At 65.9% G+C, this 112176-nt stretch carries 105 protein-coding genes and 1 pseudogene (2 of these 106 only partly in view); 41 read left to right on the forward strand and 65 right to left on the reverse strand.

The genetic code is table 11. The annotated features are described in order from the left end of the window. The 5 genes from IB257_RS04080 to proC form a co-directional block, all read right to left on the reverse strand. Positions 1-283, reverse strand: the beginning of a protein-coding gene (locus IB257_RS04080; protein WP_054454162.1) for a high-affinity branched-chain amino acid ABC transporter permease LivM. Its footprint begins 953 nt before the window's first position; 283 of the gene's 1236 nt are visible here — the first part of the coding sequence; its start codon is at positions 281-283; its stop codon lies beyond the left edge, outside the window. Next, positions 283-1209, reverse strand: coding sequence for a high-affinity branched-chain amino acid ABC transporter permease LivH (livH, locus tag IB257_RS04085; protein WP_054454161.1), 927 nt, complete (start codon positions 1207-1209; stop codon positions 283-285). Before livH ends, IB257_RS04080 begins: the two co-directional genes overlap by 1 nt. Before the next feature lie 189 nt (positions 1210-1398). Next, the gene (locus IB257_RS04090) at positions 1399-2514 is read right to left on the reverse strand and encodes a high-affinity branched-chain amino acid ABC transporter substrate-binding protein (protein WP_054454159.1); all 1116 of its coding nucleotides are present in this window, start codon (positions 2512-2514) and stop codon (positions 1399-1401) included. A gap of 431 nt (positions 2515-2945) precedes the next feature. Beyond that, positions 2946-3515 carry a queuosine precursor transporter gene (locus IB257_RS04095; protein WP_054454157.1) on the reverse strand — a complete coding sequence of 190 codons (570 nt, stop codon included), beginning with the start codon at positions 3513-3515 and terminating at the stop codon, positions 2946-2948. Then, on the reverse strand, positions 3512-4345 hold the full coding sequence (gene proC, locus IB257_RS04100; protein ID WP_054454155.1) for a pyrroline-5-carboxylate reductase: 834 nt from the start codon (positions 4343-4345) through the stop codon (positions 3512-3514). The genes IB257_RS04095 and proC overlap by 4 nt, the downstream gene beginning before the upstream one ends. 193 nt (positions 4346-4538) lie before the next feature. On the opposite strand from proC, the gene ugpB reads away from it, so the two are divergent. The 4 genes from ugpB (at position 4539) to IB257_RS04120 (ending at position 8944) form a co-directional block, all read left to right on the forward strand. Then, a complete protein-coding gene (gene ugpB / locus IB257_RS04105) occupies positions 4539-5852 on the forward strand; it encodes a sn-glycerol-3-phosphate ABC transporter substrate-binding protein UgpB (RefSeq protein WP_054454152.1) in 1314 nt (437 codons plus the stop codon). Between the two features lie 198 nt (positions 5853-6050). Continuing rightward, positions 6051-6932 carry a sn-glycerol-3-phosphate ABC transporter permease UgpA gene (gene ugpA / locus IB257_RS04110; RefSeq protein WP_054454150.1) on the forward strand — a complete coding sequence of 294 codons (882 nt, stop codon included), beginning with the start codon at positions 6051-6053 and terminating at the stop codon, positions 6930-6932. Positions 6933-6953: 21 nt separating this feature from the next. Then, entirely contained in the window at positions 6954-7805 is an 852-nt protein-coding gene (gene ugpE / locus IB257_RS04115; protein WP_013393954.1) for a sn-glycerol-3-phosphate ABC transporter permease UgpE, read from the forward strand. A 50-nt stretch (positions 7806-7855) separates the two neighbouring features. Beyond that, positions 7856-8944 (forward strand): sn-glycerol-3-phosphate import ATP-binding protein UgpC, encoded by a 1089-nt coding sequence (locus tag IB257_RS04120; RefSeq protein ID WP_054454148.1) that lies wholly within the window; start codon positions 7856-7858, stop codon positions 8942-8944. Positions 8945-9026: 82 nt separating this feature from the next. Here IB257_RS04120 and IB257_RS04125 read toward each other — a convergent pair whose 3' ends face one another. The 5 genes from IB257_RS04125 to IB257_RS04145 all read right to left on the reverse strand — a co-directional run bounded on the left by IB257_RS04125 (position 9027) and on the right by IB257_RS04145 (position 14540). Continuing rightward, the gene (locus IB257_RS04125) at positions 9027-9914 is read right to left on the reverse strand and encodes a MipA/OmpV family protein (RefSeq protein WP_175213441.1); all 888 of its coding nucleotides are present in this window, start codon (positions 9912-9914) and stop codon (positions 9027-9029) included. Between the two features lie 60 nt (positions 9915-9974). Further along, on the reverse strand, positions 9975-11069 hold the full coding sequence (locus tag IB257_RS04130; RefSeq protein WP_192491907.1) for a serine hydrolase: 1095 nt from the start codon (positions 11067-11069) through the stop codon (positions 9975-9977). Positions 11070-11218: 149 nt separating this feature from the next. After that, a complete protein-coding gene (locus tag IB257_RS04135) occupies positions 11219-12511 on the reverse strand; it encodes an ATP-binding protein (RefSeq protein WP_175213442.1) in 1293 nt (430 codons plus the stop codon). Then, on the reverse strand, positions 12504-13205 hold the full coding sequence (locus tag IB257_RS04140; protein WP_082400978.1) for a response regulator: 702 nt from the start codon (positions 13203-13205) through the stop codon (positions 12504-12506). The genes IB257_RS04135 and IB257_RS04140 overlap by 8 nt, the downstream gene beginning before the upstream one ends. 207 nt (positions 13206-13412) lie before the next feature. Beyond that, entirely contained in the window at positions 13413-14540 is a 1128-nt protein-coding gene (locus IB257_RS04145) for a branched-chain amino acid ABC transporter substrate-binding protein (protein WP_054454141.1), read from the reverse strand. Positions 14541-14856: 316 nt separating this feature from the next. Here IB257_RS04145 and IB257_RS04150 point away from each other — a divergent pair, with 316 nt between their 5' ends. After that, positions 14857-15462: an alpha/beta hydrolase gene (locus IB257_RS04150; RefSeq protein ID WP_054454834.1), complete on the forward strand. Its 606-nt coding sequence runs from the start codon at positions 14857-14859 to the stop codon at positions 15460-15462. 65 nt (positions 15463-15527) lie between these two features. Here the strand turns inward: IB257_RS04150 and IB257_RS04155 are convergent, their stop codons facing one another. From IB257_RS04155 to IB257_RS04170, 4 genes are all read right to left on the reverse strand, one after another. Then, positions 15528-16028, reverse strand: coding sequence for a Dps family protein (locus tag IB257_RS04155; RefSeq protein WP_054454138.1), 501 nt, complete (start codon positions 16026-16028; stop codon positions 15528-15530). A 151-nt stretch (positions 16029-16179) separates the two neighbouring features. Continuing rightward, positions 16180-17130 carry a LysR substrate-binding domain-containing protein gene (locus IB257_RS04160; RefSeq protein ID WP_054454135.1) on the reverse strand — a complete coding sequence of 317 codons (951 nt, stop codon included), beginning with the start codon at positions 17128-17130 and terminating at the stop codon, positions 16180-16182. Between the two features lie 79 nt (positions 17131-17209). Continuing rightward, positions 17210-19300: an ATP-dependent DNA helicase RecG gene (gene recG / locus IB257_RS04165; protein ID WP_192491908.1), complete on the reverse strand. Its 2091-nt coding sequence runs from the start codon at positions 19298-19300 to the stop codon at positions 17210-17212. A gap of 39 nt (positions 19301-19339) precedes the next feature. Beyond that, a complete protein-coding gene (locus IB257_RS04170; RefSeq protein ID WP_013393965.1) occupies positions 19340-19726 on the reverse strand; it encodes a Rid family detoxifying hydrolase in 387 nt (128 codons plus the stop codon). Positions 19727-19930: 204 nt separating this feature from the next. Between IB257_RS04170 and IB257_RS04175 the strand changes: the two genes are divergently transcribed. Together IB257_RS04175 and IB257_RS04180 are read left to right on the forward strand one after the other, a co-directional pair. Next, the gene (locus IB257_RS04175; RefSeq protein WP_119451577.1) at positions 19931-20098 is read left to right on the forward strand and encodes a YhfG family protein; all 168 of its coding nucleotides are present in this window, start codon (positions 19931-19933) and stop codon (positions 20096-20098) included. Positions 20099-20100: 2 nt separating this feature from the next. Then, positions 20101-20697, forward strand: coding sequence for a putative adenosine monophosphate-protein transferase Fic (locus tag IB257_RS04180; protein WP_192491909.1), 597 nt, complete (start codon positions 20101-20103; stop codon positions 20695-20697). Here the strand turns inward: IB257_RS04180 and IB257_RS04185 are convergent. Continuing rightward, positions 20694-21608: a LysR family transcriptional regulator gene (locus IB257_RS04185; RefSeq protein WP_054454131.1), complete on the reverse strand. Its 915-nt coding sequence runs from the start codon at positions 21606-21608 to the stop codon at positions 20694-20696. The two genes, IB257_RS04180 and IB257_RS04185, sit on opposite strands and share 4 nt — an antisense overlap. A gap of 99 nt (positions 21609-21707) precedes the next feature. On the opposite strand from IB257_RS04185, the gene IB257_RS04190 reads away from it, so the two are divergent. The 3 genes from IB257_RS04190 to IB257_RS04200 are packed head-to-tail and all read left to right on the forward strand — an operon-like array spanning position 21708 to position 24443. Further along, entirely contained in the window at positions 21708-23066 is a 1359-nt protein-coding gene (locus tag IB257_RS04190; protein ID WP_192491910.1) for an acyclic terpene utilization AtuA family protein, read from the forward strand. Continuing rightward, a complete protein-coding gene (locus tag IB257_RS04195; protein WP_054454127.1) occupies positions 23063-23446 on the forward strand; it encodes a hypothetical protein in 384 nt (127 codons plus the stop codon). Before IB257_RS04190 ends, IB257_RS04195 begins: the two co-directional genes overlap by 4 nt. A 34-nt stretch (positions 23447-23480) precedes the next feature. Next, a complete protein-coding gene (locus tag IB257_RS04200) occupies positions 23481-24443 on the forward strand; it encodes a tripartite tricarboxylate transporter substrate binding protein (RefSeq protein ID WP_054454126.1) in 963 nt (320 codons plus the stop codon). Positions 24444-24472: 29 nt separating this feature from the next. Here IB257_RS04200 and IB257_RS04205 read toward each other — a convergent pair whose 3' ends face one another. From IB257_RS04205 to IB257_RS04230, 6 genes are all read right to left on the reverse strand, one after another. Next, on the reverse strand, positions 24473-25303 hold the full coding sequence (locus IB257_RS04205) for an IclR family transcriptional regulator (RefSeq protein WP_054454832.1): 831 nt from the start codon (positions 25301-25303) through the stop codon (positions 24473-24475). Between the two features lie 101 nt (positions 25304-25404). Beyond that, positions 25405-26124, reverse strand: coding sequence for an SDR family NAD(P)-dependent oxidoreductase (locus tag IB257_RS04210; RefSeq protein WP_054454123.1), 720 nt, complete (start codon positions 26122-26124; stop codon positions 25405-25407). 10 nt (positions 26125-26134) lie between these two features. After that, the gene (locus IB257_RS04215; protein WP_119451582.1) at positions 26135-26926 is read right to left on the reverse strand and encodes an SDR family oxidoreductase; all 792 of its coding nucleotides are present in this window, start codon (positions 26924-26926) and stop codon (positions 26135-26137) included. Positions 26927-26953: 27 nt separating this feature from the next. Further along, positions 26954-27925: a tripartite tricarboxylate transporter substrate binding protein gene (locus IB257_RS04220; RefSeq protein WP_054454119.1), complete on the reverse strand. Its 972-nt coding sequence runs from the start codon at positions 27923-27925 to the stop codon at positions 26954-26956. Positions 27926-27972: 47 nt separating this feature from the next. Then, positions 27973-28500, reverse strand: a complete 528-nt coding sequence (locus IB257_RS04225) for a 2,4'-dihydroxyacetophenone dioxygenase family protein (RefSeq protein WP_192491911.1) — start codon at positions 28498-28500, stop codon at positions 27973-27975. Between the two features lie 186 nt (positions 28501-28686). Further along, positions 28687-29463, reverse strand: coding sequence for a ferredoxin--NADP reductase (locus IB257_RS04230; RefSeq protein ID WP_054454116.1), 777 nt, complete (start codon positions 29461-29463; stop codon positions 28687-28689). Between the two features lie 337 nt (positions 29464-29800). Between IB257_RS04230 and IB257_RS04235 the strand changes: the two genes are divergently transcribed. The 3 genes from IB257_RS04235 (at position 29801) to IB257_RS04245 (ending at position 33443) form a co-directional block, all read left to right on the forward strand. Next, the gene (locus tag IB257_RS04235; protein WP_054454115.1) at positions 29801-30844 is read left to right on the forward strand and encodes a Fe(3+) ABC transporter substrate-binding protein; all 1044 of its coding nucleotides are present in this window, start codon (positions 29801-29803) and stop codon (positions 30842-30844) included. 146 nt (positions 30845-30990) lie between these two features. Further along, entirely contained in the window at positions 30991-32661 is a 1671-nt protein-coding gene (locus tag IB257_RS04240) for an iron ABC transporter permease (protein ID WP_054454113.1), read from the forward strand. A gap of 5 nt (positions 32662-32666) precedes the next feature. Then, positions 32667-33443 (forward strand): ABC transporter ATP-binding protein, encoded by a 777-nt coding sequence (locus tag IB257_RS04245; RefSeq protein ID WP_054454830.1) that lies wholly within the window; start codon positions 32667-32669, stop codon positions 33441-33443. Between the two features lie 15 nt (positions 33444-33458). Here IB257_RS04245 and IB257_RS04250 read toward each other — a convergent pair whose 3' ends face one another. The 3 genes from IB257_RS04250 to IB257_RS04260 all read right to left on the reverse strand — a co-directional run bounded on the left by IB257_RS04250 (position 33459) and on the right by IB257_RS04260 (position 36235). Beyond that, on the reverse strand, positions 33459-34436 hold the full coding sequence (locus tag IB257_RS04250; RefSeq protein ID WP_192491912.1) for a tripartite tricarboxylate transporter substrate binding protein: 978 nt from the start codon (positions 34434-34436) through the stop codon (positions 33459-33461). Between the two features lie 90 nt (positions 34437-34526). After that, entirely contained in the window at positions 34527-35432 is a 906-nt protein-coding gene (locus tag IB257_RS04255) for a pirin family protein (RefSeq protein WP_054454108.1), read from the reverse strand. Between the two features lie 104 nt (positions 35433-35536). Next, entirely contained in the window at positions 35537-36235 is a 699-nt protein-coding gene (locus tag IB257_RS04260; RefSeq protein WP_054454106.1) for a pirin family protein, read from the reverse strand. A 173-nt stretch (positions 36236-36408) separates the two neighbouring features. On the opposite strand from IB257_RS04260, the gene IB257_RS04265 reads away from it, so the two are divergent. Beyond that, positions 36409-37323 (forward strand): LysR family transcriptional regulator, encoded by a 915-nt coding sequence (locus IB257_RS04265; protein ID WP_054454104.1) that lies wholly within the window; start codon positions 36409-36411, stop codon positions 37321-37323. Positions 37324-37341: 18 nt separating this feature from the next. On the opposite strand, the gene ntrC is transcribed toward IB257_RS04265, so the two are convergent. From ntrC to rdgB, 5 genes are all read right to left on the reverse strand, one after another. Next, the gene (gene ntrC, locus IB257_RS04270; RefSeq protein ID WP_192491913.1) at positions 37342-38835 is read right to left on the reverse strand and encodes a nitrogen regulation protein NR(I); all 1494 of its coding nucleotides are present in this window, start codon (positions 38833-38835) and stop codon (positions 37342-37344) included. After that, positions 38835-39899, reverse strand: coding sequence for a nitrogen regulation protein NR(II) (gene glnL, locus IB257_RS04275; protein ID WP_054454100.1), 1065 nt, complete (start codon positions 39897-39899; stop codon positions 38835-38837). The genes ntrC and glnL overlap by 1 nt, the downstream gene beginning before the upstream one ends. Before the next feature lie 183 nt (positions 39900-40082). After that, entirely contained in the window at positions 40083-41495 is a 1413-nt protein-coding gene (gene glnA / locus IB257_RS04280; RefSeq protein WP_054454097.1) for a type I glutamate--ammonia ligase, read from the reverse strand. Between the two features lie 184 nt (positions 41496-41679). Beyond that, positions 41680-42900 (reverse strand): radical SAM family heme chaperone HemW, encoded by a 1221-nt coding sequence (gene hemW / locus IB257_RS04285; RefSeq protein ID WP_192327981.1) that lies wholly within the window; start codon positions 42898-42900, stop codon positions 41680-41682. 37 nt (positions 42901-42937) lie between these two features. Continuing rightward, complete coding sequence (gene rdgB, locus IB257_RS04290; protein ID WP_054454093.1) at positions 42938-43561, reverse strand: RdgB/HAM1 family non-canonical purine NTP pyrophosphatase; 624 nt, start codon at positions 43559-43561, stop codon at positions 42938-42940. A gap of 206 nt (positions 43562-43767) precedes the next feature. On the opposite strand from rdgB, the gene IB257_RS04295 reads away from it, so the two are divergent. After that, complete coding sequence (locus IB257_RS04295) at positions 43768-45621, forward strand: EAL domain-containing protein (protein WP_225588736.1); 1854 nt, start codon at positions 43768-43770, stop codon at positions 45619-45621. 150 nt (positions 45622-45771) lie between these two features. On the opposite strand, the pseudogene IB257_RS04300 reads toward IB257_RS04295, so the two are convergent. Then, a pseudogene (locus IB257_RS04300) lies at positions 45772-47247 on the reverse strand (methyl-accepting chemotaxis protein); the annotation flags it as partial. Positions 47248-47417: 170 nt separating this feature from the next. Here IB257_RS04300 and IB257_RS04305 point away from each other — a divergent pair. Both IB257_RS04305 and IB257_RS04310 read left to right on the forward strand, forming a co-directional pair. After that, positions 47418-48578 (forward strand): acyl-CoA dehydrogenase family protein, encoded by a 1161-nt coding sequence (locus tag IB257_RS04305; protein WP_054454089.1) that lies wholly within the window; start codon positions 47418-47420, stop codon positions 48576-48578. Between the two features lie 16 nt (positions 48579-48594). After that, the gene (locus IB257_RS04310; protein WP_175213449.1) at positions 48595-49971 is read left to right on the forward strand and encodes an MmgE/PrpD family protein; all 1377 of its coding nucleotides are present in this window, start codon (positions 48595-48597) and stop codon (positions 49969-49971) included. 65 nt (positions 49972-50036) lie between these two features. On the opposite strand, the gene rph is transcribed toward IB257_RS04310, so the two are convergent. Continuing rightward, positions 50037-50771: a ribonuclease PH gene (rph, locus tag IB257_RS04315; RefSeq protein WP_054454085.1), complete on the reverse strand. Its 735-nt coding sequence runs from the start codon at positions 50769-50771 to the stop codon at positions 50037-50039. Between the two features lie 181 nt (positions 50772-50952). Between rph and IB257_RS04320 the strand changes: the two genes are divergently transcribed. From IB257_RS04320 to IB257_RS04330, 3 genes are all read left to right on the forward strand, one after another. Beyond that, positions 50953-51885, forward strand: a complete 933-nt coding sequence (locus IB257_RS04320; protein WP_119451588.1) for a YicC/YloC family endoribonuclease — start codon at positions 50953-50955, stop codon at positions 51883-51885. 237 nt (positions 51886-52122) lie between these two features. Then, entirely contained in the window at positions 52123-52467 is a 345-nt protein-coding gene (locus IB257_RS04325; protein ID WP_175160446.1) for a type II toxin-antitoxin system RelE/ParE family toxin, read from the forward strand. Continuing rightward, entirely contained in the window at positions 52464-52748 is a 285-nt protein-coding gene (locus tag IB257_RS04330) for a DNA-binding transcriptional regulator (protein WP_082400972.1), read from the forward strand. The genes IB257_RS04325 and IB257_RS04330 overlap by 4 nt, the downstream gene beginning before the upstream one ends. A 7-nt stretch (positions 52749-52755) precedes the next feature. Here IB257_RS04330 and IB257_RS04335 read toward each other — a convergent pair whose 3' ends face one another. Continuing rightward, the gene (locus IB257_RS04335) at positions 52756-54315 is read right to left on the reverse strand and encodes an amino acid permease (protein WP_054454080.1); all 1560 of its coding nucleotides are present in this window, start codon (positions 54313-54315) and stop codon (positions 52756-52758) included. A 134-nt stretch (positions 54316-54449) separates the two neighbouring features. Continuing rightward, positions 54450-55949, reverse strand: a complete 1500-nt coding sequence (locus tag IB257_RS04340) for an AMP nucleosidase (protein ID WP_370127645.1) — start codon at positions 55947-55949, stop codon at positions 54450-54452. A gap of 311 nt (positions 55950-56260) precedes the next feature. Between IB257_RS04340 and IB257_RS04345 the strand changes: the two genes are divergently transcribed. Beyond that, positions 56261-56860 (forward strand): C40 family peptidase, encoded by a 600-nt coding sequence (locus IB257_RS04345; protein ID WP_054454079.1) that lies wholly within the window; start codon positions 56261-56263, stop codon positions 56858-56860. 100 nt (positions 56861-56960) lie between these two features. Here IB257_RS04345 and IB257_RS04350 read toward each other — a convergent pair whose 3' ends face one another. Then, positions 56961-57731: an SDR family oxidoreductase gene (locus IB257_RS04350; protein ID WP_054454077.1), complete on the reverse strand. Its 771-nt coding sequence runs from the start codon at positions 57729-57731 to the stop codon at positions 56961-56963. Positions 57732-58063: 332 nt separating this feature from the next. Here IB257_RS04350 and IB257_RS04355 point away from each other — a divergent pair, with 332 nt between their 5' ends. The 5 genes from IB257_RS04355 to IB257_RS04375 all read left to right on the forward strand — a co-directional run bounded on the left by IB257_RS04355 (position 58064) and on the right by IB257_RS04375 (position 62983). Continuing rightward, the gene (locus IB257_RS04355) at positions 58064-58768 is read left to right on the forward strand and encodes a c-type cytochrome (RefSeq protein ID WP_192491914.1); all 705 of its coding nucleotides are present in this window, start codon (positions 58064-58066) and stop codon (positions 58766-58768) included. After that, on the forward strand, positions 58765-59682 hold the full coding sequence (locus IB257_RS04360) for a c-type cytochrome (RefSeq protein ID WP_175160442.1): 918 nt from the start codon (positions 58765-58767) through the stop codon (positions 59680-59682). Before IB257_RS04355 ends, IB257_RS04360 begins: the two co-directional genes overlap by 4 nt. Before the next feature lie 101 nt (positions 59683-59783). Continuing rightward, positions 59784-60416, forward strand: coding sequence for a guanylate kinase (gene gmk / locus IB257_RS04365; RefSeq protein WP_082400970.1), 633 nt, complete (start codon positions 59784-59786; stop codon positions 60414-60416). A gap of 44 nt (positions 60417-60460) precedes the next feature. Next, a complete protein-coding gene (gene rpoZ, locus IB257_RS04370) occupies positions 60461-60664 on the forward strand; it encodes a DNA-directed RNA polymerase subunit omega (RefSeq protein ID WP_006219679.1) in 204 nt (67 codons plus the stop codon). A 21-nt stretch (positions 60665-60685) separates the two neighbouring features. Further along, entirely contained in the window at positions 60686-62983 is a 2298-nt protein-coding gene (locus IB257_RS04375) for a bifunctional (p)ppGpp synthetase/guanosine-3',5'-bis(diphosphate) 3'-pyrophosphohydrolase (RefSeq protein ID WP_054454071.1), read from the forward strand. Between the two features lie 47 nt (positions 62984-63030). Here IB257_RS04375 and glnQ read toward each other — a convergent pair whose 3' ends face one another. From glnQ to glnH, 3 genes are all read right to left on the reverse strand, one after another. Next, positions 63031-63759: a glutamine ABC transporter ATP-binding protein GlnQ gene (gene glnQ, locus IB257_RS04380; RefSeq protein WP_054454067.1), complete on the reverse strand. Its 729-nt coding sequence runs from the start codon at positions 63757-63759 to the stop codon at positions 63031-63033. Continuing rightward, complete coding sequence (glnP, locus tag IB257_RS04385; RefSeq protein WP_054454065.1) at positions 63756-64412, reverse strand: glutamine ABC transporter permease GlnP; 657 nt, start codon at positions 64410-64412, stop codon at positions 63756-63758. Before glnP ends, glnQ begins: the two co-directional genes overlap by 4 nt. Positions 64413-64555: 143 nt before the next feature. Continuing rightward, the gene (gene glnH / locus IB257_RS04390; RefSeq protein ID WP_054454063.1) at positions 64556-65308 is read right to left on the reverse strand and encodes a glutamine ABC transporter substrate-binding protein GlnH; all 753 of its coding nucleotides are present in this window, start codon (positions 65306-65308) and stop codon (positions 64556-64558) included. A 167-nt stretch (positions 65309-65475) separates the two neighbouring features. Between glnH and IB257_RS04395 the strand changes: the two genes are divergently transcribed. Then, a complete protein-coding gene (locus tag IB257_RS04395) occupies positions 65476-66510 on the forward strand; it encodes a C45 family peptidase (RefSeq protein ID WP_192491915.1) in 1035 nt (344 codons plus the stop codon). A 73-nt stretch (positions 66511-66583) separates the two neighbouring features. Here the strand turns inward: IB257_RS04395 and IB257_RS04400 are convergent, their stop codons facing one another. From IB257_RS04400 to nudC, 3 genes are all read right to left on the reverse strand, one after another. Continuing rightward, positions 66584-70207, reverse strand: a complete 3624-nt coding sequence (locus IB257_RS04400; protein ID WP_175181010.1) for a hydantoinase B/oxoprolinase family protein — start codon at positions 70205-70207, stop codon at positions 66584-66586. A 60-nt stretch (positions 70208-70267) separates the two neighbouring features. Continuing rightward, a complete protein-coding gene (locus IB257_RS04405; protein WP_119451594.1) occupies positions 70268-70777 on the reverse strand; it encodes a winged helix DNA-binding protein in 510 nt (169 codons plus the stop codon). Positions 70778-70916: 139 nt separating this feature from the next. Then, positions 70917-71687: an NAD(+) diphosphatase gene (gene nudC / locus IB257_RS04410; protein ID WP_119451595.1), complete on the reverse strand. Its 771-nt coding sequence runs from the start codon at positions 71685-71687 to the stop codon at positions 70917-70919. 271 nt (positions 71688-71958) lie between these two features. Between nudC and IB257_RS04415 the strand changes: the two genes are divergently transcribed. The 4 genes from IB257_RS04415 to IB257_RS04430 all read left to right on the forward strand — a co-directional run bounded on the left by IB257_RS04415 (position 71959) and on the right by IB257_RS04430 (position 76140). Continuing rightward, positions 71959-72933 carry a TRAP transporter substrate-binding protein gene (locus tag IB257_RS04415; RefSeq protein WP_054454053.1) on the forward strand — a complete coding sequence of 325 codons (975 nt, stop codon included), beginning with the start codon at positions 71959-71961 and terminating at the stop codon, positions 72931-72933. 7 nt (positions 72934-72940) lie between these two features. Next, entirely contained in the window at positions 72941-73441 is a 501-nt protein-coding gene (locus IB257_RS04420; protein ID WP_042793698.1) for a TRAP transporter small permease, read from the forward strand. Next, the gene (locus IB257_RS04425; RefSeq protein ID WP_119451596.1) at positions 73434-74735 is read left to right on the forward strand and encodes a TRAP transporter large permease; all 1302 of its coding nucleotides are present in this window, start codon (positions 73434-73436) and stop codon (positions 74733-74735) included. Before IB257_RS04420 ends, IB257_RS04425 begins: the two co-directional genes overlap by 8 nt. Before the next feature lie 334 nt (positions 74736-75069). Beyond that, on the forward strand, positions 75070-76140 hold the full coding sequence (locus IB257_RS04430; RefSeq protein WP_054454050.1) for a porin: 1071 nt from the start codon (positions 75070-75072) through the stop codon (positions 76138-76140). Positions 76141-76197: 57 nt separating this feature from the next. On the opposite strand, the gene IB257_RS04435 is transcribed toward IB257_RS04430, so the two are convergent. The 13 genes from IB257_RS04435 to IB257_RS04495 all read right to left on the reverse strand — a co-directional run bounded on the left by IB257_RS04435 (position 76198) and on the right by IB257_RS04495 (position 89536). Continuing rightward, on the reverse strand, positions 76198-76905 hold the full coding sequence (locus tag IB257_RS04435; RefSeq protein WP_119451598.1) for an ABC transporter ATP-binding protein: 708 nt from the start codon (positions 76903-76905) through the stop codon (positions 76198-76200). A 4-nt stretch (positions 76906-76909) separates the two neighbouring features. After that, positions 76910-77632 (reverse strand): ABC transporter ATP-binding protein, encoded by a 723-nt coding sequence (locus tag IB257_RS04440; RefSeq protein ID WP_054454046.1) that lies wholly within the window; start codon positions 77630-77632, stop codon positions 76910-76912. Next, complete coding sequence (locus IB257_RS04445) at positions 77613-78602, reverse strand: branched-chain amino acid ABC transporter permease (protein ID WP_192491916.1); 990 nt, start codon at positions 78600-78602, stop codon at positions 77613-77615. The genes IB257_RS04440 and IB257_RS04445 overlap by 20 nt, the downstream gene beginning before the upstream one ends. A 1-nt stretch (position 78603) precedes the next feature. After that, positions 78604-79455 carry a branched-chain amino acid ABC transporter permease gene (locus tag IB257_RS04450; protein WP_119451601.1) on the reverse strand — a complete coding sequence of 284 codons (852 nt, stop codon included), beginning with the start codon at positions 79453-79455 and terminating at the stop codon, positions 78604-78606. 48 nt (positions 79456-79503) lie between these two features. After that, positions 79504-80751: an ABC transporter substrate-binding protein gene (locus tag IB257_RS04455; RefSeq protein WP_054454039.1), complete on the reverse strand. Its 1248-nt coding sequence runs from the start codon at positions 80749-80751 to the stop codon at positions 79504-79506. A 228-nt stretch (positions 80752-80979) separates the two neighbouring features. After that, positions 80980-81786 carry a putative hydro-lyase gene (locus IB257_RS04460; RefSeq protein ID WP_192491917.1) on the reverse strand — a complete coding sequence of 269 codons (807 nt, stop codon included), beginning with the start codon at positions 81784-81786 and terminating at the stop codon, positions 80980-80982. A 107-nt stretch (positions 81787-81893) separates the two neighbouring features. Continuing rightward, positions 81894-82799, reverse strand: a complete 906-nt coding sequence (locus IB257_RS04465) for a LysR family transcriptional regulator (protein WP_088140712.1) — start codon at positions 82797-82799, stop codon at positions 81894-81896. A gap of 79 nt (positions 82800-82878) precedes the next feature. Beyond that, positions 82879-84228, reverse strand: coding sequence for an amidase (locus tag IB257_RS04470; RefSeq protein ID WP_119449676.1), 1350 nt, complete (start codon positions 84226-84228; stop codon positions 82879-82881). An 83-nt stretch (positions 84229-84311) separates the two neighbouring features. Then, entirely contained in the window at positions 84312-84995 is a 684-nt protein-coding gene (locus IB257_RS04475) for a DUF2848 domain-containing protein (RefSeq protein WP_054454032.1), read from the reverse strand. 74 nt (positions 84996-85069) lie between these two features. Further along, positions 85070-86353 (reverse strand): TRAP transporter large permease, encoded by a 1284-nt coding sequence (locus tag IB257_RS04480; RefSeq protein ID WP_119449675.1) that lies wholly within the window; start codon positions 86351-86353, stop codon positions 85070-85072. After that, on the reverse strand, positions 86350-86970 hold the full coding sequence (locus IB257_RS04485; RefSeq protein ID WP_119449674.1) for a TRAP transporter small permease subunit: 621 nt from the start codon (positions 86968-86970) through the stop codon (positions 86350-86352). The genes IB257_RS04480 and IB257_RS04485 overlap by 4 nt, the downstream gene beginning before the upstream one ends. A gap of 192 nt (positions 86971-87162) precedes the next feature. Then, the gene (locus tag IB257_RS04490; RefSeq protein WP_054454026.1) at positions 87163-88209 is read right to left on the reverse strand and encodes a TRAP transporter substrate-binding protein; all 1047 of its coding nucleotides are present in this window, start codon (positions 88207-88209) and stop codon (positions 87163-87165) included. Positions 88210-88630: 421 nt separating this feature from the next. Then, a complete protein-coding gene (locus IB257_RS04495; protein ID WP_054454022.1) occupies positions 88631-89536 on the reverse strand; it encodes a LysR family transcriptional regulator in 906 nt (301 codons plus the stop codon). An 87-nt stretch (positions 89537-89623) separates the two neighbouring features. Here IB257_RS04495 and IB257_RS04500 point away from each other — a divergent pair, with 87 nt between their 5' ends. Next, positions 89624-90583, forward strand: coding sequence for a DMT family transporter (locus IB257_RS04500; RefSeq protein WP_054454020.1), 960 nt, complete (start codon positions 89624-89626; stop codon positions 90581-90583). Between the two features lie 97 nt (positions 90584-90680). Next, the gene (gene fabV / locus IB257_RS04505) at positions 90681-91871 is read left to right on the forward strand and encodes an enoyl-ACP reductase FabV (RefSeq protein ID WP_192491918.1); all 1191 of its coding nucleotides are present in this window, start codon (positions 90681-90683) and stop codon (positions 91869-91871) included. A gap of 9 nt (positions 91872-91880) precedes the next feature. On the opposite strand, the gene serB is transcribed toward fabV, so the two are convergent. Together serB and IB257_RS04515 are read right to left on the reverse strand one after the other, a co-directional pair. Continuing rightward, complete coding sequence (serB, locus tag IB257_RS04510; RefSeq protein ID WP_192328004.1) at positions 91881-92594, reverse strand: phosphoserine phosphatase SerB; 714 nt, start codon at positions 92592-92594, stop codon at positions 91881-91883. Between the two features lie 14 nt (positions 92595-92608). After that, positions 92609-93517 carry a LysR substrate-binding domain-containing protein gene (locus IB257_RS04515; protein ID WP_192491919.1) on the reverse strand — a complete coding sequence of 303 codons (909 nt, stop codon included), beginning with the start codon at positions 93515-93517 and terminating at the stop codon, positions 92609-92611. A gap of 244 nt (positions 93518-93761) precedes the next feature. On the opposite strand from IB257_RS04515, the gene IB257_RS04520 reads away from it, so the two are divergent. Genes IB257_RS04520 through IB257_RS04530 form a run of 3 tightly spaced genes read left to right on the forward strand, consistent with a single transcriptional unit; the run spans position 93762 to position 97504 of the window. Then, the gene (locus tag IB257_RS04520; RefSeq protein ID WP_054454012.1) at positions 93762-94838 is read left to right on the forward strand and encodes an ABC transporter ATP-binding protein; all 1077 of its coding nucleotides are present in this window, start codon (positions 93762-93764) and stop codon (positions 94836-94838) included. A gap of 13 nt (positions 94839-94851) precedes the next feature. Further along, on the forward strand, positions 94852-96498 hold the full coding sequence (locus tag IB257_RS04525) for an iron ABC transporter permease (protein WP_054454010.1): 1647 nt from the start codon (positions 94852-94854) through the stop codon (positions 96496-96498). Positions 96499-96520: 22 nt separating this feature from the next. Beyond that, the gene (locus tag IB257_RS04530) at positions 96521-97504 is read left to right on the forward strand and encodes an ABC transporter substrate-binding protein (protein ID WP_054454008.1); all 984 of its coding nucleotides are present in this window, start codon (positions 96521-96523) and stop codon (positions 97502-97504) included. 93 nt (positions 97505-97597) lie between these two features. Here IB257_RS04530 and IB257_RS04535 read toward each other — a convergent pair whose 3' ends face one another. Continuing rightward, positions 97598-98275, reverse strand: coding sequence for an ABC transporter ATP-binding protein (locus IB257_RS04535; protein WP_054454006.1), 678 nt, complete (start codon positions 98273-98275; stop codon positions 97598-97600). On the opposite strand from IB257_RS04535, the gene IB257_RS04540 reads away from it, so the two are divergent. Beyond that, the gene (locus tag IB257_RS04540) at positions 98274-98921 is read left to right on the forward strand and encodes an arylesterase (protein ID WP_054454005.1); all 648 of its coding nucleotides are present in this window, start codon (positions 98274-98276) and stop codon (positions 98919-98921) included. The two genes, IB257_RS04535 and IB257_RS04540, sit on opposite strands and share 2 nt — an antisense overlap. 11 nt (positions 98922-98932) lie before the next feature. On the opposite strand, the gene IB257_RS04545 is transcribed toward IB257_RS04540, so the two are convergent. Then, positions 98933-100894 carry a SurA N-terminal domain-containing protein gene (locus tag IB257_RS04545; protein ID WP_192352181.1) on the reverse strand — a complete coding sequence of 654 codons (1962 nt, stop codon included), beginning with the start codon at positions 100892-100894 and terminating at the stop codon, positions 98933-98935. 342 nt (positions 100895-101236) lie between these two features. Here IB257_RS04545 and IB257_RS04550 point away from each other — a divergent pair, with 342 nt between their 5' ends. From IB257_RS04550 to IB257_RS04560, 3 genes are all read left to right on the forward strand, one after another. Further along, complete coding sequence (locus IB257_RS04550) at positions 101237-102529, forward strand: M20/M25/M40 family metallo-hydrolase (protein WP_054454001.1); 1293 nt, start codon at positions 101237-101239, stop codon at positions 102527-102529. Positions 102530-102638: 109 nt separating this feature from the next. Continuing rightward, positions 102639-103388: a glycerophosphodiester phosphodiesterase gene (ugpQ, locus tag IB257_RS04555; protein WP_054453999.1), complete on the forward strand. Its 750-nt coding sequence runs from the start codon at positions 102639-102641 to the stop codon at positions 103386-103388. Between the two features lie 12 nt (positions 103389-103400). Beyond that, positions 103401-104291: a 23S rRNA (adenine(2030)-N(6))-methyltransferase RlmJ gene (locus IB257_RS04560; protein ID WP_054453997.1), complete on the forward strand. Its 891-nt coding sequence runs from the start codon at positions 103401-103403 to the stop codon at positions 104289-104291. 71 nt (positions 104292-104362) lie between these two features. Here the strand turns inward: IB257_RS04560 and IB257_RS04565 are convergent, their stop codons facing one another. From IB257_RS04565 to IB257_RS04575, 3 genes are all read right to left on the reverse strand, one after another. After that, positions 104363-105799, reverse strand: a complete 1437-nt coding sequence (locus tag IB257_RS04565) for a dihydrolipoyl dehydrogenase (protein ID WP_175160420.1) — start codon at positions 105797-105799, stop codon at positions 104363-104365. 213 nt (positions 105800-106012) lie between these two features. After that, positions 106013-106741 (reverse strand): glutathione peroxidase, encoded by a 729-nt coding sequence (locus IB257_RS04570; RefSeq protein WP_192491920.1) that lies wholly within the window; start codon positions 106739-106741, stop codon positions 106013-106015. Positions 106742-106917: 176 nt separating this feature from the next. Further along, positions 106918-107118, reverse strand: a complete 201-nt coding sequence (locus tag IB257_RS04575) for a heavy-metal-associated domain-containing protein (RefSeq protein WP_054453991.1) — start codon at positions 107116-107118, stop codon at positions 106918-106920. 124 nt (positions 107119-107242) lie between these two features. On the opposite strand from IB257_RS04575, the gene cueR reads away from it, so the two are divergent. Beyond that, positions 107243-107635, forward strand: a complete 393-nt coding sequence (gene cueR, locus IB257_RS04580) for a Cu(I)-responsive transcriptional regulator (RefSeq protein WP_054453989.1) — start codon at positions 107243-107245, stop codon at positions 107633-107635. A gap of 25 nt (positions 107636-107660) precedes the next feature. Here the strand turns inward: cueR and rlmD are convergent, their stop codons facing one another. The 5 genes from rlmD to IB257_RS04605 form a co-directional block, all read right to left on the reverse strand. Further along, the gene (gene rlmD / locus IB257_RS04585) at positions 107661-109148 is read right to left on the reverse strand and encodes a 23S rRNA (uracil(1939)-C(5))-methyltransferase RlmD (protein ID WP_192491921.1); all 1488 of its coding nucleotides are present in this window, start codon (positions 109146-109148) and stop codon (positions 107661-107663) included. A 185-nt stretch (positions 109149-109333) separates the two neighbouring features. Further along, complete coding sequence (locus IB257_RS04590) at positions 109334-110086, reverse strand: TorF family putative porin (protein WP_054453985.1); 753 nt, start codon at positions 110084-110086, stop codon at positions 109334-109336. A 357-nt stretch (positions 110087-110443) separates the two neighbouring features. Beyond that, positions 110444-111049 (reverse strand): hypothetical protein, encoded by a 606-nt coding sequence (locus IB257_RS04595; protein WP_119449666.1) that lies wholly within the window; start codon positions 111047-111049, stop codon positions 110444-110446. A gap of 180 nt (positions 111050-111229) precedes the next feature. Continuing rightward, entirely contained in the window at positions 111230-112009 is a 780-nt protein-coding gene (locus IB257_RS04600; RefSeq protein WP_054453981.1) for a 3'-5' exonuclease, read from the reverse strand. Then, on the reverse strand, positions 112006-112176 hold the 3' end of the coding sequence (locus IB257_RS04605; RefSeq protein ID WP_054453979.1) for a peptidoglycan DD-metalloendopeptidase family protein. Its footprint extends 684 nt past the window's final position; only the last 171 of its 855 coding nucleotides appear in the window; the start codon falls outside the window, past its right edge; it ends in the stop codon at positions 112006-112008. The genes IB257_RS04600 and IB257_RS04605 overlap by 4 nt, the downstream gene beginning before the upstream one ends.

Raw genomic sequence — 112176 nt, forward strand, 5'->3', positions numbered from 1 at the left:
CCGCGATGGCCAACAGCAGAATGGCGAGCGGCTTGTGGCTCTTGGCCGGCGCGGCCGGCAAGGTCGGCAGGCCCGTCTTCAGCTTCTGGAACGGCTTGGCGATCCAGGGGCGCAGCAACTGGAACACGAACACGATGGCGGCGGCAATCGCCACCAGCGACCAGTTCGATTCCATCGTGGTGCGGGCGCCCTGCCGGATCAGCTGCAGGCCGAAGACGGGGGTGACGATGACAGCCGTCAGCACGGCCGCCATCGTGGCGTTTTTCAGATTGTTGTTCGACATCAGACTTTTTCCACCTCAGGTTTGCCCAACAGCCCGGTGGGACGGAACAGCAGGATCAGGATCAGCAGCGAGAACGCCACGATGTCCTTGTACTGTGAGGAGATGTAGGCAGCCGCGAAGGTCTCGGCCAGCCCGAGCAGCACGCCGCCCAGCATGGCGCCGGGGATGCTGCCGATGCCGCCCAGCACCGCCGCGGTAAAGGCCTTGATGCCGGCAAGAAAGCCGATGAAGGGGTTGAGCTTGCCGATGGTGATGGCGATCAGCACGCCGCCCACCGCTGCCAGGATCGCGCCCATCACGAAGGTGAACGAGATCACGCGGTTGGTGTCGATGCCCAGCAGGTTCGCCATGTGCATGTCCTGCGAGCAGGCGCGCGAGGCGCGGCCCATGCGGGAATACTTGATGAACAGCGTCAGCCCGATCATCAGCACCACAGTGACCACGATGATCATGATGCGCGAATACGGCACGGTGACGTCGAAGTCGGAGCCCATGTGGAACTGCACGGCGCCGGACACCAGCGATGGCACGGCCATGTCGCGCGCGCCCTGGCCCAGGGCCACCCAGTTCTGCAGGAAGATCGACATGCCGATGGCCGAGATCAGAGCCACCAGACGGGGGCTGCCGCGCACGGGCCGGTAGGCGACGCGCTCGACGCTGAAACCGTAGATGCCCGTGACCACGATGGCCACGACCAGCATGGCCGCGATGATGAACGGTATCGGCAAGCCGCTATTGGTGCCGATGGCCGTCAGGGTGACCAGGCCGACATAGGCGCCGATCATGTAGATTTCGCCGTGAGCGAAGTTGATCATACCGATGATGCCGTAGACCATTGTGTAGCCGATGGCAATCAACGCATAGATCGCGCCCAGAGACAATCCGTTGAAGAATTGCTGGGTAAGTTGGGGTATGAGGTCAGACATTATTTCTCTTGCTCCAAATGGTTCCGGCCCCGGTGGAGAGACCCGGAGCCGGAAACCTGGGCGTATTTTATAAGGGCCTGGCATCTGCGCCCGCCGGCCGCACAGCGCTTTTGGCGCTTCGCTACGCGGATTACGGCAGAACGAGGACGACAGGCCCTACACGCCGGCGACGCCGGCGGGATCGCGAGTTTACAGCTGGGTCTTCTTGCCGTCCTTATCCCATTTGTAGACGGCGAACTCGAAGTTCTTCAGGTCGCCCTTGGCGTCGTACTCGACCGGGCCGATGCCGGTGGAGAACTTGGTCTTGTGCATGTAGTCAGCCACCTTGGCGGGGTCTTCGCCCACCGCGTTGATGCTGTCGGCCAGGATCTGCACGGCGGCGTACGCCGGCATCTGGAAGGCGCCGTCCGGATCGCGCTTGGCGTCCTTGAAGGCCTTCACGATGCTCTCGTTGCCGGGCAGCTTGGTGAAGTCGGCCGGCAGCGTGACCAGCAGGCCGTCGATGGCCGGGCCGGCGATCGCCACCAGATCCTGGTTGGCGGTGCCTTCCGGACCCATGAACTGGACCTTCAGGCCCTGTTCACGCGACTGGCGCAGCAACAGACCCAGTTCGGGGTGGTAGCCGCCGAAATAGACCAGATCCACGCCAGCCGACTTGAGCTTGGTGATGATGGCCGAGTAGTCGCTGTCGCCAACGTTGATGCCTTCGAACATGGCGACGTTCACGCCTTCCTTGCCCAGCGAATCGCGGACCTGGGTGGCCACGCCCGAACCGTAGGTCTGCTTGTCATGCAGCACGGCGACCTTCTTGGGCTTCAGGGTCTTGGCGATGTAGTTGGCGGCGTACGGGCCTTGCTGGTCGTCGCGGCCGATGGTGCGGAAGAAGAAATGCGGCTTGATCGTGTCGGTGACCAGCGGCGAGGTCGCGCCCGGGGTGATGCCGACGATGCCCTCTTCCTCGTAGACCTTCACGGCGGCCACGGTCACGCCCGAGCACGCATGGGCCACGGCGAACTTGGCGCCGGAATTGACCACGCGGTTGGCGGCCGGCACGGCCTGCTTGGGTTCGCAGCCGTCGTCGATGAGGATGGGTTCGAGCTTCTTGCCCTTGACGCCGCCCTTGGCGTTGATGGTCTCGATCGCGGTCAATGCGCCGGCCTGGATCTGGTCGCCGTATTGCGTATTGGGGCCGGTCATGGGCTGGGGAATGCCGATCTTGATCGTGTCGGCGGCGTGCGCGGCGCCAGCCAAGGCAAGTGCCCCAAGCGCCATGGCTACCGGGGTAAGGCGATTCAGAAACTTCATGCGGAGTTCTCCAGCGAGGTTTTGAGCGGCTCTGTCCGACGCGGTTTATCGGTTGGGTAATCCGTTAATCCTCGTCGCCCGTCGCCGGCTTCTTGGGCAAAAACACGGTGTGGCCGGTATTCTGAAAGCAAGCCGTCATACTGTCACTGCGTGTAATCCCCAATATTTAGGCGCGCGCCTTTAATCGTGACGGATAGCCGGGGCAAACCTCTGAAATCGTTGGAGAATCCGCAAGAAAATCGTATTTATCATCTGGCGCGCCACGCGAAATTGTGCATCGAGATATATATCGCGGGCGATTAATACGCCGTTTAAAGACGCATTTAAATACAGTGCTTACGCAGGACTTACGAATAATAATTAACGTGCGCAGTTATTCATTGAATTCAAGCGCGGGGCGGCCCGAAAACCGCAGGCGCCCCGCCGCCTGGTCAGGCACTGGCCGGCTTGGCCAGATTCCACATCAGCGCGCGGAACGGCGCCAGCATGCTGATATTGACCGCGAGCTTGATCGCCAGGTCGCCCATCATCCATGTCATCCAGGGCGCGCCGGTGGCCGCGAATGCAACGCTGAAGAACACGGCCGTATCCAGGATGGCGCCGAGCACGCCCGACACCAGGGGCGCGCGCCACCAGCGCTGGTCGCGCAATCGGTCGAACACCTGAATGTCCACCAGTTGCGCGCAGATATAGGCCAGACCCGAAGCCAGCGCGATGCGCGGCGAGGCCACCCATACCGACACCACCAGGGCGGCGGCAAAGCCGAACCAGACCACCCTGCGCGCGGCCGCCGGGCCGAACCGGCGGTTCAGCACGTCCGTGACCAGGAAGGCGACCGGATAGGACAACCCGCCCCAGGTCAACCAATCGTTCAGCGGCACCTGCACCAGGATGTTCGAGCCGACCACCACCACCAGCATGCACAGCACGGCAATGGCGAACTGCGGCCGGCTCATGAGCGCAAAGCGCCGGGAGCCTGTGCCCCCGTCCGTGGCTGTCATTTGCCGAACTCCTCCGCCAGCTCGCGCGAGCGTCGGGCGGCGGCCGCCATGGCGTCTTCGACGATGGCGGCAAACCCGGCCGCGCCGAACGCATTGAGCGCCGCCGCCGTGGTGCCGCCCTTGGAGGTGACACGTTCACGCAGGGTGGCCAGCGGTTCAGAGGACTCGGCGGCAAGGCGCGTCGCCCCGGCCAGCGTGCCCAATGCCAGTTGCTTGGCCTGTTCTGCCGTCAGGCCGACCTTCTGGCCGCCCGCCACCAGCGCTTCCAGGAACAGGAATACATAAGCCGGGCCGCTGCCCGACAAGGCCGTCACGCCATCAAGCGCGGCGTCATCGGCGACCCACACCACTTCACCCACGCTGGACAGCAATCGCGCCGCCAGGTCGCGGTCGGCAGCGTCCACCCCGTCCAGCGCCGCCAGGCCGGTAATGCCGGCGCCCACCAGGGCCGGCGTGTTCGGCATGCAGCGCACCAGGCGCTTGAACGGCGCCTCGGGCGTACCGAGCCAGGCCGCCAGCGTATCGGCGCGGATACCGGCCGCCACGCTTACCACCAAAGTGTCTTCGCGCAACCATTGACGCGTGGAAGCCACAACGTCCTTCATGTTCTGTGGCTTGACAGCGAACACCCAGACGCGGCACCGCGCCAGGGCCTCGCCCGGAGCCGTCGCGGTGGTCATGCCGCGGGCCTGCCAGGCGGCATGCGAATCCTGGTTTATGTCAATGACATGTATGTTGCCGGCGGCGCATACTTTGCCGGCCAGGCCCGAGGCCAGGGCAGCGGCCATATTGCCGCCGCCGATGAACGCAATCGAAAGTTCGTTTTTCATAGGAGCCGATTGTAAACGGGAGTTCTCGTTGGGAAAAAAAAGAAAAATGTTCGTTCGCGCCTAAAACGCGCAATTTGACAGGCGTTTGGAGTGATGTGAAAGTCACGGTTTTGTCACAAACAATTCATAAGGTGTCGTGTTTTCTGCGCCCGGACAACCCGGTCGCGTCACGCCCAACTGGAGGAACCTCTCTATGCGATCCCACCGTATTGCCTTAACCTTTGCCGCCATCATGACGGCTTTTGCAGGCGCCTCCGCGCATGCCGCCACCGAGATCCAATTCTGGCACTCGATGGAAGGCGCGCTGGGCGATCGCGTGAACGGCCTGGTCGACGAATTCAACAAAAAGAACCCCGACTACCAAGTCAAGGCAGTCTACAAGGGCAACTACGGTGAATCCATGAACGCCGGCATCGCCGCGTTCCGCGCCGGCAACGCCCCGGACATCCTCCAGGTGTTCGAAGTCGGCACCGCCACCATGATGTACGCCAAGGGCGCCATCAAGCCGGTGCAGCAGATGTCGGAAGAAGTCGGCAACCCGATCGATCCGAAGGAATTCATCGGCGCCGTGGCCGGCTATTACTCGTCGGCCGACGGCAAGCTGGTGTCGATGCCCTTCAACAGCTCGACCGTGGTGTTCTACTACAACAAGGACGCCTTCAAGAAGGCCGGCCTGGACGCCGACAAGCCGCCCAAGACCTGGGAAGAGCTGGCCGCCGCCGGCCAGAAGCTGAAGGCCGCAGGTCAGGAATGCGGCTACACCACCTCCTGGCCGTCGTGGGTCCAGCTGGAAACGTTCTCGGCCTGGCATAACGTGCCGTACGCCACCAAGGACAACGGTTTCGGCGGCCTGGACGCCCGCATCGCCATCAACACCCCGCTGCACGTGCGCCACCTGGAAAACCTGGCCAAGCTGGGCAAGGAAGGCATCTTCATGTACGGCGGCCGCGGCGACGAGCCGAACTCGCTGTTCATCAGCGGCAAGTGCGCCATGATCACCGGTTCGTCCGGCCTGCGCGCCAACATCGCCAAGAACGCCAAGTTCGAATTCGGCACCTCGACCCTGCCCTACTACGCCGACGTGCAAGGCGCGCCGCAGAACACCATCATCGGCGGCGCTTCGCTGTGGGTCTTCGCCAACAAGAAGCCGGAAACCTACAAGGGCGTGACCGCGTTCTTCAAGTTCCTGGCCAGCCCGGAAATCGCCGCCCGCTGGCACCAGCAGACCGGCTACGTGCCCGTCACCAAGGCTGCCTACGAGCTGACCAAGAAGGACGGCTTCTACGACAAGAACCCGGGCACCGAAGTCGGCGTCAAGCAGCTGAACGTCGAAACCACCGCGCAATCGCGCGGCCTGCGCCTGGGCTTCCTGCCGCAGATCCGTGAAATCGAAGACGCCGAAATCGAACGCGTCGTTTCGGGCAAGGTCAGCGCCAAGGACGGCGCCGACAACATCGTCAAGCGCGGCAACGAGCTTCTGGAAAAGTTCGAGAAGAGTGTAAAGTAACGCCCTTCCGCGATACCGGCCCGGTCCTGTCAATCGGTATTTTCCATGCCGTGACAAGGACTTGGGCTGTTTTGCGCCAGGCAGTACAAGGCTTAAGGCCCTGCGGTTTTTAGGGCTTTAAGCCTCTCGTATTTTACGAAGGCGGTTTCAGGCGGCGGTTACTCCAACCGCCGCTTTTCTGTACCTTGGGTTCCCCCTATGGAAAAACGCGTTGTATTCGGGCACAAGACCTTGCCCTATCTGCTGCTCCTGCCGCAGATCATCATTACCGTGGTCTTCTTCTTCCTGCCGGCCGGCCAGGCCATGTGGCAATCGCTGCGGCTGGAAGATGCATTCGGACTGTCCTCCGAGTTCGTCGGACTGGACAACTTCATGGACCTGTTTTCGCAACAGGCCTACCTGGATTCCTTCCGCGTCACCGCCGTATTCTCGATCCTCGTGGCAGTGGTCGGTTTGGGCGTGTCCTTGCTGCTGGCCGTCATGGCAGATCGCGTCATCCGCGGCGCCGGCCTCTACAAGACGCTGCTGATCTGGCCCTACGCCGTGGCGCCCGCCGTGGTCGGCGTGCTGTGGCTGTTCCTGTTTTCGCCTTCCGTCGGCATCCTGGCCGTGGCCCTGCGCCATGCCGGCGTCGACTGGAACCCGCGCCTGGACGGCAACCAGGCCATGACCCTGGTGCTGATCGCCGCCGTGTGGAAGCAGGTGTCGTACAACTTCCTGTTCTTCCTGGCCGGCCTGCAATCGATTCCGCGCTCGCTCATCGAAGCCGCCGCGATCGACGGCGCAAGCCCGTCGCGCCGCTTCTGGAGCATCGTGTTCCCGTTGCTCTCGCCCACCACGTTCTTCCTGCTGGTGGTCAACATCATCTACGCCTTCTTCGACACCTTTGCCGTGGTGGACACGACCACGCAGGGCGGTCCGGGCACGTCGACCTCCATCCTGGTCTACAAGGTGTACAGCGACGGCTTCCGCGGCCTGGACCTCGGTTCGTCCGCGGCGCAGTCGGTGGTGCTGATGTTCATTGTGATTGCCTTGACGGTCGTGCAGTTCCGCTACGTCGACCGCAAAGTGCAGTATTGATTTTGTCCGAGGCTATAAACAATGGTTGAACGCCGTCCCTGGCTGGATATTCTGGCCCACGTCATTCTGCTCTGCGGCGTGGCGATGGTGGCATTTCCGCTCTACGTCACTTTCGTCGCGTCCACCCAGACCGCGCAGGAAGTGGCGTCCGCGCCGATGTCCCTCATCCCCGGCAAGCATTTCGTCGACAACTACATGCAGGCGCTGTTCGGCGGCTCGTCCGGCGGTTCGTCGGGCGCGCCCGTGGGCCGCATGATGTACGTCAGCCTGATCATGGCGCTGGCGATTTCCATCGGCAAGATCGCCATCTCGCTGCTGTCGGCTTTCGCGGTGGTGTATTTCCGCTTCCCCGGCCGCATGTTCTTCTTCTGGATGATCTTCGTCACCCTGATGTTGCCGGTCGAAGTCCGTATCGCGCCCACCTACAAGGTGGTGGCCGACCTCGGCCTGCTCAACAGCTACGCCGGGTTGACCTTGCCGCTGATCGCCTCGGCAACCGCCACCTTCCTGTTCCGCCAGTTCTTCCTGACGGTGCCGGACGAGCTGATCGAGGCCGCGCGCATCGACGGCGCGGGTCCGGTGCGCTTCTTCCGCGACGTGCTGCTGCCCTTGTCCAAGACCAGCATCGCCGCGCTGTTCGTGATCCAGTTCATCTACGGCTGGAACCAATACCTGTGGCCGCTGCTCGTGACCACGCAGGAAGACATGTACCCCGTCGTCATCGGCATCAAGCGGATGATCAGCGGCGGCGACAGCGTGACCGAATGGAACATCACCATGGCCACCGCCATGCTTGCGATGATCCCGCCCGCGCTGGTCGTCATCCTGATGCAGAAATGGTTCGTCAAGGGTCTGGTCGACACTGAAAAGTGACGGTCACCCGCCCTCGCCCACCCGAACACGACTCCGAACACGAATAACTCATGGCTACTCTCAGCTTTCGCAACGTCAAGAAAACCTATGCCGGCAATGTGCCGGTCATCCATGGCATCGACATGGACGTCAAGGACGGTGAATTCATCGTCATCGTCGGCCCCTCGGGCTGCGGCAAATCCACGCTGATGCGCATGGTCGCCGGCCTGGAAACCGTCACCGGCGGCGAAATCGTCATCGACGACAAGGTCGTAAACAACCTGGAACCCGCCGAGCGCGACATCGCGATGGTGTTCCAGAACTACGCGCTCTACCCGCACATGACCGTGTTCGAGAACATGGCCTACGGCTTGAAGATCCGCAAGTTCTCCAAGGACGAGATCAAGAAGCGCGTGGACGCGGCCGCGCAGATCCTGGAACTCGGTCACCTGCTGGACCGCCGCCCGCGCGCCCTGTCCGGCGGCCAGCGCCAGCGCGTGGCCATGGGCCGCGCCATCGTGCGCGAACCCAAGGTGTTCCTGTTCGACGAACCGCTGTCGAACCTGGACGCCAAGCTGCGCGTGGCGATGCGCCTGGAAATCATGAAGCTGCATCGCCGCCTGGGCACCACCAGCCTGTACGTGACCCACGACCAGGTCGAGGCCATGACGCTGGCCCACCGCATGATCGTCATGTACCAGGGCGTGCCCGAGCAGATCGGCACGCCGATGGAAGTGTTCGAAAAGCCCGCCTCGACCTTCGTCGCCGGCTTCATCGGTTCGCCGCCGATGAACCTGATGGAAGTCAACGTCGCGGGCGACGGCACGGTGCAGACGCTGGACGGCATCGCGCTGGACATCTCGCCGCTGCAGGTGCCCTCGCAAGTGCGCGGCCGCAAGATCATCATGGGCATGCGTCCCGAGCACATGCTGCTGAACACCCAGGGCGTGCCGGCCGAAGTCGAAATGGTCGAAACGCTGGGTTCCGAACAGCTGGTCCACAGCCGCTGCGGCAAGAACATGCTGGTCGTGCGTTGCACCACGCGCCAGCTGTCCGAGTCGTCGGCCAAGGTCGGCGACCGCGTCAGCCTGGGCCCGGACGGCCGCCATCCGCTGCACTGGTTCGAGGCCGACAGCGGCCGCCGCGTGCAAGGCCTGTAAAGCCATCGCTGGACGGAAGCGGCGGCTGCGCCCGCCCGCTTCCGTCTCACCCGCTCCCGGCCGGGAACGGGCTTCCCCCCGATCAATACGTGTACGTCATCATGGTGCCGATGGTGTACTGCGCGCGATCCCGCACGATGGGACTGTCCGCCGCGTCGCCGTACAGGCGCCGCGCTTCCGCCGACGTGGTCCACGACCAGGACTTGGAGAGCGGCACGGCCCAGGTCGCGCCCAGACCCACGCTTTCCAGACCGCCCTTGGGCGTGTACTTGCGATAGCCGGACTTTGCCGACTGGTTGCCGCTGACGCCATACCAGGTGCGCATGTAATTGCCGTCGCCGAAAGTGCCGGACAGCGCCAGCGAAATCGCCCCGGCGCTACCCTCGTACACGGTGGTGCTGGCTCCCAGGTTGAACATGGTGTAAGCGCTGCCTACGTCGCGGTTGTCGCCCTTCTTGAATGCATGCGCCACCGTTGCCGACAGGGTCACTGGGCCTATCGTCGTTTCAGCGTCCATACCGATCTGCGCGCGGCTTTCGATGTCGCCCATGCCGCGCAGCTTGTCCGAGCCCTGGAACCCCTTCTTGTGGTCCTTGCGCGAAGCGCTGGGCGCAAGATAAAAGCGGAACGTGCTGTCCAGGGCCTGGGTTTCCCAGCCCAGGCCGTGGTCGGTGCTGAGGAAGAAGCCACCGGGGCTGCGCACGCCCAGGCCGATGATCGGCACGGCGGAATACTCGTCGCTGCCGCTGTAGCGCGGCGCGTAGCCCGCGCCCAGCGTGCCGTAGAACAGCCATTCGTCGGCCGGCCCCTCCCCCGTCGCCACCGTCAACCCGCGCGAGCTGGCCCCGCGCTGGCCGTAGACGGAACTGTTCGCAGCGTCATCGGCCAGGGACAGTCCCGGGACTAAAGCCAGCAGGCAAGCAGCGCCGGCGCCGCGCGTAAGCAGGGTGGAACGGATTTTTCGCTTCATAACAGCTTCCAAGAAACGAGGTTGAGGGGGGTAAAACCGTGGAGCCGGGAACGGCCCCATCTATTGGGTGATTGCGCCCTGCTTGGCCTGGCGCATCAGCGCCATCGCCATCGTCGACACCGAGGCCACCAAGGACTCGCTGGTGTCGGAATTGCTCATGACCAGCACCGCCAGCTTGTCGCGCGGCGCCAGCACCAGACGCGAATGGAAGGCTTCAGTGGCGCCGCTATGCAGGCGCAATGGCGTGCCGGCGATATCGTCGCCACAGGGCGCAGCGAGCCAGGACAAGGCCAGGCGGCATTCCAGCGCCAACCCGCCTTCCACCGTTTCCATGTCGAGCACGGCGCGGGCCGAGTCGGCATTCAGCACGCGTCGGCCTTGGTAAAGACCGTCGGCAAAAAGCATGCTGGAGAAGCGCGCCATCTCCGAAGTGCTGAGCCAAAGGCCGTCGGCCGCTTCGTTGGGCTGAGGCGCTTCGGTCCAGGGCGCGCCGCGACGGTAGCCCGAGGCGCGCAGTTCGAGCATGCGCGGATCGGGATGGAACCCGGCGCGCGGCATGTTCAGCGGCTGCAGGATGGTGCGGCGCACGTAGGTGTCGAACGGTTCGCTCGCCACATGCGCAACCATGTCCCCCAGCAGGGCGTAGGCCATGTCAGCGCGCGCGCGTCCCATGGTGTCTTCCAACGATCCTGGGTGCACGGCCAGCAGATTGCGGGCGGTGAAGGGATGCGTGCCCAGCCATTGCATGGCGCCGCGGCGCGGCTGGATGTCCCAATCGGGTAGCGCCTGCGAGGCCGGCTGGTCCAGCGCCAGACGCCCGTCATCGGCGGCGCGCAGCACGCCCGCGGCCGTGACGATTTTGGTGATGGTCCCTACGCGGTACAGCGTGTCGCTGGTGGCGCTGCGGTGGCGCAGCGGGTCCGCGTAGCCGAAGCCCGTGCTCCACACCACGCGCTGGTCGTCGACGATTGCGATCGACAGGCCCGGCACGTCGGAAGCGTCCATGTCATAGGGGATGCGCTGGGCCAGGTAACCCACCACCGCCTTGTAGTCGCCCTGGGCGATCGGCGACGGCGCGTCGGGAGGAACGCCCTGGCAACCGCCCGCGGCGACCAGCAACATACCTACGGCAACCAGGCGGCTGAGGGAAAACATGGCTTGCGGCAAGACCTCTGAAGAGAACTGCCGTCATGCTATCCAGGCGCCTGCCCGCGATCTTTCCCGCTTTGTATGGAGTTTGTGAAGATTGCGGCGGCGGATTGTGAAGTTTGTTTACGTTGTGCCGCGCCGCACCCCGCCAGGCTTCAGGCGGTCTTCCAGGCAACCACGAAACGCGCGCCGCCCAAGGGGCTGTCGCTTGCCTGCACGGTCCCGTTGTGCCAGCGAGCCACCCGGCTCACGATGGCCAGGCCCAACCCCACCCCGCCCGTCCCGCGGTCGCGGCTTTCGTCCAGGCGGATGAAAGGTTCGAAGATCCGTTCGCGGTCGGCAGGCGGGATGCCGGGGCCGTCGTCGTCCACGATCAGCACGTACTCGCGCGCGCCCGGACTGATCAAGCTGACCTGGACCTGCCGGCCGGCATGCCGGATGGCGTTCTGCAGCAGGTTGAGCAAGGCGCGCGTCATGTAGCGCTGGTGCAAGTGCACCTCGGGCACCTGGCACAGTGCCACTTCGCAGCGCACGCCCGACACGCCGGCCTCGAAGCCGGCATGCTGCACCACCGAATCCAGCCAGCCGCGCGCGTCCTGCGGCTGCAGCGCCACGCCGTCGCCCTTGTGTTCCAGGCGCGCGTACATCAGCAATTCCGAGGCCATGGCGTCCAGTTCGGCCACGTCGCTCTTCATTTCCTCGACCAGGCGCTTGCGTGCGGCCGGGTCGTCCTCGCGGTCCATCATGTCCAGTTCGAACGACAGGCGCGCGATCGGCGTGCGCAGCTCGTGCGACACGGCATTGGTCAGGTCGCGCTGGTTGCCCACCAGCGCGCTGATGCGGTCTGACATCTGGTTGAAGGTGTCGCCCAGGTTGCGGATGCTGGAATGGCGCGACAGGCGCGCCCGGGCTTGCAGGTCGCCCTGGCCCATGCGCAGGGCGGCGGTCTTCAGGGCCTCCAGGTCGCGCCAGATGGGCAGCGCCCACACCAGCATGAAGGCGCACAGCAACAGGCCCAGGGCGGAATACACCGCGGCCATCAGCCAGGGGCCGATGTCCGGCTCGGGCGGCAGCTTGACCTCCAGCCATTGCCTGCCCGGACCGGGAATCGCCGCCACAAAGGTCTGCTGCTTGTCGCGCACGAAGAAGCTGCCGGACTCCACCATGGCGCGCTCGTCCTTGGTGGCGCCGTAGCTTTCGGCGTCGACCACCTTGAGCGCCAGGCCGTAGTACGGCGCCAGCGCGTCGCGCACGTGCGCCTCGCGCTCGGATGGCGGCACGCGGCTCAGTTCCTGCACCAGGCTGTGGATCTGGCCCCGCACCGCTTCGCGCGCGTAGGCGTCGCTGACGGGTTCGAAGAAGTAGTTGGCGGATCGGTCCACGACTTCGTTGGAAATGACGAAGCCCACCGCCAGCACCACGAACAGCCGCAGGACAAACTTAAGCATCACCGCCCTCGTGCGCCTTGGGCGAGAACAGATAGCCCTTGCCCCACACGGTCTTGATGCGCGCCGGATCGCGCGGGTCGTCATCCAGCTTGCGCCGCAGCTTGCTGACGCAGACGTCGACGCTGCGGTCCAGTCCGTTGAATTCGATGCCGCGCACCGCATTGAGCAAGTCGTCGCGGGTCAGCACCTGGCCGGCCTGGCTGGCCAGCGCCCAGAGCATCTCGAACTCCATTGTGGTCAGGTCCACTTCGGAACCGGCATGCACCACGGCGCGCGTACGCCGGTCTATGACCAGCGGACCGAACTCCAGGCGCTCCGGCGGCTCGTCCAGCTGGCTGTGCCGACGCAGCAGCGCCCGTACCCGCGCCAGCAGCACGCGCGGCTCCACGGGCTTGATGACGTAGTCGTCCGCGCCCGACTCCAGGCCCAGGATCTGGTCCAGGTCGTCCTCGCGGGCCGTCAGCATGAGGATGGGGGCTGATGAAAACGCGCGCAGATCACGGCAGACCTGCAGGCCGTCACGGCCGGGCAGCATCAGGTCCAGAATGGTAATGGCCGGGTCATGCCTGCGGAATGCCTCCACCGCGTGATCGCCGCGGTAGGCCTGGGCAACATGGAAACCGTGCTGCTCCAGGAACTGCGCGATCAGGCGCGATAGTTTCGGATCGTCTTCGACTAACAAGGCCTTGGTCATGGTGTCCAGACAGAAAAAGTGAGGTCGATGGCGCCGCATTCTACGCAAATGCGGCGGGCGCGCGTTCGACCGGAACGCGCCGAGCCGGTTCCCGGGCCGTCGGAAGAACAAAAAAACCGGGCCGGAAGACTGTCGCTTCCGGCCCGGTTTCCTGCGGAACCGCCAGGAGGTCCGCCGGTCTCGCGGGCCGGCGGCCCGCGCCTGGACTTACTTGTAGACGGTCTTGGAACCGTCCTTGTGCCAGGTGAACACGTCGAACTGGAAGTTCGTCAGGTCACCCTGCTTGTTCCAGGACACCTTGCCGATCGGCGTATCGAAGGAATTGGCGTGCAGGTACTTGGCGACCTTGGTCGGGTCGTCGCTGCCAGCGCCCTTGATGCCGTCCGCGATGACCTGGGTGGCCGTGTAGGCGGTCATCTGGAAGGCGCCGCTGGCGTTGCGCTTCTTGGCTTCGAAGGCCTTGACGATGTCGGCGTTGGCGGCGTTCTGGGTGAAGTCGGCCGGCAGCGTCAACAGCATGCCTTCGACGGCGTCGCCGGCGATGGCGTTGATGTCGGGGTTGCCCGTGCCTTCCGGGCCCATCCACTTGGCCTTCACGCCCTGTTCGGCCGCCTGGCGCAGCAGCAGGCCCATTTCAGGGTGGTAGCCGCCGTAATAGACGAAGTCCACGCCCTGGCTCTTCAGCTTGGTGATGACGGCCGAGTAGTCGCTGTCGCCGGCGTTGATGCCTTCGAACACGGCGACGGCCACGCCGCCCTTCTCCAGGTCGTTCTTGACCGCGGTGGCGATGCCCTGGCCGTAGGACTGCTTGTCATGCAGCACGGCGACCTTCTTGGGCTTGATCTTGTCCAGGATGAACTTGGCGGCGGCAGGACCTTGCTGGTCGTCGCGGCCGATGGTGCGGAAGATGAACTCGTAGTTCTTGCCGTCGGTCAGGGCCGGCGACGTGGCGGACGGCGTGACCATGACCACGCCTTCATTGTTGTAGACGTCGGCGGCGGCGATGGTGGCGCCCGAGCAGACGTGGCCCACGACGAAACCGATCTTGCTGTTGACCACGCGGTTGGCGGCGACCGGGCCTTGCTTGGGTTCGCAGCCGTCGTCGATCACGACGGTTTCCAGCTTCTTGCCGTTGATGCCGCCGGCGGCGTTGATGCGCTCGACTGCGGTATCGACCCCTTCACGGACCATATCGCCATACTGCGTGACCGCGCCGGTGGTGGGGCCGACGACGCCGATCTTGATGGTTTGCGCTTGCGCTCCCGAGGCAAACGCCAGACCGGCTGCGACGCCCAGCGCTGCAATGACCGGGGTCAGACGAAATACTGGCTTCATGTGTGGACTCCTCTAATGATTTGTAATCGTTAGTTTTTTGCACCGGGTCGGACGCCGGATCATCTCCAGGCCAAGCATGCCTGCTGGACTGCCCTTTGCAGGGGTTTCGGCCCTGGTCACGCCCGGTTGCATTGCGATTGCACGGCAAGCATACACTGAAAAATTGCCCTTCTCAGGCCAGTTTTCGACCACTTTGATACCCGTCCGATTATTGCGCTGCGGCATTGTTCGGGGTGCGCCCTTATGCCCGCTGGCGTATATGCAAAAGACGATTTATTCGTTTGCGTTACTAAGGCCACGCGGCATCATGGCCGCCATGAGACTCCAACCGATCATCGTCCCCGGATGGAAAAACTCCGGACCGCAACACTGGCAATCGCGCTGGATGGCCCTGCTGCCGCATGCGCGCCGCGTCGAGCAACGCGACTGGGAACATCCGGCTCCCGGCGAATGGATCGCGGCGCTGGCGACCGAGGTGAACGAGGCCCGCAGCCCCGTGCTCCTGATCGCGCACAGCCTGGGTTGCCTGATCAGCGCCGCCCTGCCGGTGCCGCTGCGCGCCAAGGTCGCGGGCGCGCTGCTGGTGGCGCCTGCCGACGTGGAACGCGAAAATGCTCCCGCCTGTTTGAGAAGCTTCGGACCTGTGCCACGGCATTCCCTGCCCTTCCAAAGCGTGGTGGTGGCGAGCGACGACGATCCCTATTGCCAGCTGGAACGCGCCCGCGCGTTTGCGCGCGATTGGGGCAGCCGGCTGGTGGTCGTGCCGGGCGCTGGCCACATCAACGCCGAGAGCGGCCTGGACGACTGGCCGCAGGGCTTGAAGCTCCTGGGCGCGCTGCGCCGGCGCGCGGTGTGGCGGGTGACGCCGCCGCCCGAGCGGATCGCGCCCATACCGGCACGGCCGCTGTCGCATCAGGCCTGACTCATTTCCGATGCTGAAAAAAACGGAGCCGCGAGGCTCCGTTTTTCATGTGGCGTCGGCCGCTATCACTGCAGCAGGCTGCGCAGCATCCAGGCGTTCTTTTCGTGCACGTCCAGGCGCTGCGTCAGCAGGTCGGCCGTGGGCTGGTCGTTGGCGGCATCGGCCTTCTCGAAAGCGGCGCGCGCCGTCTTGGCGACGGATTCGTTGGCGGTCACCAGCAGACGCACCATTTCCAGGGCTTCCGGCACCGAGTCCGGCTCGGCGATCGAGGACAGCTTGCTGAATTCGCGGTAGGTGCCCGGCGCGTAGTGGCCCAGCGCGCGAATGCGCTCGGCGATGCTGTCCAGCGCGTTCCACTCTTCCGTGTACTGGGTCATGAACATCAGGTGCAGCGTGTTGAACATCGGCCCCGTGACGTTCCAGTGGAAATTGTGCGTCATCAGGTACAGCGTGTACGAGTCGGCCAGCAGCTTGGACAGTTCGCCGGCGACTGCGGCGCGGTCCTTGTCCGAGATACCGATGTTGATGCGCGGAACGCTGGAGGTCTTCTTGGGGGACTTGGCCATTGCTAGCTCCTAGGGATGAATGTGCGAAACAAGGATAACACTGCAAATACGGCGAAATGCCGCAATATCCGCCGCTTTTATCAAACAGTCCTGCGACCTTTTGACGCGGCGCAAACCGCGCGCGCGAAGCCGCCTGAAAGCGGCCCGGGAATCAATCCTGCACTGCCGCGACCTCGTCGGTCAGCATCTTCACGCCGGGCAGCTCGCAGGCATAGACCGCTTGCGCCAGCGCCTCGATGGCGGCCAGCCGCGGGAAACTGCGGCGCCAGGCCAACACCACGCGGCGCTCCGGCACGTGGCCGTCAAATGGCAGATAGCGCAGCAGGCTGTTGGAAGGCGGCTGCTCCGGCACCGCGGTCACGGGCAGCACGGTCACGCCGATGCCGGCCGCGACCATGTGGCGGATGGTCTCGAGCGAGGAGCCTTCGAAGGTGCGCTGGATGCCGTCGCTGGCCGCCGAAAAGCGCGACAGCTCGGGACAGACTTCGAGCACCTGATCGCGGAAGCAGTGGCCGCTGCCCAGCAGCAGCATGGTCTGCTGCTTCAGGTCCTGCGCGTCGATCGCCTGGCGCCGGGCGAGCTCGTGGTCATTGGGCACGGCCACCACAAAGGGCTCGTCGTACAAGGGTTGCATGACCAGGCCGGCCTCCGGCAGCGGCAAAGCCATGATGGCGCAATCGATCTCGCCCTGGCGCAGCAGCTCGACCAGGCGCACCGTGAAATTCTCCTGCAGCAGCAGCGGCATCTGCGGGGTGCGGCGGATCTGCTCCGGCACCAGCCGCGGCAACAGGTACGGACCTATGGTGTGGATGACGCCGACGCGCAAGGGGCCGGCCAACGGGTCGTGCCCCTGGCGCGCGATCTCCTTGATGCTGGCGCTTTCTTCCAGCACCTTCTGCGCCTGCGCCACGATGCGCTGGCCGATGGGGGTGACGCCGACCTCGGCGCCGCCACGCTCGAACAGCGTCACGCCCAATTCGTCCTCGAGCTTGCGTATCGCTACCGAGAGCGTGGGCTGGCTGACGAAACAGGCCTCGGCCGCCCGGCCGAAATGCCGTTCGCGCGCAACGGCGACGATGTACTTGAGTTCGGTGAGAGTCATGGTGGACTACGCCCCCGGGGTTATGCCCCAGCCTTGCGGCTGGCGCTTGCTAGATTAAGGTTGGCGGCTGGCTGCATGGTCAGGTGCGCAGGAAATCCTCGCGCCCGCGCATCCAGCGCGCCAGGTGCGCCTCGACCGCGGCCGGATGTTCGGCGCGCAGCCAGACCGCGGCATCGCGCGCGTCTTCAGCAATGGCCGCGTCCGTTTCCAGGTCGGCGAAGCGCAGCAGCGCCATGCCGGACTGGCGCGTACCCAGGAACTCTCCCGGACCGCGCTGTTCCAGGTCACGGCGGGCGATTTCAAAACCGTCCGAGGTCTCGAACATGGCCCGCAGGCGTTCGCGCGCCACTTGCGACAGCGGCGTCTGATAGAGCAGCACGCAGACCGATTCGGCGGTGCCGCGCCCTACCCGGCCGCGCAGCTGATGCAGTTGCGCCAGCCCGAAACGCTCGGCGTGTTCGATCACCATGAGCGAGGCGTTCGGCACGTCCACGCCCACTTCGATCACAGTGGTGGCGACCAGCAGGTCGACTTCGCCATCGCGGAAGGCCTGCATCACGGCGGCCTTTTCGGCTTGCGGCAGCCGGCCGTGCACCAGCCCGATGCGCAGGTCCGGCAGGTCGACCCGCATGCCTTCGTAGGTGTCCACGGCGGTCTGGAGTTCCAGGGCTTCGCTTTCCTCGACCAGCGGACAGACCCAGTAGGCCTGCTGCCCGCCGCGCGCGGCCTGGGCAATGTGGGCGATGACTTCCTCGCGCCTTGCGTCCGACACCAGCTTGGTCAGCACGGGACTGCGCCCCGGCGGCAGCTCGTCGATGACGGACACGTCCAGATCGGCGAAGAAGGTCATGGCCAGCGTGCGCGGGATCGGCGTCGCGCTCATGTTGAGCTGGTGCGGCACGTTGCGCCCGCGCACGGTTTCGCCCTTGCGCGTCAGCGCCAGGCGCTGTCCGACGCCGAAGCGGTGCTGCTCGTCCACGATGGACAAGCCCAGGTGGTGGAATTCGACGTGATCCTGGATCAGCGCCTGCGTGCCCACGACCAACTGCACGCTGCCGTCAGCGGCGGCGGCCGCCGCTTCACGGCGCGCCTTGGCGGACAGGCTGCCGCTCAGCCAGGCCACATTCACGCCCAATGGCTGCAGCCACGACACCAGTTTGCGGAAGTGTTGCTCGGCCAGAATTTCGGTGGGCGCCATCAGCGCCACCTGCGCGCCGCTGGCGATGGCCTGGGCGGCGGCGATGGCCGCCACGACCGTCTTGCCGCTGCCCACATCGCCCTGCAACAAGCGATGCATGGGATACGGCTTGGCCAGATCGGCGGAGATTTCCTGAACCACGCGCTCCTGCGCGCCAGTCAGTTTGAACGGCAAGGTTTCGTACAGCCTGGCGACCAGGCCGCCGGCCTCGTTGCGCACGGGCAGCGACTCGGCTTCCTTTATCCGGCGCGCGGCCCGCGCGGCCGCCAGCGACAATTGCTGCGCGAGCAGTTCATCGAACTTGATGCGCCGCCAGGCGGGATGCACGCGGTCCAGCAAGGCCTGCTCGGACTCGCCCTGCGCAGGCGTATGCAGCGCGCGGATGGCTGGCTCGAACGGCGGCAGGTCATAGCGCGCCCGCGCCTCGTCGGGCAAGGTGTCGGACAGGTCGGCGCGGTCCAGCGCCTGCGCGATGGCGCGGCGCAACGTCAGTTGCGGCAGCCCTTCGGTACTGGGATAGACCGGCGTGAGCGCCGTGGGCAGCGGCGCATCGGCATTGGTCATGCGCGGATGCACCATCTCGCGCCCGAACAGGCCGCCGCGGACCTCGCCGCGCGCACGCAGGCGCTTGCCCACGGTGACTTGCTTCTGCTGGCTGGGGTAGAAGTTCAGCCAGCGCAATTGCAGTTCGCCGCTGTCGTCCGCCAGCGTGGCGGTCAGCTGGCGCCGGGGCCGGTAGAGGACCTCGGATTTGGTGATCTCGCCCTCGACCTGCCCGGCAAAACCGGGCCGCAGGGCGCTGATCGGCATGATGCGGGTTTCGTCCTCGTAGCGCAGCGGCAGGTGCAGCACGAAGTCCTCGGGCAGCACCAGACCCAGGTTACGGAGCTTGCGCTCCGTATCCGTCATTGCACGGCCGGCGCCTTTGTTGTCGGCGCCGGGTCGCTTGGAAGCCGCGGCTGCGGCCGGCATGGAGAAACGAACCCCTGGATCGAAAAGTCCGGACGGGCCTTACAGGACCAGGATGGCTTCGACTTCGAACTGCGCGCCCTTGGGCAGGCTGGCCACGCCGATGGTCGAGCGCGCCGGGAACGGCTGGGGAATGATCTCGGCCATGATGGCGTTGGCGGCCGTGAACTTGCCCAGGTCGGTCAGGAACAGTGTCAGCTTGACCACATTGTCCAACGTGCCGCCGGCAGCCTTGATGACTTCCTGCATGTTGGCGAAAGCCTGACGCACCTGCGCATCGAAGTTCTCGGAGACCAGGTCGCCAGTGCCCGGCTCCAGGCCGATCTGGCCCGAGAGGTAGACAGTCTTGGTGCCGCTTACGGCAACCGCTTGCGAGTAAGGGCCTACCGCGGCGGGCGCGGTGTCGGTATGGATGATTTGCTTGCTCATGGGCGGAATCCTTCGAAAGTCGGATAGAAACTACAACTATCGAAGTTTATCCAGCAATAGACATTTGCGAAAGTGGCTGGATGCCCTAGGGTGGCTGCACGACGGAACCAGAAGTACTTGCCACAGGGCCGGACAAGCCAAGCCCAGTGCAGCTTCGTTATAATCATCAGGCTATCCCGCAGCATTTCAAACGAGGCGTTTCCCTTGAAGAACACCAGCCTGCAAGCCAAGTTGGACTACTGGGCAAAGGTGCGCCGCTCCAACTACGCGGCCAGCATGCGCCTGGAAGGCTACCCGGCCACGCCCGCCGACGCCAAGCGCGAACTGCCCTCGCGCGAAACGGTGTTGCGCGCCTATCGCAAGCCCGCCTGACATTGGACAAGTACGGCACCGGACAGGATCCGTACTGCTACCCCGGCAGCTTCACGCTGCGCAACCGGCTGGACATCCGGGACGATGCGCTGCTCGCGCAGGCTGAGCAAGATCTTTCCGAGATCGCCGCCAGCCAGATCGACTTTTCCCTGCCTCCCTACGACCTTGCGTACCTGAAGCGACTCCATCGCACGCTCTTTCAGGATCTCTACGACTGGGCGGGCGAGTTGCGCACCATCGATATCTCAAAAGGCGGCACGCGCTTCTGCAATACAAGCAGGATCGAACCCGAGGCCGACAAGATTTTCGCGGCCCTGGCGCGGGCCAACTGGTTCAAGGAGCTGCCGCGCTCCGCGCTGATCGCCGAGGCAGCCGTCGCCTACGGCGACTTGAACATGATCCACCCCTTCCGTGAAGGCAACGGGCGCGCTCAACGTCTCCTGTTCGAACACCTCATCATCAATGCCGGCTACGAGATCAGTTGGTGGTCAGTGGTGCAACGGGAATGGGTCGACGCCAACGTCGCCGCCGTGATCTGCGACTACGCGCCGCTGGAGGCGGTGTTCCAACGCTGCGTCGGCCAGCCGATAGCCGGCTAATCCAAACCAGGCAATCCCGGGCTATCGATATCCCCCCGATGCTCCCGCAACAGGTCGTACAGGGCCTGCGCCGCCACCGATAACGTGCGGCCCTTGCGCCGCACCAGGTAGAGCGGACGGGTCAGGGCCTTGCCGGCCAGCGGCACGATGCGCAGGTCGGCGCCGCCGAAATGGAACAGCGTCATCGCCGGCACCACCGAGATGCCCAGCCCCGCGCGCACCAACCCCGTTGCCGTGGCCAGGTGTTCGACCTCGAACACCGGCGCCGGTGCGTCGGCCCCCAAGGCCGCGTCCAGATGCTTGCGCACGCTGCTGCCGCGCGCAAGCTGGATCATGGGATAGCGCAGGATGTCGCGCAGCCGGGCGCGGCCCGCCCCTGCCAGCGGATGATCGGCGCGACAGACCAGAAAATAACGGTCCGCATGCAGGAACTCGCTGTCCAGGTCGTTCATGTCCGGCCGTCGCGAGGCCACCGCGAAATCCACCTGCCCTGCCTGCACCAGGTCCAGGCAGGGATCCAGCAGGGCATCGCGCAGGTCCACCGTGATGCCTGGATAGGACTCGCGAAAGCGCGCCAGCAGCCCCGGCAGCCAGCCCGCGGCAAGCGAGGGCAAAGCCGCGAGCGCCACCCGTCCGCGACGCCTGGCGGCGTGGTCGCGCAGATCCTCCATGACCAGGTCCATGTCGGCCAGCAGCCTGCGCGCCGTCGCGTCCAGCACTTGCCCCTCGACCGTCAGCTCCACATGGCGCGTGTTGCGGTCGAACAGGCGCATGCCCGCGCTGTCCTCCAGTTGGCGGATCAGGGCGCTGAAGGCCGGCTGCGTCAGGTGGCAGCGTTGGGCCGCCCGGGTGAAGTGTTTTTCGTCGGCCAGCGCCACGAACGCGCGCAATTGCCGGGCAGACAGATTCATGGCTTTTCTCTATGAATTGATCCGATCTTTCTATTTTACTGATGAGCCGAGCGTGCCTATAGTGGGCCTCAGACACCTAGACCCCTGCCCTGACTCCGTATGTCCCTAGCCCCCCTCCACATAGGCTGCGCCTCCGGGTTCTCCGGCGACCGCAGCGACGGCGCCGCCGCCGTGGTGCGCACGCTGATCGCCCGCGGCGGCGGCGTGCTGATTTACGAAACGCTGGCCGAGCGCACGCTGGCGTTGGCCCAGTTGGCCCGCAACGAAGACCCGGAGCGCGGCTACGAGCCCTTGCTGGACGAACTGGTCGGCCCGGTGCTGGCCGACTGTCTGCGCCACGGGATCTGCATCGTCGGCAACTTCGGCGCGGCCAACCCTGCCGCCGCAGCCCGGCGCATTGCCGCGCTGGCCCGGCAGCAAGGCCTGCCCGCGCCGCGCATCGCAGTGGTACATGGCGACGCGCTCTCCAGCGATGCGCAACGCGAACTGCTGCGCCAGCGCCTTGGCGGCGCGCTGGATGGGCGGGACGTGGTCAGCGCCACCGCCTACCTCGGCGCCGCCGAGATCGCAGAGGCGCTGCGGGCCGGCGCGCAGATCGTGGTCGCGGGCCGCGTGTCGGACCCATCGCTCACGCTGGGCCCGGCGCTGGCCCATTTCGGCTGGGCCATGGACGATTGGCAGCGCCTGGGCCGTGCCACCATGGCCGGCCATATGCTGGAGTGCGGCCTGCAGGTCACCGGCGGCTACTTCTGCGTGCCCGGCTTGAAGGATGTGCCAGACGTGCACGCCGCCGGCTTTCCCATCGCCGAGATCGATGCGGATGGCGAATTCGTGATCGGCAAGGCCGACGGTACCGGCGGCATGGTCGATGCGCGCACCGTCAAGGAACAACTGCTGTACGAAGTGCACGATCCCGCGCGCTACCTGACGCCGGACGTCGTCGCCGACCTGAGCCGTGCCGAGGTGGCGGAACTGGGCGGCGATCGGGTGGCGGTGCGCGGCATCACCGGCCACGCGCGTCCCGCCGAACTCAAGGTCAACGTCTGCTACCGCGGCGGCTGGCTGGCCGAAGCCGAGATCTCCTATGCCGGGGTGCAGGCCGAAGCACGCGCCCGTCTGGCCGCCGATATCGTGCGCAAGCGCCTGGACCCGGCTCTGCGCCTGCGCGCCGACCTCATCGGCGCCATCAGCATCCTGGGCGATGACGCCGGCAGCATGCTGTCCGCCCTGCCCGACGGCCATGCGCGCGACGTGCGCCTGCGCGTCGCGGCCGAACACATGGACCGCAAGCTTGCCGAAAGCGTGCTGCGCGAAGTGACTGCCCTGTATACCTGCGGCCCGGCCGGCGGCGGCGGCGTGCGCACCGCGTTGCGCCCGCGCCTGAACATGCTGTCCTGCACCCTGCCGCGCGACGCCGTGCCCAGCGGCTGGACCTTCCTGGAGGAAGCCCCGCAATGAATCCGCCGCTGATCTCGGTCCCCCTGTACCGCCTGGCGCACAGCCGTTCCGGCGACAAGGGCGACATCTCCAACCTGAGCCTGATCGCCTGGGATCCGGAATGCTACGACGTGCTGGATGCACAGGTCACCGAGGCCCGCGTCGCCGACTGGTTCGCGTACCGCCGCCCCAGCCGCGTCACCCGCTACGCGCTGCCCACGCTGCATGCGATGAACTTTGTGCTTGAAGGCGTGCTGGACGGCGGCGTCAACGATGCCCTCAACCTGGACACGCACGGCAAGAGCCTCTCTTTCAGATTGCTGGACATGACGGTCGAGGTCAGCCCCGCGCTGGCCAGCCGCCTGCCCGACATACCCGGCGACCGTCCCGCGGACGCCTGATTTCGATTCCTATAAAAATCCACAGGAGACACACATGCGCATTGCTTCCAAAGGCCGGCTGGCCTTGCTGCTGGCCGCCGCCCTGCCCTTGAGCGCCATGGCCCAGTTCCCCGCCAAGCCCATCACCTTCATCGTGCCGTTCGCCGCCGGCAGCGCCACCGACCAGATCGGCCGCGCCATCGGCCAGGGCGTCACCGAACAGACCGGCCAGGCCGTGGTGATCGAGAACAAGCCCGGCGCCAGCGCGATGATAGGCGCCGCGGCCGGCGCCCGCGCGGCCCCCGACGGCTACACCGTGCTGATCACCACAAACACCACGCATGCCGCCAACGAGCACCTCTACAAGACGCTGACATACGATCCGGTCAAGGACTACGCGCCGCTGACCCTGCTGGGCAAAGGCGGCCAGATCATGGTGGTCAATCCCAATTCGCCGGCCAAGACGGTTGGCGACTTCCTGGCCCAAGCCAAGCAAGCGCCCGGCAAGCTGAGCTTCGGCAGCGGCAGCTCCAGCAGCCGCATCGCCGGCGAACTGCTGCAACAGATGGCGGGCGTGCAACTGCTGCACGTGCCATATAAGAGCAATCCGCTGGCGGTCACGGACCTGCTGGGCGGCCAGATCGACATGATGATCACCGACACCGCCACCGGCCTGCCGCAAGTCAAGTCGGGCAAGCTGCGCGCGTTGGGCGTGACCGGCCAGGCACGCTCGCCGCTGGCGCCGGACGTACCCACCATCGCCGAGGCTGGCGTGCCAGGCTATGAAATGGGCTACTGGTTTGCCGCGTATGCGCCCGCCGGCACGCCGCCTGATGTGGTCAAGCGCTTGAACGAATTGCTGGTCAAGGCCACTTCAAGCGCGCCTGCCAAGCAGTTCTATGCGCAAACGGGCACGGACGCGGCAAGCTCCACGCCGGCAGAACTGGCGCAGTTCCAGCAAGCCGAGTCGAAGAAGTGGGGCGAGATCATCAAGAAGGCCGGCATCCAGCCCGAGTAGACCGCCCCGGGGCGGTGGCGCGCCGCCCGTCAGAGCAGATCGCTGCTCGCCAGCATCGGCGTGCCTGCAATGCGCTGGCTGATCGCACGGCAGGCCTCCAGCAGCGGCGCCACATAGGCCGCTTCCGGATCTGGTTTCTGGCGGAATCGCAGCGTGCTCACGCTGATGGCCGCCACAGGCACGCCGTTCTGCCCGAAAATCGGCGCGCCGAAGCAATAAATGCCGGCCTCGTTCTCTTCATCATCCACGGCCCAGCCGCGCTGGCGCACCTGTTCGAGCTGCCGCCGCAGCGCGGCCGTATCCTTGACGGTATTGGGCGTATGGCAGGCGAACGGCTGCGGCAGCATGTCCAGCGCGGCCTGCAGAGCCGCCTCGTCCAACATCGCCAGATACGCCTTGCCCACCGCCGTCGAGTACATGGAGACGTTGGTGCCGATGCGCGAATTCATCTGCACCACGCTGGGGCTTTCCAGCTTCTCGATGTAGACCATGTGCTGGCCGTTGGGCACGGCCAGGTGCACGGTCTCGCCGGTGACGTCACGCAACTGCTTCAGGTTCTCGACGGCGGCCAGCCGCATTTCCGAACGGCCCCAGCTGCGGCTGGCCAGCTGGATCAGGCGCGGCCCCAGGCTCAGCTTGCCGGTGACCGGATGTTCGGCCAGCAGGCGTTCGGCCACCAGCGCGGCCACCGTACGGTACACGGTCGGCCGCGGATAGCCGCTGCGCTTGCTGAGTTCGGCCACCGTCATGGATTCCGGCGTATCGGCCACGACTTGCAGCACATGCATGAACTTCGAGAAGGCGGCTGTGCCCGCCACCTGTGCGGCGGGAGGGTTGGCGACTTGCGGCAGTTCTGGCATGGCGGAAAACGTGGCGTTGGCGGTAACGAGGCCGCCCCTGCGGCGCGGCCCCGCCATTATCCCTGCAAACGCCTGCGCGCGTACACGGTGGCGGCCAACGCTCAAGCCACGAGGTAGCCGCCGTCCACGGGCAGGATCACGCCCGTCATGAACGAGGCCGCCGGCGTGCAAAGAAACGTCACGCCCTCGGCCACGTCTTCCGGCTTGCCCCAGCGCCCCAGCGGGGTACGCTGCAGAATCGGCCCCGAACGCTCGGGGTCGTCCTGCAAGGCGCGGGTCAGCGGCGTGGCGATCCAGCCCGGCGCGACGGCGTTGACGCGGATGCCGTCCGCCGCGTAGGCCAGCGCCAGCGACTTCGTCAGCTGCGCCACCCCGCCCTTGCTCGCCGCATACGCCGGCACCAGCGCCCCGCCGAAGAAACTGAGCATGGACGCGGTGTTCACGATGCAGCCGCCGCGCCGCGCAAGCTTCTCGCGCGCGGCGCCGCATACGCGCATGGTGCCGGTCAGGTTGATCGCCAGCACCTGCTCGAACACGGCGGGATCATGCTCCGCGCCGCGGCGGATGATGCCGGCGCAGTTGACCACGATGTCCAGCTCGTCCAACCCTTGCAGCAGGCGTTCGACGTCGCCCGCGTCGCTGACGTCGCCCAGGCGCACCTCGATACCCGGCGCCAGTTCGCCGGCGTCGGATTGCAACCCGGCGGCTATGGTCCGCGCGCCCAGCGACGCCAGCCGGTTGGCAACCGCCGCCCCGATGCCTTGCGTGGCGCCAGTCACCAGCGCCGTCTTGCCTGCAAACAGATCCGCTTGATACGTCATTGCCGTCCGCTCAGAAAGTGCCGGGATAGGCGCCGCCGTCAGCCAGCACGTTCTGGCCGGTGACGTAGCCCGCATGGACGCTGCACAGGAAAGCGCAGATGGCGCCGAACTCCTCGGCGTTGCCGAAGCGTCCTGCCGGTATCGCCGCCTGGCGTTGGGCGCGCACGGCTTGCGCGTCCTGGCCGGTCTTGGCCGCGGAAGCCGCCAGCGCCGAGCTCAGCCGGTCCGTGGCGAACGCGCCGGGCAGCAGGTTGTTGATCGTGACGCCGCGCGCCGCGATGTCGCTGCGCGCCACGCCCGCCACGAAGCCGGTCAGGCCGCTGCGCGCACCGTTGGACAGGCCAAGGATGTCGATCGGCGCCTTGACCGCGCTGGACGTGATGTTGACGATGCGCCCGAAGCCGCGTTCAGCCATGCCGTCCACCGTGGCCTTGATCAACTCGATCGGCGTGAGCATGTTGGCGTCGACTGCATTCAACCACTGTTCCCTGCCCCAATCGCGGAAATCCCCGGGCGGCGGCCCGCCCGCGTTCGTGACCACGATGTCGTAGTCGCGATGCGCGGCGAACACGGCCTCGCGGCCCTGCGCGGTCGTAATGTCGGCCGCCACGGCCTTGACGAAAGACTTGTCGTCCGTCCGCGCCTGCAGCAGTTGCTGCCGCGCGGTCTCGAGAGCCTCTGCCCCGCGCGCCACGATCACCACGTTGACGCCTTCGCGCACCAGGGCCAGCGCGCAGCCGTAGCCCAGGCCTTTGCTTGCGCCGCCCACCAGCGCGGTCCTGCCGGTAATGCCCAGATCCATGTCCTGCTCCTTGTCGTTGCCTGCAGTCTATTGGCGCATGCCGAACTTTTCGATCAGCGCCTTGAACGTCGTATTGTCGCGCTCCATCAGCGCCGTGAACGTCTGTTGATCCGCGACCGCATAGCCCAGGTTCTGCTCCGCCATGAAGCGCTTCAGGCTGTTTTCGGCGGCTGCCTGCCGGAACGCGGCGCCCAGCACGTCCAGTACCGGCTGCGGCGTGCCCTTGGGCGCGGCGATGCCGCGCCAGGTGCCGATCGACAGATCGATGTTGCGCTCCTTCAGCGTGGGCACGTTCTCGAAACCGGGCACGCGCGCGTCGGCCATGACCGCCAGCGGCTTGAGCTTGCCGGCCTTGACGTACTGCATGACCTCTGCCGGGCTCACCGCCACCGCATCGATGTGTCCGCCAAGCAAGGCCAGCACTGCCGGATTGCCGCCATTGAAGGGGATGTGGTTGAACTTGGCGCCCGTCTTGTCCTCCAGCGCGGCGGCTGCCAGATGCCAGATCGAGCCGATGCCCGCGTTCCCCACCTGCATGCTCTCAGGCTTGGCGCGGGCCGCCTCCAGGAACGCTTCGATGGTGTTGTACGGCGAATCGGCGGCCACCGTGATGGCCGAAGGATCGGCATTGAGCTGGATGATGGGCGTGAACTTCTCGTAGGTGGTCTTGGTCAGGCCCAGGTGGGGAATGATCACCATGTCGGCCGTCACCAGCGCCAGCTTGTAGCCGTCGGGCTTGGCGTTGGCCACTTCCGTCAGGCCGATCCCGCCCGCCGCGCCCGGCTTGTTCAGCACCACGATGGGCTGCGTCAAATGGGTGCGCGAGGCGTCGCCCATGGCCCGCGCCATGGCGTCCGTGCCGCCTCCCGCGGCAAACGGCACCACGATCTCGATGGCCCGGTTGGGGAAATTCTGCGCCAGCGCCACTGGCCCCGCGGCCAGCGCGGCGCTGCCCAGCAGCGCGGAAAGAATGCAGCGATTGAACGCACGACGTTTCATGGTGTCTCCGGATTATGTTTATGTGCTGCGGGTGGGAATGCGGAATTTCAGCGTATGAACTGCTTTACGTAGTCTTCGCCCAGGCCGACGTCCGCGAAGTGCTTGCGGCACATGTCGATCTTGGTGAACACGTCTTCGTAACCCATGCCCTTGCCCCAGGGGTCGGTGTAGTACATGACGCCGTTGACCTGGAAGTACGTGATCATTTCCTCGACGTCGGGCGGCACGTAGAGCGTGTGCGTCTCCCCTGGCGGCTCGAACACGTAGCTGCCTTCAGTCGCCTCCCAGTCGTGTTCCAGATAGCGCCAGCGGCCCTTCAGGACGAAGCCATGCACGGCCTGCGGATGGCGATGGCGGCTGAGCACGCCTGACTTGCGCACGCGCAGCAGGTTCATCCAGTAGCCCTGGCTGGCATTCAGACAGAGCGGGCGGAACCAGACGTTCTCGGCCTGCGGTACCCACAGCCTCTCGTCGGTCGGGATCGCATGTGGAATTACGATCTCTGGCAGGGCCTCGGGCGGATTCGGGTACTGGTATGGGGTCAGGGGCTCGGCGTCACTCTGTTCCAATGGCATTTCTTTAATCCTTCCATATTATGGACAATATGTTTACTTTATGGACGAATTATAAGAACTGCCCTGCCTGCGGCTACAGCGGGCTAACCCTTAGGGGCGCCGCAGCATCACGCCGCGCCGCGCCAAAAAACAAAAAACCCATCGCATCGCTGCGATGGGTTTTTGGCTTGGCGCCGGCGCCCGGACTTATTTGTCCACGAATGCACGCTCGACCACGTAGTCGCCCGGCTGGCCCACGCCCGGCGACACCGTGAAGCCGCGCTTGTCCAGCATGGCGCTGATGTCGGCCAACATATGCGGGCTGCCGCAGATCATGGCGCGATCGGTTTCCGGATTGATCTGCGGAATGCCGATGTCGGCGCATAGCTTGCCGTTTTCCATCAGCTCGGTGATGCGGCCTTGGTTGCGGAACGGTTCGCGCGTGACCGTCGGGTAGTACACGAGTTTGTCGCGCACGACGTCGCCGAAGAATTCGTTGTTCGGCAGTTCCTTTTCGATGAAGTCGGCGTAGGCCAGTTCGCTGACCCAACGCACGCCATGCACCAGGATGACCTTGTCGAAGCGTTCGTAGACGTCCGGATCCTTGATGATGCTCATGAACGGCGCCAGGCCCGTGCCCGTGCCGAACAGGAACAGGTGCTTGCCCGGCTTCAGGTCGTCCACGACCAGGGTGCCCACGGGCTTGCGGCTGACCAGGATGGTGTCGCCTTCTTTCAGATGCTGCAGGCGCGACGTGAGCGGGCCGTTCTGCACCTTGATGCTGAGGAACTCGAGGTTCTCTTCATAGTTGGCGCTGGCGATGCTGTAGGCTCGCAACAGAGGCTTGCCTTCAACTTCCAGTCCGATCATCACGAAGTGGCCATTGTGGAACCGCAAGGCCGAGTCACGCGTCGTGGTAAAGGAAAACAGGGTGTCGTTCCAGTGGTGCACGCTTAGTACGCGCTCAGTGTTGAAAGCAGCCATGTCGTATCAAATTAGGGGCGACCGCCCCGGGCCATGAGCCCGGCTTGTGCCGCTGGGTCATTCCGTGCCGCACAAAAGACGCGGCCGGCATTAGGGTTGACCCTATTCTACAGGGTCTTGATGATAACTGCTCTCATTATTCCGTAATACCCTTATGCCGTATTGATGGGGATCAAGCCTGAAGCCTGCCTGACTTACGACTAGTTGAACGCCGCTTTGCTTCCTGTTATCGTCGCGTTCTCATTTGATAATCATTTTCGTTAGCAGACTGTTTTGAGCAGCGGAAAGGCCTGAAGCCTCGGGAATTCCTCTGCAGCCCTAGCCGGAGCACCTCGTCATGACCAAGCGTCCCCAATTGAATTCGCTGCTGCGCGCCCTGGCGCTGGCCGGCGCCGCCGCCTTCACCGTGTCGGCCAACGCCGCCGAGGAAGTCAGCCTCTACACCACCCGGGAACCCAAGCTGATCCAGCCGCTGCTGGACGCCTTCACCAAGGAAAGCGGCATCAAGGTCAATACGGTCTTCGTCAAGGACGGCCTGCTGGAGCGCGTCAAGGCCGAAGGCGCCAAGTCGCCCGCCGACGTGCTGATGACCGTGGACATCGGCAACCTGCTGGATCTGGTCGACGGCGGCGTGACCCAGTCGATCAAGTCGCAAACCCTGGAATCCGTCATTCCCGCCAACCTGCGCGGCGCCGACGGCAAGTGGTACGCCCTGTCGCTGCGCGACCGCGTGCTGTACGTGGAAAAGGACCTGAAGCTGGAAGCCTTCCGCTACGAAGACCTGGCCGATCCGAAGTGGAAGGGCAAGGTCTGCATCCGTTCGGGCCAACACCCCTACAACACCGCGCTGGTCGCCTCCATGATCGCGCATGACGGCGCCGAAGCCACCGAAAAATGGCTGCGCGGCGTCAAGGCCAACCTGGCCCGTAAGGCTGCCGGCGGCGACCGCGACGTGGCCCGCGACATCCTGGGCGGCATCTGCGACATCGGCCTGGCCAATGCTTATTACGTCGGCCACATGAAGAACGCCGAACCCGGCACCGACGCCCGCAAGTGGGGCGACGCCATCAAGGTGATCCGCCCGACCTTCGCCAACGCCAAGAGCGGCGGCACGCACGTGAACGTCAGCGGCGCCGCCGTTGCCGCCCATGCGCCGAACAAGGCCAACGCGGTCAAGCTGCTGGACTTCCTGGTGTCCGAGCCCGCCCAGGCCCTGTACGCCCAGGCCAACTATGAATACCCCGTCCGCAAGGGCGTGAAGCTGGACCCCGTGATCGCCAGCTTTGGCGAACTGAAGGTGGACCCGCTGCCGCTGACCGAGATCGCCAAGCATCGCAAGCAAGCCAGCGAACTGGTGGACAAAGTCGGTTTCGACAACTGATAGGCCTGTGGACCGCCACGCCCGCCGGCTTGGCGAAACCATGCGGCAGTGACAAACGCGCGGGCTGCGCATAAGCTCACGCGTAGGGCCTGCTCCCTTCTTTTCGGGGGAGCAGGCCTTGCCATTGATGCAATCGACTTTGAAGCATGCACACAGATTCTTTGCCCCGGCCGCTGCGTCTGCGCTGGACTGAACGCGGGGCCGGCTGGCTGGCCGGCGCCGCCCTGATCGCGCTGGCCGTATTGGCGCCCGTCCTGACGCTGGGCTGGTGGGCGCTGGGCGGCGAACTCTCGCATTGGCAGCATCTGGCCAATTACGTATTGCCCCAGGCGCTGGCCAATACCGCCATGCTGCTGGCCGGCGTGGGCGTGCTGGTGACGCTGCTGGGTACCGGCGCGGCATGGCTGGTGACCGCTTACGACTTCCCTACGCGCCGCGTGCTGACCTGGGCGCTCCTGCTGCCGCTGGCGGTGCCGACCTACATCATCGCCTTCGCCTATCTGGACCTGCTGCATCCCATCGGTCCGATACAGTCGGCGATCCGCGCGCTGCTGGGCTATGACAGTCCGCGCCAGTTCCGCCTGCCGGATCTGCGCTCGATCTACGGCGCCATCTTCGTGCTGGGCTTTGTGCTCTATCCCTATGTGTACCTGAGCACCCGGGTCATGTTCATGACGCAGGCAGCCAGCCTGCTGGAAGCGGCCCGCACGCTCGGCGCCGGCCGCATCGCCGTGTTCTTCCGGGTCGCCCTGCCGCTGGCCCGGCCCGCCATCGTGGTGGGCGTGAGCCTGGCGTTGCTGGAAACGCTGAACGATATCGGCGCCTCCGAATTCCTGGGCGTGCAGACGCTGACCGTGTCGGTCTACACCACCTGGGTCACGCGTTCGGACCTGGCGGGCGCGGCGCAGATCGCGCTGACCATGCTGGCCATCGTGATCGGGCTGATCCTGCTGGAACGCCATGGCCGCAAGCGCCAGCGCTACGCCAACACGCAGCGCATGCGCCCGATGCAGCCGCGCCGCCTGCGCGGTCCGGCGGCGGCCGTTGCCGCGGCGCTGGGCTGGATACCGGTACTGATCGGATTTGTCGCGCCGGCGCTCTATCTGGTCGTGGAAACCTACAAGCGCCTGCATCTGGTTGGCGGCGTTTCCCACCAGCTGTTGAACGGCTTGAGCAACACCCTGATCGTCGCCTTCAGCGCCACCATCGTCACCCTGCTTTGCGGGCTGATCGTGGCCTGGGCCGGACGCACGCTGCGCGAAAGCTCGGGCTTCAACCCGGGCCGCGCCTGCGCGCGCATCGCCAGCCTGGGCTATGCCGTGCCCGGCACGGTGCTGGCCATCGGCCTGCTGACGCCCTTCGTCTGGATAGATACCGCGGTCGCCAAGGTCTTCGGCGGCACGGGCCTGTTCCTGATGGGCTCGATGGGCGCGCTGGTCTGCGCCTATGCGATCCGTTTCCTGGCGATTTCCACTGGCGCACTGGAAGCCGGCCTGGCCCGCATTCCGCCGTCGCTGGAGCAAGCCTCGCGCCTGCTGGGCGAAAGCTCGGCCGGCACCCTGCGCCGCGTACACCTGCCGCTCTTGCGCCCGGCGCTGGCCGCCAGCGCCCTGCTGGTGTTCGTGGACGCCATGAAGGAACTGCCCGCGACACTGCTGCTGCGGCCCATGAATTTCGACACGCTGGCAACCTGGCTATACGCCGAAGCGGCCCGCGGCACCTATGAAGAAGGCGCCGTCGCCGCGCTGGCCATCGTGCTGGCCGGCCTGTTCCCCGTCATCCTGCTGGCGCGCACCAATCTGAAAATGGGACATTGATCATCGTGCCCGATCTGTTAGAACTCGATCACCTTTCCCTCGCCTACGAGACCCCGGCGGGACTCAAGCCCGTGGTGCAGGACCTGACGCTGGGCCTGCCCGTGGGCCATATCGGTTGCCTGCTGGGCGAATCCGGCTGCGGCAAGACCACGGTGCTCCGGGCCATCGCCGGTTTTGAGCCAGTGCGGGCCGGACGCATCCTGCTGGATGGCGCCGTCATTTCCTCGCCCACCGTGCAGGTGGCGCCCGAACATCGCCGGGTGGGCATGATGTTCCAGGACTACGCGCTGTTCCCGCACCTGACGGTGGCGCTGAACGTGGCCTTCGGCCTGCGCAAGATGGCGCGCCCGGAACGCGCGCGCCGCGTCGAAGAGATGCTGGAACTGGTGGGCCTGGCGCATGCCGCCAACAGCTATCCGCACGAGATCTCCGGCGGCCAGCAGCAGCGCGTGGCGCTGGCTCGCGCGCTGGCGCCCTCGCCCGACCTGCTGCTGCTGGACGAGCCGTTCTCGAACCTGGACGTGGACACGCGCGAACGCCTGGCCTTTGAAGTGCGCGACATCCTCAAGACCACCGGCCACACGGCCATCCTGGTCACGCACAACCAGGCCGAAGCCTTCGCCATCGCCGACCGCATCGGCGTCATGTCCAAGGGCAGCATCGCGCAGTGGGACACGCCCTACAACCTGCACCATCATCCCGCCAGCGACTTCGTGCGCGACTTCATCCGCCGCGAAGCGCTGGAAGAGCGGCGCGAGCAAGCCTACGCCCGCGGCCGCTGAAGTCGTCCCGGCCGCTCAGTCGGCCGACAGCTTCACTTTCTGCGACAAGGCCTTGAAGGCCTCGTGCTGGCTCTGGGTCAGGCGTTCCACTTCCTGCGGCGTGGAGCCGTAGGGCATGAAACCGGCCTGCTCCAGCTTGCCTTTCACTTCCGGCAAGGCCAGCGCCCATTGGAAGGCTTCGCTCAGCGCCTTGGTCGCTTCAGGCGACATCTTCGCAGGCCCATAGACCGCGAACCACGGATCGACCACGGCTGCTTCATAGCCCAGCTCGGCCAGCGTCGGCACGTCCGGCAAGGCGGGCGCCCGCTTGCTGCCCGTCACGGCCAGCGCATGCACTTTGCCCGCCTTGATGTGCGGCAGCGACGCCGGCAGATTGTCGAACATCACCGGCAAGTGCCCTCCCAGCAGGTCGTTCAGCCCCTGCGCGCTGCCCTTGTAAGGAATGTGCTGCATGCCGGCGCCGGTCAGCTGGTCGAACATCACGCCAGCCAGATGCATGGACGTGCCAGTGCCCGGCGTGCCGAACGAGGTGCCCGGATGCTGCTTGGCATAAGCGACCAGGTCCTTGACGCTGTCGACCTTCAGCGCAGGACCGACTTCCAGCACCACGGTGGAAGCGCCCAGCATGCTGACGCCCGTGAAATCCTTGGTGGGATCGAAAGGCATGGAGGGGTAGACGAAAGGATTCAGCGCGTTGGTGGAGATGGCGCCGAAGCCGATGGTGTAGCCGTCGGGCGCGGCCTTGGCCACGGCGTCCATGCCGATATTGCCGCCCGCGCCGGGACGGTTTTCGACTATGACGGGCTGGCCCAATTTTTCCGCGACCTTCTGGCCGGCGGTGCGCGCCACCAGGTCGGTGGTGCCGCCTGCGGTGTAAGGCACGATGAAGGTGATGGGCTTGGCCGGATAGCCGGCAGCGAGCGCCGCCGAAGCGCCCTGGATCAGCGCCAGCGAGGCCAGGCCGCGCAGCGCGTTGAATGTGTAGCGATGCATGATGTCTCCATCCCGTTTTGTTGTGAGGGTCGGAGGCGCATCATACCGCCGGCCGCGTGGCGATTGCGTGCGGCCGGTTCGAGCGCTGACTCAGGCGCGCGGCTCGGGCAGCGGGATGTACTCGGTCTCGTCGCCCGGCACGATCTGGTCGAAGCGGCTGCGCTGCCAATCCTGCTTGGCCTGTTCGATGCGGTCCTTGCTGCTGGAGACGAAGTTCCACCACACGAAGCGCGGCCCGTCCAGCGGCTCTCCGCCGATCACCGCAAAGCGCGCCGCAGTCTTGGCGCGGATCTGCACGGGGCGGCCCGGCGCAAACACGACCAGGCGGCCGCTTTCGAACTCCTGCCCGTCGATCTCGACCGTGCCCTGCGCCAGATAGGCGGCGCGCTCTTCATGCTCGGCCGGCAGCACCGTGGTCGCGCCCGCCTGCAATTGCAGATCGCCATAGAACAGCGGCGACAGCGTCTTCACCGAGGACGTCTTGCCGAACAACGAACCCGCCACCACCTGGGCGCGCACGCCCTCGCCTTCGATGACCGGTTGCGCGTCCAGGCCGTAGTGGGTGAAGCCCGGATCGGTTTCCTCGTGTTCCTTGGGCAGCCCCACCCAGATCTGCAGGCCACAGAGACGCTGCGCGGCCTGGCGGCTTTCGGGCGAGGAGCGTTCCGAATGCACGATGCCGCGGCCCGCCGTCATCCAGTTGACCTCGCCCGGCAAAATGGTCTGGGTGTGGCCCGCGCCATCGCGATGCACCATGGAGCCTTCGTAAAGATAGGTCACCGTGGACAGGCCGATATGCGGATGCGGGCGCACGTCTATGCCCGTACCGGCGGCAAACTCGACCGGACCCATGTGGTCCAGGAACACGAACGGCCCGACAGTGCGGCGCTGTGCGGACGGGATGGCGCGGCGCACGGAAAAGCCGCCCAGGTCGCTGGTGCGCGGCACGACGACGGCTTCAATCTGGCTTTCGCCGGCTTCGGACAAGGTGGACATATCGGACTCTCCGGGTTGTGGGGACTAGGACCATCTTAAGGCCTGCCGCCTGCATGGAAAAAACAGCGGCGGGCGGACTGATCCAGCCCGCCCGCCTTGACGCATCACGCCAGGTCGAACACCAGGACTTCGGCCTGCTTGCCGCCCGACAGCTCGACGCGCGGCTCGCCGGTGATGGCGAGCGCGTCGCCAGCCGACAGCTCAACGCCGTTGACTGTCAGGCTGCCGCGGGCCACGTGCACCCAGGCGCGGCGGCCGGCGGCCAGTTCCAGCGCGGCGGACTCGTCGCCGTCGAACAGCCCGCCATACAGGCGCGCATCCTGATGGATCTTCATCGAACCGTCAGCGCCATCCGGCGACACCAGCGCTTGCAGCCGGCCGCGCTTCTGCTCGTCGCTGAAGCTGCGCTCTTCGTACTCGGGCGCAATGCCAGTGACGTCGGGCTCGATCCAGATCTGCAGCATGTGCGTTTCGCGGTCCGCCAGCGGGTTGAACTCCGAGTGCATGACCCCGCGGCCGGCGCTCATGCGCTGCACGTTGCCGGGCTGGATGGTCGAGCCGCTGCCCATGCTGTCCTTGTGGGCGATCGCGCCATCCAGCACGTAGGTGATGATTTCCATGTCGCGATGGCCATGCGTGCCGAAGCCGCGGCCGGCCGCGATGCGGTCGTCATTGATCACGCGCAGGGCGCCAAAGCCCATGTGGGCCGGGTCGTAGTAGTTGGCGAAGGAAAACGTGTGGAACGAGTCCAGCCATCCGTGGTTGGCGTGACCCCGTTCAGCAGCGCGGCGAGTGGTAAGCATTGCGGACTCCTGTTTCAATAATGTGAATGGTTGTGCAGCCTGGCCCTCATTTCCCGAGAACCCGCTGCACCACCGGCATGAGTGATATTGTGCGCGTGCAGCCTGGCCTGTTTGGCGCTATATTTTGACGAAGCCATTCAAATTTTTTGAACATTGGTGCCAAGCCCCCGACCATGCAAGCCATCACCCCCGAACTTCTGATCCTGGTGGACGCCATCGCCCGCCACGGCAGCTTTGCCAAGGCCGCCCGCGAACTGGGCAAGGTGCCTTCGGCCGTCACCTACTCCATCCGCAAGCTGGAAGACGGCCTGGACGTGCTGTTGTTCGACCGATCCGGACACCGCGCGCTGCTGACGCCAGCGGGCGAAACGCTGCTGAAGGAAGGCCGCCATGTCTTGCAATCGCTGGACGACCTGGCCTGCCGCGTCAAGCGCATTGCCACGGGCTGGGAGGTGGAGTTGCGCATCGCGGTCAGCGCGGTGCTGCCGTGGCGGCCGCTGTACGACCTGATCGAGGAGTTCCAGGCGCTGGGTAGCGCCACCACGCTGCGCTTTTCCAGCGAGGTATTGAGCGGCAACTGGGACGCCCTGACCTCAGGAAGGGCCGACCTGGTCATCGGCGCGGGCGCGGCGGGCGAGCCGACCGGCCCCTATCGCTCGCAAGCCATGGGCCAATCCCAATTCGGCTTCTGCGTGGCCTCGCACCATCCGCTTGCTTCGCTGCCGCAGCCCTTGAGCCGCGCCGACATCACGCGTTATTGCGCGGTGGTGGTGGCGGACACGTCGCGTAACCTGGCGCCGCAGACGCGCGGCATCCTGGCCGAACAGCCCACCCTGGTCATGCCTACCATGCAGGCCAAGATAGACGCCCAGGTGCGCGGCCTGGGCTGCGGCTACTTGCCCCTGACCCTGGCCGCGCCGTATCTGGCGCAAGGCTTGCTGGTGGTGTGCGAAACGGACGAAGGCATGTCCCTGACGGAACACCTGACGTACGCCTGGCGCTCGGAGCCGCCGGGCGAAGCCCTGAAATGGTGGCTGCAGAAGCTGAAGTCGCCGCGCCTCTGCGAGAGCCTGTTGGGGATGGGATAAGGCGCGCGGCCGCGCGCCTTATTCGTCCTCGATGCCCAACTCGCGCAGCTTGCGCGTGATGGTGTTGCGGCCAATGCCCAGGCGGCTGGCGGCCTCGACCCGGCGGCCGCGGCTGGCGTCCAGCGCGCTTTGCAGCAGGATCTTCTCGAACTGGCGCGTGAGCGTGGCCATGACCGCCGGTTCGCCACGTTCCAGCCGGTACTGCGCGTCGCGCAGCAGGGAGTCCTGCCAGTTGCGTGGAGAGCCCGCTTCCATGGGCGCCGAGGTCGGAACCACGGTGCCCACGCCGGCCATGGGCACGGCCGGACGCAACGGCGCGGGACTCGGCTGCGGCTGGTGCTCCATGGCGCGGATTTCCGGCGGCAGGTCCGCCGGCTCGACCGTCTGGCCGGGCGCCATCACGGTCAGCCAATGGCAAAAGTTCTCCAGCTGGCGCACGTTGCCCGGAAAATCGAACTTGGACAGCACGGCAAGCGCTTCCGGCGTCAGGCGCTTGACCGGCACTCCCAGCGCACGGGCGCTGGCGGTCAGGAAGTGGCCGGCCAGCGCCGGAATGTCCTCCACCCGTTCGCGCAACGGCGGCAGGCGCAGACGGATCACGTTCAGGCGGTGGAACAAGTCCTCGCGGAACAGGCCCTGCTCCACGCGCTGTTCCAGCGGTTGATGGGTGGCGGCGACGATGCGTACGTCGACGCGCACCGGCTGCGCGCCGCCGACGCGGTAGAAGCTGCCTTCTGCCAGCACGCGCAACAGGCGCGTCTGCAACTCGATCGGCATGTCGCCGATTTCGTCCAGGAACAGCGTGCCGCCATGCGCTTCCTCGAAGCGGCCGCGACGCAGGTTGTTGGCGCCCGTGAACGCGCCACGTTCGTGGCCGAACAGCTCGGCCTCCAGCAAATCGCGCGGAATGGCCGCCGCGTTCAGCGCCACGAAGGGCCCGCCGGCGCGCACGCCATGGCCGTGCAAAGCGCGCGCCACCAGCTCCTTGCCGGTGCCGGATTCGCCGGTGATCAGCACGGTGACCTTGGACTGCGCCAGCCGGCCGATTGCGCGGAACACTTCCTGCATGGCGGTGGACGAGGACTGCGTCATCATCCAGCGCTCGTTGTTCTGCGCCGATTCGCCCTGCCCTTCGGGGCTTTCAGGCTCGGCGGATTCCTGCATGGCGCGCTGGATCAGCGCCACCGCCTCGTTCACGTCGAACGGCTTGGCCAGGTAATCGAACGCCCCGCCCTGAAAGGCGGAAACGGTGCTGTCCAGGTCGGCGAACGCGGTCATGACGATGACCGGCAGGCCGGGGTTGCGTTCCTTCAACTGGCGCAGCAGCTCCAGGCCGTTGCCGCCTGGCATGCGGATGTCGGACACCAACGCGGCGGGCGCTTCGTGCGACAGCGCTTCCAGCACGTCGGCCGATTGCGAAAAACTGCGGGTGGGCACACCGGCGCGCGCCAGGGCTTTTTCCAGGACCCAGCGGATGGCCTGGTCATCATCGACGATCCATACGGGTTTCATCAGTGTGCAGGCTCCATCGGTAGGACCAGGCGGAATTCGGTGCGGCCGGGCCGGGATTCAAATTCGATGATGCCGCCGTGCTGTTGCACGAAGTCCTGCGCCAGGCTCAAGCCCAGGCCGGTGCCTCCCGCCCGCGCCGTGACCAGCGGATGGAAGATGCGGTCGCGGATCTGATCCGGCACGCCGGGACCGTTGTCAGTAATGGACAGCACCAGCGCCAGACGATGCTGGCGGTGGGCCAGCATCACCTGCCGCGCGACGCGCGTGCGCAGCGTGACCACGCCGGGTTCGGTCTGCGGTCCCTGGGGCCGCGCCACCAGTTCCTGCGCGGCGTTGCGCGCCACATTCAGGACGGCCTGCATCAGACGGGCGGCGTCGCCCTTCAGGTCCGGCACCGAGGCGTCGTAGTCGCGCAGCAGCGTGACGTCATTGCGGAATTCGGCCTGGATCAGCGCGCAGACGCGTTCGCAGATCTCATGGATGTTCACCGGCCGCGCGTTCAGCGGCACACGTTGCGGGCCGCTCAGGCGGTCCACCAGCGCCTGCAGGCGGTCGGCTTCGGAAATGATGACCTGGGTGTACTCGGCCAGTGCCGCGCTGGGCAGTTCGGCTTCGAGCAATTGCGCGGCGCCGCGCAGGCCGCCCAGGGGATTCTTGACTTCATGCGCCAGATTGCGCAGCAGTTCGCGGTGGGCTTCGATCTCGTCAACCAGGCGGTGGTTGCGGTCGGCCAGCACGCGCTGCTCGATCTCGCGGGTTTCTATCAGCACGGGCCAGCGCTGGCCCGTCAGTCCGACCGTCGTCACGGAGACTTCCACGGATTCCGCGGCGCGGCGCAACGAGGCCAGTTGCCTGACGTCGGCATAGCGCCCTGCGGCTGCGCGGTCGATGGAGGATTGGATGTTTTCCGGACTGTCGAACAGCGTGGCGGCGGATTGCCCGCCCAGTTGCTTGCGCGAGCGGCCGAACAGATCTTCAGCGGCCGCATTGGCGTATTCGATATGACCGCGCTCGTTGACCAGGAAAACGGACGTGGCTAGCAAATCGAGAGCTTCTACATTCATTTTCTACATACCCGAATGTGAGGGGACGGCGGAACGCGACGGCCGCGCCGGAAGCCGGCGCCCTGTCCACCAGGCGTAAGGCCTGATGGACAGCACGTCGAACCGCGATCTGGCGGTGCGCGTGCTGCGGGCCCTGGTTTCTGCCTGCATCATCGCGCCACCTCCAGCTACTGCCTCAGGACATTAGAGGCTGTAGTACATGTCGAACTCGACCGGGTGCGGCGTCATGCGCAGACGGTTCACATCGGCCATCTTCAGGTCGATGTAGGCCGTGAGCATGTCGTTGCTGAACACGCCTCCGCGGGTCAGGAACTCGCGGTCGTTGTCCAGCGCTTCCAGAGCCTGTTCCAGCGAGGCGCAGACCGTCGGGATCTTGGCGTCTTCTTCCGGCGGCAGGTCGTACAGGTTCTTGTCGGCGGGATCGCCGGGGTGAATCTTGTTCTGCACGCCGTCCAGGCCGGCCATCATCAGGGCCGAGAAAGCCAGGTACGGGTTGGCCAGGGGGTCCGGGAAGCGGGCTTCGACGCGGCGGCCCTTCGGGTTGCCGACGTACGGAATACGGATCGAGGCCGAACGGTTGCGGGCCGAGTAAGCCAGCTTCACGGGCGCTTCGTAGTGCGGAACCAGGCGCTTGTACGAGTTGGTACCGGGGTTGGTGATGGCGTTCAGCGCGCGGGCGTGCTTGATGATGCCGCCGATGTAGTACAGCGCGAATTCCGACAGGCCGGCGTAGCCGTTGCCCGCGAACAGGTTCTGGCCGTCCTTCCAGATGGACTGGTGGACGTGCATGCCGGAGCCGTTGTCGCCGACGATGGGCTTGGGCATGAACGTGGCGGTCTTGCCGTAGGCGTGGGCCACGTTGTGGATCACGTACTTGACGATCTGCGTCCAGTCGGCGCGCTGCACCAGCGTGCTGAACTTGGTGCCGATTTCGAGCTGGCCGGCGCCGGCCACTTCATGGTGGTGCACTTCGACCGGCACGCCCATCTGTTCCATCAGCAGGCACATTTCCGAGCGCATGTCCTGGAACGAGTCGACCGGGGGCACGGGGAAGTAGCCGCCCTTGACGGTGGGACGGTGGCCGGTGTTGCCGCCTTCGAATTCCAGGCCCGAGGACCAGGGGGCTTCTTCGGACTTGATCTTGACGAAGGTGCCGGACATGTCGCTGTTCCAGGTCACGCCGTCGAAGACGAAGAATTCGGGTTCCGGACCGAAGTAGGCGGTGTCGCCCAGGCCGGAGGACTTCAGGTAGGCTTCGGCGCGCTTGGCCAGCGAGCGCGGGTCGCGGTCGTAGCCCTTCAGGTCGGAAGGTTCGACCACGTCGCACGACAGGATCATGGTCGGCTCTTCGCGGAACGGATCCAGGTTGGCGGTGGACAGGTCGGGGATGAGCAGCATGTCGGAGGCTTCGATGCCCTTCCAGCCCGGGATCGACGAACCGTCGAAGGCCTGCCCGCTTTCCAGCTTGTCTTCGTCGATCTGGCTGATCGGCACCGAAATGTGGTGCTCACGGCCAATCGTATCGGTAAAGCGGAAATCCACGAATTTGACTTCGTTGTCGGCGATCTGTTTCAGGACATCTTTCGGGCTTGCCATGTCATCTCCATTAGATAAAAAGGTCGAGGGCTTTGCCCGTCGACTGGCATAAAAGAGGGAAGCAATAAGCGTGCCAGGTTTCCTCTCCGGGATTCCCCGGGGAAATCGGCTCGATCATGGGAAAATGTAGCACCATCATGGTGCAAATAGTGGAGCATGATTGCCCCACTATGGTGCATGAACGCTACAGGAACATTTCCTGCAGGTCGTTGAGGAATCTCCAGCCCAATGGAGTCGCCCGCAGCCGGGTCGGATCGGCGTCCAACAGCCCGCGCTTGGAGGCCGCCTCCAATTGGTGCGCAATGGCGGCCAGCGACAGGCCGGTACGCTCGTTGAACGCGGTGGCGGCTACGCCGTCCTTCAGGCGCAGGGCGTTCAGCATGAACTCGAACGGCAGTTCGTCCGGCCCGACCTGGCGGCTTTCGGCGATGTGGCTGCCGTCGCGGGCCATGGCGGCCTGCATCCACGAGTCGGGCCCGCGCAGCCGCGCTTCGCGCACGATGCGGTCATGGAAGGACAGCTTGCCGTGCGCCCCCGGGCCCAGGCCCAGGTAATCGCCAAATTCCCAGTAATTCAGATTGTGCCGGCAGCGCGCGCCGGGCTTCGCGTAGGCGGAAACCTCATAGCGGGCAAGGCCGGCCGCCGCCAGCTCGGCCTCCACCGCGTCCTGCATGGCGGCGCTGGTGTCGTCGTCGGGCAGGTCCTGGGGGGGGAACTTGGCGAAGACGGTATTGGGCTCCATCGTCAGGTGATAGAGCGACAGGTGCTCGGTGCCAAAAGCCACGGCCTGCCGCAGATCGGCCACACAGGCCTCCAGGGTCTGGCCGGGCAAGGCGAACATCATGTCCAGGTTGACGCGCGAGACCGCACGCTGCGCCATCTCGATCGCCGCCCTCGCCTGCGCGCTGTCATGGATGCGGCCCAGCTTCTTCAGCTGCGCATCGTCGAAACTCTGGATCCCCAGCGAAAACCGCGTCACGCCGCTGGCGGCGTAGTCGCGGAAACGCCCGGCTTCGGCCGTGCCGGGATTGGCTTCCATGGTGATTTCGGCGTCGGGCCACAGGTTCAGACAGGCGCGCAGCATCGCCAGCAGTTCGTCCAGTCCTTCGGACGACAGCAGGCTGGGCGTGCCTCCGCCGATGAAGACGGATACCACCTGCCGCCCCCAGATCGAAGGCAGCGCCTGCTCCAGATCGCTGCGCAGGGCATCCAGATAGGCGCGTTCCGGGATTTCGCCCGGCGCCGCGTGGGAATTGAAGTCGCAATAGGGACATTTGCGCACGCACCACGGCACGTGCACATAGACGGACAGCGGCGGCAGGCTGGTCAGCGTGGCGCCGGCCGGCAGCTTCAGGCGCGACGGTTGCGCGCCCATGTCGTTGCGGATGGGAATGATGATGGACATGCGTAATTCCTGAACCGGGCGCCACGCGGCGCCCTAGTCAAGCCTGGCTCAGCTTGCTCAACAGTTCGCGCAGGGCGCGGGCGCGATGGCTCAGCCGGTTCTTTTCCTCGGGCTCCAGGGCGGCGGCGGTCAGGGCCTGGTCGGGCAGGTAGAAATGCGGATCGTAGCCAAAGCCGTTGGCGCCTTCGGGCTGGTCGATGATCTCGCCATGCCACAGGCCTTCGCCTATCAGGGGCCGCGGATCGTTCTCGGAACGCACCAGCGCCAGCACCGCCACGTACCAGGCGCTGCGGTCGGCCACGCCGGCAAGATTGCGCACCAGCAGTTCGTTGTTGGCCTGATCGGATTTTTCGCCGCCCAGCATCTTGGCATAGCGCGCCGAATACACGCCAGGCGCGCCATCCAGCGCCGCGACGCACAGGCCGGAATCGTCGGCCAGGGCCGGCAGTCCCGTCAGGCGGCTGGCATGGCGAGCCTTGGCCAGCGCGTTCTCGACGAACGTCACGTGCGGCTCTTCGGCCTCGGGCACGCCCAGTTCGCCCTGGGGCACAAGCTCGATGCCCAGGGGCGCGAACAGCGCGGAAAACTCGCGCAGCTTGCCGGCATTGTTGGAGGCGAGCACCACGCGGCGCAGGGAATCGGGAATCTTGGGAGCAGTCATGGGGCAAATTGTATAGGGCGCGGGCCCCATCCGCCGCCCGCGGGCGGCATGCCCCCGCGAGGCGAAAGGATATACCTCGCTCCAGGGTTGACAGTGATACTGACCCTAATTGAATATGGCGCGCCTGCCATCGACGAAACAACGCGGACATATTTTGTTGTCAATATGATCAAACTTGTCACTGATAGTATCTGAACGCACCGGCGATGGACCCCATTCACGCTTTGCCCCGGCCGGTAGCGGCCCGCGCGCCCTCATCCCCCCTGGACAGCGCGTCAGCGCACGTGAGCCTGGCTGGCATCCTGCGGGAACGGCTGCTGCGCCCACGCTTCCAGCCCGTGGTCGATCTTTCGCACAGCCGCATCTACGGCCATGAAAGCCTGATCCGCGGCCCCGTCGACACCGCCCTGCACTTTCCCGACGCCTTGTTCGCCGAGGCCCGCCGCCAGGGCCTGCATCCGCAGCTGGAGCTGGCGAGCTTCCGCGCCGGTGCGCAGGGCTTTCACCAGCACGACGCCTCCGGCATGCTGTTCCTGAACCTGTCCGGTTCGGCGCTGCTGCACTACTGGACCCTGTGGGGCGAGGAAATGCCCGAGCGCCTGCTCAAGAATTGTTCGCTCGCGCCTTCCAGCATCATCGTCGAACTCACCGAGCAGGATCCGCTGTCCGAGCACATGGCGGAGCTGTCCAGCGCATTTGCCTGCCTGCGGGCGCATGGCATGCGTGTCGCGCTGGACGACTACGGCGTGGGCAACTCCAATCTGCAGCTCTGGGCCGAGATGCAGCCGGACCTGGTCAAGATCGACCGCTATTTCTTCGACGGCATCGGCCAGGACGAGCGCAAGCAGAACATGGTGCGCGCCATCCTGAAAGTGGCGCAGCACCTGGGCACCACCATCGTTGCCGAAGGCATCGAGACCGCCGAGGACCTGGCCGTGGTGCGCGAGCTGGACATCCGCTACGCGCAAGGCTGGCTGCTGGGCCGGCCGGAGGAAATGCTGCTGACCGAGCTGGCGCCGCCGCTGCGCGATTCGCTGCGCCAACGCGCGCCGGCCGCAACGCCCGCCCGCGGCGTCGGCGGCACGGCGGCCAGCCTGCGCGTCGAAGCGCCGGCGGTACGGCTGACCGGACACACCAATGACGACGTGCACCGGCTGTTCATCGAACACAAGGAAATGCACGCGGTGGCGGTGATCGACGACGACAACCGGCCGGTCGGCATCATCAACCGGCGCGATTTCTCGGAACATTACGCCCAGCGCTACACGCGCGAGCTGTTCGGGCGGGACGCCTGCTCCACCTTCATGAATGCCGAACCGGTGCTGGTGGACCTGAACGTATCCATCGACCAGTTGAGCCACGTGCTGATCTCGGAAGACCAGCGCTATCTGATGGACGGCCTGATCATCACGCGCGAAGGCCGCTACGACGGCCTGGCCACCGGCGAAACCTTGGTGCGCTCGGTCACCGAGATGCGCATCGAGGCGGCGCGCTACGCCAATCCGCTGACCTCGCTGCCTGGCAACATCCCCATCAGCCGCCACATCGCCACGCTGCTCGAAGACGCCGACGACTTCACCATCTGCTATGGCGACCTGAACAACTTCAAGCCCTTCAACGACGTCTATGGCTATTGGCGCGGCGACGACATGATCATGTTGACCGCCGAAGTCATCAAGCGCCACTGCGATCCGCAGCGCGACTTCGTCGGCCATGTGGGCGGCGATGACTTCGTGGTGCTGTTGCGCAGCCCCGACTGGATGGCGCGCGCCCAGCGCATCATCGCGGAATTCAACGACCGCGCCATGGACCTGTACGACGACCAGGGCCGCCGCAACGGCGGGATCGAGGCCGAGGACCGCTACGGCGTGCCGCGCTTCTTTCCCTTCGTGACGCTGGGCGTGGGCGCCCTCACCGTCACGCCATCGCTATGCGAGCGCATCCGCCCTGAGGACATCGCGTCGGCCGCCGCTCACGTCAAGCACAAGGTCAAGCACGGGAACCTGTCGCTGGTGGCCGAGCGCTACACCGGCGGCATCCTGCCGCAGCTGGATAGCTGAACCCTGCCCGGCCGCGCCATCGGCCGGCTGGGCGATCTGGAACACCGCCACGGCCCGGCGCAGACCTTGCGCCTGGGCTTCCAGCGCGGCGGCAGCGGCCGCGGTCTGCTCCACCATGGCGGCATTCTCCTGCGTCGAGCGTTCGATGTCCGCCACCGCATGGTTCACCGAGGCGATGCCCGCCGCCTGCTCGGCCGTCGCGCTGGAAATCTCGGCCACGATCTGCGTGACCCGGTCCACCGATTGCATCATGTCGCGCATGGTGTCGCCGGCCACGCTGACCTGACGCACGCCCGCCTGCACGCGCGCCGCGGAGTCCTCGATCAGGCCCTTGATTTCCTTGGCGGCCTGCGCGCTGCGCTGGGCGAGCGAGCGCACCTCGCCCGCCACCACGGCAAAGCCCTTTCCCTGCTCTCCCGCGCGCGCCGCTTCCACCGCGGCATTGAGCGCCAGGATATTGGTCTGGAACGCGATGCTGTCGACCACGCCCACGATCTCGCCGATGCGGCGGGCGCTTTCGGCGATGCCCTGCATGCTCTGCACCACTTCCTCCACCGCCGCGCCGCCGCGCTGCGCCAGTTGGGTCGCGCCCAGCGCCTGGCGGCTGGCCAGGTCGGCGTTGCCGGCGGTCAGCTGCACCGTTTGCGCCAGCTGCATCATGTTGGCCGACGCTTCCTGCAGCGAGCCCGCCTGACGCGCGGTACGGTCCGACATGTCCGCCCCGCCCGCGGCGATCTCGCCGGAACCGGTATGGATTTCCTCGACGCCATGGCGCACCGAGGCCACTGCCGCCGACAGCCCTTTCTGCATGCGTCGCATGGCGCTGTACAGGACGCCGATCTCGTTGTCGCCGCGCATGGCGATCGCACCCGTGAGGTCGCCGTCGGCGATGCGGTCGAAATGCGCCCCTGCTTCATTCAGCGGCCGCAGGATGCTGCGGCGGAACGCCAGGCGGATCAGCACAGCCAACAGCAGCACCAGCGCCAGCACCCCGGCCGCCACCGCGATCACCCGCTGCAGCGTGAGGCTGGCGCTGGCCACGGCCGCCTGCCCCTGATCGCGGGCGTAGGTCTGGTAGGCGTCGGCCTGCTTGACGTAGGCAGCGCCGCTGGCCGGCAGCGCCTTGTCCACCAGGCGGTTCACCTCGATCCCGTTCCAGCCCTTGATCGCCGCATGCATGGGCGCCAGCGTCTTGTCCGCGAAGGCGGCGTAGGCCGCCAATACGCCATCGAACAACGGCACGCCCTCGGCGCTGATGTCGGGATTGGCGCGCAAGCGTCCCAGGCTTTCCCCGGCCTGCTTGAGCAGCGCCTCGGCGTGCGCCAGCGACTCGTTGCGCGCCTCTTCCAGCCCGCCTTCCATCGCCGTCTTGGCATCCGTCAGCGCCGCGCGCACCTGGAACAGCCGGCTGGTCATGTCCGCCAGGTCGCCAGCCCGTTCGATGCTGCCCCGGCCCAGCGCTTCGATGTCCGCCCGGTTTTCCCGCAGCACCGTGATTGCCCCCGCCGCCGCCAGCGCGAACAGCACCACGAACAACGCAAGAATGGCCGACAACGCCGTCGTGACCCTGATGTTTTTCCGCATATCAGTCCATACAAAACCTGCCGCCAGCGGCGGCGTTCGCATGGATTATGGACACCCAGTTTGGCAATTTCTTGACACAACCCCGGCGCCAGGATGACAAACTCCCGTCATGAAACCGAACCCCGTATTAAGCAATTGTGAATTGGCAGGGGCGGCGGCATGCGGCACATTCCACGGTGTACCGATCCATTACTCATACAGAAAACAGCATCATGACCAACGCCTCCCACGCCTATCAGGACATCCGCGAAGCCGTGCGCGACCTCTGCGCCCAGTTCCCCTCCGAATACTTCCGCAAGGTCGATGAAGAACGCGGCTATCCCGAAGCCTTCGTCCGCGCGCTGACCGAAGCCGGCTGGCTGGCCGCGCTGATCCCGCAGGAATACGGCGGCTCCGGCCTGGGCCTGACCGAAGCGTCTGTCATCATGGAAGAAATCAACCGCAGCGGCGGCAATTCCGGCGCCTGCCACGGCCAGATGTACAACATGGGCACGCTGCTGCGCCACGGCTCCGAAGCCCAGAAGCGTGAGTACCTGCCGCGCATCGCCGCTGGCGAACTGCGCCTGCAGTCCATGGGCGTCACCGAACCCACCACCGGCACCGACACGACCAAGATCAAGACCACCGCGGTCAAGCGCGGCGACCGCTACGTCATCAACGGCCAGAAGGTCTGGATCTCGCGCGTGCAGCACTCCGACCTGATGATCCTGCTGGCGCGCACCACGCCGCTGGACCAGGTCACGCGCAAGTCCGAAGGCATGTCCATCTTCCTGGTGGACCTGCATCATGCCGTCAAGCACGGCATGTCGATCCGCCCGATCCCCAACATGGTCAACCACGAGACCAACGAGCTGTTCTTCGACAACCTCGAAATCCCCGAGGAGAACCTGATCGGCGAGGAAGGAAAGGGCTTCAAGTACATCCTGGACGGCCTGAACGCCGAACGCACCCTGATCGCCGCCGAATGCATTGGCGACGGCTACTGGTTCGTGGACAAGGTCACCGCCTACGCCAAGGAGCGCATGGTGTTCGGCCGCCCCATCGGCCAGAACCAGGGCGTGCAGTTCCCCATCGCCCGCGCCCACATCAACGTCGAAGCGGCCAGCCTGATGCGCTACGAAGCCTGCCGCCTGTTCGACGCCCACGAGCCCTGCGGCGCACAAGCCAACATGGCCAAGCTGCTGGCTGCCGACGCGTCCTGGGAAGCCGCCAATGCCTGCCTGCAATTCCACGGCGGCTTCGGCTTCGCCACGGAATACGATGTGGAGCGCAAGTTCCGCGAAACCCGCCTGTATCAGGTCGCGCCGATCTCGACCAACCTGATCCTGTCCTACGTGGCCGAACACATCCTGGGCCTGCCCCGCTCCTTCTGACCGGACCCCGACATCAATGACCGCTGCCAAAGATATCCCGCACCTGAGCGCCGAACTCGCGGCCTTCGCCGCCAACCTGCGCTATGAAGACATCCCGGCGCCGGTGCTGCGCCGCGCCGAGGACCTGTTGCTGGACTGCCTGGCGTCCATTCTGGCGGGCGCTTCGGCGCGCGCGGTGCAGGCCATCGACCGCTACGCCGCCGCCATGGGTCCGGCCGACGGCCCCAGCGAAGTCCTGATCACCCGCCGCCGCACCACGCCGCTGTTCGCCGCCATGGTCAACGCGGCGGCCGCCCACGTGGTCGAGCAGGACGACGTGCACAACGGTTCCGTGTTCCACCCCGCCGCCGTGGTGTTCCCGCCTGCGCTGGCCGTGGCGCAAGCGCTGGGCCGCTCGGGCCGCGACCTGCTGGTCGCCTCTGTTGCGGGCTACGAAGTGGGAATCCGCGTCGGCGAATTCCTGGGCCGTTCGCACTACAAGATCTTCCACACCACCGGCACCGCAGGCACGCTGGCCGCCGCCGTCACCACCGGCCGGCTGCTGAACCTGTCCCCCGAGGAAATGCTGCACGCGCTGGGCTCGGCCGGCACGCAGGCTGCGGGCCTCTGGGAGTTCCTGCGCGACGCCGCCGACTCCAAGCAACTGCACACCGCCAAGGCCGCGGCCGACGGCATCACCGCCGCCTATCTGGCGCGCGAAGGTTTCACTGGCGCGCGCCACATCCTGGAAGGCCCGCAGGGCATGGCGGCCGGCATGTCCACCGACGCCGACCCGAGTCGCCTGTGCGACCGCTTGGGCGAACGCTGGGCGCTGGCCGAGACCTCGTTCAAGTTCCACGCTTCCTGCCGCCACACCCACCCCGCTGCCGACGCGCTACAGCAAGCGCTGCGCGACAACAAGCTGACCGAAGCCGACATCGAGCGCGTCGTGGCCCACGTGCACCAGGGCGCCATCGACGTGCTGGGGCCGGTAGTCAATCCGCAGACCGTGCACCAGTCCAAGTTCTCGATGGGCACTGTCCTGGCCCTGATCGCCCGCCAGGGCCGCGCAGGCCTGGCGGAATTCGATGCCGGCCTGGACGATCCGGGCGTGGCCACGTTCCGCGGCAAGGTCGAAATGGAACTCGACCCGGAGGTCGACGGGGCCTACCCTCAGCGCTGGATCGGCAAGGTCACGGTCTACACCCGCGACGGCCGCAAGCTGCATGGCCGCGTGGATGAACCCAAGGGCGATCCGGGCAATACCCTGAGCCGGGCGGAAATCGAGGACAAGACGCTAAGCCTGGGCCGCTACGCGGACGCCGCTACCGAGCAAGAGCTGCGCGGGCTGATCGCCGCGATCTGGAATCTGGAAAAGGCGGAAAAAATGGGAATGCTGCTGGCGTCGAAGTAAAGCCTGCAGACGAATCTACGGGTTGGCCGCGGGGTGCGCGTCCAACCCGTTTCTTTTGGCGCCGATCAGGCCAGCGCCGCGCGCTGCGCCCGCACCAGGCCGGCGATGCCGCTTTCGGCCAACACCAGCATCGTGTCCAGTTCCGCGCGGGTGAAGGTGGCGCCCTCGCCCGTGCCCTGCACTTCCACGAATGCGCCGCTGCCGGTCATGATCACGTTTACGTCGGCGTCGCAGGCCGAGTCTTCCTCGTAATCCAGGTCCAGCACCGCGCGACCTTGTACCAAGCCGACCGACACCGCTGCCACCGCATCGCGGATCGGGTTCGCGGCGAGGTCGCCGCGCTGCATCAGCAACGCGACGGCGTCGGCCGCGGCCACCCAGGCGCCGGTAATGCTGGCGCAGCGCGTGCCACCGTCGGCCTGCAGCACGTCGCAGTCCAGGTGCAGCGTGCGTTCGCCCAGCGCCTTCATGTCGAACACGGCCCGCAGGCTGCGGCCGATCAGGCGCTGGATTTCCTGGGTGCGGCCGCTCTGCTTGCCGCGCGCGGCCTCGCGGTCGCCGCGCGTATGGGTGGCGCGCGGCAACATGCCGTATTCAGCCGTTACCCAGCCTTCCCCCTTGCCCTTCAGAAAAGGCGGTACCTTCTCAAGTACGCTGGCCGTGCACAGCACATGGGTGTTGCCGGCCTTCACCAGCACCGAACCTTCGGCGTAGCGCGTGAACCCGCGCTCCAGGCTGAACGGCCGCAGTTCGTCGACGGCGCGGCCCGAAGGACGGGCGATGGCGGGGGTAGTGGTCACAGGCAAACTCCAGACGTGGCTTAGATCCGCCGCATTGTACGGGGTGGCGCCGCAGGAAAACGCCGCTTGGAGTATCCTGCCGCGATATAACCGGTACAAATGAAAGGGTCCGCGCCGAAAAACCGGCTGGCGCGCACACCCGCCGGTTCCCAATAAAAAGCATTACCAGGACACGCACATCATGATTCGCAGCATGACCGCTTTCGGCAACGCCCGCGCAGATCTCGAGCAAGGCACGCTTGCGCTCGAATTCCGCAGCGTCAACAGCCGCTTCCTTGACCTCTACTTCCGCCTGCCCGACGAATTGCGCCACGTGGAAACGCCGCTGCGCGAATTGCTGACCGCCAATCTGGCGCGCGGCAAGGTCGAAATCCGCGTTTCCTACACGCGCAACGCCAGCACCGACCTGTCCAAGCTGGAACCGGCCTGGCTCGAAAGCCTGGCCGAACAGTTGCAGGCCGCGCGCCGCATCCTCCCCGACATCGCCGCCCCGCGCCTGGTGGAACTGTTCAATTGGCCCGGCCAGCGCGCCAACGACGCGCTCGACCCGCAAGTCTGGGGCGCCGCCTGCATGCAGGCCGCCCAGCAGGCTCTGACCCAGCTGCAGGAAGGCCGCGCGCGCGAAGGCGAACGCCTGGCCGGCATGATGCGCGAATGCGCCGACGGCGTCGCGCGCATCGTCGAGCTGGTGCAGGCGCACCTGCCCCAACTGCTGGCGGACCACCGCGACAAGCTGGCTTCCAAGCTGCGCGAAAGCGTGGAATCCGCCTTCCCCGGCGGCTTCACCCACATTTCCGGCGCGGAACTGTCCGAACGCCTGTCCCAGGAAGCCAACCTGTTCGCCCTGCGCATCGATGTGGCCGAAGAACTCTCCCGCCTGCGCTCGCACCTGGAAGAACTGCGCCACCTGCTGGGCGACGGCGGCGGCAAACCCGCCTCCGGCAAAAAGAACGCCGGCAGCGCGGGCAAGCGCCTGGACTTCCTGTTCCAGGAAATGAACCGCGAAGCCAACACCCTGGGCTCCAAGGCCGGCAGCATGGAAGTCACCCGCGCCGCCATGGACCTGAAGCTGCTGATCGAGCAGATGCGGGAACAGGCACAGAACATCGAATAGCGGGATATGCAATGGCGCCTCTGAATGGGCGCCGGATCCTGGCGTAAAAAAAGCAGCCCTTACCTGCTGGATGGATGATCCAGTACGTAAGGGCTGCTTTTCGTCTGGTTTTAAGGGCTCGCCCGCCCCGCATTGGCCTGTAGCTGTTGATATACGTGCTTGCGTCCTGGCCTCGATGCCGGAAGTCTGACCTTGCCGAACTAATCCAATGGATTAGAATTAACTTTGCGACAAACCATGCATGGCATTGCGGAACTGCCCTCTTACATTCGTCTTGCCGACAGACTATTGCTGCCAAACGAGCGTCAAGACCTGATTGACTACCTGGCCGGGCATCCGAAGGCGGGAGACATCATGGAGGGCACCGGTGGAGTCCGCAAATTGCGCTGGCGTCGTAGCGGGCAAGGCAAGAGCGGCGGCGCGCGCATCATCTATTACTACCACGATGATCTTATGCCGCTATATTTGCTGACGCTTTTTGCGAAAAACGATAAAGCCAATCTGACTAAGGCCCAACGCAACGAGCTAGCCGGCATGGTGACTTTGCTGGTGAATATCTGGAAAGGACAAACAAGATCATGAGCACTGCATTCGACGGCATCAAGCAAGGCTTGCAAGAAGCGATTGCCCACGCGCAGGGAGATACACGCGGCGTTCGCCTGCATCGCCCCCGCGAGGTTGACGTCAAAGCCGTACGCGCCAAAGTCGGAATGACCCAGGAACAATTCGCAGCCCGATTCGGCTTTTCGACTGCCACGCTGCGACATTGGGAACGCGGTGATCGCTCACCGCGCGGCCCTGCCTTGGTACTACTTAACGTCATCGAACGGAACCCTGAGGCCGTCATCGAAGCGTTGGCTTGACCAGCCCTCACCTCGCCTCGCCCGCCGCAGGCTCCCCCCGCAGCGCTGAATCCAGATAAGCACTACGCGCCCGCGCATCCGGGAAATGCATGTCCCGGTAGTTCACGAAGCGCGAGCCGCGCGCCAGCCGGTAGCCGGCCCAGATCAGCAGGAACAGCGGAATCCCGATGTAGGTCGCGACCACGCCGCCCCAATCGATCTTGTCCTGCAGGAACGCCTGGTAGTTCTGCCCCAGGGTGATGATCAGGCAGAGCACGAAAGCGAAGATCGGCCCGAACGGGAAGAACGGCGACACATACGGCAGATCGGCCAGGTTATGGCCCTGCTTCACGTAGCCGCGGCGGAACCGGTAGTGGCTGATGGCGATGCCCAGCCAGGCGATGAAGCCCGTCATCCCGGAGGTGTTCAGCAGCCAGATGTAGACGGCGTTGGGGCTGAAAATGAAGGTGAAAAAACACAGCGCCGCCACGACCGTCGTCGCCAGCAGCGCCCACAGCGGCACGCCGCTGCGCGAGATGCGGCCGAAGATGCGCGGCGCCTTGCCTTCGCGGGCCAGGCTGTAAAGCATGCGTGTAGCCGCGTACATGCCGGAATTGCCCGCCGACAATACCGACGTCAGCACCACCGCGTTCATGACCGAAGCCGCCCCCAGGAGGCCGGCCCGCTCGAAGATCAGCGCGAAGGGACTGACGCTGATGTCCTCGACCTCGTTGCGCAACAGGTGCGGGTCGGTATAGGGAATCAAGAGGCCGATGACCAGGATGGCCGCCACGTAGAACAGCAGGATGCGCCAGAAGACCTGGCGCACCGCGCGCGGCAGGTTGCGCGCCGGGTCCTTGGATTCGCCGGCGGCGATGCCGATGAGCTCGGTACCCTGGAACGAAAAGCCCACCACCATGGCCACGCCGATCAGCGCCGCGAAGCCGCCTGAGAACGGCGCATCGCCCACGGTCCAGTTGGCCAGGCCGCCCGTTTCTCCGCCCCGGATGATGCCCAGCAGCATCATCACGCCCATGGCCACGAACGCCAGCACCGCGATCACCTTGATCAGCGCGAACCAGAACTCTGCCTCGCCGAAGCCGCGCGCCGACATGGCGTTCAGGCCGAAGGTGATCGCCAGGAACAGGGCGCTCCAATAGAAACCCGGCACGTCGGGAAACCAGTAGGCCATGACCAGTTGCGCCGCCACCAGGTCCACCGCCACGGTCACCGCCCAGTTGTACCAATAGTTCCAGCCCAGGGCGAAGCCGAAGCCGTCCTCGACATAGCGCGCGCCGTAGGTGGAAAAGGAACCGGAAACCGGCATCGCGGCGGCCAGTTCGCCCAGGCTGGTCATCAGGAAATAGACCATGATGCCGATCAGCACGTAGCCCAGCAGCGCCCCGCCGGGGCCGGCCTTGGCGATGGTCGCGCCGGAGGCCACGAACAGGCCGGTGCCGATGGACCCGCCCACCGCAATCATGGTCAGGTGGCGCGCGGACAGCGTGCGGCGCAGTTCGGAAGGCGGGTTCGCCTTCGCCTCGCGCGTGCCGCCTGAGCGACGTTCATCGTGTTCCGATGGTGCCAAAATGCATTTCCTTCAGGTCATGAAGGCACCTGTGCGCAACGCCAGGTGCCTGGGAATTTCCAAGCAACCGGCGAGAATAGCGCAAGAGGCCCCATCCGGTGAAATCGGACGGCCTCGGGGACGGATCGACGAACCTATTGAAACGCCGTTTCCATGAAGGTGCGCAGCTTGCGCGAATGCAGGCGTTCCGGCGGCATGTCGCGCAGCCGCTCCAGGGCGCGGATGCCGATTTCCAGATGTTGATTCACCTGGCGGCGGTAGAAGGCGCTGGCCATGCCGGGCAGCTTCAGTTCGCCATGCAAAGGCTTGTCCGACACGCACAGCAAGGTGCCGTACGGCACGCGGAAGCGGAAGCCGTTGGCCGCGATGGTGGCGGATTCCATGTCCAGCGCAATCGCGCGGGACTGCGCAAAACGCTCCACCAGTTCCAGATGATCACGCAGTTCCCAATTGCGGTTGTCGATGGTGGCGACCGTGCCCGTGCGCATGATGCGCTTCAGATCCCAGCCCGACAGCCCGGCCACTTCTTCGACCGCCTGCTCCAGCGCCACCTGCACCTCGGCCAACGCCGGCACCGGCACCCAGGTCGGCAGGTCGGCGTCCAGCACGTGGTCCTCGCGCACATAGCCATGAGCCAAGACGTAGTCGCCCAGGCGCTGCGAATCGCGCAGGCCCGCGCAGTGGCCCAGCATCAGCCAGGCGTGCGGGCGCAGTACGGCGATGTGGTCGGTAATGGTCTTGGCGTTGGACGGTCCCACGCCGATGTTCACCAGCGTGATGCCCGAATGGTCGCCGCGCACCAGGTGGTAGGCCGGCATCTGCGGCAGGCGGACCGCCTGGTCCTCGTCGCCCGGGCCGCTTTCGCCCCGGCGCGTGATGCGGTTGCCCGGCTCCACCAGCATTTCGTAGTCTTCGTTGCCGCTGGCCATGAGCGCGCGGGCGCGGGCGCAGAACTCGTCCACGTAGAACTGGTAGTTGGTGAACAGCACGAAATTCTGGAAATGCGCGGGCGCGGTCGAGGTGTAGTGCTGCAAGCGGTGCAGCGAATAGTCCACGCGCTGGGCCGTAAAAGGCGCCAGCGGCTTGGGCTCGCCCTCCTTGCCGCGCCAGGAACCGTTGACGATGGCATCGTCCGTCACCGCCAGGTCGGGCACGTCGAACAGGTCGCGCAGGGGCCGCTTGAGTGCCTCCAGGTGCTCGCCCTCGACGTAGGCGCCCTCGGGGAAGGCGAAATGCAGCGGAATGGGCGAATCGGACTCGCCGACTTCGACCGCCACGCGGTGGTTCTGCAGCAGCTGGCTGACCTGCTCGATCAGGTAGTCGCGAAACAGCGCGGGCTGGGTGATGGTGGTTTGGTAAATGCCCGGTTCGGCGACGTGGCCGTAGGACAGCCGGGTATCGATCGGATCGTAGGTTTCCACCACGATGCGGATGGCCGGGTAGTAGGCTCGGGCGCGCTCGCGGCCGTTGGTCGAGCCTTTCAGCACTTCACGGAAGGCGGCGCGCAGGAATGCGGTATTGCGCGCATAGATTTCGATCAGGCGCTCCACTGCCGCCACCGCATCCTGGAACGGCTCGAAGGGCAAGGCTTCTGGCCGGCTCATGGAAGACAAAGGGTGCACTGCGTTCATCATCGAGCTTTACTCCGCTTCTCATCTTATCTGTAACCGCGGCCGCTGCCGGCTTGCCGGGCCGCAGGGCCGATTGCGACGATTATGCCCGAGCCCGCGCCAGATGAAATGTCATATTCGACGGCCCGGGAAGCTGCGCGCGCCGTAACTTCCACCGACAAGAATGCTGCATTGCACTACAAATGTAATGAAACATTATTCCATTACAATCACATGGCAGTCCGGGGTTTTACGTCCCGGTGTTGCCCCCCTTTCCGCCGGCTTGCCTGTCCAGGCAAAGCCATGCCGCCCACTCCGATTCTTGAAGTGACGTAATGACGCCGCCCACGCGAAAAGCCCGAATTGCCCAACTACGCATTCCCGTATTCCTGTCAGCGCCCATCATCGCCCTGACCCTTTCCTGGATTCCCGACGCCGCCCAGGCGTCCGTCCGCTCCGAGCAGGCCCGCCCCTCGCTTACCGGCCTGCGCCTGGCCCAGGAACCCACCGTCCCCACCCTGCGCGACCGTGTCGTGCAAGCCGGCCTGGATGCCATCGGCACCCCCTATAGCTGGGGCGGCGACGATGCCGACGGTTTCGATTGCAGCGGACTGGTCCTGCACGTCTTCCGTGAAATCGCCGGCCTGGAGCTGCCTCGCACGGCGCGCGCTCAACGCACCGCTGGCGAATCCGTCGCCAACAAGCAGGATCTGCGCCCCGGCGACCTGGTGTTCTTCGCCACGCGCGGCCGCGGCGTGACCTCGCACGTCGGCATCTACATCGGCCAGAACAAGTTTGTCCACGCTCCGCGCCGCGGCACCAAGGTGCGTGTGGACGAAATGAAGAATTCGTACTGGACCAAGCGCTACGTCGGCGCCCGGCGCTATCTGGATATGCAACCGGGCCAGATGCTGGCCCAGGCGTCCGCCCGCTGACGGAAAAAATCGGGGCGTCGCTGCCGACGCCCCTGGGGGAGGCACCACAGCCTGCCGCGGCCAGTCCAGCAAGGACGCGCCGCCGCAGGCTTGCCGCGTTTCAGCCCCGGCCCACGAAGGGCATGTTGGTCGCCATGATGGTCATGAACTGCACGTTGGCCTCCAGCGGCAGGCGCGCCATGGCGGCCACCGCCTGCGCCACGTGAGCCACGTCCATGCGCGGCTCCACCTTGGTGCTGCCGTCCGCCTGCAGGATGCCTGCGGCCATGCGTTCGGTCATGTCGGTGGCGGCATTGCCGATGTCGATCTGGCCGCAAGCGATGTTGTAGGGCCGGCAATCCAGCGAAATGGACTTGGTCAGCCCGGTCACCGCGTGCTTGGTGGCGGTGTAGGCGATGGAGAACGGACGCGGCGCATGCGCCGAGATCGAACCGTTGTTGATGATGCGCCCGCCACGCGGATTCTGCGCCTTCATCACGCGAATGGCGGCTTGCGCGCACAGGAACATGCCGGTCAGGTTGGTGTCCACCACCTCGCGCCACAGCGATACGGGCAACTCCTCGATCGGCATCGCGGGCGCGCCGCGGCCGGCATTGTTGAACAGCACGTCCAGCCGGCCATATTCGCGCTGCGCCGCATCGAATAGTTCGCGCACGGCCTGCTCGTCGGATACATCCGTGGGCACCACCAGCGCCCTCACGCCGTCCTCGCCCGCCGCGGTGCGGGTGGCTTCCAGCGGTTCGCGGCGACGGCCGGCCAACACGACCCGATAGCCTTGCGCCAGGAATTCCAGCGCCACCGCGCGGCCTATGCCGGTACCGGCGCCGGTGACCAGCGCCACGCGCGGGTGTTCGATCTCGTTCGCTTGCATCGGATTCTCCTTGTTATCGATCGGCGGAATGCTACCCCAATCATTCTGGGCATGCTGCAAGCGAAGGTTCCAGCCGTGACACATTCGAACGCGTCACACGCAAGCAAAAATTACCCGGCATGGACAAGCTGCCGAATGCGCCGGAAGACCCGTTTTTCCTGCACCGATCGCGACCGACGGATCCGCGCCCGCTCAGCTATTCCGCGCAGAAAAATCTGCGCAACGCATGCCACAGGGTCGACAATCCCGTGTTGATCCGTCACAAGTCTTTATATAATTCCTGGAAATTAGCTTATTACCAAAAATCCAATAACACCCACGGAGCAGGTTCTATGACCCCACGGTCCCTACCCGCCGCACTGGTCCTGAGCGCGTTGTACGCCGCCTCGGTCGGTGCGCAAAGCGCGCCCGACGGCAAGCAGATCAGCACCCAGGGCGCCAACGGCGCGCCCGCCTGTATCACCTGCCACGGCGCCCGTGGCGAGGGCAATCCCGCCGCCGGCTTTCCGCAACTGGCCGGCATGGGCAGTGCGTACCTGGACGAACAGCTCGAAGCCATGGCCAATGGCTCGCGCGTCAGCCCGGTCATGGCCGCCACCGCCAAGGCGCTGGACCCGGCGCAGCGCAAGGCTGTGGCGCAGTACTACGCCGCGCTGCCTTCCGCGCTGGACATCGACAAACTGGCCGCCACCGCCATGCATCCGGCCAAGCCGGCGGACACCGGCGCCTGGCTGGCCACCCGCGGCGCCTGGGACAAGAACGTGCCCGCCTGCAACCAGTGCCACGGGCCGGGCGGCATCGGCGTCGGCGCGAATTTCCCCGCCTTGGCGGGCCAGCCCGCTGCCTACATCGCGGGCCAACTGCGCGCCTGGCAGCAAGGCCAGCGCCCTCCGGGTCCGCTGGGCCTGATGCCGGCCGTGGCCACGCGCCTGTCCAGCGCCGAGATCGACGCCGTCTCCGCCTACTATGCAGGCCTGCCCAAGGCCGCCGACCAGCTTGCCGCGCAAGCCAACACCGCCGCGGGAGCCCAGCAATGACCGCCACCAGCCTGCGCCTGCTGTCCGCCGCCTGTCTGTTCGCGTCCGCCGCCACGTTTGCGGCCGAACCCCGCCCGTCCTTCACGCCGCCGTCGGCCGCGTCCATCCCCGACAACGATTTCGGCAAAGCCGTGCGCGAAGGCGAACAGATCTTCCTGCACACCCCGCAGAACGCCGCCAAGTTTGTCGGCAACAACCTGAACTGCGTCAGTTGCCACCTGGACGCCGGCCGCCGGCCGGACTCCGCGCCTATGTGGGCTGCCTACGTGCTCTACCCCGCCTATCGCGCCAAGAACGGCCACGTCAACACCCTGGCCGAACGCCTGCAAGGGTGTTTCCGCTTCAGCATGAATGGCAAGGCGCCCGCCGCGGACGATCCCACCCTGACCGCGCTGCAGACCTATATGTTCTGGCTGGCCAGCAAGGCGCCCACCGGCGTGGTGCTGGAGGGCCAGGGCTACCGCAAGCTGCCCGCGCCCTCCAAGAAGGCCGACTACGTGCGCGGCAGCGAGGTCTATGCGCAATACTGCGCGGTCTGCCACGGGGCCGAGGGCCAAGGCCAAAAGAACGGCAAGCACTGGGTGTTCCCCGCCCTGTGGGGCGCGGACTCCTTCAACTGGGGCGCGGGCATGCACCAGATCGGCAATGCCGCCGGCTTCATCAAGGCCAACATGCCGCTCGGACAGGCCGGCATGCTGAGCGACCAGGAAGCCTGGGACGTCGCCTACTTCATGAATGCGCACGAGCGTCCGCAGGATCCGCGCTATACAGAGTCTGTCGCCGCGACCCGGGCCAAGTACCACGACTCCGACGACTCGCTTTACGGTATCGAGGTCAACGGCCATTTGCTGGGCAGCGACTCGCCGCCAGCCGGTGGCAAGCTGACCCAGGCCGCCGCCAAAGCGGGCGGCTGAGTCCGGCAGGCGCAGATCACGCGGCCGGCTTGCGGGTTCCCCCTGCCCGGCCGCGTGATTTGTTATTCTTCGTGTCTTAGCATCACACGCCTGCCACATTCATGTCCGCCAATCCCGGAAACGTCTTCATGGTCGTCGCGCCCAGCGGCGCCGGCAAGTCCAGCCTGGTCAAGGCCTTGCTCCAGCAAGACCCCTCCATCCTGCTCTCCATTTCCTGCACCACCCGCGCGCCCCGCCCCGGCGAGGAAGACGGCCGCGAATACCGCTTCGTGTCCACGGACGAATTCAAGCTCCTGCGCGAGGGCAACAACCTGCTGGAATGGGCGGAAGTGCATGGCAACTTTTACGGCACGCCGCGAGACCGCATCGACGAAGCCACGCGCGCCGGCCGCGACGTGCTGCTGGAGATCGACTGGCAAGGCGCGCGCCAGGTGAAGCAGCGCTTCCCCGGCGCGATCGGCGTGTTCGTGCTGCCGCCGTCCATCGATGAACTCGAAAGCCGGCTCAAGGCGCGCGGCCAGGACGCGCCCCAGGTGATCGCGCGCCGCCTGATGGCCGCGGGCGGCGAAATCGCCCACGCGCCTGAATGCGAATATGTTATTATTAATCAAGAATTTAGCGTGGCCTTGTCGGAATTGACTCAAATAGTCAGCGCCGCACGGCTGCGCTTTTCGTCTCAGGCCGCCCGCCACAGCCAGTTGTTCTCGCAGCTGGGCATCCCGGCCGAGCACTGAGCCGAACGCATTCTCCCTATCCTCCATCAGCACCAGGTGTCCTAATGGCTCGCATTACCGTCGAAGACTGTCTGAATCAAATCCCCAATCGTTTCAAGCTCACGCTGGCCGCGACCTACCGCGCCCGCGAGTTGGCGCAAGGCCATGCCCCGCGCCTGGACAGCAAAGACAAGCCCACGGTCACTGCCCTGCGCGAAATCGCGGGCGGCCTCACCGGCGTGGAAATGCTGCGTAAAGTACCCACCTGATAATCTCCGGGGGCGGCAAGCATGGCTTTTCCCGGGCTGAAGTACGCTTCATCAGGTCTGCTTGCCGCACTGCGTGCCGGCTCCCGTCTCGGGCGCCGCACCGGCAAGAAAGACAAGACTCCCCCCACGCCACCGTCCGTCGCCGCGCAAGAAGCGGCGGACGCGACCGCCTCGCCGGTCGCTTCGCTGGCGCCGCTGACCGAAATCATCGGCAGCTATCTCGACAAGAAAGACGTAGAGCGCGTGCGCGAAGCCTATCGCTTCGCGGACCAGGCGCATCTGGGCCAGTTCCGCGCCAGCGGTTCGCCCTACATCTCTCACCCCATCGCCGTCACCGAAATCTGCGCAGGCTGGAAGCTCGACGTCAACGCGTTGTCCGCCGCCCTGCTGCACGACGTGATGGAAGACCAGGGCATCGCCAAGCACGAGCTGGCCGAGAAATTCGGCCCTGAAGTCGCAGAACTGGTCGACGGCCTGTCCAAGCTGGACCGCCTGGACTTCGCCACCAAGGCCGAACAACAGGCCGAGAGCTTCCGCAAGATGCTGCTGGCGATGGCGCGCGACGTGCGCGTCATCCTCATCAAGCTGGCCGACCGCCTGCACAATATGCGCACGCTGGACGCGGTCAATCCGGAAAAGCGCCGCCGCATCGCGCGCGAAACACTGGACATCTACGCGCCTATCGCGCATCGCCTGGGCCTGAACCTGCTGTTCCGCGAACTGCAGGACCTGTGCTTTGCGGCCATGTACCCGAACCGCTATCAGGTGCTGTACAAGGCCGTGCTGGCCGCGCGCGGCAACCGCCGCGAGGTCATCACCAAGATCGCCGATTCGGTGCGGGCTTCGCTGCCCGCCGCCGGCATCGAAGCCGAGGTCACCGGCCGCGAGAAGACGCTCTACGGCATCTACCGCAAGATGGTCGACCAGAAGAAGTCGTTCTCCGACGTCCTGGACATCTACGGTTTCCGCGTCATCGTGCACACCCTGCCCGAGTGCTACCTGGCGCTGGGCACGCTGCATCAGCTCTACCGGCCCGTGCCCGGCAAGTTCAAGGACTACATCGCCATTCCCAAGGTGAATGGCTACCAGTCCCTGCACACGACCCTCGTCGGCCCCTACGGCACACCGGTAGAGTTCCAGTTCCGCACCCGCGACATGCATCACGTTGCGGAAGAAGGCGTGGCCTCGCACTGGCTCTACAAGGGCGCGGACCTGACCCTCAACGACCTGCAGAAGCGCACCCACCAGTGGCTGCAATCGCTGCTGGACATCCAGAGCCAGACCGGCGATTCCGGCGAATTCCTGGAGCACGTCAAGGTCGATCTGTTCCCCGACGCGGTCTACGTGTTCACGCCGCGCGGCAAGATCATTTCGCTGCCCCGCGGCGCGACGCCGGTGGACTTCGCCTACGCGATCCACACCGACATCGGCAACCAGGCGGTGGCCGCCAAGGTCAACGGCGAGTTCGTGCCGTTGCGCACCGAACTCAACAGCGGCGACACGGTGGAAATCGTCACATCCCCCGCCTCCCGTCCGAACGCGCAATGGCTGAACTACGTGCGCACCGGCCGCGCGCGCTCTGAAATCCGCCACTACCTGCGCACAGTCAAGTACGAAGAATCGGTGGCCTTCGGCGAACGCCTGCTGGGCCAGGCGCTGCAAGAGCTGCACATGCCCCTGCCCGCCACCGACGACCCGGCCTGGCAGAAGCTGGCGCGCAGCACCGGCGCCAGCTCGCGCGAGGAAATCCTGGCCGACATCGGCCTGGGCAAGCGCCTGGCCGCCGTGGTGGCGCGCCGCTTCGCGCCCGAACACCAGTTGGTCGCAACCACGGCCGCTGCCGTGGACGAGCTGACCTCGGCGCGCAGCGCCCCCATCCTGATCCAGGGCAATGAGGGCCAGGCGGTGCAATTGGCGCCTTGCTGCGGCCCGCTGCCGGGCGACCCCATCATCGCCGGCATGCGCATGGGACACGGACTGGTGGTGCACACCGCCGATTGCCCGGTGGCCATGCGCCAGCGCCTGCGCGAACCGGAACGCTGGATCAACGTCGCCTGGGACCCCAACAACACCGCCAAGCACCTGGCCACGCGCCTGGACATCGTCACGCGCAACGAACGCGGCGTGCTGGGCCGGCTGGCGGCGGAAGTCACGGCGGCCGACGCCAACATCGTGCACGTCACCATGCACGACGACGCGGTCGCCACGGTGTCGCTGCATCTGACGATCCAGGTCGACAGCCGCAAGCACCTGGCGCAGGTGATCCGCGCCATCCGGCACGTGCCGCAAGTGCAGAAGATCGTGCGCGTGAAGGGTTGAGCAGTTCTTCAGTGCAGGGCTGAATCGCCAGCTCTGCACTGCTCTGCTCAGGTCACGTGCTGCAGAAAATCCTTGAGCCGCTGACTGGGCGGATTGCTCAGCAATTCGCCAGGCGGGCCGTCATGCGCGATCTTGCCCGCGTCGATGAAGATCAGGCGGCTGCCCACCTTGCGCGCGAACTCCATCTCATGCGTGACCACGACCATGGTCATGCCCTCCTCGGCCAGGTCGCGCATGACTTTGAGCACCTCGTGGCGCAGCTCCGGATCCAGCGCCGACGTGGGCTCGTCGAACAGCATCAGCTTGGGCTTGATGGCCAGCGCCCGCGCAATCGCCACGCGCTGCTGCTGGCCGCCTGAAAGCTCGGACGGATAGTGGTCCATGCGCTCGGCCAGGCCGACCTTGGCCAGCAGGCTTTCGGCCAGCTCACGCGCCTCGGCGCGGCTTTGCCCACGGGTATGGATCGGGCCGAACATGACGTTTTCCAGCGCCGTCATCTGCGGGAACAGATTGAACTGCTGAAACACCATGCCCGCCTCGCGCCGGATTTCGCGCACTTGCGCGGCCCCGCCGTTCACGCTCAGGCCATCGACCAGCAGATCGCCATCGTTGATGGTTTCAAGCACGTTGATGCAACGCAGGAAGGTGGACTTGCCCGAACCCGAGGGCCCAACCACCACCACGACCTCGCCCGCGTCGATGTTCAGCGAGATCCCGTTGAGCACCACGGACTCGCCGAAAGTCTTGGTGACGTTGTGGAATTCAACCATGCTCATAGTATGCGCATCCTTCTTTCAATCAGATGCAGGCCCAACGCCATAAGGCCGGTCAGGATCAGGTAGACGATCGCCACCGCCGACCAGATCTCGACGGCGCGAAAGTTGCTGGCCATGATTTCCTGGCCCTGCCGGGTCAGTTCGGCCACGCCGATCACGATGAAGAGCGAAGAATCCTTCAGGCTGATGATGCACTGGTTGCCCAGCGGCGGAATCATGCGGCGGAACGCCACCGGCCCGATGATGTGGAAGAGGATCTTGTGGAACGGCAGCCCCATGGCCTGTCCGGCTTCCTTCAGGCCCTTGTGCACCGATAGCAGCGCGCCGCGCACGATCTCGGAAATGTAGGCCCCGGAATTGATGATGAGCGTGACGATGGCCGCCCACTCCGCGTCCACCCGGATGTTCGCCAGCAAAGGCAAGGCGAAGTAGATGAACATCACCTGCACCACGATCGGCGTGCCGCGGATGACCGCGACGTAGACCTGTGCGATGGCCGACAGGATGGGATGCCCGTAAGCCCTTGTCACGCCGGACAGCGCGCCCAGCAAAAAACCGCCGAACAAGCCCCAGAACGTGATCTTGATGGTCATCAGCGTACCCTCGAGCAGATTGGGTAGCGCGTCCCTGATTACAGTCCAGTCAAACTCCACGATATTCCCCCTATGGCGCGGCGCCGCGCCGTAGCGCGGCGGGAGCGGCGCGGGACCATACGCCCGACTGCGGCGTAGCTGCCGGCATCAGCCGGCGCAGGCCGATGCCGGGCGGTCCCGGAATGCAATGCGGACCCGGATGCTCAGGGCTTCTTGCCGAACCACTTGGTATAGATGGCGTCGTACTGGCCGTTGGCCTTCAGCGTGGCCAGCGCCTTGTTCACCTGCGGCACCAGATCGCTGCCCTTGGGGAAGGCGATGCCGTAGAAGTCGCCGCTCTTGACCGAGCCGACCACCTTCACGCGGCCCTTGCCGGCGGTGTTGGCGTAGTACTGGACATTGGGCGTGTCGTGCACCGCGGCGTCGACGCGGCCGGTAGCCAGTTCCAGATAGGCGTTGTCGATGTTCGGGAACAGCTTGAGCTTCGCATCCGGCACCTGCGCCTTCAGGAAGTCCACGGTGGCGGTGCCGGTCTTGACCGCGACGGTCTTGCCGGCCAGGGACTTGGCGTCCTTGATGTCCGTGTTCTTTTCGCCGACCAGGATGGCCAGGCCGCTTTCGTAGTAGGGATCGGAGAAGTCGATGACCTTCTTGCGGTCGTCGCGGATCGTGATGCCGGCCAGCGCCGCGTCGATGTTCTTGGTTTGCAGGCCCGGGATGATGCCCGCGAAGTCCATGGGCTGCAGCTTGTACTTGAGGTTGAGTTCCTTGGCGATGGCCGCCCACAGATCCACGTCGAAGCCCACGTAGGTATTACCCTGCTTGAACTCGAACGGCACGAAAGCGGTATCGGTGGCCACCACCAATTCCTTGCCTTGGGCATGCGCGCCTGAGACGGCACCGAACATGGCCACGGACAGGCCGACCAGTGCGGCGGCGACTTTGCGTTTGATCATGAAACTCTCCTCTTGGGGACCAGTCGGCACCCCGGGGTTGTTGTAGGGGCATGATTCCTGGGCTGCGCCGGGGTCTCCGGCACGGCTTACCGCCGATCTTAACGCATACGTCCCCACCCGGCAGCGGCCGGAAAATTTACAATCCGCATGACACCCGGAGGATTCCCATGGCCTACAAACATGTACGCATTGCCGGAAACCGGCGTCAGACGGGCCTCGCGCTGGGCAAGCTGGCGCGGCCCCTGATGGCGACCTACCTGGACCAAAGCCGCACCTGGGACGCGCTGCGGCCATGGCGCGGCCACGCCTTCCTCGACGAGCTGGCGCAACAGGCGCAAGCTGCGCTGCCGGCAATCTGGGAAGAACTGGAAGGTATGGCCGAGGGCCTGCACATGCCGATCGAGGACGTGCTGCTGTGGAACTGCCGCGGCGACCTGCTGCACAGCACCACCGACGGCTGCACGTCCGTCGCGCTGAAAGCGGCCGACGGCACGCGCTGGATCGCACACAACGAGGACGGCGATCCCTATCTGCGCGGGCGCTGCCATCTGGTCGACGTGGCGCTGGAAGACGCGCCAGGCTACCTCAGCTTCTACTATCCGGGCTCGCTGCCCGGCCATACCTTCGGCGCCAACCGCGCCGGACTGGTGCAGACCATCAACAACCTGCGCATCCGGCAGCGGCATCCCGGCGTGCCGCGCATGCTGATGGCGCGCGCGGTGCTGGATTGCACGACGCTGGACGAGGCGCTCGGCCTGTTGCGGGACCTACCGCACTCCGGCGGCTTTCACCACACCCTGGGCGCGGCCGGCGACGCCCGCCTGCTCAGCGCGGAAGTGGCGCCGGGCGAGGTTTCCATCCTGGAGATCGGCACGCGCTACGGCCATGCCAATCACATGGTGCATGCCGACATGGGCGGCATCGCGCAGATCGTCACCGACTCGTCGCGGGCGCGGCAGAACCGCATCGAGGGCATCGTGGACGGCTGGTCCAGCGCGACCGCCAGCGCGGATCTGCTCGCCGCGCTGCACGACACCGACGGCGAACTGCCTATCCTGCGGACCTCGCCGGATGATCCCGATGACGAGAACACGCTGGCGACGGCGGTCTTTGAAATTGGGGAAAGCGAAGTGACCTTGCGGGTGTATGACCGGAAGGCGAAAGCGGAGATCGTGCTGGATGTGATGTCAGATACGGAGTGAGATTGCCGCCTGACCCATCGACACAACGGCCGCGTCATCACTGACGCGGCCGTTGTCTTTCGGTGCAGACGGATTACACCGCCCCGTACCCGCCGCCTCCCGGAGTTTCGACGACGAAGATATCGCCCGGACGCAGCTGTGCGCTGTCTTGCGGACCCAGTTCCTGGACCGAACCGTCGGCGCGTTCGACCGAGTTGCGCCCCATGGCGCCGGGTTGCCCGCCCGCCAGGCCGAACGGCGCATACAGGCGGTTGTTCGACAGGATGGCGGCGGTCATGTCCTCCAGGAAACGGATGCGGCGCACACCGCCGTCACCACCCGGGTAGCGGCCGGCGCCGCCCGAGCCCTTGCGGATTTCGTAGGATTCCAGACGCACCGGGAAACGGAACTCCAGCACTTCGGGGTCCGTCAGCCGCGAGTTGGTCATGTGCGCCTGCACCAGCGAGGTCCCGGCGAAACCTTCATCGCGAGGACCCGCCGCGTCGATGCGCACAGGACCCGCGCCCGTGCCGCCCGAGATGGTCTCGTAGTACTGATGACGCGCGTTGCCGAACGTGAAGTTGTTCATCGTGCCCTGGCTTGCGGCCAGCACGCCCAGCGCGCCATACAACGCGTTGACGATGCACATGGACGTTTCCACGTTGCCCGCCACCACCGAGGCCGGCGGATTCGGACGCAGCATCGAGCCTTCCGGCAGGATGATGGACAGCGGCACGAGGCAGCCGTCGTTCAGCGGAATATCGTCATTGACCAAGGTGCGGAACACGTACAGCACCGCCGCAACGGCGATGGCGCCCGGAGCGTTGAAGTTGTTGTCCAGCTGGTTGGACGTGCCGGTGAAGTCCACCACGGCGCTGCGCGCCTCGGTGTCCACCTTAACGGCCACGCGGATCACCGCGCCGTTGTCCAGCGGGTACTCGTAGCTGCCGTCCTTCAGCACCGAGATCACGCGGCGCACCGCTTCCTCGGCGTTGTCCTGCACGTGCCCCATGTAGGCCCGGACCACGTCCAGGCCGAAGTGGTCGCACATGCGCAGCAGCTCCTGCACGCCCTTTTCATTGGCGGCGATCTGCGCGTGCATGTCGGCGATGTTCTGGTCCGGATTGCGGGCCGGCCAGCGGCCCGAGCCCAGGATGCCGCGCGCCGCGGCTTCGCGGAACTCGCCGTTCTTCACAAGCTGGAAGTTGGTGAAGAGCACGCCCTCGTCTTCCACCGTCTTGGAATCCGGCGGCATCGAACCCGGCGTGGTGCCGCCAATGTCGGCATGGTGGCCGCGCGAACCGACGTAGAACAGGATCTCCCGCCCATCGCGGTCGAACACCGGGGTGATGACCGTGACGTCGGGCAAGTGCGTGCCGCCGTGGTACGGATCGTTCACCACGTAGGCGTCGCCAGGCTGCATGTTGCCGGCGTTGGCGTTCATGACCGTGCGCACGGACTCGCCCATGGACCCCAGATGCACCGGCATGTGCGGAGCATTGGCGATCAGGCGCGCCTGCGCATCGAAGATCGCGCAAGAGAAGTCCAGGCGTTCCTTGATGTTGACCGAGTACGCCGTGTTCTGCAGGCGGTAACCCATCTGCTCTGCGATCGACATGAAGAGGTTGTTGAAGACCTCCAGCATGACCGGATCGGCCTGCGTGCCGATGGCGCGGCGCTCCGGACGCGCTTCGACGCGGCGGATCACGAAGTGGTCCTGCGCCGTGAGTTCCGCCTGCCAGCCGGCCTCGACCACCGTGGTCTGGTTGGGTTCGGAAATGATGGCGGGTCCCGCCACCACGTCTCCGCCCGCCATGTCCTCGCGCACGTACAAGGGCGTGTCGCGCCAGGCGCCGCCGCTGTACATGCTGACGACGCGGCTGGGAGCCAGCGCGCCGTCGCGCACGCGCGCCGCGGACGCGTCGCCGACGCGCTCGCCGCCGCCCGTGGCTTCGACCGAGATGGTTTCCACCACCAGTTCGCGGTTGGGCATCAAGAACGAATAGCGCAGGCGGTAGGCCGCTTCGAATTCCTTGCGCGCCTGTTCCAGGTCCGTGTACGCCACTTCCAGCGAGGTATCGGTGCCGCGGTACTTCAGATGCAGGCGGCGCTGCACGCTGATGTCGCTTTCCGCCACGTGCTGGCGGCGCAGTTCGCCGACCGCCTGGCCGGCCAGCTCGTCGAATTCGCCCTTCAATGCCAGCATCAGTTCGGCATCGAGAACCTTCTCGACCGTCTTCTGGCGCATGTCGGTCTGGTCGGCCAGGCCCATGCCGTAGGCCGACAACACGCCGCCCAGCGGGTGCGCAAACACCGTGGTCATGCCCAGCGCGTCGGCGACCAGGCAGGCATGCTGGCCGCCCGCGCCGCCGAACACCGTCAGCGCGTACTCGGTCACGTCGTGGCCGCGCTGGACCGAGATGCGCTTGATGGCCTCGGCCATGTTGCCCACGGCGATTTCCAGGAAGCCTTCGGCCAGCTGTTCGGGACTCATTTCGCGGCCAGTGGCGGCGCGCACTTCGTCGGACATGGCCGTAAAGCGCGCCACGACCGCATCGCGGTCCAGAGGTTCATTGGCCTCGGGGCCGAAGACCTTGGGGAAAAAGTCGGGCTGGATCTTGCCCAGGAGGACGTTGCAGTCCGTCACCGCCAGCGGGCCGCCGCGGCGGTAGCAGGCGGGCCCCGGGTTGGCGCCGGCTGAATCCGGACCCACGCGCAGACGCGCGCCGTCGAAATGCAGGATCGAGCCGCCGCCCGCCGCCACGGTGTGGATGCTCATCATGGGTGCGCGCATGCGCACGCCGGCCACCTGGGTCTCGAATTCGCGTTCGAATTCGCCGGCGTAATGCGACACGTCGGTGGAAGTGCCGCCCATGTCGAAGCCGATGACCTTGGGAAAGCCCGCGATCTCGCTGGTGCGCACCATGCCGACGATGCCGCCGGCGGGACCCGACAGAATGGCGTCCTTGCCGCGGAAGCGATGCGCGTCCGTCAGGCCGCCGCTCGATTGCATGAACATGAGGCGGATGCCCGGCAGTTCGCCGGCCACCTGGTCCACATAGCGCTTCAGGATGGGCGACAGATACGCGTCCACCACCGTGGTGTCGCCGCGCGACACGAACTTGATCAGCGGGCTGACCTCGTGCGAGGCCGACACCTGCGGGAAGCCCACTTCACGCGCGATGCGGGCCGCGATGCGTTCGTGCTCGGGCGCATGCCAGGCGTGCATGAAGACGATGGCCACGGCGCGGATGCCGCTGTCGTAGGCGGCCTGCATGGCTGTGCGCAGCGCTTCCTGATCCAGTTCGCGGATCACCTCGCCGTCGGCGGCCACGCGCTCATCCGCTTCCACTACGGACTCGTAGAGCATCTCGGGCAGGACGACATTTCGGTCGAACAGGCGCGGACGGTTCTGGTAGGCAATGCGCAGACCGTCGCGGAACCCCTTCGTCGTGACCAGCAAGGTGCGCTCGCCCTTGCGTTCCAGCAAGGCGTTGGTGGCCACCGTGGTGCCCATCTTCACGCACTCGACCTGGTCGGCGGGCACGGGCTGGCCGGGCGCGATACCCAGCAACTTTCGGATGCCGGCCACGGCTGCGTCGCGGTACTGCTCGGGGTTTTCCGAGAGCATCTTGGCCGTGGTGGTCGTGCCGTCGGGGCGACGCGCCACGATGTCGGTAAAGGTACCCCCACGGTCAATCCAGAATTGCCACTTCATAGCTGTCCTTGCAAACAAAGGGTCGCCGCGGCGCCTGCGGCCGCGCACGGGTAAACGGAATCAGAGAGAGGTCGCCGCGCGGGCCGCCTGGTCGTACAGGCCGGACAACGCGCGCAGCGTATGCGCCAGCTGGCGGCTGAAGTCCAGCCCGCCCCCGCCCGGCGCGTCCAGGCCGGCGGTCAGGCATTGCTCGCGGACCTCGGCATAGCGCTTGAGTATGGCCGCGCCTTCCGGGGTCACGCTGTAGAACACTTCCTTGCTGCTGCGTTCGCCCTTGACCACACCCAGGCGGTCGAGTTTCTTCAGCGCGTAGCTGACGATGTGCGTGTCCTCGACATTCAGCGTGAAGCAGATGTCGGCCAGCTTCTTGGGGCGCTCGCGGTGATAGACATGATGAAAGACCATCACGTCGGTGGGCGTCAGGTCGGGCAGCCCGGCCGCGGCCATGCAGCGCACGGTCCAGCGGTCGAACGCGTGGCTGGCGATCATCAGACCGAATTCCACTTCGGAAAGGTCGGGCGCGCTGCCGCCGGCCAAATGGGCCGACGATGCAATCAAAGTGGGGGTCATGGAAGACGCAAGCCGAGTTTATCTGAACGAAATACTAATAATTTATCTATATTTCATCAATAAAAAATACGAATAAGACGCCGGAAATCCCCTCTTTCAAGGGAATACCCCTACAGGACTACAGCCGAAACAGGCCGTCTTAAGGCGCCGACCAGCCCATGGGCAGGTTCGCCCGGATCAACCACCCCGCGATGGAAATCCGCGGCGCGATATCGGGCATGGGGTCGCCGGGACCGAACCAGCGCGCATCGGCGATCTCGTCTTCCTGCACGCGTATGTCGCCGGACACGTAGTCCGCTGTGAACGCGACCATGAGCGAATGCGGGAACGGCCAGGACTGGCTGCCGAAATACTGCAGGTTGCCGACCTTCAGGCCGACTTCCTCGTGGACCTCGCGGTGGATGGTCTGCTCGATGCTTTCGCCGGGTTCGACGAAGCCGGCCAGCGCGGTATAGCGCGAGGTCGCGGTGGTGGTATGGCGTGCCAGCAGGATGCTGTCGCCCTTGCGGATCAGCACCATCATGGCGGGCGAAATGCGCGGATAGGCCGAAAAGCCGCAGGACGGGCAACGCAGACAGAATTCGGTGGGCACCCGCTCCGCCGGCGTACCGCAGACGCCGCAGAACCGGTGCGTGCGCGCCCATTCGGCGATCTGGTAGGCGCGTCCGGCCAGCGCCATGCGCTCGTCATCCAGTACGCCAAACAGCGAACGCAGCTTCCTGAACGCATAGCCTTGCGGCGGCTCCACGCCCGGATCCACGTGCACGGTGCGGTACGGCGAACCGGGCAGCGTCCAGATCGGCTGCAGGGCCGTGGCCGCCACGCCTATCCGTACACACAATGCAGTGTCCGGCAGGACGGCCGAAGTCTCTTCCACCAACAACTCATCACGACGAAAAACGAAGTTCACACATGCCTCGGCATCACGCTTTCGATAGCGCAATGTTAGAAGAAAAACGGCTGCCGCAATGCGTTTGCGCAAAGATTGAACCCTCAATGATCGGCAGTGCGCACGCCTGTTAGGAATAACCCGTAAAGACGCGATTTCGCGCGCCCCGCCGCCGCATAGCAACATAGAATGGCACGGCTTTTCAGCTGCGCGTCATCGCCGCGGCGCTCTCTTTTTCGCAATGCCTATCGGGCACAACCCGGCTTCACCATTCGCAAAGAAGGACCCACCCATGCACAAGAAAATCTCCCTGCTCGCCGGCAGCATCGTCCTGGCGTTCAGCGCAGGCGCACAGGCCCAAACCAAATGGGATCTGCCCACGGCCTACCCGGCCAGCAACTTCCACGTCGAGAACCTGACCACCTTCGTCAAGGACGTGGACACGCTGTCCGAGGGCAAGCTGAAGATCACGCTGCACAACAACGCCTCGCTGTACAAGGCGCCCGAGATCAAGCGCGCCGTGCAAGGCAACCAGGCGCAGATCGGCGAGATCCTGCTGACCAACTTTGCGAACGAAGACCCGATCTACGAACTGGACGGCCTGCCCTTCCTGGCCACCGGCTATGACGCGTCGTTCAAGCTCTACCAGGCGCAGAAGCCCTTCCTCGAAAAGAAGCTGAACGCGCACGGCATGACGCTGCTGTACGCGGTGGCCTGGCCGCCCCAGGGCATCTTCGCCAACAAGGACATCAAGCAGATAAGCGACATGAAGGGCCTGAAGTGGCGCGCCTACAGCCCGGTGACGGCCAAGATCGCCGAACTGGTCGGCGCGCAGCCCGTCACGGTGCAGCAGGCTGAATTGGCCCAGGCCATGGCCACCGGCGTGATCGATTCTTACATGTCCTCGGCGTCGACCGGCTACGACACCAAGACCTACGAGTACATCAAGAAGTTCTACGACACCCAGGCCTGGCTGCCGAAGAACGCCATCATCGTCAACAAGAAGGCGTTCGACGCGCTCGACCCCGCGGCCCAAGCCGCCTTGAAGAAGGCTGGCGCGCAAGCCGAGGAACGCGGCTGGAAGCTGTCGCAGGAAAAGAACAAGTGGTATCAGGCGGAACTGGCCAAGAACGGCATGGAAACCATCCAGCCCACGGTTGAGCTGAAGGAAGGCCTGTCCGTGATCGGCAAGCGCATGCTGGACGACTGGCTGAAGAAGGCTGGCGCCGACGGCCAGGCCATGATCGACGCCTACAAGAAGCAGTGATATTTCCATGCGCCGCTTTCTAGATGGTCTTTACGGCGCGGCCGGCCTGCTGGCCGGCCTGTGCACGATCGGCGTCCTGGTGTCGGTGCTGGCCGCGATCATCGCGCGCCAGCTCAGCATGAACATACCCGGCACGGACGCCTATGCCGGGTATTTCATGGCCGCCGCCGGGTTTCTCGCCCTTGCCAGTACGTTCAAGCACGGCGAACACATCCGCGTGACGCTGCTGCTCAATTCGCTCAAGCCCGCCGCGGGCCGCAAGCTGGATATCTTCGCCCTGGCGGTCGGCTGCCTGCTGGCGTCCGCCTTCGCGTTCTTCAGCATCAAGCTGACCTACGACTCCTGGCAGTTCAACGACATCTCCACGTCCAACGACGCCACGCCGCTCTGGATCCCCCAGCTCAGCATGGCCGTGGGCACGGTGCTGTTCCTGGTCGCCCTGATCGACGAGCTGATCCGACGCTCACGCGGCCTGGCCGCCGCCACTTCGCAGCAAACCCATGAATGAACTACTCGTCATAACCCTATTGGTCGTCTCGATCTTCGCGCTGCTGGGCTGCGGGGTCTGGGTCGGCCTGACCCTGGCGGGCACCGCCTGGATCGGCATGGAGATCTTCTCCAGCCGGCCCGCGGGCGATGCCATGGCCGTCACCATCTGGGGCGCGTCGTCCAGCTGGACCCTGACCGCCCTGCCGCTGTTTCTGTGGATGGGCGAAATCCTGTTCCGCACTCGGCTGTCGGAAGACCTGTTCAAGGGCCTCGCCCCCTGGCTCAACCGCCTGCCCGGGCGGCTGCTGCACACCAATGTGATCGGCTGCGCCATCTTCGCGGCGGTCTCGGGCTCGTCCGCGGCGACCTGCGCCACGGTCGGCAAGATGACCATCCCGGAACTGACGCGCCGCGGCTACCCCGAGGACAAGATCCTGGGCACGCTGTCGGGCGCCGGCACGCTGGGCCTGCTGATCCCGCCTTCCATCATCATGATCGTGTACGGCGTGGCGGCGGACGTGTCCATCGCCAAGCTGTTCATCGCGGGCATCGTGCCGGGAATCTTGCTGGCCTTGCTGTTCATGGGCTACATCGCCTGGTGGGCGATCCGCAATCCCGGCCAGGTTCCGGCGGCCGACCCCGGCCTGACGTTGCTGGAGAAGCTGTCGCGCTCGCGCCATCTGATCCCCGTGATGCTCCTGATCGGCGCGGTGCTGGGTTCCATCTATACCGGCATCGCCACCGCCACGGAAGCGGCGGCCGTCGGCGTGGTGGGTGCGCTGATCCTCTCGGCGCTGCAGGGATCGCTGAACCGCTCCACCTTCATGCAGTCGCTGCTGGGCGCCACTCGGCTGTACTGCATGATTGCGCTGATCCTGGCGGGCGCGCAGTTCCTGACGCTGGCCATGGGCTACATCGGCCTGCCGCGTGCGCTGGCCGAATGGATCGGAGGCCTGGGCCTGTCGCAGTTCGGGCTGATCATGGCCTTGATGGTGTTCTTCATCGTCCTGGGCTGCTTCCTGGACGGCATCTCCATCGTCGTGCTGACCATGGGCGTGCTGCTGCCCACGGTGCAGGCCGCCGGCATCGACCTGATCTGGTTCGGCATCTTCATCGTGTTCGTTGTAGAAATGGCACAGATCACGCCGCCGGTCGGGTTCAACCTGTTCGTGCTTTCCGGCATGAGCGGCAAAGAGCTGCCCTACATCGCGCGCGCCTCGCTGCCTATGTTCTTCCTGATGATCCTGGCCGTGCTGCTGCTCTATGCCGTGCCTGGCATAGCGACATGGCTGCCGCTGCACATGACGCTGTAGGACGACGTCACCCTGAAAACCCCGTTTCTGAAACGGGGTTTTTTTTCGCCAGGGCTGGCGCCCTACCCGCTCCCCCTGTTTTGCCGTCCTGTAAACCAGGGAAAACTCCAAAAAACAACAGGTGTTGTTCGTGCCCCAGTTTTTCTAGAATTCCCAGGCGCTGCTACGTTGCAACATTACAGCGTATATGTGCATATGCGGCCATCGCCCGGACCCGCGCTTACCGTAAGCGTCGGTGCGACGGCCCAGCGCCTGACGATCCGCCAGGCGCAAACAGCCGGGCCAAAAGCCCGGCGCCACTAAAAAATAGCGCTACCCAGGAGGAGCCCCCAGCATGAAACGCATTACCCTATCCCTCGCCCTTGCAAGCCTGGGCCTGGCCGCCGGCGCGGCCCAAGCCGAAACCAGCGTCACCCTGTACGGCATCGCCGATGTCAGCATCCGCTACCTGAGCACCAGCGCCGGCAGCGTCGGCCAAGACGGCAGCCGCGTGTCGATGGAGAACGGCGCCATCTCCAACAGCCGTTGGGGCCTGCGCGGCTCCGAAGACCTGGGCGACGGCAACCGCGCCTTCTTCCGCCTGGAAAACGGCTTCAACATGCAGAACGGCCGCGGCTCGGATCCGTCCAAGACGTTCAGCCGCCTGGCCTACATCGGCCTGGACGGCGGCAACATCGGCGCGCTGACCCTGGGTCTGCAGAACACCCCGATGTTCGACTTGCTGGCTGACTACTTCGACCCGCTGACCGTGGGCAACTACGACCAGAACGCCTGGCTGCCCGCCGCCATGTCGCGCGTGCGCACCAACAACATGACCAAGTACTCCAACACCATCGGAGACCTGGCTTTCGTGCTGTCCTGGGCCAACGGCGACGACTACAACGACCACAAGGCCGGCCAGCAGTACGGCGCCAGCCTGCGCTACACGGTCGGCAAGCTGGGCCTGGGCGCTGCCTATCAGCAGACCTACGACGGCACGGATTCCGATCTGCGCCAGCGCGTCTGGAACCTGAACGCCTCCTACCAGTTCGAAGCCGCCAAGGTCTTCGCCGGCTACTACAACGGCCGCGACGAAACCGGCTGGGTCAACGCCGTCATGGGCGGCGAACAGGCCCCCGGCCTGAATCGCAAGGACAACGGCTACTTCGCCGGCGTCACCTGGCAGGCCACGCCGCGCTGGGCCATCACCGGCGCCGCCTACTACGACCAGAGCAAGAACGTGGTCGAAGATGGCGACAAGGGCAAGCGCTACGCGCTGGTCGCCGTGGCCGAGTACTCGCTGTCCAAGCGCTCGCAGATCTACGGCACCGTCGACTGGAACAAGGTCAACGATGCCGCCAGCGGCGAAATCGCCGGCAAGACCAGCCAGCTCGGCGCCGCAGTGGGCTTCCGCCACATCTTCTGATGGCAGTCCGCGCCGGATGCCTTGCGCGTCCGGCGCGGTTTCGTCACGCCCCCATCCTCACATCCCCAGATACGCCTTGCGCACCTCGTCCGAGGCTGCCAGTTCCGCCGCTTCGCCCGACAGCGCCACCCTGCCGCTCTGCATCACGTAGGCGCGCGCCGCGACTTCCAGCGCCTGGGCCATGTTCTGCTCCACCAGCAAGACCGACAGGCCGTCGTCGCGGTTCAAGGCGGCCAACGCGTCGAATACCTGTTCCACCAGCAGGGGCGACAGGCCCAGGCTGGGCTCGTCGATCAGGAGCAGGCGCGGCCCGCTCATCAACGCGCGGCCGATAGCCAGCATCTGCCGCTCGCCGCCCGACATGGTTCCGGCCAGTTGCGTGCGACGCTCCTTCAGGCGCGGGAACAAGGCATAGACCCGCTCCAGGCGTTCCCCGTACACGCGCTCATCGCGCACCGTATAGGCGCCCAGGCGCAGGTTCTGTTCCACGGGTTGGCGCGCGAAGACGCGGGCGCCTTCGGGGATCATGGAAATGCCCTGGGTCACCAGCCTGTCCGGCGGGGTGCCAGTGATGTCCCGGCCTTCGAAAATTACCCGGCCGCTCTTGGGCTTGACCGACCCGACGATCGCCATCAGGGTGCTGGATTTGCCCGCGCCGTTGGCGCCCAGCAGCGCAGCGATTTCGCCCGGCCTGACCTCCAGCGACAAGCCGCGCACCGCCTGCACGCCGCCGTAGGCCACGCTCAGGTCTTCCACTTTCAGCATCGCATCAGGCACGGTGCTTTCTCCCCAGATAGGCTTCGATCACAGCCGGGTCGCGCACGATTTCCTGCGGCGCGCCCTCGGCGATCATCTGGCCAAAGTTCAGCACCAGCACCCTCTGCGCCAGCCGCATGACCACCTCCAGCACATGCTCCACGATGATGAGCGTGACGCCCGACGCGTGGATGCCGCGCAGGATCTCGGACAGGGCGATGGCCTCGGCCGGATTCAGGCCGCCCGCCACTTCGTCCAGCAGCAGCATGCGCGGCTCGGTGGCCAGCGCCCGAGCCAGCTCGACCCGCTTCTGTCCCGCCACATTGAGTTCGGACGCCCTCACGTCGGCGCGCTCGGCCAGGCCCACCAGTTCCAGCACACGGGCCGATTCGCGGCGTGCGTCCTGCAGGCGCGGATGGCGCAACAGCGCGCCGACCATGGCGTTTTCCAACACCGTCATCTGTCCGAAGCTGCGCGGGATCTGATAAGTGCGCACCAGGCCCATGGCAGCCACCTGTTCGGGCCGCCGGCCTATCATCGACTGGCCGTCGAAGGTCACCGAGCCTGAGGTGGGCTCGTGGTGCCCCACCAGGCCGTTGAACAAGGTGCTCTTGCCCGCCCCGTTCGGGCCGATGATGGCGACGATCTCGCCCGCCTCGACCGACAACGAGATGTCCTTGTTCGCGACCAGGCCGCCGAATTGCTTGGTCAGGTTCTTAACGTCCAGCAGAGCCACGGCGCCTCCTCAGTGTGACCAGCCCGCCCGGCAGGAACATGGTGACCAACAAAATAGCCAGGCCGAAAACCAGCAGGTCCAGGCCCATGCCCGAACTGCCCCACAGCACGCGCGTGCCCTCGGATAGCGGCAGCAGCACGGCCGCGCCCAGCCACGGGCCGATCAACGTGCCGACCCCGCCCAGGATGGTCACCAGTACGACCTGCACCGACATCGTCAGGTTGAACATGGATTCCGGATCGATGAAGCCCACGTACATGGCGAAGAAGCCGCCCCATACGCCCGTCATGCCCGCCGACATCACGAAAGCCAGCATCTTGTAGCGGTCCGCAGGCACGCCCAGGCTGCGCGAGGCCGCCTCGTCGCCGTTGATTGCGCGCCAATAGAAGCCGGTCTTGGAATGCACCAGGAAGAACGTGGCGCAGAAGGTCAGGAAGGCCAGGCCCACCGCGATCCAGTAGTACGGCACCTTGCTGCGGAACAGCAGCATCCAGGCGGCGTCGCCGATGGGCGCCTCCAGGCCGACCGCGCCGCCCGCCCATTCCCAGTTGATCATCAGCAGCAGGCCGATCTGCAGCAGCGCGATGGTGGCCATGGCGAAATAGTGGCCGGACAGCCGCAGCGTAGGTCCGCCCACCAGCCAGGCCAGTCCGGCGCTGATCAGTCCGCCCAGCGGGATGCCCAAGAGCGGCGTGAGCTTCAGATGGTGCAGGAGCAGCAAGGTGGTGTAGCCCCCTACCCCCACGAACACACTGTGCCCGAAGGAGATCCGCCCCAGGAAGCCGCCCACGAGGTTCCAGCACGCGCCCAGCGCGCCGAACATGATGGCCAGCAGCAGCACCTGCAGGGTGAAGGCGTCCTTTACCACCAGCGGCACCAGGGCCATCAGGATGGCGGCCACGGCCGCGGCCAGGACCGGCCATTTGGGCACGCCGGCGGACGCGGGATCGATGTTGTCTGTCTTGTTCATCTCACCACCGCCCGAACAGGCCGCGCGGCCGATACCAGAGAACCAGGATGAACAGGATGAAGACGCTCACCGTCTTCAAGGCCGGCGCGACGAAGTAACCCGTCATGGCTTCGATGATCCCGATCAGGATGCCCGCGATGAAGGCGCCCGGCAGCGAGCCGAAGCCGCCCATGCACACGGCCACGAAAGCCAGCAGGCCGAACACGGTGCCCACCGAGGGGAACACATAGAAGAAGGTGGTCAGCAAGGCGCCAGCCAGCCCCACCGCCGCGCTGCCCAGCATCCAGACCTGGGCGTTGACCCGGTCCGGCGAAATGCCCACCAGCGCCGCCACCTGGCGGTCTTCCGCCACGGCCTGCAAGGCATGGCCCCAGCGCGTGCGGTACACCAGGATGAACAACGCCACCACCACCACCAGCGCGATCAGGCCCGTGACCACCTGGGGCCTGCCCAGCGAGATGCCGGCAACCGTGACGCTGCCCGACACCAGCGTGTCCGGCAGGCTGCGGTAGTCGGGGCTGAAGGCGATGAAGGCGATCTGGCGCAGCACCAGCCCGAGGCCGAAGGTGGCCAGGATGACCGCCATCGCCGGCCCTTTCTGCAAGCGGCGGATGATGAGCGCGTAGGTCAGGAAGCCGACGAAGGCAAGCACGATGGCCACCAGCGGCGCCGACAGCGTGGGATCGATGTGGCCCAGCGTGTAGAGCCAATAGGCGGCATACATGCCCAGCATCAGGAACTCGCCATGGGCGAAGTTGATGACGTCGGTGATGCCCCATATCAGCGCCAGCCCCACCGCCACCGCGGCATAGATCAGGCCGTTGAACAGGCCTGCCGAGAGAGCTTCGAACATGGAGTGCTCCTCGCGGCAGGCCCCGCGGCCCGCCGCGTCAGACTATGTTTACTTCCAGGTGAACGGCAGCGTGGGCAGGTTCTTGTCCGTACGGTATTTTTCCGGCCATACGGTCTGGTAGGCGGCGCCCTTGAGCTCCAGGATCAGGCCCGAACCCTTGGTGTTCTGGCCCTTGGCGTCGAACTGCACGCCGGCCCAGGGCATCGCGACCTGCGCCTCGCCCAGATCGGTGGCGGCCAGCGCCTTGCGGATCGCCTCGGGGTCCGTCGAGCCGGCCCGGTTGATCGCGTCGGCCAGCACCAGCACCCCTTGCATCGAACGCGCGTTGTTGCCGTTCAGATCCTTGCCCGTCTTGGCCTTGTACATGTCGTTGATCTTCTTCAGCCCGGCCTTGGATGCGGCCACGTCATTGCCCCAGACGTCGCGCGTCAGCACGCCCTGGACCTGCGGCCCCACTTCCTGCACGAAGCGCGAATCGATGAAGCCGGCGTCGTTGGCCAGCAGCACCGGCGGCGCGTACTTGCTTTCGCGCATGGTGCGCACGAACAGCATGGCGTCCGACGTATAGCTGGCGAAGATCGCCACGTCCGGCTTGGCGGCGGCGAGTTTCTGCACTTCCGCCGTCACCGAGGCCGAGCCCGCGCTATAGGCGATGTTGGCGACCAGTTGGCGCTTGTACTGCTTGGCGAACTTTTCGACCGCCTTGTAGGTGTTCACGCCGAAGTCGGTGTTCTCGTACACCACGGCGATCTTGGCGGTCGGCACGGCCTTCACGCCGTCCAGGAACTGCATCATGTTCTCGACGAAGGTATCGTCATTGGGCGAGGTGCGGAAGAACCACTTGTAGCCGCGCTCGGTCAGGTCCGGGCTGCTGGATTCGCCGTTTACATAGGGAATGCCGCGCTGCTCGGCGATGCGGCTGGCGGTCTTGGTCACGGCGGACTGGTAGGCGCCGGTCAGGGCCACGACCTTTTCCTGGTCGATCAGGCGTTGGGCATCGGCCAGGCCCACTTCGGGCTTGCCCTGGGAATCGCCGAACACCACTTCGATCTTGGCACCTCCCAGCGCCGGCAGCCCGCTGCCAGCGGCCAGCGGTATGCCTTCCAGTTCGGGATGCGGATTGTTGATGATTTCGACCGCCAGTTCGACGGCCGCCTTGATTTCAGACCCCGTCGACGCCAAGGCGCCCGATAACGGATAGATCGCGCCGATGCGCACGGCCTGTTGCGCCTGCGCGGGAACGGCGCACATCAGCGCCAGGCTCGCGGCGACACCCGCGATGAGCTTCATCTTCATAACTGGACTCCTGGATTGGACCGGCTGGGTATGAAAGCAATGCATGGCCGCGTTCGCGGCGGCACGAGACCGTCCGGCAAGCTGGAAGGCCCCAGATTCAAAGCGGTTGTCGCCATTTCCCCTTGTCCTTTAATGGATCGTTTTGGTGGCACAACTGGTATTGCAGCGCGAGTACGACTTCTAACCGCTACCCGCTTACGCGCTGCTGAGAAAGCGGATCGCAGGCGGTCAGAACACCGCCATCCGGCTATTGATGAGGTCCGTGACCAGCATGTGGCCCGGCGCGTGGGTAATGCAGAACTCCGGCCGCACGGCTGCGACCACCGACTGCGGCGTCACGCCGCAGGCCCAGAACACAGGCATCTCGCCTTCGCGTATCTCCACCGGATCACCATAGTCCGGGCGGTTGACGTCGGCAATCCCGATCAACGCGGGGTCGCCGATATGCACCGGCGCGCCGTGGACCGAGGGAAAACGCGAAGTGACCTGGATGGCGCGGATGGCGTCCGCGGCCTTCAGGGGACGCATGGATACGACCAAGGGGCCGCCGAACACGCCCGCGGCATAGGTCGGGATGCTGGTGCGGTACATCGGCACGTTGCAGCCCTGCTCGATGTGGCGCACGGGCAGGCCGTTGTCCAGCATCGCTTCCTCGAAGGAGAACGAGCAGCCGATCAGGAACGACACCAGATCGTCGCGCCACAGATCGCGCACGTCGGTGGGCTCGGCCACCAGCTCGCCGTTCTGCCAGACGCGATAACGCGGGATGTCGCTGCGGATGTCGATGTCCTGGCCCAGTTCCGGCACAGCGGGATCGCCGGGTTCGGACATGGCGAGCAAGGGACAGGGCTTGGGATTGCGTTGACAGAAATGCAGGAAATCCGCCGCCAGCGCGCGCGGCAGGATAGCCAGGTTGGCCTGTACATGGCCGGGCGCCAGGTTGGCGGTGGGGCCGGTGAGCTTGCCGCTGCGCGCATCCAGGCGCGCCTGGCGGGCCAATTCCACGCTAGTGCGCGCGGCAGGGTTCGTATGCATGTCCATCCCTTCAATGACGATTCAAGTATGGGGACATTGCACAGGAACCGCGCAGCAGCGTCCAATCACAAGTTGCGATAGACCCCGATCAAAATTACTTATCAGGGTTATGCCGGATGGCGCAGCGCCTCTTCGCGCGCAATCTGCTGCGCTGCTTCGGCCACCGCGCGCGGAATCTGGCTGTCCGGCCCCTGCATCCAGCAGGCGGTGTAGTGCAGCGGCGGCAAGGCCGGCGCCTTCACGTCCAGGATGCGCAATTCGCCTTGCGCCAGCTCCTTGTGCAGGATGACGGGCGCGATGACCGCGGTGCCGATGCCGTCCTGCGCCATCCGCACGATGACGCTGAGCGCCGAACTGCCGTACATGCGCGGCGCCTCCACGCCGGCCTGCTGCAACAGCTGGCGCACGGCGCGGTGCGGGTCGGTGGTGGACGGATACGTGATGACGGGCCATTCGGCCAGCCGCTTCAAGGGGATGGGCTGGCGCCCCACCTTGAGCTTGGGACTGGCCACCCAGCTCAGCGGGTAGTTGCAGAGATACAGGTTTTCGATGCGCGGCTCTTCCATCGGCCCGAGCAGGAACGCCAGATCGATCTGGCGCGAGGCGAGCTGCGTCTTCAGCACGGTGGTCGTATCCACCTGGATCTCGACCATCAGCGCCGGATAGACGTCGTGCAGATACTCCATCAGGGTCGGCAGCCAGGTATGGACGATGGTTTCCGATACCCCCAGCCGCAACATGCCGCTCATGACGCTCTTGGCGCGCGCGGCCTCCTGCATGTCGCGCCGCATCTGCAACATGCGCTCGGCGTGCGACAGCAGTTCGCGTCCCTTGCCCGTCAGCTTGATACCGCGCGCATCGCGGTCGAACAGGCGCACGCCCAGATCGGATTCCAGCGACGCGATGCGCTGGGAAATGGCGGGCTGGGTGGCGTTCAGCTTTTCGGCGGCCGCCCGGAAACCGCCCAGGGTGGCGACCCAGAAGAACGTTTCGATATTGCGCAGATCGATCATGGCGGCGGCATCCGGCTATGCAGCCGCCATCTTAGCGCCCGGGGCGGGCCCGGCGGCTGCCGCCCGCCCCCGCTGCGCGTCACTGGCCGGCGTAGAGCGCTTCCACCGCCAGGCCGATGCTCAGGATGCGGCGGTCGGCGCCGTTGCTGCCCGCGATCATCAGGCCCACCGGCGCCGTGCCTGCGGCATGGCAAGGCAGCGACAGCGCGCAGCCATCCAGGAAATTGATCAGCGTCGGATTGCGCAGGATCAGGCCATTGGCGGCGTAGTAGGCCTCGTCCGAGGCCTGCAGGTCGGCCACCGCCGGCGCCACGATGGGCGTGGTCGGCATGATCAGGGCGTCGTAGCCGGCGATGCGGCGGTCCACCGCCGCGACCCAGGCTTCGCGCGCATCCAGCAGGTCCAGGTAGTCGGCCGCGCTCATGTCCTTGCCACGCATGATGCGCGACACCACGCGCGGGTCATAGCGCTTGCCGGCGCGGGCGATCAAGTCGCGGTGCCAGGCCCAGGCCTCGGCGGCGGTGAAGCCGCCCTTGGCGTTGATGGCGGCCAGTTCGGCGAATTCCGGAATCGCAATCTCTTCGACCAGGGCGCCGGCGGCCTTCAGGCGGCTGACGGCGACTGCAAAGCTGTCGGCGACATGCTTGTCCATGGCGTCCAGCGCCAGCGTGGTCGGGATGGCCAGGCGCAGGCCGTGCAGCACGGCCGCTTCCGGCACCGGGCCGCCGTCCCCGGACAGGATGGCGTCCAGCTCGGCGCAGCAACGCACGCTGGCGGCGATCGGGCCGATGGAGTCCAGGTTGGCCGACAGCGGCAGCACGCCTTCCATGGAGACGCGCCAGGCGCTGGGCTTGAAGCCCGTCAGGCCGCACAGCGCGGCCGGAATGCGCACGGAACCGCCGGTGTCCGAGCCGATGGCCGCGGCCGACATGCCGTCGGCAACCGACACCGCGGCGCCCGAGGACGAGCCGCCCGGGATGCGGCCGGTGGCGCGGTCGTAGGGGTTCAGGGGCGTGCCGTAATGGGGATTGATGCCCAGGCCCGAATAGGCAAATTCGGTCATGTTGGTGCGGCCGATGATGACCGCGCCTGCGGCGATCAGGCGGCGCACGACTTCGGCGTCGGCGTCGGCCGCCGGTTCGCCCTCGCGGGCCACCGAGCCCGCCATCGTGGTTTCGCCTTCGACGTCGAAGAGATCCTTGATGCTGATGGGCAGGCCCTCGATCGCGGAGCGGACGATGCCGGCGGCGCGCAGCGTGTCGGAGGCTTGCGCCTGCGCCAATGCCGATTCGGCGTACAGGCGGGTGAACGCGCGGGCGCCCTCGCCCGCTTCGTCCTGCGCGCGGGCCAGCGCCGCCTGCGTCAGTTCCACGGAGGTGCTGCGGCCCTCTTGCAGGGCCTGGGTCAGATCATTCAAAGTCGGAACCATAGTCATCCTAGTGCCGTCTTGCGGCTTGAGTGCAAACGGGCGCGCCAGCGGGCACGCCTGGCGATCAGCGCCTGGGGCCTGAATCAGGCCACCACGGGGAGCGTCTCGACATGATAGCGGTGGCGCAGGCTGCGCTGGCGCCGCGGATCGTGCAACTCCATGGTGAAGTCGGCCGCGGCGCGGATGCCGCCGATCGCGCCCACCGTGCCGCAGGTCATGCCCGCGCCGGCCGGCAGCACCGTGGCGCCGCCGGTATAGCCTGCGATCAGGTCCTGCGGCGTGCGCAGCGACGCCAGCGGGCCTTCCTGGTACAGCACTTCCACGCCGTTCTCGACGATGTAGGAACGGATGATGAGCTCGTCCCAGTAGTCCGCCACGTCGGCCAGACGCCAGGCGCTCGTGGCCACGGGCTTGACGCAGACCTGCTTGGACATCGCCACGCTATAGGTTTCCAGCTTGCGGTCGGTATGGTCGGACGCGATGCTGACGTACATTTCGCCGTCCACGGAGAATACGAAGGTCTCGACTTCTCCCGACGAATCTTCGCCCAGCGCCTGCACGGTTTCCTTCTGGGTCAGCTGGTTGTCGGCGATGCGGTAGTACAGCGGCACGCTGCTGGGGCGCGGCACGCCGATGGCGGCGAGTTCTTCGATGTGGTGCTCGATCGCGGCCATGTCGCGTCCGGCCCAGCCGGCGACGATCAGGGTGTTGAACTCCACTTCCACCTGGCGGGGTTGCGAGTCTTCGATCTGGAATACGGCTTTCATATCTGTCCTGCTGAGAATAAGGGGGTGAAGGACGCGGCGGCTCGCCGCGCCCCGGAATGTCTAGGAAATGAAGGTCAGCCGAACACGCGCGGCAGCCACAGCGCCACGTCCGGCCAGAAGGCCAGCAACGCCAGCATCACGAACATGGCGGCCACGAACGGCAGGCTGCCCATGATGACCGCGCTCATGGAACCGCTCTTGCGCAGGCTCTGCACCACGAACAGGTTCAGGCCCACGGGCGGCGTGATCAAGGCGGCTTCGACCAGGATGATGATGACGATGCCCAGCCAGATGGGATCGAACCCCAGACCGATCATGATGGGCGCCACGATGGGGATGGTCGTGATCATCATGGACAGCGTTTCCATGAAGCAGCCCAGCACCAGGTAGAAAATCACCACGATCAGCAGCATCCAGCCGGGCGACAGGCCCAGGCCCGTGATCGACTTGGTCAGCGCATCGGTCAGCCCGGTCGCGGACATGACGAAGTTCAGGAAGCTGGCCGCCACCACGATCAGCATGATCATGGCCGTGGAGCGCATGGTGCCTTCCATGACCTCGCGCAGCATCGACCACGACAGGCGGCGGAACCAGGCCGCCAGGATGAACGCGCCCAGCACGCCCAGCGCAGCCGCCTCGGTCGGCGTGGCCAGGCCGGCGTAGATGGAACCCACCACCAGGAAGAAGATCCCCATGGGCGGCGCCAGATGCACCAGGCTGGCAAAGCGCTGGCCCCAGCTCGCCTGGATCTTCTTGCCGCCCCAGGACGGCTTGGCGACGCAGGCGATGACCACCGTCAGCATGAACAGCGCGGCCATCGCGAAACCCGGAATGATGCCGGCCAGGTAGAGCTTGGGCACCGAGGAATTCGTCAGCACGCCATAGATGACCAGGTTGATCGAAGGCGGGATCAGGATGCCCAGCGTGCCGCCGGCGGCCAGGCTGCCCAGGAACAGCGGCTCGTTGTAGCCGTACTTGCGGATCTGCGGGATCGCCACGGTGCCGACCGTCGCGGCAGTCGCCACGCTGGAGCCCGAGGTGGCCGAGAACAGCGTCGACGCGCCGATGTTGGCGTGCATCAGTCCGCCCGGCAGCCACGACAGCCAAAGGCTCATCGCGCCATACATGCGTTCGGCGAAGCCCGCACGCAGCAGCACCTCGCCCAGCATGATGAACAGCGGGATCGCCACCAGCAGGAATTCGTTGTTGGTGCTCCAGGAAACTTCGCCGATGGCGCGCGTCAGCGGCAGCATGGAGAACAGCGGGTCCAGGATCAGGCCCAGCACGCCCAGCGCCGCGCCCACCGGAATGGACAGGCCGATCAGCACCAGAAGCAGTATCAATGCGGTGGAAATCATGCGGCCTCTCCCTTCACCATGCGCTCGCCGGCGGCGGCTTCCTCGTCGGCTTCTTCCTGCGCCGAACGCACGCCGCAAATGCTCCTGACCAGTTCAATGTCGCCCGTGACCAGCGCGGCGGAAGCGCGCGCCAGCATCAGCGCGACGGTGATGCACATCCAGCCCAGGCCGAGCAGCCACAGGCCCTGCGGAATCCACAACGGCGTGGCCAGCGGCGTATTGGCCGCGGATTTCTGCGCCCAGGAGGTCTGCACCACCTCCGACGCGTAGTAAGTCAGGTACACCATGAAGACCGCCAGGGCCACCATGGAAATCCAGTCCAGCACGGCGGCGATGCGCACCGGCATGTATTGGTAGACCACGTCCACGCGCACATTGGCGCGCTGCAACGTGGCGAACGCCAGCGCCCAGGACGTGCTGATGGCGAAGGCATAACTGGACAGCTCGTCCGCGCCGCCGGTCGTGAAGCCCAGGAATTTGCGGGCCAGCACATCGAACGAGATCAGCAGCACGCTGGCCACCGTCAGCGCGCCGCCGGCCCACACGGCCAAGCGCGAAAAGCTCTCGGCGCGCCGCAATAGCCCGCCCAGCAGGCGGAAGTGTTCAGATTGAGTCATGAGTAAAACCTTTGCAGGGCCAGGCACACATCGCCGCCCCAGCTATGTCGAGAACCGCCCTATCGGGACGCCCCACGGAGCCAGCTCTCCCGATCCATCGCCCCCCTCCCCCGATCGGGATGCCGCGGATCCGGCTCCGCCGGTCCGCAGGCATGCCCCCCGGGGGGAAGCGCACAGCGCTTCGGGGGGGGTCTACTTCTTCGCCACCACGCCCAGCGTCTTGCCGATGGTGGCGTTGAAGTCCTTCACGCACTGGGCCGAGCAGCGCGCGGCCCACTTCGGCAGCACGGCTTCTTCGGTGACCTTCTTCAGCAGCGCGCGGTCAGCATCCGAGGGCTGGACCAGGACCATCTTGCCCTTGACCGGGAACGGGCAAGCGGCAGCGCCCGTGTTGCAGTCATAGCCTTCCTGCGTCTGGCGCGCGGCGGCGTCCCAGATGTTGTCGACCAGCGTCTTCACATTGGTCTGCAGGAAAGTGCGCACGTTGGGATCCAGCTTGTCCCAGGCCTTCTGGTTCACGGCGTGGATCTGCTGGTTCCAGTTGATCGGCAGCGCGACCAGGTGGGTCGACACTTCGTACCACTTGGCCGAATAGCCGGACAGCGAACCCGTGATGGCGCAATCCACCACCTTGTTCTGCAGCGCCGGCACCACTTCGCCGAAGGCCATGGTCACGCTGGAGCCGCCCAGCGCTTCGACGAACTCGGCGGTGGTACGGCTGCTGGTGCGGACCTTCTTGCCCTTGATGTCGGCCAGGCCCTTGATTTCGGCGTTGCAGAACAGCACCTGCGCGGGATAGGTGGAAATGCCCAGCAGCTTGACGTTGCTGCCCTCGCCATACAGCTTGGCGTAGACCGGTTCGAACGCGTCGGTGACGGCGCGCGCGGTCTTGACGTCGGGCGCCAGGCCGGCCAGGTCGATCGCTTCGTTGATGGGATTGTCACTGGCGAAGTACGCCAGGGTGGCGGTGCCGAATTCGACCACGCCCTGCGACATCAGGCGCAGCAATTCGGGGCCCTTCAAGCCCATTTCGTTGAAGCCCTTGATGTCGGCCGTGACCTGGCCCTTGGACAGCTCGGGGATGGTCTTGGTCCAGAACGGCTTTTCGTAATCGTTGTAGGCGGTCAGGTTGCTCAGGCCGCCCACGACTTTCAACTGGGTCTTGGGGAGGTCCTGGGCCTGGACGGCGCCGGCCAACAGGCTGGCGGCGACGGCGGCGAAAACTAGCGACTTCTTCATGGACAAAACTCCTGGCTGGCGGGATGGTATGCCGCGCGCCGGATCCCGTTATCCTGGCGGCGCGCGGTGGCAATCGAAGAGTCTGGAGATCAGCCGCGCAGCGGCGCGCGTCGCGCCTGCGCGGCATGGCTTGCCGCCCGGTTCCGGGAATGGGACATACGCTGGTTCATGCTTTCCCCCGCTCTATGCATCCAGGCGATCGTTATTGATGTGGCGCCATTGCAGCGTCAGGGGCGCGGAGCGTCCAATCGTATGTTGCGATACGGGGGTATAAATTTTTCTTTGGTCTCGTGCGGCAAGCGCCCCGCGTTTCGCGCAAACGACGCGGTGGCGCGGCTTGGCGGGCAGTTGGGCGCGTCGCAACGTGGCCGCGTCGCACGGCCGCTACGGCCGGCGGCGCAGCCCCTGCTGGGGTAAACACCTAGAGCGGAATCCCGTCCGCAGCCTGCTCGGCCACCTTCTGCGCCATCTGCGCGATGACCCGTACCGCGTGACTATCCGGCCCCTGCACCCAGGTAGCCGTGAAGCTCAGTTCCGGCAAAGGATCCGCCTCCACGCGCAGGATGCGCAATTCGCCGCGCGCCAGCTCCTTGCCCAGGAACACCGGCGCGATGACGCTGGTGCCGATGGCGTCCTGCGTCATCCGCACCACCATCGACATCGACGCACTGCCATACATGCGCGGCGACGTCACGCCGGCGCGAGTCAGCATGTCGCGCACCACGCGGTAAGGCGCGCTGTTGGAGGGATAGGTGATGATGGGCAGCTTGCCTATCCGCTCCAATGTCAGCGGCTCCGGCCCCAGATCCAACAGGGGGCTGGCGACCCAAGCCAGCGGATAGGTGCATAGGGGCAGGTTTTCCACACGCGCCTCGAGCACCGGCCCCATCAGGAAGGCCAGATCGATCTGGCGCGACATCAGGTGCGAGCGCAACACATGCGTCGTGTCCACCTCTATTTCCAGCACCAGCGCCGGATAGTTCGAATGGATCAGCTCGATCAGCGTGGGCAGCCAGGTCTGCACGATGGTCTCGGCCACGCCGATGCGCACGGTGCCGCTCATGACGTTTTGCTCGCGCGCGGCTTCGAACATGTCGCGCCGCACCTGCAGCATGCGTTCGGCATGCGACAGCAGTTCATGCCCCTTGGCGGTCAGCTTCACGCCGCGCGCCTCGCGCTCGAACAGGAGCACGCCCAGGTCGGCCTCCAGCGAGGCGATGCGCTGCGATACCGCAGGCTGGGTGGTGTTGAGTTTCTCCGACGCGGCGCGAAAACTGCCCAGCGTGGCCACCCAAAAAAAAGTTTCGATGTTGCGTAGTTCTATCATGAGCCTGTTCCCCCGGCGCGATGAGCGTATCATGGCAGCCGCCCGGTACCTGCAAACCGGCTTTTCAGCCAACAAAGGAGTTTGTCGATGACCCCGGCCGATGACGGTCGCACGCGCCGCGCAGCGCCCGCTTCCAGCGGCCCGATGATGGGGGTGCTGTTGCTGGTGCTGTCGATGTGGACGCTGTCGTGCCTGGATGCCAGCGGCAAGTGGGTCATGAATGCGGGCGTGCCGCTGCTGGTGCTGTCGTGGTTCCGCTATGCGGTGCACCTGGCGCTGGTGCTGGCCCTGGTGCTGCCCGCGCGCGGCCTGGGCGTTTTTCGCAGCAAGAAGCCGCGCGAACAGATCCTGCGCGGCGGCTCGATGTTCCTGGCCACGCTGATGTTCTTCACCACGCTGAGCTACATCCCGCAGGCCGAGGCCACCGCCATCAACTTCCTGGCGCCGCTGCTGGTGCTGTCCGCCGCGCCCTGGGTCCTCAAGGAACCCGCCCGCCTGTCGCGCTTCGTGGCCGCCGGCATCGCCTTCATCGGCGTGATCATCGTGATCCGCCCGGGCGGCGGCCTGGATCCGGTGGGCACGGTGTTCGGCCTGCTCACGGCCTGTTGTTTCGCCGTGCAGTTCATCGCCACGCGGCGCGTGGCGGGCGACGACCCGTTTACCTCGCTGATCTGGAGCGGCGCCGTCGGCACGCTTTGCCTGACCCTGTCCCTGCCCTTCATCCTGCCGCCTGCCCTGCCCGTGCTCAAGGCCCTGGCGCCGCTGGACTGGGTTGTGCTGATCTCCACCGGCATCACCGGCGGCCTGGGCCATCTGTTCCAGATCGCCGCCTACCGCCGCGCGCCCGCTTCCACCCTGGCGCCCTTCGTCTACCTGCAGATCATCAGCGCCACCTCGGTCGGCTGGCTGGTCTGGGGCCACTTCCCGGACCCGCTGACCTGGCTGGGCATCGCCATCATCTGCGCCAGCGGCATAGGCATCGGCCTGATCGAATGGCGCCGCAGCCGCGCCCAGGCCGCGCCGCTGGCCGGGGCCGACGCACGCTGAGCCGGCAGCGCGCAGGCGCCGCCTCCCGTACAATGCGGGTCGCTTTTTGCGCTTTCGCGCATGGGCGATCCAGGCATTTCCCCGAATCGAGGCTCCCATGATCATCAAGCCCCGCGTGCGCGGTTTCATCTGCGTCACCACCCATCCGGCCGGCTGCGCCGCCAACGTCCGCAACCAGATCGACTACGTCCGCGCCCAGGGGCCGATAGCTGGCGGGCCGAAACGCGTACTGGTGCTGGGCGCATCGACCGGCTATGGCCTGGCGGCGCGGATCAGCGCGGCCTTTGGCTGTGGCGCGCAGACGCTGGGCGTGTTCTTCGAGCGGCCGGGCGACGCCGCCAAGGCCGGCACGCCGGGCTGGTACAACACGGCGGAGTTCCACGAGCAGGCCCACGCCGCTGGACTCTATGCCAAGAGCGTCAACGGCGACGCCTTCTCCGACGAAATCAAGCGCAAGACCATAGACCTCATCAAACAGGATCTGGGCCAGGTCGATCAGGTGATCTACAGCCTGGCCGCGCCGCGCCGCACGCACCCGAAAACCAGCGAAGTCTTCAATTCGACCCTCAAGCCCATCGGCCAGGCGGTCAACCTGCGCGGCCTGGACACCGACCGCGAAGTGGTCAAGGAATCCGTGCTGGAACCCGCCACCCAAGCCGAGATCGACGCGACCGTCGCCGTCATGGGCGGCGAAGACTGGCAGATGTGGATCGACGCGCTGCTGGAGGCCGGCGTGCTGGCCGAAGGTGCCACCACCACGGCCTTCACCTACCTGGGCGAGAAGATCACCCACGACATCTATTGGAACGGGTCCATCGGCGCCGCCAAGAAGGACCTGGACCAGAAAGTGCTGGAGATCCGCGCCAAGCTGGCCGCGCGCGGCGGCGACGCCCGCGTGTCGGTGCTCAAGGCGGTGGTGACGCAAGCCAGCTCGGCGATTCCCATGATGCCGCTCTACCTGTCGCTGCTGTTCAAGACCATGAAGGAAGCCGGCACCCACGAAGGCTGCATCGAACAGGTCTACGGCCTGTACCGCGACAGCCTGTGCGGCAAGACGCCGATCCTGGACCAGGACGGCCGCCTGCGCGCCGACTACAAGGAACTGGATCCCGAGGTGCAGGCCCGCGTGCAGGCGCTGTGGGGCCAGGTCACCAACGACAACATCTACCAGCTGACGGACTTCGCGGGCTACAAGCAGGACTTCCTGCGCCTGTTCGGCTTCGAAATCGAAGGCGTCGACTATGAAGCCGACACCGATCCGGCCGTGGAAATCCGCGGGCTGGCTTGAGCCCCGGCGCTAGCGCGCCATCAGCTCCAGCAGGCGGTCCAGGCCGCCTTCGTCGATTGCGACATTGACCTCCTCGCGCACGGCCGGTTTGGCGCGGTAGCCCACCGACAGGCCCGCCGCGCGCATCATCGGCAGGTCGTTGGCGCCGTCGCCCACGGCGATGGCGCGCTCCGGCCCTACGCCCAGCGCCGCGCACACTTCCAGCAGCTTGCGGCGCTTTTCCTCGCCATCGCAGATGTCGCCCCAGGCTTGCGGCAGCAGCCGGCCGGTCAGGCGTCCGTCCACGATTTCCAGCACATTGGCGCGCACGTCGTCCAGCCCCAGTCGCACCCGCAGCCGGTCGGTGAAGCAGGTAAAGCCGCCAGTCACCAGCAGGCAGGTCAGGCCCGCGGCCTTGCACGCCGCGATCAGCGTTTCCGCGCCCGGATTGATGCGCACACGCTGTTCATAGACCTCGTCCAGCGCCGCTTCCGGCATGCCTGCCAGCAGCGCCACGCGCTCGCGCAGGCTCTGCTTGTAGTCCTTGATCTCGCCGCGCATGGCGGCTTCCGTCAGCGCCGCCACCTCGGCCTTCTTGCCCATCAGGTCCGCCATTTCGTCCAGCGTCTCGATCGAGATCAGCGTGGAGTCCATGTCGAAGGCGATGAGCTTGTAGTCCGCGAGCGCCAGCGGAGGCGCAATGCCGCGCCAGGAAAGGCCGGGTGTCGTAGAGGCGGAATGCATGGGGGATCCTTGGTCTATGCGGTGTGTGTGGGGTCGCGCCCTTGCTCGCGCAACCACTCGATGAACAGTAGCGCCGACGCGGCGGCCGGGCCGTCCTGGCGGTACAGCGCGTGGATGCCGGCGTTCGGCAGCTGCGGGCCGTCGAACAGCGGGCGCAGGCGATCGGCGCGGATGTCGTCTTCCAGCAGGCACCAGGGCGCCAAGGCGATGCCCAGGTCGTTCATGGCGGCCTGCATGCACAGGAACTGGTGGTCGAACACCGGCCCCGGCAATTGCGCAGGCACGTCCACCTTGGCCAGCGCGAACCAGCGCGGCCAGTGGTCCATGCCGCCCGCGATCTTCAGCAGCGGATGCCCCAGGCAATCCGCGGGCGCGGCCAGGCGGTTGCGCTCGATGAAGCGCGGCGATGCCACCGGCACGTGGAAGTCGTCCAGGCAGTGCACGCAGGCCAGGTCCGAATGCGCCATGTAGCCGTGGCGGATCAGCACGTCGCTGCCCGTGTCGCCGCCGCGGTCCAGGAACGACCGCCCTTGCGTGGTGAGCTGCACGTCCACGCCCGGATGCCGGGCCTGGAACGCCGACAGGCGCGGGATCAGCCACTTCATGGTCAGCGACGGCGTGGCGCAGACGCGCAGCACGCCGCCGTAGGCGGGCGATTTCAGCTTGGCGGTCGCGGTCGCGATGCGTTCCAGGCTGGCCTGGATTTCCGGAAAGTAGGCCTGGGCGCAAGGCAGCAGCGCCACGCCGCGCGCCTCCCGCGCGAACAGAGGCTGCCCCACGTACTCTTCGAGTATGCGGATCTGCTGGCTGACCGCGCTATGCGTGATGCTCAGTTCGTCGGCGGCCGCGGTGAAGCTGCGCAGACGCGCCGCGGCTTCGAACACGCGCAAGGCCTTCAGCGGCGGCAGGCTCTGCCCCGCCATCTCAGTTGCGGCCCGCCCGCGCGCCGGCCCGGCGCCGCGCTGTGCTGCTCTTTCCCACGTTTTCCCTTGTCGTCTATTTTTTTGGCGGCGCTGCTTGCGCGCGCCTGCCCTATCCAGCCGCATTCTAGGTGATAGCCCGCGCGCCGACCTCTTAGAAAAACTAACGACTACCCTTAAAAAACACCGCTGGTCGGGCGCCCAGCGCGTTTCTATGATGCCCGCAACCTCAGGCAGGAAGCGAAACATGGCATCAATCACCGTAGACGGCATCGTCAAGACTTTCGGCGGGCAGCAAGTGCTGCGCAATCTGTCGCTGCACATCCCCGACGGCGCGTTCTACACGCTGTTGGGACCCAGCGGTTGCGGCAAGACCACGCTGCTGCGCTGCATTGCGGGCTTCTATGCTCCCGACGGCGGACGCCTGCTGTTCGACCAGGACGACGTGACCCACGTGTCCGCGCACCGCCGCGATATCGGCATGGTGTTCCAGGACTATGCGCTGTTCCCCGACAAGACCGCCTTCGACAACGTGGCCTACGGCCTGCGCGCCCGCGGCGTGGCGCGCGCCGAGATCACGCGGCGCGTGAACGAGGCGCTGGACAAGGTCGGGCTGCTGACGCTGGCCGAACGCTATCCGGCGCAGATGAGCGGCGGGCAGCGCCAGCGCGTGGCGCTGGCGCGCGCGCTGGTGATCCGGCCGCGCGTGCTGTTGATGGATGAGCCGCTGTCCAACCTGGACGCCAAGATGCGCCTGCAGATGCGCGACGTGATCCTGGACCTGGTGCGCGAGGCCGGCATCACGACCGTGTTCGTCACGCACGACCAGGAAGAAGCGCTGGCGATGTCCGACCGCATCGCCATCATGGACCGCGGCGACATCGCCCAGCTGGGCACGCCGGAAGAACTCTACGGCACGCCGGTAAACGCCTACGTCGCGGACTTCATCGGTTCGGCCAACGTGATCCCGGTGCCCGCCCGCAACGGCCAGGCCGGCGCCCCCGCCGGCCATGTGCGCTACGAGATCTGCGGCCTGGGCTTTGACGGCGTGCAAGGCAGCGACCAGCTGGACGGCAAGGGTGTGCTGATCGCGCGCCCGGAAGAGCTGGCCCTGATGGCGCCCGCTCCCTACGTGCCCAATACCTTGCCGGGCAAGGTGCTGCGACGCCAATACCTGGGCTTCAAGACCGCATACCGCATTGCGCTGGACAACGGCTCCGAGATCCGCGTCGAGCTGCATGCCGGCAACATGGTGGCGCAGTTCCAGCCCGGCGAAGCCGTGCAGGTGCTGATTCCCGCCGACAGCCGCGTCGTCAACGCCTGAGGACGCGCCGACCATGAAAATCAAATGGTGGCCCTGGGGCGTCCTGACGGCAATCAGCCTGGCCCTGCTACTGTTCTTCGTGCTCTACCCGCTGGCCGTGCTATTCAGCAACAGCGTCACCGGGCAGGATGGCGGTTTCACGCTGGAGGGCTTCAAGGCCCTGCTGGCCGACTCCCAATACGTCGAGGCCTTCGGCAATACCCTGATCCTGGGCCTGGCGGTCACGGCCTGCACAGTGCTGGTGGGCGTGCCCTTCGCCTACATGGTGGCGCGCTTCGACTTTCCGCTGAAGAACCTGGTGGCGATCCTGCCGGTGCTGACCATCGTGATCCCCGAGATCATCGTCGGCCAGTCCTGGCTGCTGATCCTGGGCAATAACGGCATCCTGACCAACCTGCTGGGCGACGCCGGCATTTCGCTGCCCTCGTTCTACGGCTGGACCGGCATGGTGTTTTCCATGACGCTGGTCTACTACACCTACATCTACCTGGGGGTGCTGGCGGCGCTGCGCGGCTTCGACGGCCAGCTGGAAGAAGCGGGCCTGAGCCTGGGCACGCCGCCGCTCCTGACCAAGCTGCGCGTGCTGGTGCCGGTGCTGCTGCCGGCGGTGCTGGTCAACGCGCTGGTGGTGTTCACGCTGGTGGTGGGCAACTTCGCGCTGGCCATGCTGCTGGGCAGCCGCGTGCCGCTGCTGTCGGTCATGACGTACAACACCTTTGTCAGCGAAATGGGCGGCAGCCCGACTCTGCAGAGCGCGATGTCGGTGGTGTCCATCGCCATCGTCGCCATCGTGCTGTTCTTCCAGAAACGCGTGGTCGAACGCAAGGTCTACACCATGACGCAGGGGCGCGCGCCGGCCGCTACCCGCGTGCGCTCCTGGACCGCCCTGCTCTACACCAGCGGTGTCGGCCTGATCATCTTCATTTCGCTGCTGCCGCTGATCGTGGTCTTCATCGCTGCCTTCACCAAGACCAGCGGCCCGGTCATGCAATGGGGCCAATGGTCGCTGGCCAGCATGCAGCGCGCGCTGCATGGCGCGCCGGAACCCATCCTGAACTCGCTCAAGTTCGCCTCGCTGGCCACGGTGCTGGGCGTGGCCTTCGCGGTGCTGGTCAGCTATCTGACGATCAAGAAGCGCAGCGCCTCGACCCAGGTGCTGGACTACATCGTGGTGCTGCCCCTGACCATTTCCGGCACGGTGCTGGGCATCGCACTGGTGCAGACCTTCAACACCGGCTGGCTGGTGCTGGCGGGCACGTCAGGAATCATGGTGCTGTGCTACACGGTGCGGCGCCTGCCCTTCGCGGTGCGCAACGCATCGTCGGTGCTGTTCAACATCCCCGAGTCGATCGAGGAAGCGTCGATCAGCCTGGGCGTGTCGCCGCTCATGACCTTCTTCAAGGTGATCCTGCCCGCCATGAAGGCATCCATCATCTCGGCAGCCATCCTGATGTGGCTCACCACCATTTCCGAGCTGTCGGCGTCCATCGTCGCCTACAGCGGCGGCCTGGAGACCATGCCCATCGCCATCTTCCGCCAGGTCGACGGCGGCAGGCTGGGCATGGCGTCGGCCTATGGCGCGGCGCTGGTCACGGTCATCGTGCTGCCCATCATCGTGTCGGTCAAGGCGTTCCGCATCAAGCTGTTCTCCGGTAAATAACCCACTTGCACAGAGGCTAACCATGCAATTCAAGCACCTACTTCAGTACAGCGTCCTGGCCGCCGCCCTGGCTACTGGCGCCGCCCAGGCCCAGAACGTCGTGCTCTATTCGTCCAATAACACGGAGACGATCGAAACCGCGCTGGACGCGGTGAAGCAGAAGTCGCCGAAATTGAACGTGCAGCCCGTCACCGGCGGCACCGGCACGATGATGAAGCGCATCGAGGCCGAGGCGCAGAATCCGCGCGGCGACCTGTTCTGGAGCGGCGGCTTCGGCACGCTGGGCGCCTACCGCCAGCATCTGCAGCCCTACCGCCCGGCCGACCTGGACAAGATCCCCGCCGAGTTCCGCGGTCCGGACGATCTGTGGGTGGGCACCAACGTGCACGTCATGGTGATGATGGTCAACGAGCGCCAGCTCAAGGGCCTGCCCGCGCCGGCCACCTGGTCCGACCTGATGCAGCCGCAGTGGAAGAACAAGTTCGCCATCACCGACCCGTCCAAGAGCGGCACGGCCTACATGCTGGTGTATGGCCTCTTCAAGCAATTCGGCCAGGAAGGCCTGGACAAGATCGCCGCCAACGCGGTGGTCACGGCATCGTCCGGCACCACCTACAAGGGCGTGGCCGCGGGTGAATACGCCGTGGGCATGACGCTGGAATACGCCGCGCAGGAATACGTGGCCGGCGGCCAGAAGGAAATCAAGCTGGTCTACCCGACCGAGGGCAGCTACCTGGCGCCGGAAGGCATGTTCATCATCAAGGGCGCGAAGAACATGGACGCGGCCAAGGCCTTGTATGACGGCCTCTTGAGCAAGGAGTCGCAGGAAGCGCAGCTGGTGAAAAACTTCCGCCGCCCGACGCGCACGGACGTGGCCGTGGCCAGCCTGACCACCCTGCCCGACCTGAAGACCATCAAGATCTTCCCGGTCAGCCAGGATGCCGCGGCGAAGGAGTATGAGGCGGTGGTCGCCGCCTGGAACCAGGCGGTCGCGAAATCCAAGTAAGAGGGTAAGGCCCTCACGCCGCGCCCCTCCGGGGCTCGCAGCCCCCCCGAGGGGCTGGTCCAACTTGGAAGCCCGGCGGTGGGGCCGGCGGCATCAGGCGCCGTTGACCATCCGCCCCGCCGCCAGCACCAGCTGACGCCCGCAACGGGCGGCCAGCTGCGGATCGTGGGTCACCAGCACCAGCGTGGTGCCGTGCTCGCGGTGCAGGTCGAACATCAGGTCGATGACCGTCACCCCTGTGGCGGCGTCCAGGCTGCCGGTGGGCTCGTCCGCGAACAGCAGGTCCGGCTGCACCACGAAGGCGCGCGCCAGCGACACGCGTTGCTGCTCGCCGCCCGACAGGGTGCGCGGGTAGTGATGCAGGCGCTTGCCCAGCCCCACCCGCTCCAACATGGCCTGGGCCGCGTCCCGCGCCGATTGCCCGGCCAGCTCCAACGGCAGCATCACGTTTTCCAGCGCCGTCAGGTTGGGCAGCAGCTGGAATGACTGGAATACGAAACCCACATGATTGGCCCGCAAACGCGCGCGGCCGTCCTCGTCCAGCGAGAACAGGTCCTGCCCGGCCAGGCGCACGCTGCCCGCGCTGGGAACATCCAGGCCTGCCAGCAGTCCCAACAAGGTGGACTTGCCCGACCCCGAACTGCCGGTGATGGCCACGGCGCTGCCCGCCTCGACCGTAAAATCTATACCTTCCAGGATGGAGAGCGTGCCGCCGGCATCGGCCACCTGCTTGCCCAGCCCTTTCACCTCGATCGAATTCTTGTTATCCATGCGCCTATTTTCCCGTCTGCTACTCATGACCGCCATGGCGACCGCCGTCGTGGCGCCCGCCCACGCTCAGACCGCCGCCGCGGCCCAGGGTTCCGCGCCCCGCACGGTGTTGGTCCTGGGCGACAGCCTGTCGGCCGAATACGGCATCAAGCGCGGCACCGGTTGGGTGCCGCTACTTTCGGCCCGCGTAGCGGAACAATACCCCAAGTACCAGGTCGTCAATGCCAGCATCAGCGGCGACACGACCAGCGGCGGCGTGGCCCGCCTGCCCGCGCTGCTGCGCCAGCATGCGCCGGCCGTGGTGGTGCTGGAGCTGGGCTCGAACGACGCGTTGCGCGGCCTGCCGCTGACCATGACCGAGCAGAACCTGCGCACCATGGCCCAGGCCGCCCGCAAGGCCGAGGCGCAGGTCCTGATCGTCGGCATGCAGATTCCGCCGAATTACGGCCGGGATTACACCCAGCGCTTCGCGCAGGTGTTCCCCACGGTCGCCAAAGACGAAAACGCCCGGCTCGTGCCCTTCCTGATGGAAGGTATCGCAACGAACCGGGCGATGTTCCAGGCTGACGGCATCCATCCGAACGAGGATGCCCAGCCTTTGCTACTGGACAACGTGTGGCCGACGCTGCGGCCACTGTTGAACTGATCCTGGGCTGATCAGCCGGCTGCCGGCTGATCGCCGCGGATGACCGCGGCGGCGGCGGGCAGCACCTGCACCTTGTACTCTTCGCGCAGCATGCGCAGCATGGCTTCGTTTTCGGCCTGGCCCCAGGCGCCCGACAGCTGCTGCGCCAGGCGCTCCTTGTCGGCCGGATCGACCGTGCCGGCCTCGACCTTCTCCAGGCGCGCCAGCGTGTAGTCCGAACCCGATTGCACGCCGGCGTAGGCCGGCAGCGTGGCGGCGGGCAGGCGCATGACGGCGTCCAGCACCGGACGCGGCAGATCCTTGGGATCCTGGCGCGACACGATCACCGGCGCGCCAAAGCCTTCCGGCGTTGCGGCGGGGTTAGCCTTGTCGGCAGCCAGCGCGGCTTCGCCGGCCTTCTTGGCGGCTTCGGCCGAACGCTCGTCCAGCAGCTTGGCGCGGATGGTGTCCGAGACCTTGTCCAGCGGCGGCACGTGGGACGGCTCGACAGCGGCCACGCGCAGGGCCAGCATGGTGTCGGGCGAGAGTTCGATCACGCCGGAGTTCTGCTTTTCACGCAGCACGTCGGGCGAGAACAGCACCTGGCGCACGCGCGGGTTGTCCAGCAGCGCGGCATCGGGGCCGGCGGCGGCCGAGCCCGGACCCGCCTTGTCGGCGGGCAACAAGCCTTCGCGGGTCACGCCGGAAGCGGTACGCAGCTTCAGGCCGACGGCGTCGGCGGCGGGCTGCAGGCTGTCGCGCTGGTCATAGACCTGCTTGTTCAACTGGCTGGCCATTTCCGAGAAGCGCACGGCGGCGAGCTGCTTGCGGACTTCGGCGGTGATCTGGTCCTTGACCTCGGCCAGCGGCTTGATGGCGGCGGGCTGGATTTCGGTGACCTTGACCACGTGCAGGCCGGACGGGGTTTCGATCACGCCGGACACCTGGTCCTTGGCCTGGCCGAAAATCGCCTTTTCCAGCGGACCGGTCAACATGCCGGGCGCGAGCCAGCCCAGATCGCCGCCATTGGTCGCCGAACCCGCGTCCTGCGAGTTCTTGCGGGCCAGTTCGGCGAATTGCGCCGGATCGGCGGCGGCCTGCTTGGCGAGGTCCTCGGCCTTGGCACGGGCGGCCTTGCGGGCGTCTTCCGACGCGCCAGGCGCCAGGTTGATCATGATGTGGCTGGCGCGGCGGCGTTCGGGCTGGCCGAAGCGGTTCTTGTTCTGCTCGTAGTAGGACGCGAGGTCCTCGTCCTTGACCTGCACGCCTTGCGTGGCGGCGGCCTCGTCCAGCACCAGGTACTGGACCTGGACCTGTTCGGGAATCTGCAGTTGCTGCTTGTTGGCGTCGTACCAGGCCTGGATGTCGGCCGGGCTGACGCTGACTTGCGAGCGGTAGTCGGCAGCGGCGAAGCGGCGCAGTTGCACCGTGCGCTGCTGCGTCAACGCCGTTTCCAGCGCGGCCACGACCTCGCCGGGTGCGCGGGCCGACTGGCCCACGGGCTCCAGCACGCGCGCGACCGCCAGATCGCGGCGCAGGCCGGCTTCGAACGAGGTCGGCGACATGCCTTGCGCAGCCAGCACCTGGCGATAGCGCTCGGGCGAGAAGCGGCCATTGTCCTGGACTTCCGGAATCGCGGCGATGGTGTTGCGCAGCGTTTCGTCGGACACCGAGAAACGGTTGTCGACGGCAACGTTGGCCAGCAGGCGCTGGTTGATCAACTGATTGAGCAAGCCTTCGCGCAGCGCCGGCGTGTCGATGACGGCCGGATCGAACTGGGCGCCCAGGCGCTGGCGGAACTGCTCCAGCTGGTTGCGGTGCGCCTGATCGAACTCGGCCCGCGACACGGGTTGGCCATTGACCGTGGCCAATTCAGGCTCGGCGCGCATGAAGCTGTCATAGCCTTGAATACCGACCAGGAAGAAGGACGGCACAATCAGAAGCAGCAGGATGAACTGCATCCAGCGCCGATGGCTGCGAATAAATTCGAACATGGAATCCCTGTTGCCGCACCCCGGGCGCAAGCCCAAAGCCGCAAGAAAACGCATAAAAAAAGGCGAACCAGATTCGCCCTGTTCCCATACCGGTCAATACCGGATCAGCGGGCGGATTTTACCATTTCTCATTCGCCGCGCAGCCCAGGAATCTTTCGAATGTCATCCGGGCCTGCCCCCGGGCTCAAACCGCACGAAACCGGGGACCGAGTCAACCCGGGGAACCACCATTTCCAGCCCCTTGCGGCCCTCGTATCGTGGCCTGTCAGGGTAAGCCCGCATTACCCGACGCCGCCCCCGAAGGATGCGGCCCCTTCCACGCACGCTCAGAGGTACACACTGATGCCGTACACATCTCCCCGCCTGCAACTCCTGCGCACCTGCATCGCCCTGGCCTTCGTCGGCGGCGCCCCCGCCGCGCTGGCCGCGCCCGTCGCCGCCGTCCACGAAGCCGCGCAAGCCCAGCAGCAAGGCATGCTGGACACCATGCGCGACCTGGTCGGCATCGAGTCGGGCAGCAAGGACGTCGAGGGCGTGGAGCGCATCGCCGTCCTGATCCGCGACCGGCTCAAGGCGCTGGGCGGAACGGTGGAGATCATCCAGCCCACCGACGTGTTCCGCCTGGACGACACGCCAGAGAAGGTCGGCCCCATGGTCCATGCCGAATTCAAGGGTAAAGGCCAGAAGAAGATCATGCTGATCGCCCACATGGACACCGTCTACCGCAACGGCATGCTCAAGGACCAGCCTTTCCGCATCGACGGCGACAAGGCCTACGGCCTGGGCATCGCCGACGACAAGCATGGCGTGGCCGCCATCATCCACACCCTGACCCTGCTGCAAAAACTGGGCTTCGAGGACTACGGCACCATTACCGTGCTGATCAACGGCGACGAGGAAATCAGCTCGCCCGGCGCGCGCAGCACCATTACCCGCCTGGGCGCCGACCAGGATGCGGTGTTCTCGTTCGAAGGCGGCGGCGCGCAAGCGCGCCTGACGCTGGCCACCAGCGGCATCGGCGCGGCCTACCTGACCGTGCAGGGCAAGACCTCGCATGCGGGCGCGCGGCCCGAAGGCGGCGTCAACGCGCTGTATGAGTTGGCCCACCAGGTGCTGCAGCTGGACAAGCTGTCCAAGCCCGAGGAAGGCTTGAAGCTGAACTGGACCGTGGCCCAGGCCGGCACCAACCGCAACGTCATTCCGGGCCAGGCCACCGCCCAGGCCGACGCGCGCGCCCTGCGCGTCTCCGATTTCGATGCGCTGTCGCGCACACTGGAAGAACGCATACAGAAGAAGCTGCTGCCCGAATCCAAGGTCAGCGTGAAGTTCGAAGTGCGCCGCCCGCCCTTGGAAGCCACGCCGGCCTCGCGCGCCCTGGCCCAACACGGCGTGCAGATCTACAAAGAGCTGGACCTGCCGATGACGGTCGTGGACCGCGCCAGCGGCGGCGGCACCGACGCCGCTTTTGCCGCCTTGAAGGCGCGCGGCCCGGTAATCGAAGGCATGGGCCTGAGCGGCTTTGGCGCGCATTCCAACGACGCCGAGTACATCCAGATCAACAGCATCGTGCCGCGCCTGTACCTTGCCGCGCGGATGATCATGGACGTGTCGCAGGACAAGGCGCCCATGAAATAGGCCTGGAGACCTGCCGCGGCGTTCCCGCGCGCCGCGGCAGGCGCAGAACGGGCGTGCAGAAGGAGTATCCTTGCAACCCTGACCAAAAGAACCCGAAGCAACACCCCAAATGAGCGCAAAACTCCCCTCCTGGCCCTACTCCCGTTACATCGCGCATCGCGGCGGCGGCCGTCTGGCCCCGGAGAACACCCTGGCCGCCATGCGCGTAGGCGCCGAGCACGGCTTCACGATGTTCGAATACGACGTCAAGCTGAGCAGCGACAACGTGCTGGTGCTGATGCACGACGACGACGTGGACCGCACCTCCAACGGCCGCGGCCCCGCCGCTGCCAAGACCTACGCCGAGCTTGCCCAGCTGGATTTCGGCAGTTGGCATTCCGCCGCCTACGCGGGCGAGCCGCTGCCCACCTTCGCTGCCGTCGCCCGCTACACGGTGGCCAACGGCATCGCCAGCAACGTCGAGATCAAGCCCTGCCCGGGCCGCGAGGCCGAGACCGGCCGCGCCGTGGCGCTGGCCGCGCGCCAGCTGTGGCAAGGCGCGGCCGAAGCGCCGCTCCTGTCCTCGTTCGCGGAAGCAGCGCTGCAGGCCGCGCTGGAAACGGCCCCCGAATTGCCGCGCGCGCTGCTGGTGGAGAAGGTACCCGCCGACTGGCGCGAACGCCTGGCCAAGTACGAGTGCGTGGCCCTGAACATCAATCAGAAGGACGCCACCCGTGAGCTGATCGATGCCGTGCATGCCGCCGGCTACCGTATCGCCGCCTGGACCGTCAACGACCCGGAGCGCGCCCGCCTGCTGCTCGACTGGGGCATCGACGGCATTTTCACCGACGAGCTGGCCGCGATCCGGCCCGCCGCCTGAGGCAGAACGCCCGTGTTCAGTTACCGCCACGCCTTTCACGCCGGCAACCACGCCGACGTACTCAAGCACGCCATCCTGATCCACACCCTGGATTACTTCAACAAGAAGGACGCGCCCTACTGGGTCGTCGATACCCACGCCGGCGCCGGGCTCTACAGCCTGGATAGCGATTGGGCCGCCAAGACCTCCGAGTTCGCCGACGGCATCGGCCGCCTGTGGGAAGCCGAGGACCTACCGCCCATCCTGGCCGACTACGTCGCCCGGATCCGCGGCTACAACACCAACGGCCGCCTCAGGCGCTATCCGGGCTCGCCATGGCTGGCGCTGGACGCGCTGCGTCCGTCCGACCGGCTGCGCCTGTTCGAAATGCACCCTACCGAGATCGACACGCTGGTCGGCAACCTGGAACACCAGGGCCGCGCCGCGCAACGCCAGACCACGATCTACGGCGACGACGGTTTTGAAGGCGTCAAGGCGCTGCTGCCGCCGCCCACGCGCCGCGGCATGGTGCTGATCGACCCCTCGTACGAAGACAAGAACGACTATCGCCGCACGCTCAACGCGGTCAAGGAATGCGTCAAGCGCTTCGCCACCGGCACCTACGCCGTCTGGTACCCGCTGGTCCAGCGCCGCGAAGCCAATGAAATGGCGCGCCACCTGGAGAACCTGAAGGTCAAGAGCTGGCTGCACGCGACCTTGACGGTCAAGAAAGCAGCCATCGACGGCTACGGCCTGCACGGCAGCGGCATGTTCCTGATCAATCCGCCCTGGACGTTGCACGACGCCTTGAAGCAAGCCATGCCGTATCTGGCCCGCACGCTGGGACAGGACGAGCGCGCCGGCTTCACGCTGCAGTTCCGCGAGAATCCGTTCCCGGTGCCAAAGAAGCAGTCGGACGATTGATCCGATACGAAAAGCAAAAAGGCCACGATGTTTCGTGGCCTTTTTGCTGGTGTCGCGGATCGCGCTGGCGTTCAAGCCAGTTCATTCTCCGGAGCTTCCCGCCGCAGCGCCTCCTGCGCCCGGGCCAGCTTGGCCGCCGCGTCGCGCAAGGCAGTGCGCAGGCCTTCCTCGATCACGGGGTGATAGAACGGCATTTCCAGCATGCGCGCCACGGTCAGCTCCTGCTGCACAGCCCAGGCCAGCAGGTGGCCGATGTGCTCGGCGCTGGGGCCGACCATCTCGGCGCCCAGGAAACGGCCCGTTTCGATGTCCGCATAGACATGCAGCATGCCGCGGTTCTTCAGCATGACCCGCGAACGGCCCTGGTCGCTGAAGTCCACCTCGCCCGTCACGAAGGTGCCCGGCACCAGCCGTGCGTGGCCCTGCCCGGCCATGGCGATCTGCGGGTCCGAGAACACCACGGCCAACGGCGCGCGGCGCAGGCCCTTGCGCACTTCGGGATAGCGCGCCGCGTTCTCGCCCGCGATGCGGCCTTCGTCGGCGGCTTCGTGCAGCAGCGGCGCGTCGGCGTTGGCATCGCCCGCGATGAAGATGGGCGCATCGCCCGCCTGCATGGTTTCGCGGTCGAACAACGGCACGCCGTGTTTGTCCAATTGCAGCGAGGTGTTTTCCAGCGCCAGCCCGTCCACGTTGGCGCGGCGGCCCGTGGCCACCAGCGCGTAGTCGAAGCGTTCGGTGCGCTCGGTGTTGTCCAGCGTCACGTAGCGCACTTCCACTTCGTCGCCTACGCGGGTGGTTTCAAGCACGCGGGCGTCCGGGTCTAGATAGAACTCGCGCTGGAAGATCTTGCGGGCCGTATTGCGTACTTGCGGATCGCTGATGCCGCCCAGGCTGCCGCTGACGCCGAACACGCGCACTTCCACGCCCAGGCGCGCCAGCGCCTGGCCCAGTTCCAGCCCGATCACGCCAGGACCGAACACGGCCACACGACCAGGCAGATCATCCCAGGCGAACACGTCATCGTTCAGCACCAGACGGTCGCCCAGCGCACGGAACGGCGGCGGCACAGACGGCCGCGAACCGGTGGCGATCACCACGCGGGACGCATGCACTTCGGTGTGCTCGTCCACCTGCAGCACCGTGTCCGACACGAAGCGCGCATAGCCGCGCAGCTTGTCCTCTGCCGGGATGCTTTCCACGCCTTCCAGCACGAAACCGACGAAGCGGTCGCGCTCGCGTTTGACGCGGTCCATCACTTCGGCGCCATCGACCGTGATCTCGCCGCCCACATGCACGCCGAACGGCTCGGTGTGGGCCGCGCTGTGGGCCGCTTCGGCGGCGGCGATCAGCAGCTTTGACGGCATGCAGCCGACGCGGGCGCAGGTCGTGCCGTAGGGACCGCCTTCGATCAGCAGCGCGCGCTGGCCCGCGGCGCGGGCGGCGCGGTAGGCGGCCAGGCCGGCCGTGCCGGCGCCGATGACAGCGATATCGGTATGCAGAGTTTTCATGACTGGGTATCCCCCGATGTGGCGTGGAGCAGGAATTCAAAGGCGGATTCCGCCTTTTTCCGCACCCTATGGACGTGGACAGTCCCGCAGCGCCCGCCGGGGGCCGCGCACAAAGATGCGTAAAAAGGGAAACTCGTGAAGGGTGCAGCAGGCGGCGAACCGCCCTGCTGCCCGGCCCCGGGGCGAACCCGGGACCGGTAGCGTTGCAGACGCTTAGGCGAAGTGCGCCTTCAGGTCTTCCAGGCCGCCGATCAGCGCGCCATTGATGAACACCTGCGGGGCGGTGCTTTTGCCCGAGACGGCGCCGATCACGCGGCCACGGACCTTGTTTTCCAGCGGGATCTCGATCGGGGCGTAGCCCTTGGCATCCAGCAGCGCCTTGGCTTCCACGCAGAACGGGCAGCCCGGCTTGGAGAACACGACCACCTGGTCGGGCTTCTTGGCCGACGGGGCGAAGTGCGCCAGCATGGTGTCGGCGTCCGACACTTCAAACGGGTCGCCTTCCTTTTCCGGCTCGATGAACATCTTCTGGACCACGCCGTCCTTGACCAGCATGGAATAGCGCCAGCTGCGCTTGCCGAAGCCCAGGTCGCTCTTGTCGACCAGCATGCCCATGCCTTCGGTGAACTCGCCGTTGCCATCGGGCAGCAGCGTGATGTTGGCCGATTCCTGGTCCTTGGCCCATTCGTTCATGACGAAGGTGTCATTGACCGACACGCAGACGATGCTGTCCACGCCGGCGGCGAAGAAGGCGGGAGCCAGTTCGTTGTAGCGCGGCAGGTGGGTCGACGAGCAGGTCGGCGTGAAGGCGCCGGGCAGGGAAAAGACCACGACGGTCTTGTTCTTGAACAGGTCGTCGGACGTCACCTTCTTCCAGGTGTTGTCCTCACGGACCGGGAACGTTACGTTCGGAACACGTTGGCCTTCGCGGTTTTGCAGCATTCAAATCTCTCCTTGGGGTAGCGGGGTTGTTTGATTAACCACCATGGAAAGAATGATAAATCCTTACTATCAATTATTCAAATTTAATAAATTCAATGAATCGATAGATTTTAGCAATGAATAAATAACCAGCGCGAGACCGGATCTATCATAGCCCGGCCTCGCGCCTGGAGGAATTACACCGGCTGCGGCTGGTAGCCGGCGTCGCGGATCGCGTCTTCGATCTTGTCGGCGTCATCGGCCCCGGTCACGGTCACGCGGTGCGTGGGCAGATCGATCGTGACAGTCGCGCCCGGAGCCGCCTGGGCCACCGCGGCCGTAATGGTCTTGGCGCAATGGCCGCAGGTCATGTCAGCCACTTGGAACTCGATGCTCATAGTTATCTCCATAGGATTCAAGGGCGATGGACTACGTTTCGTCCACCATGGAAAGCAGCTTAAACCTTCCCATGATGGAAAGGTCAAGCGTAGAATCGCACTCAGGCTACACAGGAGCACAGCAATGAATATCGGCGAGGCATCCAGGAGTTCCGGCATTTCCGCCAAGATGATCCGCTACTACGAAAGCATCGGCCTCATCAGCCCCGCCGGACGCACGGATTCCGGCTACCGCGTGTACAGCGAACACGATCTGCATACGCTGCACTTCGTGCGCCGCGCGCGCGACCTGGGTTTTTCGGTGGAACAGATGAATGAGTTGCTGGCGCTGTGGAAGGACCGCAGCCGCGCCAGCGCCGACGTCAAGCGCATCGCGCTGGAACACGTGCAGGAACTGGAGCGCAAGGCCGAGGCGCTGCGCGACATGGCGGCCACCTTGAAGCATCTGGCCGAACACTGCCAGGGCAATGACAGGCCGGACTGCCCGATACTGGAAGGCCTGGGCTGCAAGCACTGAAACGGCCCAGGCCCTTCCCGCGGCGTCAGTCCTGCGCTTCGGCCGCGACCTTGGCGTGATAGGCGTCGGTGGCGGCCTGCTTGGCGGCCGCCTTCTCGGCGGCGGCCGCGGCCTTGGCTTCTTCCGCGGCTGCCGCTTCGGCCGCCGCCTGAATGGCGCGCTGGCGGGCGCGTTCCCGCACGGCCTGGATACCTTCGGCGTCCAGCGATTCGAACACCGCAATGGACTCCACATGGCCCGTGTGCGGGAACATGTTGATCACGCCCGCGCTCTTCAACACATAGCCGCCTTCATGCACCATGATGGCCGCATCGCGCGCCAGCGTGGCCGGATTACAGGACACGTAGACGATGCGCACGGGGCGCTCGTGCGCCTCCAACAGCGACAGGGCCTGCGCCACGGCATGCGCGCCTTCGCGCGGCGGATCGATCAGCATGCGGTCGAAGTAGCCCAGGCCGCGCAGCCATTCCACATCCACCTCGAACAGGTTCAGGGTGGCGAAGCTGGTGCGATCGCCCAGGCCGTGGCGCGATGCCGCGTCGAAAGCGCGGTCGGTCAGCGCCTTGCTGCCTTCCACGCCCACGGCTTCCCTGCCCTGCGTCGCCAGCGGCAGCGTGAAGTTGCCCAGCCCGCAGAACAGATCCGCCACGCGGTCGGCAGGCTGCACCTCCAGTAGTTTCAGCGCGCGCGACACCATCGCACGGTTGATGGCGTGATTGACCTGCGTGAAATCGGTGGGCCGATACGGCATGCGCAGGCCGAATTCCGGCATGGTGTAGGCCAGCGTGTCGCCGTGCTCGCGCTCCAGCGGGTGCACGGTTTCCGGACCCTTGGACTGCAGCCACCATTGCACGTTGTGCTTGGCGGCGAAGGCGCGCAGGATGGCGATGTCGCCATCGGTCAGCGGCAGCAGATGGCGCAGCACCAGGGCGATCACGCCCTCGCCCAGCGACACTTCGATCTGCGGCATGCGGTCCGGCGCGGACATGGAACCGATCATTTCGCGCAAAGGGATAAGCAGGTCGCTGACGTGGCGCGGCAGCACATGGCATTCGCGCATGTCGGCCACATAGCTGCTCTTGCGCTCATGGAAACCGACCAGCACGCCGCCCTTCTTGGGCACCACGCGCACCGACAGGCGGGCGCGGTAGCGGTAGCCCCAGGTCGGGCCTTGCAGCGGCGCCAGGATGCGCGCGGGACGCAGCTTGCCGACATGCCAGAAGGTGTCTTCCAGCGAACGTTGCTTGATGGCGACCTGCGTGCTGGGTTCCAGGTGCTGCATGGCACAGCCGCCACAGACGCCGAAATGCGGGCAGCGCGGCGCCACGCGCTGCGACGAGGGCCGCAGCACCTCGTCCACGCGCGCAATCTCGTAGGACGGCTTGCGGCGCAGCGTAACCGTGGTGACCCGTTCGCCCGGCAAGGCGCCTTCCACGAAGACGACCTTCCCGTCGCGGCGGGCGATACCCCTGGCTTCCAGGTCCAGGGATTCAATACTCAAAACGTCAGACATCTCACGCAGTCCAGAAGAATTACACGCAACCTTCTATTGTAGAAGGACTGCGGCCAATCCTGGAAATGGCGATGTGGGGCCGGAACGGTCTCCCGATGAAAAAAGGGCTTGCCCCGGACGGCGGTCACCGCCAATCGTCGGCAAGCCCGAAAGCCGGCGCTGCCAGGCGCCGCCACGGATATCGGTCAGAAGGAACGCGCCACCGAGAAGACGGCGCCCAGGCGGCCCGAAGGATGGCCGTACTTGGTCGGCAGCCAGTTGTCCTTGGTCGCCCCCACGGCGGCCAGGCCCAGGATCCAGCCCTTCAGGTCCTTGGTCACGCCGAGCTTGTAGTCGACGTAATGGCCGATGGAGTCGCCGTCCATATTGGTCTGGTTCTTGAGCTTCTGGTAGCCCAGGTGGCCGACCAGGCCCCAGCCGTCGCCCAGGTCGAAGTTGGCCGTGCCGTCCAGGTACCAGGTGCCCTTGCTGTCGGGCGTGCTGAAGAAGTCGCTGGGCGTATAGGAGTACTTGAGGCTGTAGTTGCCGTAGGACGCGCCCAGATAGAGGTCGGTGTTGTTGTAGTTGCCGCCCTTCGGCGAGCTGGAGCCCGGGTAGTAATAATGCAGCACGCCCGCATCCAGCGTGAAGCCGCCGCCCACGTCGCCCTTCCAGCCGCCGTAGAAATCCATTTCCAGGTTGCCGTCGGTGAACACGAAATCGGAAACATTGGAGTTCCAGTTGCCCAGATAGAAGCCGGAACTGTGGGTCAGGTCGAAGCCCAGCTGCACGGCGGGCCGGAAGTCGGTCTGCGAGTAGCCGCGGAAACGGTAGTCGCTGACGATGGCGGCGTTGCCGCTGAGCGAAAATCCGCCGCCCAGGTCGGTGGGTTCGGCCTGCGCCGTCGCGGTGAAACAAGCGGCGAGCGCAAAGGGCACGGCTAGCAACGTCTTCTTCATGGTGCGGAGTCCTGATCGGATTTGTCGAGTAGGTAGATGGCCGAGGCGCATCACTAGGACCGGCGATGCAGCGTTTGAAACCGGTTCCTACTCCACAAAGCAATGTCCGTGCCAGGTCTGCGGCAAGCCGATACGCAGGCGCATCGCCCGCTGACGGCGCCCGCGCCGCACCAGAACAGTGCGGACGCGTGTGCCGGCGCACGCGCTTATGCGTCAAAACGGGGAACCCGCTCCCTATCGGTACGCATGGCGAGCCGCCGCCAGCCGCCATCCCGGACGCCAAATGAAAAACCCCGGCACGCGGTCGCGTGTCCGGGGTTGCTGGCGTGCACCGGCCGGGACGGCCGGCCGCACTGCTTAGTTGGCGGCAGGCTTGGCCGGCGCGGCGGCAGCGGGCGCATCCGCCTTGCCCTTGCCGTGGCGCCCTTCCATGCGGGCGTGGCGCTCCTGCATGCGGTCCTGGCGTTCCTTGACGAACTTGGTCACCTGGCCGCGCTGGGTGTCGTTCAGGCTGTCCCAGACCGCGAGCCATTGGTCGCGCACCTGCTTGGCCTGGGGACCGAAGGCATCACGCGACTTTTCGGACTGTTCGACCAGCGCGCGGGGATCCAGCTTGCCGCTGTCCAGCTGCGCCTTGAGCAGGTCGTGGCGCTTGCCGCCCGAGGCACGCATGGCTTCGTGCAGGCTGCGCTGGCCGTCCTGCGCGGTCTTGAACAAGGCCTGCTGCTTGTCGTCCAGCTTCAGCTCGGCGACCTGCGCCTTGGTCACCGGACCCAGGCCGGGAATGAAGAGGCCGTCGCGCATGCCTTTGTGGAAGCCGCCGCGCTGGCCATCGTGCATGGCGGCGGGGCCGCCGTCAGCGGGAGGAGGAGGCGCAGCCATGACGGAGCCGGCCACCAGGCCGCCCGTCGCGGCGACAAATGCAAGAGCGGCCAAATTGGAGCGGATAGCGAATCGGGACATGTAGGTCTCCTGAAAGTGAAGAAAGCGAGGCCATTGTGCGATTGGCCCGGTTTCATCCAGGTTTCGCGGGCGCAAGCAATGTTTCAGTCGATTGCGCATGATCCAGACGCAAGAACGGGGCCTCGCGGGCCCCGTTCGATCCTGTCCGCCGGAAGACGGATCCTCCGGCCGAGACGCCGCTCAGTTGGCGTCCCAGGCCGCCATGTACTCCTTCCAGTGCGGCGCATCGCTGGCGCTGAGGGTGTCGCGCACCAGCGCGATTTCCGCTTCGTAGGAAGTACGGTCGAGTTCGCCGCGCAGGAAACGGAAACGGCAATACACCAGCCAGGTGTTGACCACGTCCGTTTCGCAATAGGCCCGCACCTCATCGGCGCGGCCCTGGCTCCAGGCTTCCCACACCTTGCTGCCGTCCATGCCCAGCTTGCCGGGAAAGCCGCAAAGCTTGGCCAGTTCGTCCAGCGGCGCGTTGGCGCGGCCGTTGTACTTGGCCAGCAGGTCCATCAGGTCCAGGTGACGCGAGTGGTAGCGCGAAATGTAGTTGTTGAACTTGAAGTCGCGGTCTTCCTCGCCCATGTCCCAGTAGCGCGGCGCGGGCACGCCCTGGATCAGGCTGCGGTAATGCAGCACCGGCAGGTCGAAGCCGGAACCGTTCCAGCTCACGAGCTTGGGCGTGTAGCGCTCGATGGTCTTGAAGAAGCCCGCCAGCAAGGCGGCTTCGGGATCGTCGGGCTGGCCCAGGGTCTTGACGCGAAAGCCCTGGTCGTCGCGGAACACGCAGCCCACCACCGCCACCTTGTGCAGATGCAGCGGCAGGAAATCATGGCCCACGGCCTCGCGGCGCGCGGTCAGCGCGCGCTCGACCACCTCCTGGTCGGAAACATCAGCCCCCCAGCCGTTGAGCTTGCGCAGCCCCTCGGCGTCGGGGATGGTTTCCAGGTCGAAGACGAGAGTGGGCGTCATCGGGCAGGCAGATACTGCATGGGGTCCACCGGCTGGCCTTGGCGGCGGATCTCGAAGTGCAGGCGCGGCGACGTGGTATCGCTTTGGCCGAGTTCGGCGATCTTGGCGCCGCGCTTGACGTTCTGGCCCGTCTTCACCAGCACCGCGCGGTTATGCGCGTAAGCGGT

This window comes from Achromobacter sp. ACM03 (assembly GCF_014851665.1).
GTDB lineage: Bacteria > Pseudomonadota > Gammaproteobacteria > Burkholderiales > Burkholderiaceae_B > Achromobacter > Achromobacter aegrifaciens.

What these genes read in the sequence shown, in the direction of transcription:
- livH (WP_054454161.1), bottom strand. Translation starts at nt 1,209, where the DNA reads ATGTCTGACCTCATACCCCAACTTACCCAGCAATTCTTCAACGGATTG.
- IB257_RS04090 (WP_054454159.1), bottom strand. Translation starts at nt 2,514, where the DNA reads ATGAAGTTTCTGAATCGCCTTACCCCGGTAGCCATGGCGCTTGGGGCA.
- IB257_RS04095 (WP_054454157.1), bottom strand. Translation starts at nt 3,515, where the DNA reads ATGACAGCCACGGACGGGGGCACAGGCTCCCGGCGCTTTGCGCTCATG.
- proC (WP_054454155.1), bottom strand. Translation starts at nt 4,345, where the DNA reads ATGAAAAACGAACTTTCGATTGCGTTCATCGGCGGCGGCAATATGGCC.
- ugpB (WP_054454152.1), top strand. Translation starts at nt 4,539, where the DNA reads ATGCGATCCCACCGTATTGCCTTAACCTTTGCCGCCATCATGACGGCT.
- ugpA (WP_054454150.1), top strand. Translation starts at nt 6,051, where the DNA reads ATGGAAAAACGCGTTGTATTCGGGCACAAGACCTTGCCCTATCTGCTG.
- ugpE (WP_013393954.1), top strand. Translation starts at nt 6,954, where the DNA reads ATGGTTGAACGCCGTCCCTGGCTGGATATTCTGGCCCACGTCATTCTG.
- IB257_RS04120 (WP_054454148.1), top strand. Translation starts at nt 7,856, where the DNA reads ATGGCTACTCTCAGCTTTCGCAACGTCAAGAAAACCTATGCCGGCAAT.
- IB257_RS04125 (WP_175213441.1), bottom strand. Translation starts at nt 9,914, where the DNA reads ATGAAGCGAAAAATCCGTTCCACCCTGCTTACGCGCGGCGCCGGCGCT.
- IB257_RS04130 (WP_192491907.1), bottom strand. Translation starts at nt 11,069, where the DNA reads ATGTTTTCCCTCAGCCGCCTGGTTGCCGTAGGTATGTTGCTGGTCGCC.
- IB257_RS04135 (WP_175213442.1), bottom strand. Translation starts at nt 12,511, where the DNA reads ATGCTTAAGTTTGTCCTGCGGCTGTTCGTGGTGCTGGCGGTGGGCTTC.
- IB257_RS04140 (WP_082400978.1), bottom strand. Translation starts at nt 13,205, where the DNA reads ATGACCAAGGCCTTGTTAGTCGAAGACGATCCGAAACTATCGCGCCTG.
- IB257_RS04145 (WP_054454141.1), bottom strand. Translation starts at nt 14,540, where the DNA reads ATGAAGCCAGTATTTCGTCTGACCCCGGTCATTGCAGCGCTGGGCGTC.
- IB257_RS04150 (WP_054454834.1), top strand. Translation starts at nt 14,857, where the DNA reads ATGAGACTCCAACCGATCATCGTCCCCGGATGGAAAAACTCCGGACCG.
- IB257_RS04155 (WP_054454138.1), bottom strand. Translation starts at nt 16,028, where the DNA reads ATGGCCAAGTCCCCCAAGAAGACCTCCAGCGTTCCGCGCATCAACATC.
- IB257_RS04160 (WP_054454135.1), bottom strand. Translation starts at nt 17,130, where the DNA reads ATGACTCTCACCGAACTCAAGTACATCGTCGCCGTTGCGCGCGAACGG.
- recG (WP_192491908.1), bottom strand. Translation starts at nt 19,300, where the DNA reads ATGCCGGCCGCAGCCGCGGCTTCCAAGCGACCCGGCGCCGACAACAAA.
- IB257_RS04170 (WP_013393965.1), bottom strand. Translation starts at nt 19,726, where the DNA reads ATGAGCAAGCAAATCATCCATACCGACACCGCGCCCGCCGCGGTAGGC.
- IB257_RS04185 (WP_054454131.1), bottom strand. Translation starts at nt 21,608, where the DNA reads ATGAATCTGTCTGCCCGGCAATTGCGCGCGTTCGTGGCGCTGGCCGAC.
- IB257_RS04190 (WP_192491910.1), top strand. Translation starts at nt 21,708, where the DNA reads ATGTCCCTAGCCCCCCTCCACATAGGCTGCGCCTCCGGGTTCTCCGGC.
- IB257_RS04195 (WP_054454127.1), top strand. Translation starts at nt 23,063, where the DNA reads ATGAATCCGCCGCTGATCTCGGTCCCCCTGTACCGCCTGGCGCACAGC.
- IB257_RS04200 (WP_054454126.1), top strand. Translation starts at nt 23,481, where the DNA reads ATGCGCATTGCTTCCAAAGGCCGGCTGGCCTTGCTGCTGGCCGCCGCC.
- IB257_RS04205 (WP_054454832.1), bottom strand. Translation starts at nt 25,303, where the DNA reads ATGCCAGAACTGCCGCAAGTCGCCAACCCTCCCGCCGCACAGGTGGCG.
- IB257_RS04210 (WP_054454123.1), bottom strand. Translation starts at nt 26,124, where the DNA reads ATGACGTATCAAGCGGATCTGTTTGCAGGCAAGACGGCGCTGGTGACT.
- IB257_RS04215 (WP_119451582.1), bottom strand. Translation starts at nt 26,926, where the DNA reads ATGGATCTGGGCATTACCGGCAGGACCGCGCTGGTGGGCGGCGCAAGC.
- IB257_RS04220 (WP_054454119.1), bottom strand. Translation starts at nt 27,925, where the DNA reads ATGAAACGTCGTGCGTTCAATCGCTGCATTCTTTCCGCGCTGCTGGGC.
- IB257_RS04225 (WP_192491911.1), bottom strand. Translation starts at nt 28,500, where the DNA reads ATGCCATTGGAACAGAGTGACGCCGAGCCCCTGACCCCATACCAGTAC.
- IB257_RS04230 (WP_054454116.1), bottom strand. Translation starts at nt 29,463, where the DNA reads ATGGCTGCTTTCAACACTGAGCGCGTACTAAGCGTGCACCACTGGAAC.
- IB257_RS04235 (WP_054454115.1), top strand. Translation starts at nt 29,801, where the DNA reads ATGACCAAGCGTCCCCAATTGAATTCGCTGCTGCGCGCCCTGGCGCTG.
- IB257_RS04240 (WP_054454113.1), top strand. Translation starts at nt 30,991, where the DNA reads ATGCACACAGATTCTTTGCCCCGGCCGCTGCGTCTGCGCTGGACTGAA.
- IB257_RS04250 (WP_192491912.1), bottom strand. Translation starts at nt 34,436, where the DNA reads ATGCATCGCTACACATTCAACGCGCTGCGCGGCCTGGCCTCGCTGGCG.
- IB257_RS04255 (WP_054454108.1), bottom strand. Translation starts at nt 35,432, where the DNA reads ATGTCCACCTTGTCCGAAGCCGGCGAAAGCCAGATTGAAGCCGTCGTC.
- IB257_RS04260 (WP_054454106.1), bottom strand. Translation starts at nt 36,235, where the DNA reads ATGCTTACCACTCGCCGCGCTGCTGAACGGGGTCACGCCAACCACGGA.
- IB257_RS04265 (WP_054454104.1), top strand. Translation starts at nt 36,409, where the DNA reads ATGCAAGCCATCACCCCCGAACTTCTGATCCTGGTGGACGCCATCGCC.
- ntrC (WP_192491913.1), bottom strand. Translation starts at nt 38,835, where the DNA reads ATGAAACCCGTATGGATCGTCGATGATGACCAGGCCATCCGCTGGGTC.
- glnL (WP_054454100.1), bottom strand. Translation starts at nt 39,899, where the DNA reads ATGAATGTAGAAGCTCTCGATTTGCTAGCCACGTCCGTTTTCCTGGTC.
- glnA (WP_054454097.1), bottom strand. Translation starts at nt 41,495, where the DNA reads ATGGCAAGCCCGAAAGATGTCCTGAAACAGATCGCCGACAACGAAGTC.
- hemW (WP_192327981.1), bottom strand. Translation starts at nt 42,900, where the DNA reads ATGTCCATCATCATTCCCATCCGCAACGACATGGGCGCGCAACCGTCG.
- rdgB (WP_054454093.1), bottom strand. Translation starts at nt 43,561, where the DNA reads ATGACTGCTCCCAAGATTCCCGATTCCCTGCGCCGCGTGGTGCTCGCC.
- IB257_RS04295 (WP_225588736.1), top strand. Translation starts at nt 43,768, where the DNA reads ATGGACCCCATTCACGCTTTGCCCCGGCCGGTAGCGGCCCGCGCGCCC.
- IB257_RS04305 (WP_054454089.1), top strand. Translation starts at nt 47,418, where the DNA reads ATGACCAACGCCTCCCACGCCTATCAGGACATCCGCGAAGCCGTGCGC.
- IB257_RS04310 (WP_175213449.1), top strand. Translation starts at nt 48,595, where the DNA reads ATGACCGCTGCCAAAGATATCCCGCACCTGAGCGCCGAACTCGCGGCC.
- IB257_RS04320 (WP_119451588.1), top strand. Translation starts at nt 50,953, where the DNA reads ATGATTCGCAGCATGACCGCTTTCGGCAACGCCCGCGCAGATCTCGAG.
- IB257_RS04325 (WP_175160446.1), top strand. Translation starts at nt 52,123, where the DNA reads ATGCATGGCATTGCGGAACTGCCCTCTTACATTCGTCTTGCCGACAGA.
- IB257_RS04330 (WP_082400972.1), top strand. Translation starts at nt 52,464, where the DNA reads ATGAGCACTGCATTCGACGGCATCAAGCAAGGCTTGCAAGAAGCGATT.
- IB257_RS04340 (WP_370127645.1), bottom strand. Translation starts at nt 55,949, where the DNA reads ATGATGAACGCAGTGCACCCTTTGTCTTCCATGAGCCGGCCAGAAGCC.
- IB257_RS04345 (WP_054454079.1), top strand. Translation starts at nt 56,261, where the DNA reads ATGACGCCGCCCACGCGAAAAGCCCGAATTGCCCAACTACGCATTCCC.
- IB257_RS04350 (WP_054454077.1), bottom strand. Translation starts at nt 57,731, where the DNA reads ATGCAAGCGAACGAGATCGAACACCCGCGCGTGGCGCTGGTCACCGGC.
- IB257_RS04355 (WP_192491914.1), top strand. Translation starts at nt 58,064, where the DNA reads ATGACCCCACGGTCCCTACCCGCCGCACTGGTCCTGAGCGCGTTGTAC.
- IB257_RS04360 (WP_175160442.1), top strand. Translation starts at nt 58,765, where the DNA reads ATGACCGCCACCAGCCTGCGCCTGCTGTCCGCCGCCTGTCTGTTCGCG.
- gmk (WP_082400970.1), top strand. Translation starts at nt 59,784, where the DNA reads ATGTCCGCCAATCCCGGAAACGTCTTCATGGTCGTCGCGCCCAGCGGC.
- rpoZ (WP_006219679.1), top strand. Translation starts at nt 60,461, where the DNA reads ATGGCTCGCATTACCGTCGAAGACTGTCTGAATCAAATCCCCAATCGT.
- IB257_RS04375 (WP_054454071.1), top strand. Translation starts at nt 60,686, where the DNA reads ATGGCTTTTCCCGGGCTGAAGTACGCTTCATCAGGTCTGCTTGCCGCA.
- glnQ (WP_054454067.1), bottom strand. Translation starts at nt 63,759, where the DNA reads ATGAGCATGGTTGAATTCCACAACGTCACCAAGACTTTCGGCGAGTCC.
- glnH (WP_054454063.1), bottom strand. Translation starts at nt 65,308, where the DNA reads ATGATCAAACGCAAAGTCGCCGCCGCACTGGTCGGCCTGTCCGTGGCC.
- IB257_RS04395 (WP_192491915.1), top strand. Translation starts at nt 65,476, where the DNA reads ATGGCCTACAAACATGTACGCATTGCCGGAAACCGGCGTCAGACGGGC.
- IB257_RS04400 (WP_175181010.1), bottom strand. Translation starts at nt 70,207, where the DNA reads ATGAAGTGGCAATTCTGGATTGACCGTGGGGGTACCTTTACCGACATC.
- IB257_RS04405 (WP_119451594.1), bottom strand. Translation starts at nt 70,777, where the DNA reads ATGACCCCCACTTTGATTGCATCGTCGGCCCATTTGGCCGGCGGCAGC.
- IB257_RS04415 (WP_054454053.1), top strand. Translation starts at nt 71,959, where the DNA reads ATGCACAAGAAAATCTCCCTGCTCGCCGGCAGCATCGTCCTGGCGTTC.
- IB257_RS04420 (WP_042793698.1), top strand. Translation starts at nt 72,941, where the DNA reads ATGCGCCGCTTTCTAGATGGTCTTTACGGCGCGGCCGGCCTGCTGGCC.
- IB257_RS04425 (WP_119451596.1), top strand. Translation starts at nt 73,434, where the DNA reads ATGAATGAACTACTCGTCATAACCCTATTGGTCGTCTCGATCTTCGCG.
- IB257_RS04430 (WP_054454050.1), top strand. Translation starts at nt 75,070, where the DNA reads ATGAAACGCATTACCCTATCCCTCGCCCTTGCAAGCCTGGGCCTGGCC.
- IB257_RS04435 (WP_119451598.1), bottom strand. Translation starts at nt 76,905, where the DNA reads ATGCTGAAAGTGGAAGACCTGAGCGTGGCCTACGGCGGCGTGCAGGCG.
- IB257_RS04445 (WP_192491916.1), bottom strand. Translation starts at nt 78,602, where the DNA reads ATGAACAAGACAGACAACATCGATCCCGCGTCCGCCGGCGTGCCCAAA.
- IB257_RS04450 (WP_119451601.1), bottom strand. Translation starts at nt 79,455, where the DNA reads ATGTTCGAAGCTCTCTCGGCAGGCCTGTTCAACGGCCTGATCTATGCC.
- IB257_RS04455 (WP_054454039.1), bottom strand. Translation starts at nt 80,751, where the DNA reads ATGAAGATGAAGCTCATCGCGGGTGTCGCCGCGAGCCTGGCGCTGATG.
- IB257_RS04460 (WP_192491917.1), bottom strand. Translation starts at nt 81,786, where the DNA reads ATGCATACGAACCCTGCCGCGCGCACTAGCGTGGAATTGGCCCGCCAG.
- IB257_RS04465 (WP_088140712.1), bottom strand. Translation starts at nt 82,799, where the DNA reads ATGATCGATCTGCGCAATATCGAAACGTTCTTCTGGGTCGCCACCCTG.
- IB257_RS04470 (WP_119449676.1), bottom strand. Translation starts at nt 84,228, where the DNA reads ATGGTTCCGACTTTGAATGATCTGACCCAGGCCCTGCAAGAGGGCCGC.
- IB257_RS04475 (WP_054454032.1), bottom strand. Translation starts at nt 84,995, where the DNA reads ATGAAAGCCGTATTCCAGATCGAAGACTCGCAACCCCGCCAGGTGGAA.
- IB257_RS04480 (WP_119449675.1), bottom strand. Translation starts at nt 86,353, where the DNA reads ATGATTTCCACCGCATTGATACTGCTTCTGGTGCTGATCGGCCTGTCC.
- IB257_RS04485 (WP_119449674.1), bottom strand. Translation starts at nt 86,970, where the DNA reads ATGACTCAATCTGAACACTTCCGCCTGCTGGGCGGGCTATTGCGGCGC.
- IB257_RS04490 (WP_054454026.1), bottom strand. Translation starts at nt 88,209, where the DNA reads ATGAAGAAGTCGCTAGTTTTCGCCGCCGTCGCCGCCAGCCTGTTGGCC.
- IB257_RS04495 (WP_054454022.1), bottom strand. Translation starts at nt 89,536, where the DNA reads ATGATAGAACTACGCAACATCGAAACTTTTTTTTGGGTGGCCACGCTG.
- IB257_RS04500 (WP_054454020.1), top strand. Translation starts at nt 89,624, where the DNA reads ATGACCCCGGCCGATGACGGTCGCACGCGCCGCGCAGCGCCCGCTTCC.
- fabV (WP_192491918.1), top strand. Translation starts at nt 90,681, where the DNA reads ATGATCATCAAGCCCCGCGTGCGCGGTTTCATCTGCGTCACCACCCAT.
- serB (WP_192328004.1), bottom strand. Translation starts at nt 92,594, where the DNA reads ATGCATTCCGCCTCTACGACACCCGGCCTTTCCTGGCGCGGCATTGCG.
- IB257_RS04515 (WP_192491919.1), bottom strand. Translation starts at nt 93,517, where the DNA reads ATGGCGGGGCAGAGCCTGCCGCCGCTGAAGGCCTTGCGCGTGTTCGAA.
- IB257_RS04520 (WP_054454012.1), top strand. Translation starts at nt 93,762, where the DNA reads ATGGCATCAATCACCGTAGACGGCATCGTCAAGACTTTCGGCGGGCAG.
- IB257_RS04525 (WP_054454010.1), top strand. Translation starts at nt 94,852, where the DNA reads ATGAAAATCAAATGGTGGCCCTGGGGCGTCCTGACGGCAATCAGCCTG.
- IB257_RS04530 (WP_054454008.1), top strand. Translation starts at nt 96,521, where the DNA reads ATGCAATTCAAGCACCTACTTCAGTACAGCGTCCTGGCCGCCGCCCTG.
- IB257_RS04540 (WP_054454005.1), top strand. Translation starts at nt 98,274, where the DNA reads ATGCGCCTATTTTCCCGTCTGCTACTCATGACCGCCATGGCGACCGCC.
- IB257_RS04535 (WP_054454006.1), bottom strand. Translation starts at nt 98,275, where the DNA reads ATGGATAACAAGAATTCGATCGAGGTGAAAGGGCTGGGCAAGCAGGTG.
- IB257_RS04545 (WP_192352181.1), bottom strand. Translation starts at nt 100,894, where the DNA reads ATGTTCGAATTTATTCGCAGCCATCGGCGCTGGATGCAGTTCATCCTG.
- IB257_RS04550 (WP_054454001.1), top strand. Translation starts at nt 101,237, where the DNA reads ATGCCGTACACATCTCCCCGCCTGCAACTCCTGCGCACCTGCATCGCC.
- ugpQ (WP_054453999.1), top strand. Translation starts at nt 102,639, where the DNA reads ATGAGCGCAAAACTCCCCTCCTGGCCCTACTCCCGTTACATCGCGCAT.
- IB257_RS04565 (WP_175160420.1), bottom strand. Translation starts at nt 105,799, where the DNA reads ATGAAAACTCTGCATACCGATATCGCTGTCATCGGCGCCGGCACGGCC.
- IB257_RS04570 (WP_192491920.1), bottom strand. Translation starts at nt 106,741, where the DNA reads ATGCTGCAAAACCGCGAAGGCCAACGTGTTCCGAACGTAACGTTCCCG.
- IB257_RS04575 (WP_054453991.1), bottom strand. Translation starts at nt 107,118, where the DNA reads ATGAGCATCGAGTTCCAAGTGGCTGACATGACCTGCGGCCATTGCGCC.
- cueR (WP_054453989.1), top strand. Translation starts at nt 107,243, where the DNA reads ATGAATATCGGCGAGGCATCCAGGAGTTCCGGCATTTCCGCCAAGATG.
- rlmD (WP_192491921.1), bottom strand. Translation starts at nt 109,148, where the DNA reads ATGTCTGACGTTTTGAGTATTGAATCCCTGGACCTGGAAGCCAGGGGT.
- IB257_RS04590 (WP_054453985.1), bottom strand. Translation starts at nt 110,086, where the DNA reads ATGAAGAAGACGTTGCTAGCCGTGCCCTTTGCGCTCGCCGCTTGTTTC.
- IB257_RS04595 (WP_119449666.1), bottom strand. Translation starts at nt 111,049, where the DNA reads ATGTCCCGATTCGCTATCCGCTCCAATTTGGCCGCTCTTGCATTTGTC.
- IB257_RS04600 (WP_054453981.1), bottom strand. Translation starts at nt 112,009, where the DNA reads ATGACGCCCACTCTCGTCTTCGACCTGGAAACCATCCCCGACGCCGAG.